Source organism: Adhaeribacter radiodurans (assembly GCF_014075995.1).
GTDB lineage: Bacteria > Bacteroidota > Bacteroidia > Cytophagales > Hymenobacteraceae > Adhaeribacter > Adhaeribacter radiodurans.
The window spans coordinates 5651804-5767146 of the sequence record NZ_CP055153.1 but is presented as its reverse complement, the minus strand read 5'-3'; the positions used below and the strand labels follow the sequence as shown (position 1 = coordinate 5767146).

84 protein-coding genes (2 of these 84 running past the window's edge) are annotated in these 115343 nt (G+C 41.1%); 47 read left to right on the top strand and 37 right to left on the bottom strand.

Features of this window, described 5'->3' with window-relative positions; genetic code table 11:
- From aspA to HUW48_RS22910, 9 genes are all read right to left on the bottom strand, one after another.
- On the bottom strand, positions 1–889 hold the 5' portion of the coding sequence (gene aspA / locus HUW48_RS22950) for an aspartate ammonia-lyase (protein ID WP_182413151.1). Its footprint begins 521 nt before the window's first position; only the first 889 of its 1410 coding nucleotides appear in the window; its start codon is at positions 887–889; its stop codon lies beyond the left edge, outside the window.
- 129 nt (positions 890–1018) lie between these two features.
- Positions 1019–1495: a DUF6644 family protein gene (locus HUW48_RS22945; protein WP_182413150.1), complete on the bottom strand. Its 477-nt coding sequence runs from the start codon at positions 1493–1495 to the stop codon at positions 1019–1021.
- A 1-nt stretch (position 1496) separates the two neighbouring features.
- The gene (locus tag HUW48_RS22940) at positions 1497–1853 is read right to left on the bottom strand and encodes a DUF6152 family protein (RefSeq protein ID WP_182413149.1); all 357 of its coding nucleotides are present in this window, start codon (positions 1851–1853) and stop codon (positions 1497–1499) included.
- A 316-nt stretch (positions 1854–2169) separates the two neighbouring features.
- Positions 2170–2397, bottom strand: a complete 228-nt coding sequence (locus HUW48_RS22935; protein ID WP_182413148.1) for a hypothetical protein — start codon at positions 2395–2397, stop codon at positions 2170–2172.
- Between the two features lie 316 nt (positions 2398–2713).
- Positions 2714–4420, bottom strand: coding sequence for a M28 family metallopeptidase (locus tag HUW48_RS22930; RefSeq protein WP_182413147.1), 1707 nt, complete (start codon positions 4418–4420; stop codon positions 2714–2716).
- A gap of 319 nt (positions 4421–4739) precedes the next feature.
- Positions 4740–5264: a DUF421 domain-containing protein gene (locus HUW48_RS22925; RefSeq protein ID WP_182413146.1), complete on the bottom strand. Its 525-nt coding sequence runs from the start codon at positions 5262–5264 to the stop codon at positions 4740–4742.
- A 116-nt stretch (positions 5265–5380) separates the two neighbouring features.
- The gene (locus tag HUW48_RS22920) at positions 5381–5830 is read right to left on the bottom strand and encodes a response regulator (protein WP_182413145.1); all 450 of its coding nucleotides are present in this window, start codon (positions 5828–5830) and stop codon (positions 5381–5383) included.
- Positions 5827–8550, bottom strand: a complete 2724-nt coding sequence (locus HUW48_RS22915) for a PAS domain-containing sensor histidine kinase (RefSeq protein WP_182413144.1) — start codon at positions 8548–8550, stop codon at positions 5827–5829. Before HUW48_RS22915 ends, HUW48_RS22920 begins: the two co-directional genes overlap by 4 nt.
- A 345-nt stretch (positions 8551–8895) precedes the next feature.
- Positions 8896–10584, bottom strand: a complete 1689-nt coding sequence (locus HUW48_RS22910; protein ID WP_182413143.1) for a dipeptidyl-peptidase 3 family protein — start codon at positions 10582–10584, stop codon at positions 8896–8898.
- 421 nt (positions 10585–11005) lie between these two features.
- On the opposite strand from HUW48_RS22910, the gene HUW48_RS22905 reads away from it, so the two are divergent.
- The 11 genes from HUW48_RS22905 (at position 11006) to HUW48_RS22855 (ending at position 25050) form a co-directional block, all read left to right on the top strand.
- Positions 11006–13777, top strand: coding sequence for a 2-oxoglutarate dehydrogenase E1 component (locus tag HUW48_RS22905; protein ID WP_182413142.1), 2772 nt, complete (start codon positions 11006–11008; stop codon positions 13775–13777).
- A gap of 156 nt (positions 13778–13933) precedes the next feature.
- A complete protein-coding gene (gene odhB / locus HUW48_RS22900; RefSeq protein ID WP_182413141.1) occupies positions 13934–15652 on the top strand; it encodes a 2-oxoglutarate dehydrogenase complex dihydrolipoyllysine-residue succinyltransferase in 1719 nt (572 codons plus the stop codon).
- A gap of 35 nt (positions 15653–15687) precedes the next feature.
- A complete protein-coding gene (locus tag HUW48_RS22895) occupies positions 15688–16053 on the top strand; it encodes a four helix bundle protein (RefSeq protein WP_182413140.1) in 366 nt (121 codons plus the stop codon).
- Between the two features lie 37 nt (positions 16054–16090).
- Positions 16091–17494 (top strand): dihydrolipoyl dehydrogenase, encoded by a 1404-nt coding sequence (lpdA, locus tag HUW48_RS22890; RefSeq protein WP_182413139.1) that lies wholly within the window; start codon positions 16091–16093, stop codon positions 17492–17494.
- A 340-nt stretch (positions 17495–17834) separates the two neighbouring features.
- Positions 17835–18545, top strand: coding sequence for an ABC transporter ATP-binding protein (locus HUW48_RS22885; protein ID WP_182416492.1), 711 nt, complete (start codon positions 17835–17837; stop codon positions 18543–18545).
- 133 nt (positions 18546–18678) lie between these two features.
- Positions 18679–19923: an ABC transporter permease gene (locus tag HUW48_RS22880; RefSeq protein ID WP_182413138.1), complete on the top strand. Its 1245-nt coding sequence runs from the start codon at positions 18679–18681 to the stop codon at positions 19921–19923.
- Between the two features lie 66 nt (positions 19924–19989).
- Positions 19990–20355: a four helix bundle protein gene (locus HUW48_RS22875; protein ID WP_182413137.1), complete on the top strand. Its 366-nt coding sequence runs from the start codon at positions 19990–19992 to the stop codon at positions 20353–20355.
- Positions 20356–20390: 35 nt separating this feature from the next.
- The gene (locus HUW48_RS22870; protein ID WP_182413136.1) at positions 20391–21644 is read left to right on the top strand and encodes an ABC transporter permease; all 1254 of its coding nucleotides are present in this window, start codon (positions 20391–20393) and stop codon (positions 21642–21644) included.
- Positions 21645–21881: 237 nt separating this feature from the next.
- Complete coding sequence (locus tag HUW48_RS22865) at positions 21882–22991, top strand: efflux RND transporter periplasmic adaptor subunit (protein ID WP_182413135.1); 1110 nt, start codon at positions 21882–21884, stop codon at positions 22989–22991.
- 497 nt (positions 22992–23488) lie between these two features.
- Positions 23489–24580: a DUF3616 domain-containing protein gene (locus HUW48_RS22860; RefSeq protein ID WP_182413134.1), complete on the top strand. Its 1092-nt coding sequence runs from the start codon at positions 23489–23491 to the stop codon at positions 24578–24580.
- 14 nt (positions 24581–24594) lie between these two features.
- Positions 24595–25050, top strand: coding sequence for a GNAT family N-acetyltransferase (locus HUW48_RS22855; RefSeq protein ID WP_182413133.1), 456 nt, complete (start codon positions 24595–24597; stop codon positions 25048–25050).
- A 190-nt stretch (positions 25051–25240) separates the two neighbouring features.
- Here HUW48_RS22855 and HUW48_RS22850 read toward each other — a convergent pair whose 3' ends face one another.
- Positions 25241–25999, bottom strand: a complete 759-nt coding sequence (locus HUW48_RS22850) for a class I SAM-dependent methyltransferase (protein WP_182413132.1) — start codon at positions 25997–25999, stop codon at positions 25241–25243.
- A gap of 223 nt (positions 26000–26222) precedes the next feature.
- On the opposite strand from HUW48_RS22850, the gene HUW48_RS22845 reads away from it, so the two are divergent.
- The 3 genes from HUW48_RS22845 to HUW48_RS22835 all read left to right on the top strand — a co-directional run bounded on the left by HUW48_RS22845 (position 26223) and on the right by HUW48_RS22835 (position 27900).
- The gene (locus tag HUW48_RS22845; protein WP_182413131.1) at positions 26223–26498 is read left to right on the top strand and encodes a hypothetical protein; all 276 of its coding nucleotides are present in this window, start codon (positions 26223–26225) and stop codon (positions 26496–26498) included.
- Between the two features lie 233 nt (positions 26499–26731).
- Positions 26732–27232 (top strand): DUF421 domain-containing protein, encoded by a 501-nt coding sequence (locus HUW48_RS22840; protein WP_182413130.1) that lies wholly within the window; start codon positions 26732–26734, stop codon positions 27230–27232.
- 146 nt (positions 27233–27378) lie between these two features.
- Positions 27379–27900 (top strand): hypothetical protein, encoded by a 522-nt coding sequence (locus tag HUW48_RS22835; protein WP_182413129.1) that lies wholly within the window; start codon positions 27379–27381, stop codon positions 27898–27900.
- Between the two features lie 78 nt (positions 27901–27978).
- Here the strand turns inward: HUW48_RS22835 and HUW48_RS22830 are convergent, their stop codons facing one another.
- The 3 genes from HUW48_RS22830 to HUW48_RS22820 form a co-directional block, all read right to left on the bottom strand.
- Entirely contained in the window at positions 27979–28167 is a 189-nt protein-coding gene (locus HUW48_RS22830) for a hypothetical protein (protein WP_182413128.1), read from the bottom strand.
- A gap of 278 nt (positions 28168–28445) precedes the next feature.
- Positions 28446–29942 (bottom strand): hypothetical protein, encoded by a 1497-nt coding sequence (locus HUW48_RS22825; RefSeq protein ID WP_182413127.1) that lies wholly within the window; start codon positions 29940–29942, stop codon positions 28446–28448.
- A gap of 105 nt (positions 29943–30047) precedes the next feature.
- Positions 30048–30509, bottom strand: a complete 462-nt coding sequence (locus HUW48_RS22820) for a hypothetical protein (RefSeq protein ID WP_182413126.1) — start codon at positions 30507–30509, stop codon at positions 30048–30050.
- Between the two features lie 271 nt (positions 30510–30780).
- Here HUW48_RS22820 and HUW48_RS22815 point away from each other — a divergent pair, with 271 nt between their 5' ends.
- Entirely contained in the window at positions 30781–31185 is a 405-nt protein-coding gene (locus tag HUW48_RS22815) for a thiol-disulfide oxidoreductase DCC family protein (RefSeq protein WP_182413125.1), read from the top strand.
- 83 nt (positions 31186–31268) lie between these two features.
- Here the strand turns inward: HUW48_RS22815 and HUW48_RS22810 are convergent, their stop codons facing one another.
- Positions 31269–31571 carry a hypothetical protein gene (locus HUW48_RS22810; RefSeq protein WP_182413124.1) on the bottom strand — a complete coding sequence of 101 codons (303 nt, stop codon included), beginning with the start codon at positions 31569–31571 and terminating at the stop codon, positions 31269–31271.
- A 133-nt stretch (positions 31572–31704) separates the two neighbouring features.
- Complete coding sequence (gene mnmD, locus HUW48_RS22805) at positions 31705–32373, bottom strand: tRNA (5-methylaminomethyl-2-thiouridine)(34)-methyltransferase MnmD (RefSeq protein ID WP_182413123.1); 669 nt, start codon at positions 32371–32373, stop codon at positions 31705–31707.
- 205 nt (positions 32374–32578) lie between these two features.
- Between mnmD and HUW48_RS22800 the strand changes: the two genes are divergently transcribed.
- Positions 32579–33007 (top strand): acyl-CoA thioesterase, encoded by a 429-nt coding sequence (locus HUW48_RS22800; RefSeq protein WP_182413122.1) that lies wholly within the window; start codon positions 32579–32581, stop codon positions 33005–33007.
- 179 nt (positions 33008–33186) lie between these two features.
- The gene (gene rlmN, locus HUW48_RS22795) at positions 33187–34254 is read left to right on the top strand and encodes a 23S rRNA (adenine(2503)-C(2))-methyltransferase RlmN (protein WP_182413121.1); all 1068 of its coding nucleotides are present in this window, start codon (positions 33187–33189) and stop codon (positions 34252–34254) included.
- 332 nt (positions 34255–34586) lie between these two features.
- On the opposite strand, the gene HUW48_RS22790 is transcribed toward rlmN, so the two are convergent.
- The 3 genes from HUW48_RS22790 to HUW48_RS22780 all read right to left on the bottom strand — a co-directional run bounded on the left by HUW48_RS22790 (position 34587) and on the right by HUW48_RS22780 (position 40868).
- Positions 34587–35882 carry an LVIVD repeat-containing protein gene (locus HUW48_RS22790; protein ID WP_246343588.1) on the bottom strand — a complete coding sequence of 432 codons (1296 nt, stop codon included), beginning with the start codon at positions 35880–35882 and terminating at the stop codon, positions 34587–34589.
- A gap of 569 nt (positions 35883–36451) precedes the next feature.
- Positions 36452–39400 carry a T9SS type A sorting domain-containing protein gene (locus tag HUW48_RS22785; protein WP_182413120.1) on the bottom strand — a complete coding sequence of 983 codons (2949 nt, stop codon included), beginning with the start codon at positions 39398–39400 and terminating at the stop codon, positions 36452–36454.
- A 502-nt stretch (positions 39401–39902) separates the two neighbouring features.
- Positions 39903–40868 carry a YihY/virulence factor BrkB family protein gene (locus HUW48_RS22780; RefSeq protein WP_182413119.1) on the bottom strand — a complete coding sequence of 322 codons (966 nt, stop codon included), beginning with the start codon at positions 40866–40868 and terminating at the stop codon, positions 39903–39905.
- Positions 40869–41230: 362 nt separating this feature from the next.
- Here HUW48_RS22780 and HUW48_RS22775 point away from each other — a divergent pair, with 362 nt between their 5' ends.
- On the top strand, positions 41231–41986 hold the full coding sequence (locus HUW48_RS22775; RefSeq protein ID WP_182413118.1) for a hypothetical protein: 756 nt from the start codon (positions 41231–41233) through the stop codon (positions 41984–41986).
- 168 nt (positions 41987–42154) lie between these two features.
- Positions 42155–42976: a cyanophycinase gene (locus HUW48_RS22770; protein WP_182413117.1), complete on the top strand. Its 822-nt coding sequence runs from the start codon at positions 42155–42157 to the stop codon at positions 42974–42976.
- 185 nt (positions 42977–43161) lie between these two features.
- On the opposite strand, the gene def is transcribed toward HUW48_RS22770, so the two are convergent.
- Together def and HUW48_RS22760 are read right to left on the bottom strand one after the other, a co-directional pair.
- A complete protein-coding gene (gene def / locus HUW48_RS22765; protein ID WP_220463960.1) occupies positions 43162–43731 on the bottom strand; it encodes a peptide deformylase in 570 nt (189 codons plus the stop codon).
- 382 nt (positions 43732–44113) lie between these two features.
- Positions 44114–45358: a PQQ-dependent sugar dehydrogenase gene (locus HUW48_RS22760; RefSeq protein ID WP_246343587.1), complete on the bottom strand. Its 1245-nt coding sequence runs from the start codon at positions 45356–45358 to the stop codon at positions 44114–44116.
- Between the two features lie 410 nt (positions 45359–45768).
- Here HUW48_RS22760 and HUW48_RS22755 point away from each other — a divergent pair, with 410 nt between their 5' ends.
- Together HUW48_RS22755 and HUW48_RS22750 are read left to right on the top strand one after the other, a co-directional pair.
- Positions 45769–46740 carry an aldo/keto reductase gene (locus HUW48_RS22755; RefSeq protein WP_182413115.1) on the top strand — a complete coding sequence of 324 codons (972 nt, stop codon included), beginning with the start codon at positions 45769–45771 and terminating at the stop codon, positions 46738–46740.
- Positions 46741–47571 (top strand): helix-turn-helix domain-containing protein, encoded by an 831-nt coding sequence (locus HUW48_RS22750; protein ID WP_182413114.1) that lies wholly within the window; start codon positions 46741–46743, stop codon positions 47569–47571.
- A gap of 143 nt (positions 47572–47714) precedes the next feature.
- Here the strand turns inward: HUW48_RS22750 and HUW48_RS22745 are convergent, their stop codons facing one another.
- A complete protein-coding gene (locus tag HUW48_RS22745; protein WP_182413113.1) occupies positions 47715–48350 on the bottom strand; it encodes a response regulator transcription factor in 636 nt (211 codons plus the stop codon).
- A complete protein-coding gene (locus HUW48_RS22740; protein WP_182413112.1) occupies positions 48347–51187 on the bottom strand; it encodes a ligand-binding sensor domain-containing protein in 2841 nt (946 codons plus the stop codon). The genes HUW48_RS22745 and HUW48_RS22740 overlap by 4 nt, the downstream gene beginning before the upstream one ends.
- 187 nt (positions 51188–51374) lie before the next feature.
- Here HUW48_RS22740 and HUW48_RS22735 point away from each other — a divergent pair, with 187 nt between their 5' ends.
- Positions 51375–52490, top strand: a complete 1116-nt coding sequence (locus HUW48_RS22735) for a serine hydrolase domain-containing protein (RefSeq protein WP_182413111.1) — start codon at positions 51375–51377, stop codon at positions 52488–52490.
- Positions 52491–52572: 82 nt separating this feature from the next.
- Here HUW48_RS22735 and leuD read toward each other — a convergent pair whose 3' ends face one another.
- From leuD to thrA, 6 genes are all read right to left on the bottom strand, one after another.
- Positions 52573–53199 carry a 3-isopropylmalate dehydratase small subunit gene (leuD, locus tag HUW48_RS22730; protein WP_182413110.1) on the bottom strand — a complete coding sequence of 209 codons (627 nt, stop codon included), beginning with the start codon at positions 53197–53199 and terminating at the stop codon, positions 52573–52575.
- A 10-nt stretch (positions 53200–53209) separates the two neighbouring features.
- Positions 53210–54622 carry a 3-isopropylmalate dehydratase large subunit gene (gene leuC, locus HUW48_RS22725; RefSeq protein WP_182413109.1) on the bottom strand — a complete coding sequence of 471 codons (1413 nt, stop codon included), beginning with the start codon at positions 54620–54622 and terminating at the stop codon, positions 53210–53212.
- Positions 54623–54630: 8 nt separating this feature from the next.
- On the bottom strand, positions 54631–55815 hold the full coding sequence (locus HUW48_RS22720) for a 2-isopropylmalate synthase (RefSeq protein WP_182413108.1): 1185 nt from the start codon (positions 55813–55815) through the stop codon (positions 54631–54633).
- Between the two features lie 538 nt (positions 55816–56353).
- Positions 56354–57655 carry a threonine synthase gene (gene thrC, locus HUW48_RS22715; protein ID WP_182413107.1) on the bottom strand — a complete coding sequence of 434 codons (1302 nt, stop codon included), beginning with the start codon at positions 57653–57655 and terminating at the stop codon, positions 56354–56356.
- Between the two features lie 150 nt (positions 57656–57805).
- Complete coding sequence (locus tag HUW48_RS22710; RefSeq protein ID WP_182413106.1) at positions 57806–58738, bottom strand: homoserine kinase; 933 nt, start codon at positions 58736–58738, stop codon at positions 57806–57808.
- Positions 58739–58833: 95 nt separating this feature from the next.
- Positions 58834–61278, bottom strand: coding sequence for a bifunctional aspartate kinase/homoserine dehydrogenase I (gene thrA / locus HUW48_RS22705; RefSeq protein WP_182413105.1), 2445 nt, complete (start codon positions 61276–61278; stop codon positions 58834–58836).
- A gap of 1037 nt (positions 61279–62315) precedes the next feature.
- Here thrA and ilvD point away from each other — a divergent pair.
- The 5 genes from ilvD to ilvA all read left to right on the top strand — a co-directional run bounded on the left by ilvD (position 62316) and on the right by ilvA (position 69281).
- Positions 62316–64019 carry a dihydroxy-acid dehydratase gene (gene ilvD / locus HUW48_RS22700; RefSeq protein ID WP_182413104.1) on the top strand — a complete coding sequence of 568 codons (1704 nt, stop codon included), beginning with the start codon at positions 62316–62318 and terminating at the stop codon, positions 64017–64019.
- Positions 64020–64144: 125 nt separating this feature from the next.
- On the top strand, positions 64145–65890 hold the full coding sequence (gene ilvB, locus HUW48_RS22695; protein WP_182413103.1) for a biosynthetic-type acetolactate synthase large subunit: 1746 nt from the start codon (positions 64145–64147) through the stop codon (positions 65888–65890).
- 145 nt (positions 65891–66035) lie between these two features.
- On the top strand, positions 66036–66599 hold the full coding sequence (ilvN, locus tag HUW48_RS22690) for an acetolactate synthase small subunit (RefSeq protein WP_182413102.1): 564 nt from the start codon (positions 66036–66038) through the stop codon (positions 66597–66599).
- Between the two features lie 210 nt (positions 66600–66809).
- On the top strand, positions 66810–67856 hold the full coding sequence (gene ilvC, locus HUW48_RS22685; protein WP_182413101.1) for a ketol-acid reductoisomerase: 1047 nt from the start codon (positions 66810–66812) through the stop codon (positions 67854–67856).
- 147 nt (positions 67857–68003) lie between these two features.
- Complete coding sequence (gene ilvA, locus HUW48_RS22680; RefSeq protein WP_182416489.1) at positions 68004–69281, top strand: threonine ammonia-lyase IlvA; 1278 nt, start codon at positions 68004–68006, stop codon at positions 69279–69281.
- An 86-nt stretch (positions 69282–69367) separates the two neighbouring features.
- Here ilvA and HUW48_RS22675 read toward each other — a convergent pair whose 3' ends face one another.
- Positions 69368–70156: an alpha/beta hydrolase gene (locus HUW48_RS22675; protein ID WP_182413100.1), complete on the bottom strand. Its 789-nt coding sequence runs from the start codon at positions 70154–70156 to the stop codon at positions 69368–69370.
- Positions 70157–70455: 299 nt separating this feature from the next.
- Positions 70456–71298 carry a sugar phosphate isomerase/epimerase family protein gene (locus HUW48_RS22670; protein ID WP_182413099.1) on the bottom strand — a complete coding sequence of 281 codons (843 nt, stop codon included), beginning with the start codon at positions 71296–71298 and terminating at the stop codon, positions 70456–70458.
- A gap of 339 nt (positions 71299–71637) precedes the next feature.
- Between HUW48_RS22670 and HUW48_RS22665 the strand changes: the two genes are divergently transcribed.
- Complete coding sequence (locus HUW48_RS22665) at positions 71638–72027, top strand: response regulator (protein WP_182413098.1); 390 nt, start codon at positions 71638–71640, stop codon at positions 72025–72027.
- Between the two features lie 6 nt (positions 72028–72033).
- Here HUW48_RS22665 and HUW48_RS22660 read toward each other — a convergent pair whose 3' ends face one another.
- On the bottom strand, positions 72034–74592 hold the full coding sequence (locus tag HUW48_RS22660) for an ABC transporter permease (protein WP_246343586.1): 2559 nt from the start codon (positions 74590–74592) through the stop codon (positions 72034–72036).
- A gap of 164 nt (positions 74593–74756) precedes the next feature.
- Complete coding sequence (locus HUW48_RS22655; RefSeq protein ID WP_182413097.1) at positions 74757–75437, bottom strand: ABC transporter ATP-binding protein; 681 nt, start codon at positions 75435–75437, stop codon at positions 74757–74759.
- 230 nt (positions 75438–75667) lie between these two features.
- On the opposite strand from HUW48_RS22655, the gene HUW48_RS22650 reads away from it, so the two are divergent.
- The 6 genes from HUW48_RS22650 (at position 75668) to HUW48_RS22625 (ending at position 87477) form a co-directional block, all read left to right on the top strand.
- Positions 75668–76351, top strand: a complete 684-nt coding sequence (locus HUW48_RS22650) for an arylesterase (protein ID WP_246343585.1) — start codon at positions 75668–75670, stop codon at positions 76349–76351.
- A gap of 69 nt (positions 76352–76420) precedes the next feature.
- Positions 76421–77569, top strand: coding sequence for a ribonuclease D (locus HUW48_RS22645; protein ID WP_182413096.1), 1149 nt, complete (start codon positions 76421–76423; stop codon positions 77567–77569).
- Positions 77570–78187: 618 nt separating this feature from the next.
- Positions 78188–83314 carry an ice-binding family protein gene (locus HUW48_RS22640; RefSeq protein WP_182413095.1) on the top strand — a complete coding sequence of 1709 codons (5127 nt, stop codon included), beginning with the start codon at positions 78188–78190 and terminating at the stop codon, positions 83312–83314.
- Between the two features lie 129 nt (positions 83315–83443).
- Positions 83444–84385 (top strand): PorP/SprF family type IX secretion system membrane protein, encoded by a 942-nt coding sequence (locus tag HUW48_RS22635; RefSeq protein ID WP_182413094.1) that lies wholly within the window; start codon positions 83444–83446, stop codon positions 84383–84385.
- Positions 84386–84419: 34 nt separating this feature from the next.
- Positions 84420–86399: an OmpA family protein gene (locus HUW48_RS22630; RefSeq protein WP_182413093.1), complete on the top strand. Its 1980-nt coding sequence runs from the start codon at positions 84420–84422 to the stop codon at positions 86397–86399.
- Between the two features lie 67 nt (positions 86400–86466).
- On the top strand, positions 86467–87477 hold the full coding sequence (locus HUW48_RS22625; protein ID WP_182413092.1) for a toll/interleukin-1 receptor domain-containing protein: 1011 nt from the start codon (positions 86467–86469) through the stop codon (positions 87475–87477).
- Positions 87478–87705: 228 nt separating this feature from the next.
- Here the strand turns inward: HUW48_RS22625 and HUW48_RS22620 are convergent, their stop codons facing one another.
- On the bottom strand, positions 87706–90882 hold the full coding sequence (locus HUW48_RS22620; protein ID WP_246343584.1) for a protein O-mannosyl-transferase family: 3177 nt from the start codon (positions 90880–90882) through the stop codon (positions 87706–87708).
- Between the two features lie 278 nt (positions 90883–91160).
- Here HUW48_RS22620 and HUW48_RS22615 point away from each other — a divergent pair, with 278 nt between their 5' ends.
- The 3 genes from HUW48_RS22615 to HUW48_RS22605 all read left to right on the top strand — a co-directional run bounded on the left by HUW48_RS22615 (position 91161) and on the right by HUW48_RS22605 (position 95286).
- On the top strand, positions 91161–92423 hold the full coding sequence (locus HUW48_RS22615) for a sensor histidine kinase (protein ID WP_182413091.1): 1263 nt from the start codon (positions 91161–91163) through the stop codon (positions 92421–92423).
- Positions 92424–92535: 112 nt separating this feature from the next.
- Positions 92536–93237 carry a response regulator transcription factor gene (locus HUW48_RS22610; RefSeq protein WP_182413090.1) on the top strand — a complete coding sequence of 234 codons (702 nt, stop codon included), beginning with the start codon at positions 92536–92538 and terminating at the stop codon, positions 93235–93237.
- Positions 93238–93543: 306 nt separating this feature from the next.
- The gene (locus HUW48_RS22605) at positions 93544–95286 is read left to right on the top strand and encodes a S41 family peptidase (RefSeq protein ID WP_182413089.1); all 1743 of its coding nucleotides are present in this window, start codon (positions 93544–93546) and stop codon (positions 95284–95286) included.
- 198 nt (positions 95287–95484) lie between these two features.
- Here HUW48_RS22605 and HUW48_RS22600 read toward each other — a convergent pair whose 3' ends face one another.
- Positions 95485–96966, bottom strand: a complete 1482-nt coding sequence (locus HUW48_RS22600) for a hypothetical protein (protein WP_182413088.1) — start codon at positions 96964–96966, stop codon at positions 95485–95487.
- Between the two features lie 693 nt (positions 96967–97659).
- Here HUW48_RS22600 and HUW48_RS22595 point away from each other — a divergent pair.
- From HUW48_RS22595 to HUW48_RS22550, 10 genes are all read left to right on the top strand, one after another.
- Positions 97660–99384 carry an ABC transporter substrate-binding protein gene (locus HUW48_RS22595; RefSeq protein WP_182413087.1) on the top strand — a complete coding sequence of 575 codons (1725 nt, stop codon included), beginning with the start codon at positions 97660–97662 and terminating at the stop codon, positions 99382–99384.
- 3 nt (positions 99385–99387) lie between these two features.
- Complete coding sequence (locus HUW48_RS22590) at positions 99388–100779, top strand: ABC transporter permease (protein WP_182413086.1); 1392 nt, start codon at positions 99388–99390, stop codon at positions 100777–100779.
- Positions 100776–101882: an ABC transporter permease gene (locus HUW48_RS22585; protein ID WP_182413085.1), complete on the top strand. Its 1107-nt coding sequence runs from the start codon at positions 100776–100778 to the stop codon at positions 101880–101882. The genes HUW48_RS22590 and HUW48_RS22585 overlap by 4 nt, the downstream gene beginning before the upstream one ends.
- 308 nt (positions 101883–102190) lie before the next feature.
- Positions 102191–102424, top strand: coding sequence for a hypothetical protein (locus HUW48_RS22580; RefSeq protein WP_182413084.1), 234 nt, complete (start codon positions 102191–102193; stop codon positions 102422–102424).
- A 654-nt stretch (positions 102425–103078) separates the two neighbouring features.
- The gene (locus tag HUW48_RS22575; RefSeq protein WP_182413083.1) at positions 103079–106201 is read left to right on the top strand and encodes a SusC/RagA family TonB-linked outer membrane protein; all 3123 of its coding nucleotides are present in this window, start codon (positions 103079–103081) and stop codon (positions 106199–106201) included.
- Between the two features lie 21 nt (positions 106202–106222).
- Complete coding sequence (locus HUW48_RS22570; RefSeq protein ID WP_182413082.1) at positions 106223–107842, top strand: RagB/SusD family nutrient uptake outer membrane protein; 1620 nt, start codon at positions 106223–106225, stop codon at positions 107840–107842.
- Positions 107843–108092: 250 nt separating this feature from the next.
- Positions 108093–109019, top strand: a complete 927-nt coding sequence (locus tag HUW48_RS22565; protein ID WP_182413081.1) for a sugar phosphate isomerase/epimerase family protein — start codon at positions 108093–108095, stop codon at positions 109017–109019.
- A 35-nt stretch (positions 109020–109054) separates the two neighbouring features.
- A complete protein-coding gene (locus HUW48_RS22560) occupies positions 109055–109825 on the top strand; it encodes a 3-keto-disaccharide hydrolase (protein ID WP_182413080.1) in 771 nt (256 codons plus the stop codon).
- 43 nt (positions 109826–109868) lie between these two features.
- Positions 109869–111209 (top strand): Gfo/Idh/MocA family protein, encoded by a 1341-nt coding sequence (locus HUW48_RS22555; RefSeq protein ID WP_182413079.1) that lies wholly within the window; start codon positions 109869–109871, stop codon positions 111207–111209.
- A 131-nt stretch (positions 111210–111340) separates the two neighbouring features.
- Positions 111341–112432, top strand: coding sequence for a DUF6807 domain-containing protein (locus tag HUW48_RS22550; RefSeq protein ID WP_182413078.1), 1092 nt, complete (start codon positions 111341–111343; stop codon positions 112430–112432).
- 173 nt (positions 112433–112605) lie between these two features.
- Here HUW48_RS22550 and HUW48_RS22545 read toward each other — a convergent pair whose 3' ends face one another.
- From HUW48_RS22545 to HUW48_RS22535, 3 genes are all read right to left on the bottom strand, one after another.
- The gene (locus tag HUW48_RS22545) at positions 112606–112905 is read right to left on the bottom strand and encodes an SH3 domain-containing protein (RefSeq protein ID WP_182413077.1); all 300 of its coding nucleotides are present in this window, start codon (positions 112903–112905) and stop codon (positions 112606–112608) included.
- 294 nt (positions 112906–113199) lie between these two features.
- On the bottom strand, positions 113200–113871 hold the full coding sequence (locus tag HUW48_RS22540) for a hypothetical protein (RefSeq protein WP_182413076.1): 672 nt from the start codon (positions 113869–113871) through the stop codon (positions 113200–113202).
- Between the two features lie 357 nt (positions 113872–114228).
- Positions 114229–115343: the end of a penicillin-binding protein 1A gene (locus HUW48_RS22535; RefSeq protein ID WP_182413075.1), read on the bottom strand. The gene runs 1219 nt beyond the window's last position; only the last 1115 of its 2334 coding nucleotides appear in the window; its start codon lies off the right edge, out of view — the gene reads right to left on this strand; its stop codon occupies positions 114229–114231.

The following is a 115343-nucleotide window of genomic DNA, read 5'->3' as shown; positions in this document are numbered from 1 at the left end:
GCAAATCGTTGCAAATTTTAGAAATTTTTACAGCTGTGCGTTTTAATACCCCCGAAAGCTGCACGTACGCGCCGGTATCAGAAGTAGCTTCAATTAAATCAGGTGCCAGGTACAAAGGCAAACTGGTTATTTCGGCTAAGTATTTTGTAACCAACTCGGGGTAGCCGGCGGGGGCATTAACGGCGGTACCAATAGCGGTGGCACCCATGTTTATTTCGGCAATTAATTGTTTGGCATCTTCCAAGCGGCCTACTTCTTCGGCTAAAGTATTGGCAAATCCTTTAAACTCATCACCCATCGACATAGGTACCGCATCCTGAAGTTGGGTACGACCCATTTTTAACACATTCTTGAATTCCACGCCTTTCGCTTCAAAGGCGGCAGATAAAGCGGTAAGCGACTGCGTGTAAGCAGTTAGTTTATTAAGTAAAGCAATCCGGAAAGCAGTGGGGTAGGCATCGTTGGTAGATTGCGAAAAATTAACGTGGTTATTGGGGTGGCAATACTGGTAATCGCCTTTGGCGTGCCCCATCATTTCCAGAGCAATATTCGCGATTACTTCGTTGGCGTTCATGTTTACCGAAGTGCCCGCTCCCCCTTGAATCATGTCCGACGGAAACTGATCTATAAATTCTCCGGCAATAACACGGTCGCAGGCTTTTATAATAAAATCCGCAATTTGCGGATCTAATACTCCTAATTCGCGGTTCGCCAACGCGGCCCCTTTTTTTACATAAGCTAAGGCTTGCACAAAAAATGGTTCCTGCGAAATACGTTGGCCGGTAATATTAAAATTTTCGAGAGCCCGAAAAGTTTGAACGCCATAATAAACTTCGGCCGGAATTTCTTTTTCGCCGATAAAGTCGTGCTCAATGCGCGTGTTATTCATAATAAAGCTTAGGTCAGTCTATAGAAATAATAGCTTAAAAGATTAGAGATTGTTTTAATACTTCTTAACAATTATTTAGTTGCATTATCCGCCACGTAGCCCGTACGAACCAACTGTTGCTTATCTAAGTTAATATGCCAGCAGGCGGCCACAGGCAATTACCACTGTCCAGAGAATAAGAGAACAAAGCGCTGAAAGCTTAGCCCGGACCGGAAGAAAATAATTTTTATCCGAAGGGTTTAAAGCAGGAAAAGTTTGGGTATGAAACACCAGGGCATTTAAGCCAGCTAATACTATGGCCGCAATTTTAAGCCAAAAAGTAAAATCCTGGCCTAAGGCAACAGCATTGGTACTAAAAAGTAAAATTCCCGAAGGTACTATTAAAATAAGGCCACGGCGAGACCAGGTAAGCAAGTGATTAGCTAAGCCAACTACGGGCAAGTGCCGGGAAAATCCTAGGAGCCGCAAGTCAAAAAGAAATGCCGCCCCAACCAGCAAAGCAATACCAATAATATGAACTATTTCGAGGGCTGGATACAGCCACGACGACCGGCGAATAACAATAGCCAAAGCACTATGCTCCAGCCAGTCTAGCCAATTTACCATACTATCGGCGAAGTTCGTATTTTTCTTTACCTACAAAAATGCGCTCGGCCCGCATTTCGTCTTTCTTTTCTTTGTGCGGATAGCCTACCACGTGCAGTTGATTTCCTTTAGCTAATTTAGCCGTTGGAACGCCCCGTTCCTGTATACGGCTGGTTGGTGCCAGTACAACGGTCCAGACTTTTTTATCTTGTTGCACTTTCACAATAGCATGGGGGTTCTCGAACGTAAATTCCTGAATAGTACCTGTAAAATCAATTGTTTTATCCTGGTCGTAATCGGCCCAACCATGATGAAAAAGAGTAAAGGAAGTAATTACTAAAAAAATAAGAGCGGCAACACTTTTTCGGAGTAAAACCATGGCTGATTAACTTTTAGTGAAAAATACTTTTAAGTAAAACGACCATTTCTCGCCGTAAAGTATTATGTAAGGTAAGTAAAAGTTGTACAAGCACCAAGGGAAGTTTACCAGCAAAAAAATAGAAATGTAATCTTAATAAGGAAGGTACGCGCCAGGTAGTTAATTAAGTTATGAAATAAAAGTGACTTAGTAGAAATGCATAAAGTCGGAATTGTTTGGCCGATTACTTATACAGTTTGCAGGGTAATAAGTACTAATAAAAAAGCCTTGCTCCCGATAAGGAGCAAGGCTGAAGCTTCAAAAGAAGTAAACTTTTTTATTTAGTACCAGTCGAATCAACAACGCCGTCTTGAACGGGTTGATCTTGAACTACAGCGGTATCACCTTCGGTAGGAGTAGTGGCCGAATCAAGTTCAGCACCTGCTGCGTCAATGGCACTTTCTGTGGTAGTTTCGGCGTTCTCGGCTTTTTTAGAGTCGCAAGAAGCAAAGGTAAAAGAAAGAGCGGCAAACGCTAAAACCGAAATTTTGGTCAGATTTTTCATACTAATTTATTAAAAGAGATTATTGTCAATTTTGGGTTTAATACCTTATTCGCTTAAAGGTAACCCAAACTGATGTTTTTATTTTAAAATGAAGAGTAATACAATTTGCTAATCAGCAACTTTGCCCCCGTTTCCAAACTAACCATTAAAACTGGTATTCAAACCATGAACGCCGACTTAATAGATCCGCTGTCTTTAAAAAAGTAATTTTTGCTAAATATAGTTACTCCATAATGGATAATTAGGAAGCCAGAATAAAAAAGCCTGAATAAATTATCTTTATTCAGGCTTGAGGTTGAAGATGGAAAACTAAATGTTACTGCTGTTTAAGCATGGCTTCTCGTTTGGCTTTAAACTCGGTGCCGGGTTTCCATTCAGGGTACCTATCACCTTGGGCGACATCGTAACCCACCAGAAAGTACAATTGTAGATCCTGAACGGCACCGGAAAAATCCCAATCGGTTTTAATATCGTCAGATACTTTGTGGTAATCGTTAGCCGTATACGCTTCGGCTTTTTTGCGGAAATAATCTTGCGGCTTGTCTACGGCTTCTTCGCCGGATTCGGCGTAAAGCGCAGGCACGCCTTGTTTCGCAAACTCGAAATGATCGGAACGATAAAACGATCCTTTTTCCGGAGTAGCTTCCGGTACAATTTTCCGGTTTTGGGTTTGCGCCGCCTTAGCTAAAATATCATCTAAAGTAGAGTTGCCATAACCAATAATAATTACATCTTTGGTGCGGCCATAGGCATTGAGAACATCCATGTTAATATCGGCCAGAGTTTTATTAAGCGGATACAAAGGATTAGCCGCGTAATACTTGGAGCCTAATAAGCCTTTTTCTTCGGAAGTTACCGCTAGAAATAAGATGGAGCGTTTAGGTGGTTCGGGCAATTTTTTGTATGCTTCAGCCAATTCGAGCAGGCCAGCCGTACCGGTAGCATTATCTAAAGCGCCGTTGTAAATCTGGTCGCCGGTAAGTTTAAGGTCTTTGCCCAGGTGGTCCCAGTGGGCGGTATAAACTACGTATTCGTCTTTTAATTTGGGGTCAGAACCTTCTAGTTTAGCAATAACGTTATGGCTTTTGAGTTCACGTAAAGTTAATTTTAAATCAAAGTTGGCTTTGGCGGATAAGGCAACCGGTTTAAAATCTTTTTGAATCGCCATTTTTTTAAGTTTAGCAAAATCCTGGCCCGAAGCGGCAAATAATTCTTTGGCTTTATCGGTGGTAATCCAGCTTTTTACGGCTACTTGCCCGGCATTTTTATCTGGCGTTTGAATATCTACGTTTTCGCGGCTGTTGCTGCCCGATACTACTTCGTAAGGATAACCGGCTGGTTCGGTTTCGTGAATAATAATAGCGGCTGCCGCTCCTTTTTCCGAAGCAATTTCATATTTGTACGTCCAGCGACCGTAATACGTCATGGCCCGACCACCAAACATTTTACTATCCAATTTAGAAGTGTCGCTACCATCCGGAATGGGTGGGTCGTTTACCAGCATTACAATGGTTTTGCCTTTTACATCCACGCCTTTGTAATCATCCCAACCATATTCGGGAGCTACAATACCATAACCCACAAATACCATGTCGGAGTTAGTAACAGTAACGCGGGGTTTGTATTGGTGCGAAAAAGCCACGTAATCGTTCGGAAAAGAAAGATTAATTTTCTTGCCGTTCGCGGTAAAAGAAGCGGTAGGCTGAGCTGCAAAACCGTAAAGCGGCACATCTTGTATGTACGTGCCATTGGGGTTGCCGGGAGCTAGCCCTAATTGCTTAAACTGGCGGGTAAGGTAAGCTACCGAAGAATCTTCGCCTTTAGTACCGGGTGCCCGGCCTTCGTAGGCATCCGAAGCCAGTACTTTAGTATGTTTTAGAATATCGTCGGCGGTAAAGCTAGTAAGTGCTGGTTGAATGGCTTCGGTATTTACAGCAGCAGATTCTGCCGGTTTACGATTGTTCTCGCTGCAACCAAATAACCAGGGAAAGCCAGCAAGCGCCACAAGAAAAAGTTTTTTCATAGTTATAAATTATAGTACGAAAAGTAAGTAGAAGAACTTTGATTTTAATTTAAAGTCTGCAAAAATCCTAGCTTTAAAATTTAATTAACTTCTGATTTTACTAAATTAATTACAACTACATATATTAGAGACTATGTAGTATTACAAATAAAAAACAGAAAATATCGCATATGGTGGTATCCTCACCACCCATTATGCTCCTTCCCCGAAATACTTGCCGGTAATTAGTAAACTTTAAAATAATAAACAGATTATTTAATTAAAGAACAGAAAATTATACCAGCCGGAAGAAAGATTCTGGGAATAGAATAAAACTATACTAATCTATATTATTGGTCTGGGGAGGCCTGGTTTTACGGCGGCTAATATGTTGTTGCTTAAAATCGTGGGTCAGGATACTAATATTGCCATCAATTTCTAAAACGGCTAAATCTACTTCGCGTAAATGCTCCACGCCATGTTCCCGGGCGGCTCCCTCTAATTCTGCTATAGACAAATGAACTTTGCGCAAATTTTCGGGTTTTACCTGCCCTCTGTAAATAAGCATAACTGGTTCGCCTTGTAAGAGCTTACTCCAAACGCGCGAACGGTAAATAGTTAATTTTAAAAGGTAGTTGGCTACAAACAAGGCACCTGCTGCTACCAACCCGCCGGCAAGAGTAGTATTAGTACCCACCATTGCATTTTGCACTGCATTGCTGATGAGCAGTATAAATACTAAATCAATAACCGATAGTTGAGAAAGTTCTTTTTTACCAAATAACCGGATGGCTAGGATAATAAATACGTACACTGCTACTGCCCGAAAAGCAACTTGCAGGTAGGTATTTTGTTCTAAATCCATTTAGTAAATCAATTATCCTATTAAAAAGCAGATACGATTAAAAAGTATTTAACAAAAAAGTAAGAATGCTGCGGATATTGCTTTACCATTATAGCAGAAAATATTCCGGAGCCGGGCTAGTTTTCTACAGCGGTAATGTGTTCCGGAAAATACTCCGTCAGTATTTCTTTTACGTCGGCTTCGGAAAGAGATTTGGAATAATGTTTTTTAACCGCTTCGTATTTTTTTAAACGTTCCAGGTCGTAAAAGCTGGCCGAAGAAGTTAACATTAAAATAATTACTTTATTTTTTAAGGCTAAGTCTGCTTGCTGGTACATTTCCAGAAATTCAAAACCATCCATTACCGGCATTTTAATGTCCATAAATACTAAATCCGGACAAGGATGGGTAGCGTGATTTGCTTTATCGCAAGCGTGCGTTAAGTATTCAAGCGCTTTTTCGCCGTCTTTCACCACTTTAATTTGATGAGCGGCTTTTAACTGAGTTAACAAACGATGATTCAGGTAATTAGTAGTGTCGTCGTCATCTACCAGCATTATTAAATCTAGGGGTATAATTTTTCTCATGTACTGCGCGTCCGCTCCTGCTGCTTTAAGTATACTTTAAAAGTGGTGCCGGCATCTACTTCGCTGGTTAATTCTATATGTCCGCCATTGTTCTGTACAATCCGGTTTATAATGTATAAGCCAATTCCGGAACCACCTACATGGTTATGAAAGCGCTTAAACATTTGAAATAGTTTGCCTTTATGCCGCTCTAAGTTAATACCTAATCCATTATCCTGTACGGTTAGTACTATAAATTCATTTTCTTTATCTGTTTTTATGTTTATAACTGGTTTTCGGTGCGGAGAACGGTACTTTATAGCGTTACTAAGTAAGTTGTAGATAATACTTTTAAGATTAACGCGCGAAAAGTAAATAGTAGGGGCTGCCTCAAAATGAGCAATAATTTGAGCATCCGATTCTTTAATTATGTCTTGTATGCTTAACTGAACTTCCTGAATAACATCAGTGAACAAAGTAATTTCCTGATGTTGGTCTAAGTTTTTTTGTACCTGCACAATGTCGGTTAAATCCCGGATGGTAGTATGAAGCTGATCCAGCGATTTATGAAACATGGTTATTAGTATTTCGGCATCGGGTGCTGTAAACTGCGCCGAACGGGTAAGCTCGCTAAAGATGCGCGACATACTTATAATGGGTAATTTTAAATCGTGCGAGGCCGTGTAGACAAAGCTATCTAAATCTTCGTTGGTTTTGCGGAGTTCCTGGTTAATAGTTAATAATTCTTCTTCGGAGCGTTTTTTTTCTTCAATATCGGTGCAGGTTCCAAACCATTTGGTAATGTTGCCGTTGACATCGTGCATGGGGGTAGCCTGCCCTAAAAACCAGCGATAGTTTCCTTCTTTGCTTTTAAACCGATATTCTACTTCGTAAAATTCACCGGTTCGTAGCGAATGTTCCCAGCGGGTTTGAGATCGTTCCCTGTCGTCCGGGTGCAGTAGATTTCGCCACATTTCGGTACCCCGGCTCGCTTCTACATCGTAGCCGGTATAATTAATCCAGCGTTGGTTAAAGTAATCGTGGTAGCCTTGCTGGTCCGTAGTCCAGATAAATTGCGGTATAGTTTCGGCCAGAAATTCAAATCGTTCTTTTTCGGCACGTAGTTGTTTGGTTAGTATTTCGGCCTGCCGTTTAGCTATTACTTGGTCGGTGACTTCAACGGCTAAAATGAGTACGCCTTCTATCCTGTTTTGGCTGTCCCGGAAAGGCTGGTAAGTAAAGCTAAAATAACCTTCTTGTAATTGCCCTTTATTAAGGCGGTCTACCATTACTTTGGTTTCCTGAAAAACGAGGGGCTCTCCGCTGGAGTATACTTGCTTCATTAAGCGGGTTAGGCCTTGTTCCTCAATTTCGGGCCAGGCTGTACCAATGGGTAATCCAATGCATTCGCGGTTACCAAAAAGTTGCTGAATGCCCGGAGTGGCAAAATCAATAATCTGATCTGGCCCTTTTACTAAACAAAAATGCGCCGGAGCCTGCTGGAGCATACGTTGTAGCTTTTCGTCGCGTATTTGCAGTTCTTCCTGAAATCGCTTATGTACGTCAATATCTGTATGCGAACCAATCCATAATATAATTTCATCGTTTTCGTCGCGAATGGGAACTGCCCGGACTAAAAACCAGCGGTATTCGGCACTGCTAACGGAGCGCCACTTGTTCTCCACTTCCAGCGGAGTACCCGTAGTTACTGCATGTTGCCACTTAGTTTGCGTAAGGGTTTTGTCTTCCGGATGAATGTAGTGCTCCCACCCAATTTCTAATAATTCTTTTTGCGATATTCCTAAGTACTCCGACCAACGCTGGTTATAATAATTTACTTTTCCGGTGGGCAAGGCAGTCCAGGTCATGAGGGGCAAGGATTCCATTAAACTGTTAAAGCGGAAAGCGCTTTGCCGGGCATCTTCTTCTGCTTGTTTGGTTTGGCTTATATCAATCATTGCCCCAATCATGCGGTACGGCTTCTGCTGACTATCGCGCAGTACAAATCCCCGGTCTAGTATTTCGGCGAAAGAGCCATCTTTTCGTTTAAAGCGGTACACATCGCTCCAAACTTCCAGGCCATGTTGTATCACCGTTTGTATGCTATGCTCGATACGTTCTACATCCTCTGGATGAATGCGAGAATACTTAGAGTAAACGGTAGGTTCGACATCTTCTTTTTGGTAGCCAAACCGGGTGTTAAAACCATCACTCCAGATAATTTTATTATCCGGCAGGTTCCAATCCCAGATAACATCGTTAATCATTTGCATTGCTACGTGCAGTAACTCTTCGTTAAGCTGGTAAACTTGCTTTTCCTGATAATAGAAGGTAATATCCTTTACCTGGTGAATTATATACTGTATTTCATTAGCCGCATTTTTAACTGGTTTGTTCCGTACTTTCCAATAGCGCTTCTCAAAACCGCCTCCTTGTTCCGCTGGCCGGGGAATATCGTACCGTTGGATAGCCATTTTCTGCGTTCTTTTCTGCTGAAGTACTTGCTGGAGCGATGCCCGTAAATTACTTGCTGCGTTGGCTTCAGAAGCAGCTGGATTATCCGGAAAAACATCAAAAATGTAGTAGTTAATGAGATTCTCCCGCTTCGTTAAGGTTGCTTTTAAATACGAGTTGCTAACTTCAATAATAGTTAAAGCTGGATCTAAAATTAAGTAAAGCCCCGGAAGTTGATGAAAGAGCAATTCTAAATCAAGGGGTGCTCCAGTTTTGGTTGAAGTCATAAAAGATAAACGTACGCTTTCACCAGCACGGCTGTTGGATGGCGGAAAAGCTGCCCAAAGTATAAAATATAATGCTATTATGTACTGACAGGCTTCCGCAAAAGTTTCGCACGTGGGTATTCAAAGGTTCTGAGTGGAATTGTGCTCAAAGTATTATTGTGCTCAAAGTATTGCGGTTGGGTATCAGCTATAAACTATACTAGCGGAATAGCACAACCAGCTAGCCTGCTGTCAATGTAAAAAAAGTAAAACCTACCAGCATACAGGGCAAGAAAAATAACAAGTATAGCCTTGCAGAAGCGTAATGCTTACACTTAAAACGAAAATTTTTCTGGTAATTTAATTTTAAAGCCCTAATACTTCTTTGCCTTGTTCAAAAACCACGTCTACCGGAATTTCCGCTTGAGCTAATAGGTTTAAATCATTTTGCAGTTCCGTACTTATTTTACCTTGTTCGGTTAAAAGTTGCTTTACGCCGGTGTAATCTCCATCTCCCTGTAGGGTGAGTATTTTCTCGGAGAGCTTGTTCATGGCTTGTTCCATTTTTTCAAAATCTACCCGGTAGGTACCAGTAGCGGCATCGCGTACAAAAGCCCCGTTTTGCGCAAAAAAGTTAAACCGCACCATGTTGGCCTGGCCATGGGCACTAGCCGCCCCAAACCGCACCGACCGGAAGATACCCGCCAGGAAAGTAGTATAATAACTTTTTAAATCGCCTTCTATCTGGCCTTTCTTATGAAGTTGCGTAATCATGTACAAACCCAGAATATCCGCTTTGCCTTCTTCCAGCGCCGATCCTTGTTCTTTTAACGCATCGCGCACGGTGCCTTTTTTGTTTATTGTATTTTTAATTCCTAAACCGTGCGCTACCTCATGGAACATGGTGGTGGCAAAAAAAGCATCGAAATTAACAAGTTGTTGCTGATCCTGGGCAATTAAAGTTTGGGTAATTGGCACCATAATTTTATCAAACTTCGCCTGCATGGCGTTTTTTAATTGCAAGCGGCGGGTACCTTTTTTCAGTTGCACTTCTTCGTCGTTGGGCAAATTAATGGCAATGGTTTTACTACCCGAATTGCAATCGCCGGCATAATAGATTACATCGTACGCATTTAAATCGGAATCAGTGCCCGGGGTTTCGGTTTTGTATTTAGCCGGTACGGGTAAGCCTTTTTGCAGTTCCGGCAGAAACGCCGCGTATTTAGCCAGGCGTTTACTCCAGGCCTGGTCTTTCACCAGCACGTAAGCTTCGTGCGCGGCTTTGTAGTTATACAATTTATCTTCGTACACTTCAATTGGGCCAACCACAAAATCAATGGTATTCGTTTTCATATCCATCCAGGCTAAATCGCTGGGTTGGTACTTATCGGTTAATAAAGCTTCGGCGCGTAAAGCCAGGTATTTCTTTAAACCGGCATCTTCTGCTAAACCAGCGGCTTCACGTAGCAGAGACGCCGCTTTTTCTACTTGGGTTTTAAATTGCACATGATAAGGCACCGTTATTAATTTTCCCTGCGCATCGCGGCGCAGAAAAGTGTAGTGGCTTTTTTTATCTTTCAGATTAGCTTTTTCAAATTCGGCTTTGGTTATATCCTTCGGGTAGAAGTTGGCTGTTTCAGGTTTAGGGCCTACACCCGGTATAAAGGGGGCATTGTTTTCCAGCCGGTCCCAAGGTCCATAATTTATTTCTACAAATTTATGGGTAGCCCCATCTTTCACGACGGTTAACAAAGAGTCACGGTTGCCATAAGCTTCGTACCAAAAAAGGTCATCCATTATCTGGGCAATTTCTATCAGCAAGGGCAGCATTTGTTTTTCCTTGGCAGATAATCCGTTTAAATCTGAAGTAAGTTTTACCTGCACATACTTCCCTAAACGTTTGTGAATTGGAGTTACTGAGTTAGTATTGCTGGCTTGGTCTTGATTTGCCGTAGTTGCTTGCTGATTATTGGTTTGTTCTTTTTGATTTTTATTGCAACTCAATAAGCAAAAAGCACTTATTAAAAACAGAATTTGAAAATATTCTCTTTTCATACGATTTAAAATTAATTTTTTCGTAAGATAAATTTTGTTTGGGAATTAACAGATGGTCAACGGCATACATTTTAATAGTAAATCAAGGTCGGCGAATTAAAATTTAATAAATATTTTATTAAAAATTATTCAATGAACAACCTTATGAAATTACCTGAAACCTGTTGTTTGTTAGAAAAAAATCATCAAATTTTACCGCTAAAATATTCATCTTGACTGCTATATTTCGTATAAGCCCGTAGATGTTGCAAATACAATTTTTAAGTATCAAAGTAATTAGTGTCTGCTACATTTAAGAGCAAAACTGCACTAATGCATTTACTTGATTGTTTTACAGATATATTCGTTTATGCGAATACGAATTTTTTGAATTTAAGTAAAGTATTTACATTTGAAAACCGTTTAATAATAACCAGTATTCATGAGTAGTTTCTCGTATATTGCTAATGCAGACGCATCGTACATTGATGAGTTGTATAAAGCCTATCAACAAGACCCAGAATCAGTAGATTTTGGCTGGCGTAAGTTTTTTGAGGGGTACGATTTCTCCGTTAAATATACGTCAGAAAATGGACATAACGCTCCATCTGCTAATGGTTCCAGCAAAACCGCTCCTGCACCGGCAGCTTCCACTTCCGACATTGACCGGGAGTTAAAAGTACGTAACCTGATTCAGGCTTACCGGAGCCGGGCGCACCTGCTTTCTAAAACAAACCCGGTTCGTCCGCGCAAAGACCGGAAAGCTTTATTGGATTTAAAAGATTTTGGTTTATCCGAAGCCGATCTGGATATTGTTTTTCAGGCCGGAGAAGCTATTGGTATTGGCGCTTCTTCGCTGCGCGACATTATTACAGCACTGAATAAGATTTATACCGAAACTATCGGATTTGAATACATGTACATCCGCGACCCGGAAGTACTGGATTGGTTCCGGGATAAGATTGAGAAAGAATTTTTAAATTTTGATCCACCTCTGGAGCACAAAAAGCGGATTCTGAAAAAGTTAAACGAAGCTGTTGTTTTCGAAAACTTTTTGCACACTAAATTTTTAGGTCAGAAACGTTTTTCTCTGGAAGGCGGCGAAACTACCATTCCGGCTTTGGATGCCATTATTGATAAAGCCTCTGAACTGGGCGTAGAAGAAGTAATGATTGGGATGGCCCACCGCGGCCGTTTAAACGTGCTGGCTAACACCCTGGGAAAAACTTACGAGCAAATATTTAGTGAGTTTGAAGGTACTGCCGTACCGGATTTAACCATGGGCGATGGCGATGTAAAATACCACATGGGTTATTCCAGCGAGGTAACTACGGTGTCGGGCAAAAAAGTAAATTTAAAACTGGCGCCTAACCCCTCGCACTTAGAGGCAGTTAACCCAGTGGTAGAAGGTTTTGTACGGGCTAAAATTGACAGCATGTACAAAAACGATTACGATAAAATCCTGCCTATTTTAATTCACGGGGATGCAGCTCTGGCTGGTCAAGGCATTGTGTACGAAGTAACTCAAATGTCGCAACTGGAAGGTTATAAAACCGGAGGTACTATTCACTTTGTAATTAATAATCAGGTTGGTTTTACTACCGATTTTGAAGATGCCCGTTCCTCTATTTACTCAACAGACGTAGCTAAAATTATTGATGCCCCGGTATTACACGTAAACGGCGACGATCCGGAAGCTGTAGTTTACGCCGTACAGGTTGCTACCGAATACCGCCAGCGTTTCCACGCGGATATTTTTGTGGATATGGTTTGTTACCGCCGTCATGGGCACAACGAAAGCGACGAGCCTAAGTTCACGCAGCCGCAATTATATAACCTGATTTCCAAGCACCCGAATCCGCGGGAAATTTATAATAAAGTATTAATTAACCGGGGCGAAGTAAACGCGCAACTAGCCGAAAACATGGACAAAGAGTTCCGTGATTTACTGCAAGACCGTTTGAATTTAGTAAAACAAAAACCATTACCTTACAATTACCAGGTACTGGAAAAAGAATGGCAGGTATTACGCCGCTCAACTCCCGAAGATTTTGACAAATCGCCGGATACCAGTATTAGCCAGGAAGTAGTAGAAAAAGTAGGTAAAGCACTTTCTACTATTCCGGAAGGTTTTAAACCTTTAAAGCAGATTGAAAAATTGCTAAAAGAACGGCAGGACATGTTCTTTAACACCAAAACCCTGAACTGGGCTGCGGCTGAATTACTGGCTTACGGATCGCTATTGCTGGAAAATAAGATTGTACGATTAGGCGGACAAGATGTACAGCGCGGTACTTTCTCGCACCGGCACGCTGTATTGCACGATGCTGAAACCAATTCAGGTTATAACAGCTTAAATTACATCGACGAAAACCAGGAGAAAATGCGAATTTACAACTCCTTGCTTTCGGAATACGGGGCATTAGGCTTTGAATTTGGTTATGCCATGGCCAACCCTAACGCTTTAGCAATCTGGGAAGCACAATTCGGTGATTTTGCCAACGGCGCCCAGGTAATGATCGACCAATTTATTACGCCTTCCGAGTCTAAATGGCAACGGATGAACGGTGTGGTAATGTTATTGCCGCACGGTTACGAAGGCCAAGGTCCGGAACACTCCAATGCCCGCCCGGAAAGATTTTTACAGCTAGCTGCCGAATACAATATTTTTGTAACCAACATTACTTTACCGGCTAACTTCTTCCACGTGCTGCGTCGCCAATTAGCGTTGCCATTCCGGAAGCCGTTAATTAACATGGCCCCAAAATCCATGCTGCGTCATCCGTTAGCCGTGTCGCCGGTATCTGAATTTACATCTGGTTCTTTTAAAGAAGTAATTGGCGATACGTATGCCGAAGCGAGCGAGGTAACCAAAGTAATTATGTGTTCCGGTAAATTCTATTACGATTTATTTGATGAGCAGCAAAAAAACAATCGAAAAGATGTAGCTGTTATTCGCCTGGAGCAATTGCATCCGTTCCCGCACTTGCAACTGGAAGCCGAATTAAGTAAATACAATAATCCGAAGGTATACTGGGCACAGGAAGAACCATCTAACATGGGTTACTGGGCGTATATTTTACGGGCTTTACGCTTCAAAAATATTTTGCAGGATGTTATTGCCCGTAAAGCTAGTTCATCGCCAGCTACTGGTTATCTTAAAATCCATAACAAAGAACAACGCGAGCTTATCGAAAAAGCATTCGCGATTTAGTAGTATTTAGTTAAGAGTTATAAGTTAAAAGTTAAGAGTTGGAAAGAGGTAAAAAGTAAGTAGGTTTAAATTTTTAAATTTATCTTATAAACCTTATTTCTAATTGTATACTTTTAACTCATAACTCTTAACTTTTAACTCATAACTCAAAGATATATGTCATTGGAAGTAAAAGTGCCCGTGGTGGGCGAGTCGATAACCGAAGTAACTATTGCCAAATGGCTAAAAAAAGACGGCGACCAAGTAGCAATGGACGAAGTTATTTGTGAACTGGAGTCGGATAAAGCCACCTTTGAGCTACCAGCTGAAGGAGCCGGTATATTGCGCATTATAGTAGCCGAAGGCGAAACCATTCCGATTGGTACGGTACTATGTAGCATCGAGGAGGGCGGTAGCAGCAACGGTACGGGTACTACCACCGGTGGGGCCAGCGCCGAAAGTAAAGGCAGTGGCTCTGGTTACGGCGGTGCAGTAGCAGAACCACAACCCGCCGAAGCCAAAACCATTACGGATCCGCAGAGTACACCTGCCGCCGAAAAAGCTCCGGTAGCCGACAGCTCATACAATCCAGTGTCAACTAATAATAACCCGCAGGTAGGCAATGCCGCAGCTACAGCCGCTGGCGGTTCCAAAGAAATTAAAATTCCTACCGTAGGCGAATCTATTACTGAAGTAACTATTTCTAAATGGCTTAAAAAAGATGGTGAAGTAGTTGCTCTCGACGAAGTTATTTGCGAATTGGAATCCGACAAAGCTACTTTTGAATTACCCGCCGAAGTTGCCGGTACTTTACACATTGTAGCCCCGGAAGGTGAAACTGTACCGGTTGGTTCCGTTATTTGTACCATCGAAAGTACTACAGGTGCTGTTTCCGGTGCTCCAGCTGCTCCGGCCAGCGCACCTGCATCCCAGTCCGCGCAAGCCGCTGCGGCCTCTAACGGGGGAGCTCAAACCTATGCTAGTGGCACTCCTTCGCCGGCTGCTGGTAAAATATTAGCTGAAAAAGGTATTAATGCAACGGATGTGGTTGGCTCTGGCCGGGATGGCCGCATTACGAAAGAAGATGCCGTAGGTGCGCAGGCTAAACCTGCTGCGGCGCCACAAGCACAGCCTGTTGCTCCTGCTTCAAAGCCAGCAACTTCGCAACCAGCTTCTGCGCCGGCCACTTCGGGTAACCGTAATCAGCGTCGTGAACGGATGTCGAGCTTACGGAAAACGGTAGCCCGTCGGTTAGTAGCGGTTAAAAACGAAACGGCCATGCTGACTACTTTTAACGAAGTAGATATGAAGCCGATTATGGACATCCGGGCAAAGTACAAAGACAAGTTCAAAGAAAAATTTGAAGTGAACCTGGGCTTTATGTCGTTCTTCGTGAAAGCTTGTACGGTAGCCTTACAAGAATGGCCAGCTGTAAACGCCCAACTCGAAGAAAATGAAATTGTTTTCAACGATTTCTGTGATATATCTATAGCCGTTTCTGCTCCTAAAGGTTTGGTAGTGCCGGTTATCCGTAATGCCGAAAGCTTATCGTTGGATGGCGTAGAAAAAGAAGTTGTTCGTTTAGCTAAGAAAGCGCGCGAAAATAAAATTTCGATTGAGGAAATGACTGGTGGAACCTTTACCATTACCAACGGGGGCGTATTTGGCTCCATGATGTCTACGCCTATCATTAACGCACCGCAATCGGCCATCTTAGGTATGCACAACATTGTTAATCGCCCAATTGCGATCAATGACCAGGTAGTTATTCGCCCGATGATGTACGTAGCGTTATCGTACGATCACCGCATCATCGACGGCCGTGAATCAGTTAGCTTCTTAGTTCGCGTGAAAGAGCTGCTCGAAGACCCAATGCGTTTATTGTTGGGCGTGTAATAAAATTATGAATTAGAAATTAGAAATTAGAAATTGTGGCAGAAGGCAAGAAGGAGAATGTAATTTGTGATAAGAGTTATGCCTTCGCCCTTCGGATTATCAAGCTTTATAAATATTTAACCCAGGAGCAAAAAGAGTTTGTTTTGGCTAAGCAATTGCTTAGAAGCGGAACTTCTATTGGAGCCAATGTGGAAGAAGCAATCGCTGCAAGTTCTAAAGCTGATTTCGTTCATAAATTAAATATTGCGGCAAAAGAAGCCAGAGAAACATTTTACTGGTTACGGCTGCTCAATGACAGTCAATATCTTTCTGAAAAAGCGTTTGAATCCATTCATGAAGATGGGCTAGAAATCAGACGAATTATTAATAGCATTCTAATCTCGATGAAGGCGAATGCTTAATTTCTAATTTCTAATTCATAATTTCTAATTATATAAAATGAAATACGATGTTGTAGTGATTGGTTCTGGCCCGGGCGGCTATGTGGCGGCCATCCGGTGTGCCCAGGTTGGCCTGAAAACCGCCATCATTGAAAAATATAATGTACTGGGTGGTACTTGCTTAAACGTAGGTTGTATTCCCTCTAAAGCCTTGCTCGATTCTTCGGAGCATTACCACAACGCGGCGCATACCTTTAAAACGCACGGCATTGAATTGGATAACCTACAGGTTAATCTGGAGCAAATGATCAACCGCAAAGGAGAAGTAGTAAAATCAAACAACGATGGTATTACTTATCTGATGAAAAAAAACAAGATCGATACGTATTTTGGTCTGGGTTCATTTGTAGATAAAAACCGGATTAAGATTACCGCGCAAGATGGTACGGCTCAGGAAATTGAAACCACCAATACTATTATAGCCACGGGTTCTAAACCAACAGTGTTGCCTTTTATTCCAGTGGATAAGCAACGGATTATTACCTCCACGGAAGCATTGGAACTGAAAGAAGTACCCAAGCACATGGTTATTATCGGCGGCGGCGTAATTGGTCTGGAATTAGGTTCGGTTTATGCCCGGTTGGGCGCTAAAATCACAGTTGTCGAGTTTCTGGATAGCATTATTCCGACCATGGATAAAGCATTAGGCAAAGAACTACAGCGTATTTTAAAGAAAACCTTAGGCTTTGAATTTTACTTTCAGCACAAAGTAACGGGCGCTACCAACACCGGCGAAGGCGTAACAGTAACTGCCCAAAATCCGAAAGGTGAAACTGTAACTTTTGAAGGGGATTACTGTCTGGTATCTATTGGCCGCAAACCTTATACTGAAGGTCTAGGTTTAGAAAATGCTGGTGTGCAGATGGGCGAGCGCGGCATGATTGCTGTGGATGATCATTTACGCACCAATGTACCAGGTATTTACGCCATCGGCGACGTTATTCGGGGGGCGATGCTGGCCCATAAAGCCGAAGAAGAAGGTGTTTTAGTGGCTGAACAGCTTGTAGGGCAAAAGCCGCACATTAATTATAACCTGATTCCCGGCGTCGTGTATACCTGGCCGGAAGTAGCTGGAGTAGGTTTCACCGAAGAACAATTAAAAGAACAAGGCCGCGCTTATAAATCAGGTTCTTTTCCGTTTAAAGCGTCTGGTCGGGCCAAAGCATCTATGGACACCGATGGTTTCGTGAAAGTACTGGCGGATAAAGAAACCGACGAAATTTTGGGCGTCCACATGATTGGTCCCCGGATTGCGGATTTAATTGCCGAAGCCGTAGTAGCGATGGAATTCCGGGCCTCGGCTGAAGATATAGCTCGTATGAGCCACGCGCACCCAACGTACACCGAAGCCATGAAAGAAGCTTGCTTGGCAGCCACAGAAAACCGGCCAATCCACATTTAAGTGAAAAATGGATAAAGTTTTAACTTGAATTTAAATAAAGTATTTTCCGGTATTCTTTGATACATAAAGAAAATTAAAAAGCCATCTGTTTTAAAAAGCAGATGGCTTTTTTATGATACAAACCCCAACAAGCCTAATGCAGATTTAGAAAAAATAATTTTCGAACCAGACAACTTTTCGCTGGTGAAATGCATCTGCTATCATAAATACCATTGGTACCAGGTATAAGGTATAATTTTTTATCTTTTGTTACTCCATATACTATTTTACCAGTAAATTATCGTTTTCAATTTCAAAGACTTAGTTTAGAGTAAATCCTACGTCCCTTACTCCAATGTCCATCATTAAACTGCAGAATATCCATAAATACTATGCTGTTGGGCATAACAAATTGCATGTACTAAAGGGTATTGACACCACCTTAGAAGAAGGAGAACTGGTATCTATTATGGGATCATCGGGGTCCGGCAAATCTACTTTGCTTAATATTTTAGGTATTCTGGATGATTATGATGCTGGCGATTATTACCTGGCTGGTACCCATATTCGAAATCTATCCCAAACCAAAGCTGCTTATTACCGCAATAAATTTCTGGGTTTTGTTTTTCAATCGTTTAACCTGCTTTCTTTTAAGAACGCGATGGAAAACGTAGCCCTACCGCTTTATTACCAAAAAGTAAGTCGCCGGGAACGAAATAAACTTGCTTTAGAATATTTAGACCGGGTGGGATTACTCGACCGGGCTGACCATTCGCCGAATGAATTATCAGGCGGGCAGCGCCAACGGGTGGCTATTGCCCGGGCCTTAATTAGCAAACCTAAATTAATATTAGCCGACGAACCTACCGGTGCCCTGGATACGCAAACGTCTTACGAGGTAATGGAGCTTTTTAAAGAAGTAAACCGCGAAGGCATGACGGTTATTATTGTAACTCACGAAAACGATATTGCTGCCCAAACTGACCGCGTTATTCGCCTGAAAGATGGTTTAATTGTAAGTGACCCGGTTCATTTAACAGGTACCAATTACCCATTACCCATTACCAGTTAGCATTTACCAATTTTAGTAAAATTATACTACTCTACAGAACTAGATACTAAAGAACCATTCAAATGCTTAACTATTCAGCAAATAATTACCTAACCACTATGGATTATGGTCTGTAGACTATCGACTAATAACCATGTTCGACCTTGATAAATGGCAGGAAATTCGGGGTACGCTGCGCAAAAATAAACTGCGCTCGTTCTTAACGGCGTTTGGCGTGTTCTGGGGAATTTTTATGCTGGTTTTGTTGCTGGGTATGGGCAAAGGTTTACAGAATGGTATTTATAACCGGTTTGGCGAAGGAGCTAAAAATAGCATCTTTTTCTTTACTGGCCGTACCTCAGTAGCCCACCAGGGGCTGGCACCCGGCCGTGAAATAAAATTTACCAACGATGATCTTACTGCTATTATGCGGGAGATAGGTAATATCAAAATTATTGCACCACGCAACCGGCTTTTCGGGGAGTTTACTATTAACTATAAAAAGCAAAACGGTTCGTACCAGGTTTTCGGTGCTACGGATGATTTTCTGCTGCTCAACGGCGAACGACTGAATAAAGGCCGATTGTTAAACGCCTTGGATGCAAAAGAAAAACGCAAAGTAGTAATACTCGGCGAAGCGGCTAAAAAAGTGCTTTTCGGTGACCAGAATGCTATTGGCGAGTACGTAAATATCCAGGGTATTTATTTTAAAGTAGTAGGTGTTTTTAATATTAAAGGTAACAATGGTGCCCGCCGCGAAGAGCGGGCGTACATTCCGTTTTCTACCCTCCAGGTCACGTTTAACCAGCCTAACCAAGTGCAAATGATGGCGATGGTGGGGCAAGACGGAATACCGGCCAAGCAAATTGAAGATAAAGTAAAAAAAGCGCTGGCGCAACGGCACAAATTCTCCGCCGACGATTCTATGGCTTTGTACGTGAATAACAACGAGACCGAGCTGAACCAAATCAACAGTTTATTCCGCGGAATTGAAATTTTTGTCTGGATTGTAGGTATTGGTACCCTCATCGCCGGCATTGTGGGCGTGAGCAACATTATGCTGATAATCGTGAAAGAACGGACTCGGGAAATTGGGATACGTAAGGCTTTAGGAGCAACACCTTTTTCAGTAGTAAGCCTTATTCTGCAGGAATCTATTGTTATTACTGCTTTTTCGGGTTATTTAGGTTTACTCGCCGGCGCCGGGCTTCTGGACATTATCCGGTATTTACTCGAATCTAATGGAGTAGACTTACCATTCTTCGCACATCCCGAAGTAGATCTGGGGGTAGCCATATCGGCTACTATTCTGCTGGTGTTAGCCGGTGCTTTGGCTGGGTTAATTCCTGCCCTAAAAGCCGCCCACATCAAACCCATCGAAGCCCTTCGGGCCGATTAGTTACATTTACCATTTACCATTTATCAATTACCAAGTGTTAGAAGTTAACTTAAAAGATAATAAAACATGATAGGTGGGAAACAGAATGTACTTTTTGATAAAGCATATGCATTTGCCATTAGAATAGTAAACGCTTATCAATACTTGAATAAAGAAAAAAAGGAAAATATATTATCTAAACAGCTTTTAAGGAGTGGGACTTCTATTGGCGCAAATATAGCAGAGGCAAACGGAGCTATATCTGATGCTGATTTTTCAGCTAAGCTATCTATTGCTTATAAAGAATGTTTGGAAACCAAATACTGGTTAAACTTACTTAAGGACACTTCCTTTTTAGATGAGAAATTATTTATAAGTATCTACCAAGATGCGGAAGAATTAAGTAAAATGCTTTTTGCCACTCTCAAGAAAATGCGCATTGATAAAAACTAAATGTACAACAATAACTGGTAAATGGTACTTGGTAAATGGTAATTGATATAGACAAATGGGCGGAGATTTATGCTACCGTGCGCAAACATAAGCTGCGTACGGGTTTAACGGCTTTTGGCGTGTTCTGGGGAATATTTATGCTGATTGTGTTGCTGGGTGCGGGTAAAGGTTTGGAGAATGGGGTGATCAAAGATTTTAATATTGCCAAAAATACAGTTTTCGTCTGGACGCAACGGACTGCGGTGCCTTATAAAGGTTTAAAAGCTGGCCGGTTTATTCAACTTACAAACGACGATATTGCTGCCGTAATGGCCGAAGTACCGGAGGTAGCGGTAATTGCGCCGAGTAACGATCTGGATGGTACGTTCACGGTAAACCGCTTAAGCAAAAGCTCCTCTTTTACGGTACGTGGCGACAACCCTGATTTCCGGGAAGTAAAACCGATGCACATTTTAAAAGGCCGCTTTTTAAACAACATCGACATGCAGGAAAAGCGCAAAATTGCAGTGGTAGGAGAACGGGTGATAGAAGTACTTTTTCAGAAAGACGAAGACCCGATTGGCCAGTATATTCGCGTTAAAGGTATTTATTTTCAAATAGTAGGTATTTTCCGGGGAGTAGGTAAAGGCGAAGAGTTAACCCAGGATGCCCAAACGATTTTTCTGCCGCTAACTACCTTGCAGCAAACCTATAATAAAGTAAATAAAGTGGGCTATTTTGCCATGACACCCAAACCGGGCGTACCCGCTGCCTTGGTAGAAGATAAAGTAAAACAAATGCTCATGAAACGGCATTCCGTGGCTCCTGATGATTTAAAGGCTTTTGGGTCTGCCAATATCGAAAAAGAGTTTCAAGAAATACAAGGGTTATTTACCGGTATAGCCACCTTTAGCTGGATTGTGAGCATCGGCACTATTATCGCCGGTATTATTGGGGTGGGTAACATTATGCTGATTGTGGTAAAAGAACGCACCAAGGAAATTGGCATTCGTAAATCATTGGGAGCTACGCCCTGGTCCATCATCAGTTTAATTATTCAGGAATCTATTGTTATAACCGGAGTAGCGGGTTGGTTAGGACTGATTGCCGGTACGGGTATTATTGCCTTAATTGATTACCTGATGACGCGCCTGAACGTGGATGCCGGTTATTTTTCTAACCCCGAGGTAAACGTGCCCATTGCCCTTACGGCAGTGTTGCTCTTGGTTTTTTCCGGAGCGTTGGCCGGCTTAATACCCGCTGCCAAAGCCGCCCGGGTAAATCCGGTAGAAGCCCTACGCGATGAATAGTTTTAGTCCATGGTCTATGGTCCATAGTCCACAGATTTTTTGATTGAAAGGTTGGAAAGTTGACAGGTTAAAAAGCAGGTTGGTAAATGGAACTTGGTAAATGTAAAAAAGCTCCCCACCTTAAATAAGGAGGGTTGGGGTGGTTGATGTAAAATAGATATTTACTAAACCATAAATCAAAAAAATAATTCTAATATCTAACGTCCAATATCTAGCATCTAACATCTAGTTTTAAATATGAAAAAAGTAATTTTGGTTTTGGTGGGGATACTATTTCTGGGGCTTTCGGGTTGGCTGGGTTATTATTTTTACAAAAAAGCTAACACCGGTCCGGTAGTTTATAAAACCGAAAAGCCATTTTACACCAACATCATTAAAAAAACCGTAGCTACCGGTTCTATCGTGCCACGCAAAGAAGTGCAGGTAAAATCGCAGGTTTCAGGCATTGTGGAACAGTTGTACGTAGAGGCGGGGCAAATAGTAAAAAGTGGACAATTATTGGCTAAAATTAAAATTGTGCCCAACGTAGCCAACGTAAATAATGCGCAGTCGGGTTTACAGAGTGCCCGCATTAACTACGCCGAAGCCCAGCGTGAACTGGCCCGCCAGCAACAATTATTTAATCAGAAAGTAATTGCCGAGCAAGAGTTTAACCGCTTTCGCCTGGATGCCAGCCTGAAAAAAGAAGCCCTTACCTCCGCCGAAAACAATTTACAAATTGCCTTAAAAGGTGCCTCCCAACGCACCGGAGGTGGTTCTACTTTGGTGTATTCTACCATTGATGGCATGCTGCTCGATGTGCCGGTAAAAGTAGGAACGTCGGTAATTGAGCGGAATAACTTTAACGAGGGCACCACTATTGCTACGGTGGCCGATATGAAAGACCTTATTTTTGAGGGTAAAATTGATGAGTCGGAAGTAGGTAAAGTACGCGAAGGCATGAACCTGAACTTAACCATTGGCGCGATTGAAGATCGTACCTTTAAAGCTAAACTGGAGTACATTGCACCTAAAGGTGTTACCGAAGAAGGAGCGATAAAATTTCAGGTGCGGGCCAAAGTATTACTTGATCCGAAAGATTTTATTCGGGCAGGTTACAGCGCCAATGCCGATATTGTACTCGACCAAAAAGAAAATGTACTGGCCTTAAAAGAAAGTTTACTGCAGTTCGGTAAAGGCAAAGACAGTACGTACGTGGAGGTAGAAACCGGGCCTCAGCAGTTTAAAAAACAACTAATTAAAACCGGAATCTCCGATGGTATAAACATTGAAGTAGTTTCGGGTATCTCGAAGGATAATAAAATTAAAGTAAAAGAGCCGGAAGTTCCCGAAAAAAAGAGTAGCTAAGTTAATTTCAATTTTAAAAACTGACTAGTATAGCAATGATAGGAACGTATTTTAGTAACTAAACCAAAGTTAGTTTGCCTGATAGAGAAAGCTCCTGTCTTTGGGAGCTTTATTTGTTATTAGTCCCCAGCTTGCTTTATGGTAAATTAAAATAAGTAACTGGATAAAATTAGTTTAATATACTGGATGTTGAGGTTAACAAAATATTGCATTTATATTCTGTTATTTATACCCACAAAAGTCTAATATCTAATATCTTGATACTTGTGTCTCTTTACTTAGAAAGGCTGAGTATTGCTTTAAATTTAGTAAATACACAATTAGTAACTGCCTGTAATATAACGGTAGAAGAATTATAGCTGTAATATTTTAACTTTAGCCGCAATCTGCGGGTAAAAACAGAAATGTTAGGTTTGGCAAATAAAATGAGGTAAAAACCGTTTGATTAAAATTACTATTTGCAGTGTAGCTGGGCTAACAATCCGGTATTAAAGACTATGAAAAAGAGTACCGTAACTTTAGAATTTAATCCAGACTTAAGTTTAAACGCCGATGGCAAACACGTACGCGAAGGTTTATCTACCATTTTACGGACCGGCGATTATCTGTGGGTGAGTTGCGATGAGCGTTGTTCCCTGGAACGCTTGAAAAAGATAAACGAAGATACCTTTGGCGAACACCATTCCTTCGATTTAAGTCAGTTCCTGAAACTACCGGCTGGTACCGATAACGAGATAGATATTGAAGGTATCGCCTTAGAAGAGCATTACTTATGGCTGGTAGGTTCGCATAGTTTAGCCCGGCGGAAACCCAAAAAGAGCCAGGAACCTACCGACCAGATGAAGCGCTTAGCTAAACTAAAAGTTGATCCTAACCGCTATCTGCTCGCCCGCATTCCTTTAATCCGTAACAAAGAAACTGGTGAGATTAGTTTAGTTAATCACTCTACGCATCCGTACGAACATAAATTTATGCTATCGGCAGCCCAGTTAATTGGTAACCAAGCCGGTACTAACCAATTAATGGAAGCACTCGCCGATGATATTCACGTGCAGGATTTTTTAAAAATTCCGGGTAAAGATAATGGTTTTGATATTGAAGGTTTGGCCGTACATGGCGAACGCATTTTTATTGGTTTGCGCGGACCAGTATTGCGGGGTTGGGCAATGATTCTGGAAGTTGCGGTGCAGGATACCCATGAAGGTTATTTTGAGTTAAAACCTATTGGCTCGAAAGGTGAATTGTATATAAAACATTTTTTACACCTGGAAGGCATGGGTATTCGGGAGTTAGATATTTCCGGGGAAGATATTTTAATTTTAGCGGGTCCTTCCATGGACCTGGACGGTACCATTGCTCTTTACAGATGGCCTCAGGCTTTACTAAAATCTGGACAGAGCATTACCCATCGTAAAGAACTGGAACGTTTATTTGAGGTGCCCCACGGCAGCGGCGATACAACCGGCCAGAACAAAGCCGAAGGGATTACCGTTTACGATCCGCATCATGCTATTGTTGTTTTTGATAGCCCTGCCGAAGAACGGAAAGTAAATGAAAATGCAGTTCTCGCTGATTTGTATGCATTTTAAATTGACTGGAATTTATGCTTCAAATTGATTCTTATACTCCTGCCGATGCGGGCAGTTTCCGGGAGTTAAACCACGAATGGATTACTAAATATTTTACCCTGGAAGATATTGATAATCAAATTTTAGATAATCCGGACAGTTATATTCTTGCTAAGGGTGGCGAAATCTTAATGGCTCGTTACGAGGGCCAAACAGTAGGAACTTGCGCCTTATTAAAAATAAATGACACCGAATACGAACTTGGTAAAATGGCGGTTACCGCAACAATGCAAGGTAAAAAAATAGGTCAGCAACTGGTAGCTGCGGCCATAATTAAAGCCCGGGAAATGGGAGCTAAAAAATTGATTTTATTAAGTCACCGCTCGTTAGTTCCTGCCTTGCACATTTACCAGAAAATGGGTTTCCGGCTGGTACCTGCTACTGCTAGCGAATACAAACGCGCCGATATTCAGATGGAACTTAGTTTATAAGGGTTTAAGTACGTAGTAAGTTTTAAGTAGTACGTTATAGGTTTCAAATTATTAATCCACAAGCTCTTCCATTAAATAAACCGCAGTCTAATTTTATTCTGATAATTAGAGCCTTTAACGAAACCGGATTAAATTACAATTTATAGCTATTTACCGTTTATCAGAAACTTATTAATCTAACAATCAACAACTACCTACTTACTCTTTGAAACAAGATAATACCATTGTGGTAGGTAATATGGCCGTTGCGGTAGGTTTTTATATCCAGTAAGACCTGGTATTTATTGGGGCTGCTTTGCATAAAATCGTAGGTAGCCTGCCGGGGTTCCGGCCAATTGGTATCATCTACTAAAATAATGCAGTTTTCTGAAAAATAAGGTTCGGCTACTTGTAATCCTTTTAGTTGATCGTCGTATTTGTGGTCGCCGTCGTAAATGTAAAAGCCAATTTTTGAGGTATGGAGCCGATTAAAATACTCCAGGTAATCCATATCAAAAAAATTGTGATTGGTAGTTTTAAGGGTATTAAACCTTTTGAGAAAGGCTTCGCGCGGTCCACCGAACTGCGAAAAATTATCTACCCCAATACAGGTTTTAGTAGGATTATGCGCTACCCCCGACAAAAAAGTAAAACCATTCCACACTCCCACATTCACAAATGCTTCGCCGGATTTCATTTCGGCTACTCCCCGGTTAATCATAGCGCCAACGGCAAAAGTAGACATGCGGGGTATTTTACAAACCGTTTTCAGCCTTTCTTTCATTTCGGCGTGCTTTTCAGGTAGTACCGTGTTAAGTACATCCAGCGAAAGGCCAAGCTTAGGTAAAGTACGCTTTAAGGTACCCGTACCAATGGGTTGTTTGGTGTTGGGTTTAATAAAACGGAACGAAATATTTTTTACAAAATCGGCGTACGTCATGGTAAAATAACATGTAAAATAAGCCGGCAATTTAGTAATTGTTTTTTAATGCGGCACCAACTTAATTAATTCCCACTCAAAGGGTAGTATGGCTGGTAGTAACAGTAAATAGCTTACCTGCAGAAATAAAATTAACTTTTAGTGTAACAAAAAAGGCAGTTTTCCGATAAAATTATTCCGGCTACTTCTCGTAGTACTAATAAACAGAAAGGAGAAGCCGTTGTATTTTACACGTAACTTAAATCTTACAGCTATGGAAAATAATGCAAATAATTTGAATCAGCCAGCAGATAATGCAGATGTCAATAACATTTTAGGGAATGCTACTTCTTACTTAAAAAATATTGATTTTAACAAAGTGCCAGATCAGTTAAAACAATTTGGTACTATGGCAGCCAGTAAAGTAAAAGGTATGAGCACTACCCAGAAAGTAGTTGGCGGCGCACTGTTAGTATTAGGGGCGGCTTATCTTTCTAAACGTTCTGGTATGAACTTCCGGAACGTAGCGCATATGTCCCGTACTTACTAAAATAGTAATTATAGCAAAAGCCTGGTATTACAAGTACCAGGCTTTTTTATTTTTGGGGCTAGCCTAAACTTATTTTAGTAAAAATCGCTCTTCTTTACGGGCCGGGGGGTACTTGTTGGTTCCTGATTTCGCCGTTGTATTGTACTTGTTTATCTCTGCGCATGCACTTGCATTTCTATAACTTTACTAAGGGCGTTTCGTTCATAACATCTGGACAAAATTGTAGGAGATAAATGGAAGAAACCTTTCGGCATATAATTGGCCCGGATTCTAATGCCATAAACTGGTGGCAAATGAGTATCCGGGGAATTATAATATTTTGCTTAGCTATTGCCTTGGTGCGGGTCGGCGACCGTCGTGTTTTTAGCAAAAATGCCGCTTTTGATATTGTTCTGGGAATTATTCTGGGCTCCATACTTAGCCGTACGATTACCGGAAATTCCCCTTTTATACCTACTCTTATTACCACCATTGTGCTGGTAGCCTTGCATTGGCTCTTTGCCTGGATTGCAAAACATAACCATACGTTTGGTAAGCTTATAAAAGGGGAAAAACTGGCCATGATTAAGGAGGGGCGGTTACAGGAAGATAATATGAAGAAAGCTAATATTACCATTCATGATTTACACGAAATACTGCGCCTGGATGGCAAATTAACCAAGATTGAGGAAGTGCAGGAAGCTTATTTAGAGCGGAGTGGAAATATTAGTATTATTCCGCGTAAGAAAAGTTGAATTTTCTTGTACACCGAAGGCTTAGCAGACAAAACCGATATAAATTTAATTTTTACTATTCCGTTTAGCTGTTCTACAATACTATTTTTAATAATTGTATGATGTATATTTTACTCCGTATCGCTTACTTATAACCAGAAAAAACTATGAAAACTAAGTTAAAAAAACAAAAGAAAAAGTATAAAGACCGTGGACAGAATAGCATTTGGCAGGCTTTAGGGAGTGGCCTGGCCGGAGCCGTTGCGGTAACCTTAATTCATGAAACTGCCCGACGCTTTATACCGGATGCACCCCGGATGGATGTACTGGGTATGCGCGCCATTGCTAAAGGCATGTACAAACTGGATGAACAGCCACCCGAAGCAAACGAATTATTTAATTGGTCTATTATAGGTGATTTGGTTTCGAACACTTTATACTATTCAATAGGAGCGAACGGTCAGCAACCTTGGGTAAAAGGTACTTTGCTAGGTTCTTTGGCAGGTATTGGGGGAGTAGTATTACCCGGGCCAATGGGTTTAGGAGAAGAACCGAGCGGCCGCACCCCGCAAACAAAAGCAATGACCATTGCCTGGTACCTGCTAGGCGGACTTGTTACTGCTGCTACGGCTCAGGCAATTAGCCAAACAAACAGAAATCACCGGATGCCGGAAGATTGGGCAATGTAAAATATAGTAAAAAAGGAAGCACCTGAATTCAAATTCAGGTGCTTCCTTGTAGTTCAATTTTATCTGTTTTTATTTAAGTTACTTGTTTTGGCTGGCTCCTCTGCCAGAACCACTTTTCTTACCTCCATGGTCTTGCTTGTTTACAGTAGTCCAAGCGCGTTTTTCTGCTTCCTCTTCGCTAAGGCCTTGTTTTTCGTAGCTTTCTTCAATGTGTTCGGCCTGCCGCTTCTGTTTATCGGTGTAGGCTGATTTATCTCCTCTTGGCATAGTTTTATTTTTATAAGGTTTATTGTACTTATAATTATACTACTATATACGCAGGTAGTTAAAAACAGACTAAATCTGAATTTGGGATAACAGGCCAAATCAAATCAAACTTATTCATTTGCAAGAATGAGTTTGATTAGCGGTAATTTATTAACCTGTAAGAAAATAGATAGAATTGGTGAGCTTACTTGCTTTTTTGAAGTAAGCGGAGCAGGCCGATACTTTTTAAATTAAGAACTTTAACTAGTTTATTTTATAATAAAACTCAAATTTACTAATTACAAACTGCAGGTACATAGCACCTCTCGTTTGGGTTTTACCGGTTGGTAGTTGGGTAAGGTGCGTTCTTTCATGTAAATAACCTGTAACTCGCTAACTTTGTCTTCCGGGCGATGGGCTTCGTTCCAGATACGAAGACGGTAATGACAAAAATAAGGGCGCATAAAAGCATTATTTACGAATAAATAATTCTCGCCGTATTTGCGCCAGCGGTCGTTTTTGAATAAAGCTACTACCGATTCTGGTTTTCTTTCGGTTACAGGTTGGCCATTCCGGTTTAGGTCAATATGTTTATGAGTAGCAGTTACTCCTTCTAAAATATACCAGCCATCATCTTTAAAAACTTCCGGGGCAAACATTCCCCAATGCTGATCAACCCGCAATAGCATTCCGGGCCAGCGAACACTTACCGGCATAGGGTGATTGATTTGCGGTACATTCGAGAAATTCCACCAGATTACATAAAGCAAAACCGATATTACAAATCCTTCTTTTACAATTATTAATATGGCTTTTCGGGCGGCGGGTAGCTGCCAGTTAAAACGTAACTGAATTGGGTTTTTAATGTTAAAGGAAAAACGCCGTAAACGGTAACCCAAATTTTGAATATGAGGTAACAATTTGGCATCGAACCAATTAAGAGCGGGTGCAGGTAATAAACCTATAAAAGAAACTAAATTTATCAGGTAAAACAATCCTACGAAAAGGGTTACACTAATACCTAAATGAAAACCGGTTAGTACGCCTACCACTAAAAGCCGGAAAAAAGAAGTATAAAAAGGTATTAATAAAACAAATGGTAAATACAACTCAATGTAATACGTGCTGAGCGTTAAAAAATGGAGTAAGCCGGAGTAAGGATAAATTAATTTGCCTCCGGGCATTAATACTTGATCTAAACTAAGGGCGTAGTACAAGGCTGTACCGGTTGTGTGCCATTCGGGGGAATTTTTAAGTAAGGCCGTACAAACGTAAACCAGCATAATCTGCACTATAAATGCTGCCGACGCAGCACTAAAATGTAAATTTTCCGGATGAAGGTTGTTTGCTCTTTTAGCATCCTGGCTATAAAACCGGCCCCAAGGCAAAAATATAGCCCAGAACAAAATCATGCGCAACAAATCGTCGCCGGCTTGCCCAATAAGTAAATTTCGGTTTTGCAGGGATAAAAGAAGAAACCACGATACAATAGTTGCCAACCGGGTGCGATACCCAATTAATAATAAAAAACCAAATAAGGCGGCTATTAAAAAAAGCACCGCTTGTACTTGCCATAAACCACTAATAGCATGAAGCGAGATAAAATAAGGATCCCAGTTATACTGGAAAAGTACATGCAGCGGCAAAACGCCCATATTGGCATAATGCGCTTCCAGATCAGTGGCCCGTATTCCTAAATCGAGTAATATAACAAACCCAATACCAATGCGCATTAAGGCAAGGGCCCGAACATCTACCGTAAAAACTTTTTTTAAATAAAGTAAAAGATAGTGCATGCTAAAGTAACCTGATTTACTTTTATCTCCGAGGCAGAAATGAAAAAAGGCAAAAACCATAATGGTTCATGCCTTTTAATGCTTTCGCAAATGTATTTCTAAATATTAATTGCCGGTTGTTGAACCACCAGCAGTGGTGCCGCCAGCAGTAGTACCGCCGGTTGTTGTACCAGCTGTTGTTCCACCAGCAGTAGTTCCGCTGGTTGTACCGGAAGTAGTACCAGCTGTTGTTCCACCGTCAGTTGTTCCTGAAGTGGTTCCGCTAGTTGTACCGGTTGTAGTGCCACTAGTGGTACCAGAAGTAGTAGTGCCATCAGTAGTACCGCTGGTAGTTGTTCCTGAAGTGGTTCCGCTGGTTGTACCGCCAGCAGTTGTTCCAGTAGTACTGCCATCGGTAGTACCGCTAGTTGTGCCACTAGTTGTACCAGAGGTAGTTCCGGTGGCATCATCGGTAGTAGAAGTACCAGTACCGCTAGTACCAGTATCTGTATTGGTGCTTGAGCAAGAAGTAAAAGTGGTTGTTGCTACAAAAGCTGCTGCTAGAATACTTAAATAAGTCTTTTTCATAGTTTTACTTTAACTAATGTTATAATTTTTAGTATTAAATATAATTTTATTAGTTGCCTGCTATACGTTTGGTATTCTTTTAAGGTTAACAATTCATAAAAAAAAATTGTACTTAGGCTAACTAAACCATTAATACGGCTTTTATATAAAAGGTAACCCGTGTTGAAGCTAAGATACGAGCGGAAAGAAAATTTTGTTAAACTTAATCAGTACTAACCTGTTAACCAGTTACAATCTATCTGTGTAAACTTAAATTACTTAAAAAAAGAATATGCCCGAAGCTGCTCCTGCCATAATTTTGTTCGATGGTGTTTGTAATTTGTGCAATGGATTTGTGCAGTTTGTGATTCGGCACGATCCTAAAAGTTATTTCCGGTTCGCCGCGTTACAATCAGAAGTTGGTCGTGAAATTTTGCAACAGGTTCATTTTCCTGATTATGCAATGGATACCGTTGTACTAGTCGAAAATAATAAATTTTATACCCGATCTACGGCTGCCTTACGGATTCTGCGCCACTTAAGTGGGGGCTGGTCGTTTGCGTATATTGCTATTATTTTACCTGCTTTTATCCGCGACCTTGTATACGTAGGGTTAGCTAAAAACCGGTACCGGTGGTTTGGTAAACAAGAAAGTTGCTGGCTGCCTACCCCCGAATTAAAACTCAGGTTTTTATAAGTAAGAATCCTTTCTTGTTTAGCGCACTCCAAAATTTAGATACATTTCAAAAGATACCCTTAATATTATAAAGCAGCACTAGATTACTTTTCAGAGCTTTTAGCCTCTAGTTTATCTTCTTCTGTTTTATCTTCGTGGGGGGCAGGTTCTTCTGAATTAGCTTTTTCTTTTATGGCACTTTCTTTTCCGTTAGTAATTTTTAATACAGCCGGAGCCAGAATACTAAATAAGTTTTCGCCTTTTTTCTCCAACGATTTAATAATTTTTTTTGTGCTTTTGCGGGCTAAATCAGCAACTGCATCGGCTATTATATTGGTAAAGTTATTTTTACTTTTTTTCTTCTTATTTCTTTTTCCCGATTTCTTTTTGTTTTTATTCTTAGCCATTAGCGTACGTTTTTAGTAAAATATTAGCCGGCCAGGCAAATGGTGTTTTTTCCTTTTAGCGTATCAAACGGATAGCACTCTTACAAGTTCTCAGAATATGTAGAGCAAGAAACTGGGTTCGCGAACCATCCTTTTATTTAAAAGCCCGGGTCATTTCCCGTTTTCCGGCGGGCCCAGGTAACGCTTCTATGATAAATCCGGCGGCTTTTAAGCTGCGTTTAAAACTACCCTTGGCGCAATAACTTACTAAACAACCATTTGGTTGTAAGGCAGTATACAGCTTTTCGAAAATAGCATCTGTCCAAAGTTCGGGTTGCTTTTCGGGAGCAAAAGCATCGAAATAAATAACACTATAATAATCAGGCGGCAAAAGGTAAGTGCGCAGATCGGTTTCTGATTTTAAAAGGGTAAACGCGGGAGTAATAGTTACCGGTTCGTTCCAGGGAGTAGTGTGTAAAGTTGGCAAAAAATGTAGTAACTGCTTATTAAAGATAAATTGCTCAAAATGCATTTGGTCTATTAGAGTTGGTAATAAAGGATATTTTTCCAGGGTATGGTAAAAAACCTTTTGCGCATTTAGTAACGTTTGTTCTAAAGTAAGTAGCGCATTTAAGCCCGTACCAAAACCTATTTCCAGAACCGTAGCTTCTAATTGGTTGTGCCACACATATTCTAATCCAGCCCGGATAAACACGTGCATCGACTCCTGTAAAGCACCATTTATAGAATGATAATGCTCATCTAGTTCCGGTACGTATAAAGTAACAGACCCATCTTTGGTTGGCCTAATTTCGGTTTTCATGAAGTTAGTTGGAGGTTATAGGTTGCAAGTTACAGGTTGAAATATAATATTGAAAAATCCGATAGTTGATTGGTCTTTCACAATTAAAAAATATTCAGGTACAATAAATAAAGTAAGTGTCATAAGCTTTATTGTTATAGCTGTACAACTTGGAGCTTGTAATAGATAACCTGTAACTTGCAAGTTGCAACTTGCAACTGACTTCATGGCTAGAATTAAAATTGATTTACCCACTACATATTCTTTTCGTACCGAAATAAAAGTTCGAATCTCGGACATTAACTACGGCGGACATTTAGGGAACGATACTTTATTAAGTATTCTGCACGACGCCCGCTTGCAATACCTGCAATCATTGGGTTATTCAGAGTTAGAGTTGGGCGGTGGTGCTTTAATTATGGCCGATGTAGCCATAGAATACAAAGGCGAAGGATTTTTAGGAGATATACTTACCGTACAAATAGCGCCCACCGACTTTAGTAAATATGGCTTTGATTTAGTATACCACGTAACCAACCAAAATAATAAACCAGTTGCTTATGCCAAAACCGGTATGCTATGCTTTAATTATACCACCCGAAAAGTAATGTCGGTTCCGGCGGATGTACGCGCTAAAATGGAAGTAATGCAATAAACACTAAGGTTGTTATAGAATAAGCTTTAGATAAACCGAAAACAAATTTTTACCTGCAACTATTGAGTTCCGGGTTTTGTTTGGCCTATATGTCTGGTAAAAGCATTTGAGTAGCAGCTGTTAAAGGGTAGCTATAAGTTATTAATTAAAAGCCAGATATATTTTATTATTTTTGTAGCATGATAACAACGAGTAAAAAGAACGATATCCGGAAACTTTCGCTGGACGAACTTAAGACTTGGTTTACCGAAAACGGGGAAAAGCCATTCCGGGCCAAACAAGTGTACGAATGGCTTTGGAAGCATGCGGCCCGCTCGTTTACTGAGATGAATAATATCTCGTTGCCTTTACGCGAAAAATTAGCTGCTCATTTTGCCATTAATACCGTGCAGGTAGCCAAGCACCAGCGCAGTACCGATGGTACCATAAAATCGGCTTTCCAATTATTTGATGGCAATATTGTAGAAGGGGTTTTAATACCACACGATGAGCGTAAAACCGCTTGTGTGTCGAGCCAGGTAGGTTGTTCGTTAACCTGTAAATTTTGTGCTACCGGTTACATGGAGCGCAAACGGAATCTGGATGCGGCTGAAATTTACGATCAGGTAATATTAATCAATCAGCAAAGCCTGAATGCGTACGGTATACCTCTTACGAATATTGTGTTTATGGGAATGGGTGAGCCTTTGCTCAACTACGCCAACGTAATGAACGCTATTGAACGCATTACTTCTTCGGCGGATGGTTTAAATATGGCTGCCCGCCGGATAACAGTAAGTACCGCAGGTATTGCTAAAATGATCAAAAAAATGGCTGATGATGGTATTAAAGCTAATTTAGCCTTGTCCTTACACGCAGCTAACGATACAAAGCGCAACGAGATAATGCCCATAAACGAAACTAATTCGCTGGCGGCATTAACGGAAGCCTTACAATATTACCACCAAATTACCGGTCGTAAAGTTACCTACGAGTATATTGTATTTGAGAACTTTAACGACACCTTGCAGGACGCTGAAGAACTGTATCGTTTTACTAAAGTAATTCCGTGTAAAGTGAATATTATCGAATATAATCCGATTGCAGCCGCCTTATTTAAAAATACCGACGACGATCACTTGTCTAAGTTTGTGTATTATCTGGCCGATAGAGGCGTACAAGTAAATGTGCGACGGAGCCGGGGTAAAGATATTGATGCGGCTTGCGGACAGTTAGCCACTAAAGAAGAACAAGCAGTTCAAGCTTAATTTAAAAGGAAACGCCTGGTAAACTTACCAGGCGCTTTCATTTGAACAGTGAACAAGTAAAGCAAAATCTTTATAAATTCAGGATTTAGTTTTTAAACTATTCTTATCTAATTTACTTACAGTTGTAAATTATTCTTCCTTTCGGTATTAAGACAAAGGTATAAAATTTATTCAATTAAAAATTAAATTTAGTAAATAATTTGTAATTAGCAGATTAATTTATTGTTAAATATATATTTTTTATTAGTAAAATTTTAAAGTGCTATTTGTCTATTTATGTCTTCTATTTGCCTGAAAAGCCAGATAATAAAAACTTTATCAGCCCGAAATAATTATTTTTTTGCCACTGGAATTTTACTTAAAAACTTTAAATTTTTTGGGTTAGAATAGTCGTACTGCCGAAAACCGTCTTCGCCGATTACTAGTAAATTTTTACCTAAAGGAATTACATCAAAGGCATGCAGGTTTTGCAAGTGAGTTAATTGATTATTCTGAATGTAACCAGGATTGGTGGCATCAAAAACTTTCAGGCCGTAGTTCCCTTCACAAATAAAAAGTAAGTTCTTATCAATACCCAGTCCGTGCGGGTTTTGCATTGGGTACGTTTTATAAATTTGAGGCGTGGTAATGTTGCTAATGTCTACTACATCTAACTGGTTCGTATTACTGCTGCCACACCAGGAATTTGAATTCGTGCGTAAAGTAACATAAGCATAGTTTCCTTCCACTACTACCGGATCGCAGGCCCGTAAATGGGAATAGCTGCTTAAGTAGGTAGGAGCGGCAGGGTTTGCCAAGCTATAAATAAGCATGCCGGCGTTTGAACCAATAAATAATTTGTTCTGGTACGGGAAAATAGTTTCAATGCCGCCACCTAAAACAACCGATGTTTCCTGCTGCGGATTGTTGGAATCAGTTAAATTAAAAACGTCCATTTTACTGGAGCCAACGGTATAGAGGTAATTGCCATTAATAGTAAACCGAGCCATGGAACCTCCTTTTCCCGTGGAACCGCCATAATTCGATTTTCCATTACTGTTGTATGTTGGTGTAGCAAATAACATATCGCCTTCAACCCAACCATTTCTATTCGGTAATACATCGTCGCACTTCCGCTTTTCTGTCACTAGTTTTTCTTTATAACTAATTACTAAACCTTTATTGGGATCGGTTGGCATTACTGCTCCGGACGTGGAAAGAGTTGCTGTAGATTCGAAAACGTTTTCTAAATGTTTTTTGAATTTTACTGTAGTTGGATTACTAAAATCAAGCACTAGTAAATCAGAAGCGGCATCAGCATATAATATTTGGTTTCTAACAGCCATATCTACATTGCCCGGTATAGAAATAAAGCTAATGTTTTGTGGTTTTGTGGGGTTACTGTTATCAATTACGTGGATGCCTTCGTTTGCCTCGTTCACTAAAATATAAGAACCGATCGTGTAAATTTTACCTGTATTTCGGAGAGGCTTAGCCGGCTGGGAGCCTATAGAAGCTAAAAGCTCAGCTCGCGATAAATAAACCGGCTCATAAACTTTGTAGGTATACGTGCCTTCACACTCATTGGTACAACTGGTTAACAGCCCAATGGCCAGAATAAACAAGCTAAAAACGCTTGAGTAGTTCAATAGCAGTGGGAATGAGGTACGTTTAAGCATAATCTATGGATATAAACCAGTTAATTTCAGTAAAGGCACCTTAACACTAGCTATAGCGGCTTGGTAATAATTAACCGTTTAGCAAAAAACAGAGTAATGATGTAAAAGAGCTATTTTCAAAGAAAAGAAAGTAAAAAACAAACTCTTGTAAGGAGCAAATAAAGTAATTTTAATAATTCAGATTGAAGACTTTATAAGAATCAGGGTTCCAGCTAAATGACCCAACTTAAGTGGATTTGGTTGCAAGCAGCGAAGAATAAATTTTTAAGCTATAGACTTCTAATTAAAGTGCTTGAGCTAGCTTATTAAAATCGTTTACACAAGTTTCAAAGCGAAAAAGCTGATTCAGGATAAGCGATGATTGAGAAGTAACTGTTACTTTTAAATATTTGATTTTAATTTACTTTGATAATCAGACGTCTTAAAAGCCAATTTTTGTAATACTTACAAAGTAAAGCATGACCTGAAATTTAGTAAATAACAAAGCTGCCAACCAGATTTCTGGTTGGCAGCTTTGTTTTATTGGTTAGTTTACTAATTTATTTTAATATAAAAGGTGTCCGGATAACGCCATTAGGAGTAACCACTTGTAAAATCATGTATCCGCGCGGTAAACGAGCTACTGATACGGTTATATCTAAATCTTTAACTGAACTAACTACCTGTTCTTGTCCCACTTTGCGGCCTGCAGCATCGTAAAAAGTTATAGTTATTTGTCCAGTACCAATGTTACTGCCTTTTATTTTTAAATCAGTAGTAGCTGGGTTAGGATAGGCCGTAAGCGCCGTAATAGGTTTTAATTCTTCTAGTGTTTCTTCACTAATACCTTGGCTATCCGAAGTTGCGGAAGCACAGCTACCAACAGCTACTACTACGGTATATTCACCCGCTTTTGTAACAGTATAGGTTTTACCAGTAGCCTTGGCAATAGCTTCGCCGTTATAATACCATTGGTTGTTGGTATCGCTGCTGGAAGTAAGCACATTGCCATTTACGGTAATTTGCGGCTTCGTTGGACTTACGCAAAAAGTGCGTTCCACTGCAGGAGCCGCTTCGTAATCTTCGTTGCCCGGTTGAGTAGCTTTTACTTTAACTTCTCCGGGTCCGGTAATTACTAAAGTAGTACCTTCCAAGGTGGCCGGGCCAGAAATTACTTCTAACTTTACCTCTAAACCGGATGAAGCAGTAGCCGTGATAGGGAAAGGGCCACTTTGTTCCGTTTTGCTTTCAATTACGGGCATGTTGATTGTTTGAGAAGCTTTAGCCGAAAGCATGGCAATACGGGTACGGCCTTTACCGGCAATCATGGTAAAGTATCCGCCTAATAACAAACGATTATCCGGTAATAGAGCCAAGGTATTTACTTCGCGGTTGGTTCCAACGTTACCTTTTACCCGCGGATCAAAGGTAGGATCCAGGCTGCCATTCGCTTTTAAACGGGCTACCCGATTTCGAACCATTCCAGCTATTTCGGTAAACGTACCCCCTACCATTATGCGGCCATCTGACCGAAGAAATACCGTATAGATAGCATTGTTCGGGCCAGAGCCAGTGTTAAAACTAGCATCCAGGGAGCCATCGGTATTTAAACGAGCAATGCTTTTTTTACTCTCTCCGTTAAAGTTAGAGAATAATCCGGCAAAAAGAATTTTACCATCCGGTTGTTGTACCAGTACTTTAACTGCACCATCTGGACCAACACCTGAATAAAAATCTATATCCAGGCGGCCATCCGAAAAAAGACGCGCCAAGTATTTGCGGCCAATATTATTTACTCTGGTAAAAGTACCGCCAATAACAATTCTGCCTTCCGAGTCAACAAGAAGAGCTGTAATAGCATTATTTACTCCGGTAGCATATTTAAAAGTTTCGTCCAGAGATCCATCGGCATTTAAGCGGGCAATCCGCGAACGGGCCTGATCATTTACTTTCGAGAAATTACCCCCGATTAAAATTTTTCCATCTGGTTGTACTGCCACTGCTTCAATTACGGCATCTACTTTGGGTGAAAATGTTTTATCAAAGCTACCGTCGGCATTATAGCGGGCAATATAGGAATAACTGCTATCGTCGTTAACGGCGATAAAGTTGCCCGCTACTAAAACTTTGCCATCCGTTTGTAGGGCTAAAGCATTAACGAAATCGTTGGGCCCAATACCTGTATTAAAAGAACGGTCTAAAGTACCGCCCGCATTTAAACGGGCCACAAAGTTGCGGGAGAAGCCCGTTACCGTAGCAAAGTTACCGCCAATCAGCACTTTTCCATCCGGCTGAACTAATAGGGCTTTTACTTTACTGCGATTACCTTTGCCAATATTGTACTGGGTATTAAGCTTTCCGGTGGAGGTTACCTGCACTATATTCTGACATTCTACATCCGAATAAGATGTAAAGCTACCCGCAGCGGCAATGTTGCCATCCGGGAACAGAGCTAAAGTAACGATTTTGCCATCAGCGCCTGTACCTGGGGTAAAGCTCGCATCTATAGTACCATCTGAATTTAAGCGGGCAATATGCTGACTAGATATATTGTTAACAGTAGTAAATTCGCCGGCCAGCACTATTTTACCATCGGGTTGCTGCAGTAAGTAGTTCACTACACCATCGGCACCGCTTCCTTGATTAAATTCTGCATCTAAGCTACCATCGGCATTCAGGCGGGCGAAATAACGTTGTGGATGTCCTTTTACCGAAACAAAATCTCCGGCAATAAGCACTTTGCCGTCTGGCTGTAAAACTACTTTATCTAGTTTAGTAGTAGCATCTGAGCTTACTTCCATGCCTACATCAAAACTAGCATCCAGGCTTCCATCGGTGTTAAGGCGAGCAATCCGAACCCGGCTAATTTTGTTTACCGCCGTAAATGAACCACCAATTATTATTCTACCGTCTGGCTGTACCGCAACCGTATTTACCGTATTGTTTACCCCGTAACCCGGATTAAAAGAAGTATCGATGGTACCATCTGGGTTAAGGCGGGCGATTTTACTTAAGTAAAAACCGGTGGTTGTGGTAAAATACCCACCTACTATTATTTTGCCGTCGGCTTGCAGTTCAATGGCATTAATGTAATTATCGGGACCGGTGCCAATGGAAAAATTATTAGAAGCTGCTTGACCCGTGTTAAAAGTAGTATCTAAGCTGCCATTTTTATTCAATCGGGCTATTTTGTTTTGAAGTTTACCATTGTATTCGGTAAACATTCCTCCAATTAAAACTTTACCGTCGGGTTGTAAGGCAATTGCGTAAATATTATCATTAACGCTGGTACCCGGATTAAAACTTAAATCTAAACTGCCATCCGCATTTAAACGAGCCAAAGATTTGCGGCTGGAACCATCTACTACAGTAAAATCGCCGGAAATAATAAGTTTACGATCAGCAGGTTGCAACGCACTGGCTAATATTTGCCCATCCATTTCATACTTGCTGTATACCGATGGTTTATAATTAGGGTCTACATTTTGGGCTTGAAGGTTAGGTACCAAGATTTGAAGGAAACAAAAGAAACTAACCAGCCTTACTAGTGTAGAGTAACTCGGGTTGTTAAAAAAATGTAGAGGTTTAGATAACATAGGCTAAAACGAATAAGTATTTGTATTGGGTAGAAGAGCTGTTATTTATTAGGGTAAAACTTATATCAAGTGTTATAATCTTTATTTAACAGGTAATTTATTCTTAGGAAACCTGTTTAAAACAAGAATAATCATGCCAATTATTATTAAATTATTATATTTTAAGATTTTTATATAATAGATTTTATATAAAGGTATAAATGACCTATAAGGAGCATATTAGCCCCTCACAACATTGCTCTGAATTTTAATTTTAAATGAGAACATTAAGGCGGGTTTTGAGATAGTAATGATGGTTTATTGGTAAAACCAGAGCTTTACTATCTTTTCATAAGCTAGATAGGCCTAAAAAATAAAAAGGCAAACCTGGGTATACAGGTTTGCCTTTTTGGTGAGAATAATTTTTATTCTTCGCTTAATCTTTACGAAAACGACCTTGAGCGGGTGGTCGGCCAGCTTGGCTTTCGGGGCTATCTTCGTGGGTTACTTCCCGCCACTCAACTTCTACTGCGTGCGATTTCGGGCGTACTCTTTCTCCGAACCGATTGGCGTATTCCTGGGTAAATTCGGCCCCAAAAAAGATGATCAGCGAAGAATAGTAAATCCAGACTAAGATAATAATTACAGAACCCGCCGCGCCATAAGCCGAACCAACATTACTGTTTCCTAAATAGAAGCCAATAAGATACTTACCTAATACAAAAAGTACTGCCGTTAAAAATGAGCCTATCCAAACATCTTTCCAGCGAATGACGGCATCCGGTAAATACTTAAAAGTAAATGCAAACAAGCAGGTAATAAAACCAGTAGAAAAAGCAATATCTACCAACTGCATTATAATAACGGCTACATCCGGAAGGAACCTGGTTAAGATATCCATCATAATAGTCAGGACTGCGCTTATTACAAAAGAAATTAGCATAAGGATAGATATACTTATAATTAATCCAAAAGATAAGAACCGGTCCTTTACTACTTTCATAAAATTGTTTTTAGGCTTGGCTTTTACGTTCCAAATAGTATTAAGCGAATCCTGTAGGGTTATAAAAAAAGTAGTAGCCGTAAAAATAAGGGCGGCAATTCCAACCCAGCCCATAATTCCTTTTGCATCGTTGTGATTGATATTATCTACCATTTTCTGCACTTCAGCCGCGCCGTCTTTGCCAATCATACCTTGAATTTGGAGGGCCAATTTACTCGACCAATCCACGTCGCCTAAAAAAGTGCTGGCAGCCGTAATAATAATGAGCAATAAAGGCGGAAGCGCGAAAATAGTATTATAAGAAAGGGCTGCGGCCAAACGGAAAGAATTGTTCTCCATGAACTCCGAGACTGAATGTTTGCAAATATCCAGTACATCTTTAAAAGTATATTTTGCCATTTTTTTACGTAAATTCTTAAAATTAAAGAGTTAGGCAAGGGTTTCAACCGTCCTGATTTTAATTTAATCAAAATCCATTTAGTTGATTCTTTTATCCTTAAAACGGATTGTTTGCTCTGTTAAAGCCTTGCCTTATCTTTGCCCCCTTACGCAAGCCGAACGGCTCAGGTTAATTTTTGTTTGGTAATTGTTAAAAGGGAGAGTTTTATTTTAAGCATTTAAGCATTATAAATGCCCGAATTCATTACAAGTGGAGGTAATAAATAGATGATTATAAAAGAGGGAGGAAACGGATGTCTTATTTATTATTCTTTTTCTATCTTTAATCAGTTAAATTTTCTGAAATCATATTCTGGAACTATATGCTTCGCAAATCTATCAACTGGATTTACATTCTTGGGTTACTCTTTTTACTACCTGGCTTTATACGGGCACAAAATTCTAATAATGGTTCCGATGAACAGGCGCTAGCCCTTGCAGATAAAGTAATCAAGAATATGGGTGGTATGAAAAACTGGAACAATACCCGGTATATTGCCTGGAGCTGGCGCGATCAGTACCACATCTGGGATAAATACGAAAATAAATTCCGCTATGAAAAAGATACCTTAGTGGTTATTTCAGATTTAAATACTAAACAAGGAACCGTTTACAGCAAAGGTAAAGTACTGGCTGATGAAGCAAAGCGTCAGGAAATACTAAATAAGCAATATGCCGTTTGGGCAAACAACTCTTACTGGTTTCTTATGCCGTTTAAGCTCCGCGATAATGGGGTAACCCTTAAATATAAAGGCGAAGGAAAAACCCAGACCGGGGCTGATGCCGATTTAATAGAGCTTACTTTTCAAAACGTGGGCGTTACTCCAAATAACCGTTACATTATAGCAATAGACAAAAAAGCGGGCTTAGTTACCGAGTGGTCTTATTTTAAGAATGCTTCCGACGAAAAGCCAGGATTTACCCGACCGTGGACAGATTACCAGAAATACGGTAAAATTCTAATTTCTTCCGGCCGCGGCGACGAAAAAATGAATATGAAAGATATTGTAGTGAGCCAGAATATAAACAGCGATCTTTTTAATAGTCCTACTCCGGTGAATAAAGCATTAGTAAAATAATTTGGAATTTGCCAGGAGTACACTAGTTCCTAATTTCTAACCGCTATTATATTGCTGCAAAATAACTAGTATTTAGAATTACTATTTATCGGGCTATAATTTACTATTAAGGATAACCTGTTATATCTGGAACGAGTATGCAAAGAGAGTTTCTTTGAAAAATAGCCTATGACAAAACCAAAAGGTACTTTAATTGCGCTCGGTGGTGGCGACGACGATGGCTTGCTGCAACTCATCCGGGCCGACTATTGCCACGCCAGTTCAGTAGTAGAAGTAATTACTACCGCCGCTCCTTCGCCTCAGGAATCGGGAGAAGCTTATCAGGAAGCATTTGTAGAGTTGGGTTTAAAAAGTGCCCACGTAATGCACATTGATGAAGATAACAGCGCCGATAAACCAGAGTATTTAGAGCGAATCCGGCGGGCCGATGTTTTCTTTTTTACCGGAGGGGACCAGCGCCGCATAAACCGTTTTTTACTCGATACCGAGGTGCAACGATTGATGCAGCAGCGTTACCGCGAAGAAGAAATAGTAATTGCCGGTACCAGCGCTGGTGCCAGTGCTATTTCAAATCGTATGATTTACGAAGGTTATGGTTCTAACTCCTTAGTAAAAGGAGAAACCAAAACTTGCTCCGGCTTGTCGTTCGTGCAAAAAGTGTACATAGATTCTCATTTTACCGAGCGGGGCCGCTTCGGTAGGTTGGCTGTAGCTATTGCCAAATGGCCCAATTATATAGGTATTGGTTTAGGCGAGGAGACCGGAGTTATTATAAAAGAAGGCGATTTAGTAGAAGTATTCGGACCCGGCGTGGTAACGATTATTGATGGCAGTAAGATAGAATACTGTAATATTGATGAAGTGGCGTATGGTTCGCCTATTGCGGTAGAGCATTTGGTAATGCACTTGCTCGTAGAAGGGCACCGCTATTGTTTATCCGATAGAAGATTAAAAACAATACTTCAGCAGGTTACTGACCCCAATAATTAAAAAAGTAAATTTAAAGTAGGTGTAGGGTTAGGATGAATTTTTTATTTGGTAATTCCGGAAGAACTTAATCAAAACAATGTGCCAAAAGAAAGATGCTTCTTGCTATTATTTTTTAGGTTCTGGTAAGTTCTTCCGGAGAATAGAATTTACGCTAGCTAATAAGATGTTTTAGCTAGCGTAAGTATCTAAAGCTTTTTACTGTTGTAAAAGCGCATTACGTAATCAGCATCTACGTCACCCTTGCTTATTTTGGTAAGTTTGCTTTTCAACAGGCGTTTGCGGAAACCTGATAAATGATCCGTAAATAAAACTCCTTCAATGTGGTCGTATTCGTGCTGAATAATGCGGGCCACCATGCCGTCAAACGTTTTTTCGTGCTGGTTCCAATCTTCGTCGAAATACCGGATAATTACATTTGCGGGCCGGATAACATCTTCCCGTATGCCCGGAATACTTAAGCAACCTTCTTCAAAAGCCCATTCGTCGCCGTTTTCTTCTAAAATTTGAGGATTAATAAAAGCTTGTTTTACAGCTAACTTCTTCTTCTCTTCATCTTCTTCGAACGGTGCCGAATCAATCACAAACAAACGAAGACCTTTACTAATTTGGGGGGCTGCTAGTCCTACACCGTGCGCATGATACATGGTATCATACATATCAGTTACTAATTTTTTTAGATCCGGGTAATTATCTGTAAGCTCTTTGGTTTTAGACCGTAAAATCGGGTCACCGTAGGCAGTAATAGGGTATATCATATTAAAAAATGCTTTCTGAAATCTAATTCGCTGAGTAAAGGAAAGCATTCCTGACCAAAATAAAGTTCTGTTAAAAATCTTTTAAAACTATCGGGAATGCTGCCGGCAAAATTAAGAAGAAAATTAAACAAGTCTTACTTTGCTTCTAGCTGGGTATTCAAAAAACGTTAAATTGACTTAAATATTACTATAATAAAGCTAGTGATACGCTCTTTAATGTTTACGGCAGTAGAAAAAGAGCAATCAACGATTAAACAAACAAACTTCTTTATATGACAAAGACGAGTTTAATAAAATTGACCTGACCATTATTTTAATGGGTTTGGGTGCACTTCAAGGGGGCTAGGTTAGATTGTAGTTTTGTAATAAATAGTAAATTGATTTATTGCTTGGAAGTAAACTTATAGATTTTACCGCTCGAATAACCCAAAATATAAAGTCCTTGTTGGCTGTCTTCCCCGAAAGATGAAATATTATCGGCTGCTTTGGTTATTAATTCATTTGTAACGGTCTGGTTTCCGTTAAAAGTTAAAGCCCAGATATTACCTGATACGTAATCACCGTAAATATATTTGCCTTCTAAACCAGTTAGATTTTTATCGTGGCTCACGTAACCTCCGGTTATAGACCGACCGTTTTCGGTGTTTTGCGGATAACTCCAAATAGGTTCTTCCAGGCCAGTTAAATCGCAATTCGCCGTTCCAAAGCAAGTATTTCCTTCCCGGATTTTCCAGCCATAATTGCTGCCCTTTTTGATAATAGAAATTTCTTCTATGTTGCCCTGACCTACGTCGCCAGCCCATAAAGTGCCCGTTGGCCGGTCGAAGCTAAAGCGCCAGGGATTCCGTAAGCCATAAGCGTAAATTTCTTCCCGGAAACCCTCGGTGTTGCCTTTATAAGGATTATCGGTGGGGATGGCGTAAGACAAATTGCCAGATGGAGCATTTACATCAATTCTTAAAATTTTACCTAAAAGCTTTTGTAGGTTTTGGGCGTTGTTTTGTGGATCGCCGCCACTACCGCCGTCTCCGGAAGCAATATACAAGTATCCATCGTTGCCAAATGCGAGCTTACCACCGTTGTGGTTGCTATATGGTTGGGCGTAGGTTAGCAATATCTGTTCGCTGTTAGGATCAGCTACATTAGGCTCAGCAGCACTTACTTTAAATCGGGAAATAACCGTTGTTAGCGGATTACCCCGGGTGTAGTTCACGTAGAAGTAGCCGTTAGTTTTGTAATCCGGATGAAAAGCTAACCCTAATAAGCCCAGCTCACCGCCAGTAGCCACTTTCGGGCTTAAGTTCAGAAATACCGGAGCTTCCGAAGCCGTAGTTAGGTTAGGGAATACGTGAATTTTACCGTTCTGCGCTACCACAAAAATCCGGTTAGTGCCATCATCAGGGCTGGTTAACTCCACGGGTTTATCAAACTTTAAAGCAGGAAAAGCTTCGGTAAGCGTATAATCAGTAATAGCCGGAGGATTTACGTTCGGGTCAGGAGTGGGAGTGGTGTTATCATCCGATTTTTCTTTGTCGCAACTAGTTATAAATAAAAATAAAATCAAGCTGAAAAGTAAGCGCAACTGCTTCATGGCTTTCTGGTAAAAATTTAAACAAGTTTTATTCAAGCACGGTAATTTTTAAACGCGGATAAAACTCGGATATTTTGCCTGGGTTTAACCGCCTTTGCCACTACTACACATTTTAAAACAAAGGCTTATTTTTTGAATCGTGTAGCAGCAGTAATATAATAACACAGAATAAACGAATTAGCGAAAGGTATGGTTTGCGGGCGCTGACCGAAGAAGTAACGGATGTGAACTTTACCGTTAGATTGCCACTTTGTTTATTGCTATTTTACCGATTAGAAGAAGCATCAATTTGCCTAAAGGGAATTCTATCAGAAAACAGTCTTTTTTGATAGTAAAATCAAATCTATAAGTTATAAATTAAAATAATAATTGTGGTGAGCCGTACAGGCAAAGCATTTGAGCCATAGAAGAAACATCTAACTGGTTTGAATGTTGATCTTTGCATTATGAAAAACATCACAAAAATTCAGTTGGGCCTAAATGGTCCTTTCGTATCTAAGCTTGGTTTAGGCTGTATGCGTATGTCTTCTATCTGGGGCGGTTCTACACCCGACGAAACAGAAAGTATTGCTACAATTCATGAAGCATTGGATAGTGGTATTAATTTTTTGAACACCGGAGACTTTTATGGTGCTGGTCATAATGAGATGCTGATAGGCAAAGCCATTAAAGGCAGGAGAGACGATGCCTTTATTAGCGTAAAATTTGGCGCTATCTTTCACAACGGTCAGTGGCTGGGAATGGATCTGCGCCCCATCGCCATCAAGAATTTTATAAATTATTCTCTCATCCGTTTGGGTGTTGATACCATTGACCTCTACCAGCCTAGCCGGATGGATAACAGCGTGCCGGTAGAAGACATTATTGGAACAGTTGCCGACCTGATTAAAGAAGGAAAAGTTCGTTACATTGGCGTATCGGAAATTACCGCTAACCAACTTCGTAAAGCCAATGCTATTCATCCTATAAGTGCGTTGGAAATTGGTTACTCACTGGCCGACCGCCAGATAGAAAGCGAACTGCTGCCAACAGCAAAGGAGCTAGGCATCGGCATAGTGGCCTTCGCTAATACTGCTGAAGGCTTATTGACCAGCGACATGAAAGTACCGCTTGCCGAAAACGATTATCGTAACCATTTCTCTCGTTTTCAAGGTGAAAACTTAATGCATAACTTGGAAAAAGTTAAAATTTTAAAGCAGATTGCCAGCAACAAAGGTTATACGCCCACACAAATTGCAATTGCCTGGGTAAAGGAGCAAGGCAATCAAATTATGCCTTTAGTTAGTATGAGTCGCCGGTCTCGCTTGCCGGAAAACATGGCAGCGATGGATATTGTATTTACGCCGGAGGAAATGAACACCTTAAACACTACTTTTGCCACAGGCGCTATACTTGGCAGCACTTACTTACAACGCTAAATGACCAGTCCCGCAGAAATTCTCCCCGGCGTAATTTTCTATTCGTACCTCTCAGCCGAGCGTAGGGAGAAAGTATGTTTTTGGAACAATCCTACCTTGATACTGCAGGTTTCAGGACAGTTTACCCTAGAAACCTCCGAGCAAAAAATTTCGATGGCTGGGATGGCTGGGAGAGAAATGCTGCTGATTGGCAAAAATCAGTTGGGTACGCTTACTAAAACACCGCTGCCCGGAGGGAATTATGAAACCATTGTGATATCCCTGCAGGAAGACTTGTTACGCAAGATAGCGTTAGAAGAAAAGTTGCAGGCAGACGGCAAATATATTGGTCCGCCTAACGTCTTAATTCCAACTAACGAATTTCTGCAGGGATATTTTCAATCTATTGTACCATACGCCCGAAGCTCAGGAGCAGCTATGACAGACGAAATGGGAATTCTGAAAGTAAAAGAAGGGGTTAAACTGCTATTGCTTGCTTTGCCCGGGCTTCGCAACTTCCTGTTCGACTTTTCAGAACCTTACAAGATTGACCTGAAAAAGTTTATGCTCAGTAACTTTCATTTTAATGTTCCTGTTGAGAAATTTGCACAGCTAACTGGTCGCAGCCTGGCGGGTTTTAAACGTGATTTTCAAAAAACGTTCGGTTCACCACCCCGTCGTTGGTTGCAGGATAAGCGGTTGACTACAGCAAAATATCTTATTGAGATTAAGCACCAGAAACCCTCTGCCATTTATTTAGATCTGGGCTTTGAAAGCCAGGCTCACTTCTCGCATTCTTTTAAGAAAAAATTCGGCAAGGTGCCTAGCGAGCTGACGTTTATTTCTCCTTAACCATCATTTGGGTTAAGGAAAAGCGCATTTATATTAAGCCTTCATTTAGTAAAATAGAAAGCGGCTTAAGATTGGAATTCTGGATATAACCAGTAATTGCCTTAATGCGCTTCTTAGGATGCACATAATGGGGAGCAAATAGATTACAGAATATTATCTTTAAAAGCTTTGGCTACCGCTTCGGTTTTAGAGTTTACCTGCAATTTTTCGTAAATTTTTTTTACGTGGGTGCGTACTGTTTCCAGGGAAATAAACAGTTGCGCGGCCACCATTTTGTAGCTGTAGCCATTTACGAGCCAGTGTAAAACTTCTTTTTCGCGGTCGCTTAACTGGTAGTAGTTTGTTTCTTTGGCGGGTGGCTGATAGGCAAATAATTGCAAAACTTGCCGGGCCACAGAAGAGGTCATGGGAGCGCCGCCTTCGTAAACATCGCGCACCGATTCCAGGAGCTTAGCGGGAGGTGTTTTTTTTAATAAATAGCCATCGGCGCCTGCTTGCATGGCGTGCAATACATTTTCGTTATCATCAAAAACAGTTAGCATTACCACTTTTACCCGTTCATGATGGCTCCGGATGAGTTTTAAACCGGCAATTCCCCCCATGCCGGGCATGTCAATGTCCATGAGAATAACATCGGGCTGATATTGTTCTATCTGATTGATTATATGGTTACAGTTCGGAAAAGCGGCCAGAACCGTAAAACCCTCGGTGCCATTAAAAAGCATGGAAAGCCCTTCGCGGAGGGGAGCATTGTCTTCGTAGAGCAAAATCTTAATCATACTCTTGTAGGTTTAAAATTAATACCGGAAAGCGGAACCGCCAGAGCAATAGTGGTGCCTTGACTCATTCCTGATTTAATATTGATGTGACCGTTTCTGTTTTGGGCCCGTTTCTGCATATTCAATAATCCGTTACCGGAATTCGCAGTTGACACATCAAATCCCTGCCCATTATCTTTTATTTTTAAAAAAAATATATTTGCTGTAACGCTTAGATTAATCCAAACCTGAGAACATTGCGCGTATTTGGCTATGTTGTTCAACGCTTCTTTAAAAATCATAAAACAATCGTAGCGCAGTTCCAGGGGTAAACGCGTAGTGTTTAAAGCTGCGTCGGTTTCGATGGAAAACGCGATGTTTTTTGCTTCTAAAAGTTCCGTAGCCACTTCGCGCATGCGGGCTGTCAGGTTTTGCAGCGAATCGTTATGGGGGTTAATCGACCAGACAATATCATCCATGGTAGTCATCATCTGGTGCGAGTAATCGCTTATTTTGTTCAGATAATTCTGCGTAACAGCAGGATTGGTCAGGACTTGCTGCTTCGCCATATCCGAGAAAATAGTAATAGTACTCAGGGTAGAGCCCATATCGTCGTGCAAATCGCGGGCAATACGGGTGCGTACCTGTTGCAAAGCTAGTAGCCGGTTAATGCGTAGTTTATATATCCCGAACCCTAGGGCAGCCAGCAATAAAAGAATCAGACAGATAAACCACCAGGTTTTCCAGAAAGGCTGGGCAATTACCAGCGGAAATGAGGTGACCTGCCGGGAAAGAGTGCCATCCGACAAGCGGGCTCTTACTTTAAATTGATATGTTCCGCCATTAAGATTTGTGTAACTGGCAAAGCGGTTGGAGCCGGCATTCCGCCAAGCAGGGTCAACGCCTTGCAGCTGGTATTCGTAGCTAATTTTGCCATCGTCGTAGTAATTTAAAGCAGCAAATTCAATGGTAAAAAAGTTTTGATTGTAGGTTAAATGCAATCCATCTTTTCGCAAAGTTGATTCTTTTACCGGTAGGTTCCGGTCAAAAATCCGGAAGCCGGTTATGCTTACATCCGGGGGGAGTTCTATATTATTTAAACTATCTGGATGGAAATAATAAAATCCCTGCAAGGTGCCTAATAACAGGCGGCCATCGCGTAATTGGTAGCCCGTATTAAATGCGTACGATTCATTTACTAAGCCATCACGTATTCCGTAACCAGTGGCCGTTTTGGTTTGCAGGTTCCAACGGTTTAAACTGAATTGGGTAGTCAGAAATAAATATTTATCAGAAGCTTTAATTAAGTTAAGAACAGCGTTAGCGGGTAAACCATTGGCGGTGGTGAGGTAAGTAACGTTATTGTTTTTAAAATTTAAATAATGGAGTCCTTGGTTGGTAGAGATAACGAGCGTAGAATCGTTTAACCAAATCATTTCGCCGGTTTCGTTGCTAAGTAAGCCGTGGGGCCTGGTAGCAGTGGTATAATGGTCCATTACTTTGCCGGTAAGGGCATTTAACCGAAATACTCCGTTTAACGAAGTGGCTATCCACAGCGAACCATCCTGCCCCAACAGAATACGTTTAATCTGACCTATGTCCGCTCCTCCTGTTTGATTTTTTAGATTTAAAGGAGTCATTTGGTTGGTAGTGGGGTTATGGCGAATTAATAAACCGGTATTGGTTCCCCACCAGATAATGCCGGAAGAATCTAAAGCAGCTTTTACCATTACCTGATTTTTTAATAAAGGAAATCTGAAGGGCTTGGCAGAAATACCTGCATTTTTAATTTGTAACAACATGCCATTGCCACCCGCCCAAACCTGGTGTCGGCGGTCTTCTATTACGCACGAAGCCTGCTGGATAAAGCCTTTCGGAGATGGTTGATACGTGCGGAGTAGTTTAAATTGTTGATTATAGACCCGCAAACCCTTATTAACCGAGCTTACCCAGATTTCGCCGGTAATAGTTTCCAGAAATCCGGAAACCGCATCTGATTCCGGAGTATTTTTCTCGGAATCAAATGCGGTAGTAACCGTAAAAAACCGCTGTTTTTCGGGATTAAAATAATAAATACCTTTATCGGTACCTAGCCAGATAGTGCCTTCCTTATTTTGCGTAATACTGTAAATGTGGTTATAAATTAAGGAATAACGAGCCAAATTGCCCGGGGGCACACGTTGGAAAGTAGCCGTTCCGGCGTATTGCACCCAAAATTGCTCCGCCCCAGCCCACGTATTGCCTTGTTTGTCTTTATAAAAGTTATACTGTTCGTTACCGGGCAAAGAAACGGCATTGTTTACGGGTGCCGGGGTGCAAAATAAATTGTGCTCTGTGGCAGTAACCGGCAGAAAAGCTTGTTTGGCGGAGTTAAATATAGCCCTAGCTGACCCATCCTGGGAACTAAGGAGCAGGTTACTGTTGCATTCCTGAAGTTGCCATTGCCGGGGCAAGCCGTTGGTTTTAAACTGGGCTAAAACCGGAATCCGGGTAAACGTATTCTGGCCAGGAGAAAAACGAGTAATGCTGGTGGGAGAAACAATCCAGATATTTCCTTTAGTGTCCTGCAGTAAGGCTTCTATAATATCCGAACCTAAACTATTGGGATTATGTGACTGGTGCCGGTAATGCGTAAACTTACGGCCATCGTAGCGTTGCAAACCATTATCGGTGCCGAACCACATGTACCCTTCCCGGTCTTGCAATATAGCCAGTACAATACTGCTGGCTAGTCCATCTTCCCGGTCGAGGTGCTGGTATACATACGAACGGGATTGCGCACTTACTCCCCTGAAATTTGCAAAGAGAATTCCCGCTACCGCAATCGTCCAAATAAAAGTTGTTTTAAATTTTTGCATACCAATAGGTTACTACCAAAGATAACACATCCGCTATACCTTTAAAATGCCCGAACTGTAATATCACCCTTTTATGGGATACGCCTACTTTTAAGCTATTTAAATTCACCCTTATATGCGATTGATGTTGCAGGTGCAAATGCGCCATCTTTGTGGTGTACCTCGTATCATACATCTATCCGAAAAAATGAAAAATTTAAAAAAACTGAGTTGCCTGCTAGTATTAGCTTTATTTGTAACAACTGGCGCCATGGCCCAGAAAAACTTTAAAAAAGAAGCCGACGCGTTTGTGCGTGATATTATGCAACGCGAGCATATTCCGGGTTTGGCTTATGCCGTGGTAAAAGACGGGAAAATTATTCAACAAGGACAGTATGGTTTTGCCAACCTCTCCTGGAAGGCACCAGTTGATCCCGAAACCGTTTTTCAGACGGCCTCCTGCAGTAAATTATTTGCAGCCTTGTTACTGGGTAAACTATTTGATGAGAAGATTTTGCTGCCTGACCAGACTTTGGGGCAACTACTTGATTCTATTCCGTATTACTGGCAGCCCATCACTATTAAACAACTAGCCGCTCACCAGTCAGGCATTTGGATTGGGGATTTTTCTAAAGCCAAAACCACCAAAGAAGCTTTTGAACTAGCCAAAAAACAAGAAATGACCTATGAGCCGGGCACTAAATCATTCTATGTAAGTTCGGATTATTGGATTTTGCAATACATCATTGAAAAAAGACTAAAGAAACCGTACTATGAAGTGCTGAAAACCTATGTGCTCGACCCTTTAGGCATGCAGCATACCTTTGTTAACAACAACGACGATAGCTTTATCCGGATGCACGCCGTTTTGCCGAAAGAAGCTGCTGTGTACTCCTGGCAAAAGACAGATTATAAAGTAAGCGACATGCAGTTTGGCAGTACCGGCTATACCGCGGGTGGCGTATATACCTCTATTCTGGATTTAGCCAAGATAGCCCAGACTCTGGACGAAGGAAAATTTTTAACTCCGGCTACTCAGAATTTAGTACTAAACAATGTGCCGCTTAAAGCCGGCGGCAAAGGTGATTTCGGGATTGGTTTTGCTTCGGAGATGTACCAGGGTCATAAATTATCCGGCCACAGTGGTGGACCCGCTTTAGCCGATTACGTGCGGTTCGATGACCAGAAGCTCACTTTTATAGTGCTCACCAACCAACGCGGCTTTCATCCTTATCTGGCAAAAACACTGGCTACTTTTTATGTTCCCGGCCTGAAAAATCCGGAACTGCCACCTAATTACCCGATATCTTTGAGTAAGAAGTAAAAACAGAGAAGCCCGGTTTATTTAAACCGGGCTTCTCTGTTTTATTAATGTAAGTCTAAATACTAATAATTTATAGCTAAATCTATGCCTCCGCTTCCTGCTTTAAATCTACCAGACTTAGGTATTTGCTGGTTTTCTCGTAAGTTTCAATTTGGTCTTTCAAGCTTAGCAAGTAATCAATATCGTCGTAGCCGTTTATTAAGCAGGTTTTTTTGTATTGATTAATATCAAATTTTTCTACTAAGTCAGTGCCGGCAATACGCACGGTTTGTTCTTCCAGGTTAACTTCTAATGCGGTGTTTCTATCGGCAAAAATATGCGCAAAAATAGTTGCTAAAAACTCTTCGGATACCTGCACCGGCAGCAAGCCATTGTTTAAGGCATTCCCTTTAAAAATATCGGCAAAAAAGCTCGAAATAACTACTTTAAAACCATAATCGTTAATAGCCCAGGCCGCGTGTTCCCGACTGGAGCCACAACCAAAGTTTTTACCGGCTACTAAAACTTTACCGCTGTACTGCGGATTGTTCAGTACAAACTCTGGTTTGGGGTTATTTTGGTTGTCGTAGCGCCAATCGCGAAATAAGTTGTCGCCAAAACCTTCGCGGGTAGTTGCTTTTAGGAACCGGGCCGGAATAATCTGGTCGGTATCAATATCTTCAATCGGTAAAGGAACCGCGCTCGATGTTATTTTTTTAAATTTTTCCATTTTGGTACACTTAAATTAACTCCCGAACATCCGTTATTTTGCCCGCAATAGCCGTAGCTGCCGCAGTTAACGGACTAGCCAACAAAGTACGGGCACCCGGTCCCTGGCGGCCTTCAAAATTCCGGTTAGACGTAGAAATACAGTATTCACCTTTGGGAACTTTATCTTCGTTCATGCCGAGGCAAGCGGAGCAACCAGGTTCTCGCAATTCAAAACCGGCTTCCCGGAAAATCTGGTCAATGCCTTCTTCGCGGGCTTGTTGTTCTACTTGTTTAGATCCCGGTACAATCAAAGCGTTGATATTGGGTGCTTTGTGCTTGCCTTTTACAAACTGAGCTACCAGGCGTAAGTCCTCGATGCGGGAGTTGGTGCAGGAACCAATAAACACGTAATTGATTTCCTTGCCCAATAATTGTTCGCCCGGATGAAGACCCATATAAGCTAAAGATTTATCGAAAGAAGCTTTATTACTTTCTTCTTTAATATCGGCCAGGGTTGGTACCGTTTCGTCGATTTTAATGCCCATACCTGGATTGGTACCGTAGGTAATCATGGGGGCAATATCGGCGGCATCGTAGGTGAATTCTACATCAAAAGCAGCACCTTCGTCAGTGAAGAGTGTACGCCAATAAGCAACAGCTTCTTCAAATTTGGCACCCTTCGGCGCAAATTCCCGACCCCGGATATATTCAAAAGTAGTATCGTCAGGAGCTATTAAACCACCACGGGCACCCATTTCGATGCTCATGTTGCAGATGGTCATGCGGGCTTCCATGCTTAAGCTGCGAATAGCCGAACCAGCATATTCTACAAAATAGCCGGTAGCACCACCCATGGTTAACTTCGAAATAATGTACAGAATAATATCTTTCGATAATACCCCGTTAGCCAGTTCCCCCTCGATGTTAATGCGCATGGTTTTAGGCCGGTTTTGCATTAAGCATTGAGTAGCTAAAACCTGCTCTACTTCGCTGGTACCTATACCAAAGGCAATAGTACCAAAAGCACCGTGCGTAGAAGTGTGGCTATCGCCGCATACCATGGTCATGCCGGGCAGCGTGATGCCTAACTCGGGCCCGATTACGTGCACAATCCCTTGAAAAGGATGGCCTAAACCGTACAGATTTACGCCAAACTTTGCGCAATTCTCAGTAAGTTTATCTACCTGAAATTTACTCAGCGGCTCCGAAATAGGTAAATGCTGATTAATGGTAGGTACGTTATGGTCGGCAGTAGCCACAGTATTCTGTGTCCGGAATACCCCAATACCTCTTTTTTCCAGACCGGCAAAAGCTTGCGGGCTAGTTACTTCATGTACTAAATGCCGGTCGATGTATAATACATCCGGACCGTCCGGAATGCTGGTTACCACGTGGGCATCCCAGATTTTTTGAAATAAGGTTTTTTTATCGGAACTACTCATTTGTAAAATTAGCTGTTGGTTTTAACAGCGGCTTGCTCCCGTTTAGTTTCTAATTTTTGAAAAAGCACCGTTAAATGCTCGTCCTGAATAACTTTTAATTCATCGGCCATTACCAGGTATTCCGGGTAAATTTCGTCGATGTCTTCTTTAGTAACAAAATAGCCTAAGCTTTCCAGGCGATGTTTTAAAGCGGCCCGGCCACTGCGCGCCGTTAACACAATCGAAGAATCAGCTACCCCTACATCGTGCGGATCAATTACTTCGTACGTTTCGCGGTGCTTCAGGAAGCCATCCTGGTGAATACCAGAAGAGTGCGCAAAAGCATTATCGCCCACAATGGCTTTGTTTGGTTGTACGCGCATGCGCATTAACCGCGATACCAAACGACTGGTAGGGTAAATCCGCGGCGTGTTGATCCGGTTGTTTAATTCCAGTTCTTTGTGGCTTTTCATAATCATAACCACTTCCTCTAAGGAGGTATTACCGGCCCGTTCGCCAATGCCGTTAATGGTACATTCAATCTGGCGGGCACCATTAATAACCCCAGCAATGGAGTTTGCGGTAGCCAAGCCTAAATCGTTGTGGCAATGCACCGAGATAATGGCTTGATCAATATTTTTTACGTTTTCTTTTAAATATTTAATTTTAGCGCCGTATTCCCAGGGCAAGCAATAGCCGGTAGTATCTGGTATATTTACAACGGTAGCTCCAGCCGCAATTACTTCTTCAATCATTTTAGCCAGGAACGGCAAATCGGCCCGGCCGGCATCTTCGGCGTAAAACTCAATGTCTTCTACAAATTGCTTCGCGTATTTTACGGCGTAAACACCCCGTGCCAGTACATCCTCGCGGGTAGAATTAAATTTGTACTGAATGTGCATATCCGAAGCACCAATGCCGGTATGGATGCGTTTGCGTTTCGCATATTTTAGCGATTCTACGGCGCAATCAATGTCTTCTTTTTTGGCCCGGGTTAGCGCGCAAATTATTGGCTCCGAAACTGCCTTTGATATTTCAATAATAGAAGTAAAATCGCCGGGACTGGAGATCGGAAAACCAGCTTCGATAATATCTACGCCTAGTTCTTCCAGTGCTTTTGCTACTTCAATTTTTTCTTTGGTGTTTAATTGGCAGCCGGGCACCTGCTCGCCGTCGCGTAACGTCGTGTCAAAAATATGGACCTTGTCGCTCATGGTAGAAAATGATTAAATATATTCAAAACAACAGAAGCTGGCACGTTGCCAGACTTTACCTGCCGATCCGGAAATCTCCGGTTACGTCAGTAATTTATACTGCAGAAAACAAAATAATATCTGATTTAAGTTTTCTGCTAGATTCAATTATACTACTTTATTCTTCTAAAATCGCAGAAAATTAAAAAAATAAAGCCGTTCAATAAAGATGCAGAAATTATTTAAAAATATCCAAGCCTAAGTATTAAAAATAATTTTGTTCGTGTTAATCGTTGAAAAATTTAAATTTAATGGCTTAATCATTGCAATTTCTTTAAAAGAAAAAAAACAGATTTTTACGCAATAGTTTAAACGTACTTGGCAGAAGTCTTAGCTGTAGGTTCCATAACAAGTGCTTATCAGGTAAAGTGCAAAGGGCTAAAAATCTATAAGACTCAATTTTATAAGTGATTTTAGACAAAAATGCCAGTGTCCATAAAGACACTGGCAATGCTGCTCTTATGGCAGATTAGCTTAACCTTGCAAGGATTTTTAAATTTTAAGCCCGGGTCAATAGCCAAGATTTTAGATCGTCGTAACTATGGTTCATGCGGGTAGACTGCTTTGTTTTTTGCATAACTACCTGCAGGTTCTCCGGAATATTTACTTTTTGTCCGATAACGTCTTCTACCACATCCATGAATTTAGCCGGGTGCGCAGTTTCCAGGAATATACCAATTGCTTCCGGATCGGTAGCCAGGTAATCGCGGATAGCGCCGTACCCAATAGCGCCGTGCGGATCTAAAATGTAACCGTGGTTTTCGTATACTTCGCGCATTAGCATTTTAGTTTGTTCATCGGTAAAACGATAACCTACTACGTCTTCGCCCAAAGCATCGCCGGATTGGTTATATAAATCCATGAGACGTACGAAATTACTAGGGTTGCCCACATCCATGGCGTTGGAAATAGTTTGGGTAGAAGGCCGCGGATTAAAATTGCCACTGGTTAAAAACTCCGGTACAATATCGTTTATGTTAGTAGCTGCAATAAATTTAGCTACGGGTAAGCCCATGCGTTTAGCCAATAATCCACCGGTTAAGTTACCAAAATTTCCGCTGGGCGTAGCAAACACTACCCGCTCACTTAAATGTTTTACCTGGGCATAAGCGTGGAAATAGTAAAATGACTGCGGAATAAGCCGGGCAATATTGATGGAGTTAGCCGAAGTTAACTGCATGCGTTGGTTCAACTCCTGGTCGAGAAAAGCTTGTTTGACTAAGCGTTGACAATCGTCGAACGTACCGTCAATTTCTAAAGCCTTGATGTTTTGACCTAAGGTAGTTAATTGCTTTTCCTGAATGTCGCTAACTTTACCATGCGGGTATAGTATTACCACATTAATGCCTGGTACGCCTAAAAAGCCGTTGGCCACCGCACTCCCCGTATCGCCGGAGGTAGCTACCAATATAGTTAATTCCTGATCGCTGCCTTTTACAAAGTGCGCCAGCAACCGGGCCATAAACCGAGCACCTACATCTTTAAACGCCGAAGTTGGTCCGTGAAATAATTCCAAGGTATGGATGCGGCCGTGAACCGGTACCACCGGAATTGGAAAATTCAGGCTTTCTTCTACAATTTCCTGCAGTATGCCTCTTTCAATCTGGCCTCGCAACAGGGTAGCGGCCACATCCAGCGCAATTTCAGGTAATGACTTTTCCTGAATAATCTCAAAATAACTATGCGGTAGTTCCGGAATTTCTAAAGGCATAAAAAGACCGTTATCATCGGCTAAACCTTTAGTTACGGCCTCGCGCAAACTTACGTGCGGGGTTTGCTGGTTGGTACTGTAAAAAGACATGGTTTTAATTTTTAGTCCACGGGCCACAATTGATAGTCCAGGGGGTAATGTTTTATTTGTTTTATTATTTATATTCAGGAAAGCCGTATTTGATTCAGTCTGATTACTTAAAAAGTAAAAGTAAACTATAATTTAATGCCTGTGCATAAATTAAATCACCTTCGGCCCTTGATTATTTACCTTTGATACGTAATCAATGTTATCAATTTCGTAGTGTGTAAAGGCCTTTTTCATGGCGGCGGCAATCTGGTTAGCTTCTTCCGCAGAGCGGCTTAAGGCAAACATGCTGGGCCCCGAACCAGAAATACAACAACCCAAAGCGCCAGCTTCCAAGGCGGCTTCTTTCACGGCATCGTAACCCGGAATCAGAATAGAGCGGATAGGTTCAATTATGGCATCTTCCAGCGACCGTCCGATAAGTGCGTAATCGCCTTTCATTAAACCAGCAATTAAACCGCCTACGTTACCCCATTGCTTAACAGCGTCTTTCAGCGAAATACCCTGACGCAAAATTTTGCGGGCATCTTCGGTTTTTACCTCAATCTGCGGATGAATAATGGTGCAGTATAACTCTTCGGGGTAGGGGATAGAAATAATATCCAAGGGGTCGTAGGAGCGAACTAATACAAAACCGCCTAAGAGGGCAGGGGCTACGTTATCGGCGTGAGCTACGCCGCAAGCGGCTTTTTCGCCCTGCATGGCAAACTGCACCAGATTTTCTTTGCTGATGGGATTACCCAATAATTCATTGGCGGCAAAAACACTAGCGGCTGCACTCGCCGAACTGGAACCAATACCGCTCCCGGGCTTAATTTTCTTGGTAAAAGTAATTTCAAATCCTTGGTCGGAGCCTAAGTGCGATAAATACGCCTGTAACGAAACTACCGCCGTATTTTTGTTTACGTCCGCCGGAAATACGGTGTCCTTCGTTTGATTCAGAACCGAAATGCCCGGACTATCCTTTATACTTACCTGAATTTCATCACCCGGGTTATCGAGCGCAAATCCTAATATATCGAATCCGCAGGCCACGTTTGCAACGGTAGCCGGCGAGAATATTTTTATACTGTTACTATCTTTCATTTTTTTAGTCGATAGACCATAGACGACAGTCCATGGTAATATCTTTTGGTTAAATCCATGATGATGTCCATCAACGATGGACCATGGACTATTTTCTAATTGGCAATCCGAATAATATCAGCGAATACGCCGGCAGCAGTTACTTCTGCTCCGGCACCAGAACCTTTCACAATTAATGGCTGCGTTTTATAACGCTCGGTGGTGAACAGAATAATATTATCAGAACCTGAAACCGAATAAAACGGATGGCTTTTTTCTACTTCGCGTAATTCAATGCGGGCTTTACCATCTTGCCAAGACGCTACTAAGCGGTAACCTTTCCCTTGTTTTTCTACTTCGGCCCGTTGCGCTTCAAAAGTATCTTCGTACGTACGCAGGTTTTGCCAAAACTCATCCATGGCAGAATCCTGTAAGCAGTTAGCTGGTAAGAATGGTTTAATATGCACATCTTCTAATTCCAGATTGTCGCCAGTTTCGCGGGCAAGAATCATAATTTTACGGGCCACATCTTTACCGCTCAGGTCAATGCGCGGATCGGGTTCGGCGTAACCTAAATCCATGGCTTCCTGCACCACCGTACTTAGTTTTTTATCGGCACTTACGGTGTTAAACAAATAATTCATCGTGCCCGAGAAGATTCCTTCAATTTTTAATACGGTATCTCCGCTCCGGATTAAATCGGTGAGGGTGCTAATAATGGGTAAGCCGGCTCCTACGTTGGTTTCATATAAATATTTTACCCCCCGTTTAGCTGCCAGGCTTTTTAATTCTTTGTACGTATGATAATTACTAGAAGCCGCAATTTTATTAGGTGTTACAATAGAAATGCTTCTTTCCAGTAAAAACTTATAAGTGGCAGCTACTTCTGGGTTAGCAGTACAATCTACAAAAATGGCGTTCGGTAAATTTAGCTCGGCTATCCGGTCTGCAAATACTTCAATGTTCGATTCTTGTCCATCATTTTCTAAAGTCTCTTCCCAGTTAGACCACGGAATGCTGGTTTCATTAAATACCGCTTTTTTACTGTTGGTAAGGCCAATCAGCTTTATGTCAATCGCTAAAGTTTTATATAAATTAGGAGCCTGATTTTTAATTTGCTTTAATAAGGTGGCACCCACCGTACCGGTACCCACTACAAATAAATGCAGGGTTTTTATATCCGAAAGGAAGAAGGCTTCGTGTATGGTATTCAACGCTTTTTCTTCGTCTTTCTTCTGGATAACGCAGGAAATATTGAGCTCCGAAGTTCCCTGGGCAATGGCTATAATGTTAATGCCATTCCGGCCTAAAGAACTGAATAATTTACCGGCAATACCTGGTGTATTTCTCATATTTGATCCTACCAGGGCCATAATGGCCAAATCGCTCTGGATATTTACTTTATCTACTATTCCGGCTTGAATTTCTAACTGAAACTCTTGTTCAATAGCTCGTTGCGCCCGGGTAGCATCGCGTTGGTTAATACCAACGCTGATAGCGTGCTCCGACGAAGCTTGGGTAATTAAAATAACGTTTACTTTTTGGGTGGCTAAAGCGCCAAAAAAGCGCATGGCAATACCACTGGCACCCACCATGCCACTACCCGAAATAGTAAGCAAAGTTATATTTTCGATAGATGCAATTCCTTTAACCGGGGCTTCGCTTTGCCGTGGGTTGTGGGTAATTAAGGTTCCGGGTGCATCCGGTTCGAAGGTGTTTTTTAACCGGATCGGAATTTTCTTGCTTAGTGCCGGCTGAATGGTAGGCGGATAAATAATTTTTGCTCCAAAATAGGAGAGTTCCAACGCCTCTTCGTACGATAATTCTTCAATCGGAATAGCATTTTTTACCCGACGTGGGTCAGCGGTCATCATACCGTTTACATCGGTCCAGATTTCCAGGCTAGCCGAATCAAGAGCCGCTGCTACAATAGCAGCCGTATAATCTGAGCCACCCCGACCTAACGTGGTAGTTTCGCCGTGTTCGGTAGTAGCCACAAAACCCGGAATTACTGATATTTCGTCGGTTCCAGTTAAGTATTGTTTAAGGCGGGCATTGGTTACTTCAAACTGTACTTTGGCGTTGCCGTAAGTCCGGTCGCTAACAATAAGCTGGCGGTAATCGGCGGCAAATGCGGGTAACCCATTTTCTTTGAACGCTTCTGCTACCAGGTACGACGATAAACGCTCCCCAAAACTTTGAATAAAATCCAGCGTTTTCAGGCTTAGTTCTTTTACCAGAAATACCCCTTGTAAAATATCTTCGAGTTCGTTGAGTAAAAATTTTACATTAGCAATAATAGCACTTTGGCGCGTAGCGTGAATAAGCTCTTTAACGGTGCTCAGGTGACGATCTTCAATTTTTTTAAGCTCTTGCTTATAAGTCAGGTCGCCTTTTTCGGCTAACCGGCTAATACTAATTAAGCTATCTGTAACGCCACCAAATGCCGAAACTACTACTGCTAATTCATGCACCGAGGAATGTGATTTTACCACTCCTAGTACTTTTAAGATGTTCTCCGGGGTACTTACCGAAGAACCGCCAAATTTTAAAACTATCATGCGAACGTTTATAAAAACTAAAAAAAACTTTAACGCTGCTTTCTACATGGTTAAAGTATAATGGAATAAGGTTGATTTTGCCAGATTTAAAAACCTGAATTTTTTGCGAGGCGAAAGAAACTCGATAATTTTCAAAATCTCAAAACAAAGTAAACAAAACTTTCAGTCAGTTACTTAATTTATTACGTTCTGTCTAACAACAAAAAGCAAATTGTTATAAAACTCCCCTTACTAAAAGCAAAAAACCGGAATTTGTCAGGGTAATTTACTCCCGCAATTTAGTTTTTCTGTTAATGAAAAAATTAGATAAATGGAGAAGCTCAAATCTGGGTAACACCAATTTCTAAAATTTTGGCGAAGAAAAGTTTCCTACTAAAATAAAGTTGTAAACCGGGTAGGTTATATAAAGAAAGGCATTTTAAGCAATATGAAAGGTAAATACGATTCGTTGTAATCAGAAAGATTTAGTTTTTCGGAGATAGGGGTAAATAGTAAAAGATTAATGTTTGTGCCTGATTATCAGGGAGTAGTTGTTTGGTTTAAAAGAGTATTTCTATAATTTTCATCATTTTACAAAAGGAAAGCTAAAAATTTAAAAATTTCTTAACATACTCCTTTAAATGATTTTTTTTGTTGTAAAATTTTAAATAAAACTAAGTTGAAACTTTGTGATTTTCGAACTGAAATCAAAAAAATGAATAGAAATTAAAATCTTAATTTTTGGTTTTTAAAAATTGTTTTTACATTAGCGACGCTTTAACAAACAAATTACCCGAAAGAAGATCTCATGTTATTTACTTCATCTGTCCTGAACCGAATTATTCTTAGCGTCATTATCGACGCTAAACGATGGATGGTGTAATCTATTTTGATAAAATATACTCGGCGCCATTCCTTCAACAGAGTGGCGCTTTTTTTTACCATAATGGTTAAAATTATAGGCATAAAGCGCTGATAAGTTTTAATCATAGCAGATTCTAAGATTTAGAAATAAGGCAGTTATATAACCTTAAAAGCTTTAAAATAAAGGAACCAAAATGAGTACTACATTAAACCGTTACAGTTACCTCGTTACCCAGGAAGAAACCAATCCGGCCGCCCAGGCTATGTTGCACGCTATTGGCTTAAGCAACGACGACCTGAAAAAGGCCCAGATTGGGGTGGTGAGTACCGGGTTCGATGGCAACCCGTGTAATATGCACCTGAATGATTTAGCTAAACTGGTTAAAAATGGGGTAAATACCACCGAGGATGTAATTGGTTTAGTGTTCCATACCATTGGGGTAAGTGATGGCATTTCTATGGGGACCCCTGGCATGCGTTATTCTTTACCGTCGCGCGATCTTATTGCTGATTCTATTGAGACAGTAGTAAATGCGCAAAGCTACGATGGCGTAGTGGCCGTGGTAGGTTGCGACAAGAATATGCCGGGTGCGCTGATCAGCTTTGCCCGCTTAAACCGTCCGGCTATTATGGTTTATGGTGGTACCATTGCCCCCGGTAACTACTGCGATGCGGCCGGTAAATTTGCGGGTAAGAAATTAGATATTGTTTCGGCGTTTGAAGCGCTGGGTGAAAAATACGCCGGTACTATTTCGCCGGAAGATTTTAAAGGTGTAATAGAACATGCTTGTCCGGGTGCAGGTGCCTGCGGTGGTATGTATACCGCTAATACCATGGCCTCCGCCGCCGAAGCAATGGGGATGACCTTGCCTTATAATTCTTCTAACCCAGCTATTAGCCCGGAAAAAGCCGAAGAGTCGGTGCAGGCTGGTATTGCCATCCGGGAACTTCTGGCTAAAGATATTAAGCCCTTGGACATCATGACCAAAAAGGCTTTCGAAAATGCCATGGTGGTGCTTACTGTTTTGGGTGGTTCTACTAATGCGGTATTGCATTTATTAGCGATTGCCAAAACAGCGGGTATAGATCTAACCATTGATGATTTCCAACGCATCAGCGATAAAACCCCGCTACTAGCCGATATGAAACCCAGTGGCAAGTACCACATGGAAGCCGTACATAAAATTGGCGGTATTCCGGCCGTGATGAAAATGTTATTGAAAGCTGGTTTACTACACGGCGATTGCTTAACCGTTACGGGTAAAACTATTGCCGAGAATTTAGAAAATGTGCCTGACATGGCCGAAGGACAAGATGTAATTATGCCGCTGGATCAGCCGATAAAAGAAACGGGTCACATCCGCATTCTTTATGGCAATTTAGCTGAGCAAGGTGGGGTTGCTAAAATCACGGGTAAAGAAGGCGAAGTTTTTACCGGTACCGCAGTAGTATTCGACGGCGAGTTTGAAGCCAACGATGGTATTTTATCGGGTCAGGTTAAAGAAGGCGATGTGTTAGTAATTCGGTACGAAGGGCCGCAAGGAGGACCGGGTATGCCCGAAATGCTGAAACCTACTTCTTTAATTATGGGAGCGGGCTTAGGTAAATCGGTAGCTTTAATTACCGATGGACGTTTCTCGGGCGGTACGCACGGTTTTGTGGTAGGCCACATTACCCCGGAAGCGCACGTGGGCGGTATGATTGGCTTACTTCAGAATGGTGATAAAATAACCATTGATGCCGTAAACAATCGCTTAGAAGTAGATTTAAGCGAAGAAGAAATTGCGAAACGCCGGGCAGCCTGGCAACCCCGGCCATTACGCAAAAATTCGGGTATTTTATATAAATACGCTAAAACGGTTTCATCGGCCTCCGAAGGTTGCGTAACCGATAGATAACTTAAAAATTGACCTATTCCGTTTTGCTTAACGGAAATTAGGTGAAAGTGAAATTATTTGCATTAAAAATGGCTTATATACTAATATAAACCATAAATATACCCAAGTTCTAAAGTCCAAAAGTCATGAATGCACTAGTAGCTGAGGCAACAGAAAAGGAAAAGGTAACAGCAACCGAGAAGAAAATAGTAACAGGAGCCCAGGGGCTGTTGCTTTCTTTACTCGAAGAAGGGGTCGATACGATATTCGGGTATCCGGGCGGAGCCATTATGCCTATCTATGATGCCCTATACGACTTTAAAGATCAACTAAAACATCACTTAGTGCGCCACGAACAAGGTGGCGCTCACGCCGCCCAAGGTTACGCGCGTATTACTGGCAAACCAGGAGTTTGTTTTGCTACATCTGGTCCGGGTGCTACCAACTTAATTACAGGTATCGCCGATGCTCAAATTGATTCTACTCCTCTGATATGTATAACTGGTCAGGTATTTTCGCACTTACTGGGTACGGATGCTTTCCAGGAAACAGATGTTTTAGGCGTTACCATGCCGGTTACCAAATGGAATTACCAGGTTACCCGTGCCGAAGAGATTCCTGAAGCTATTGCCAAAGCTTTCTACATTGCTACTTCTGGTCGGCCGGGTCCGGTGTTAATTGATATTACCAAAGACGCACAAAATGCCAAGTTCGAGTTTGAATACAAGAAATGTAAACGCATTTCGAGTTATTACCCGGTACCTAAACTGAACGAAAAATCCATTGCTGCCGCCGCCGAATTAATTAATAATGCTAAAAAGCCTTATGTGCTTTGGGGACAAGGGGTATTACTGGCTAATGCGCAGCAAGACTTACAGGCATTCATTGAAAAAGTTGGTATTCCGGCTGCCTGGACTATCTTGGGCTTAGGGGCCTTGCCTACCGACCACCCGCTTAATGTGGGTATGCTGGGTATGCACGGTAATTACGGGCCTAACTTATTAACAAATGAGTGCGACGTTTTAATTGCTATAGGAATGCGTTTCGACGACCGGGTAACCGGCGACTTAAAGCGTTATGCCCAGCAGGCTAAAATTATTCATATTGAGATTGATCCAGCCGAAATAAATAAAAATATTCGGGTAGATGTAGCTGTAAATGCAGATGCCAAAGCGGCCTTGCAAGCACTTTTGCCTTTAGTAAACGAAAACAAGCACGAAGCCTGGTTACAGAAATTTAACGAATGTGCTAAAATTGAGTACGAAAAAGTAATGGCCCCTGAAATACTTCCAACAGAAGGAAAGTTAAAAATGGCCGAAGTAATTCATCAGGTTTCAGAGTTATCAGAAGGCCAGGCGGTGCTTGTTACCGATGTGGGTCAGCACCAAATGACAGCCATGCGCTATTACAATTTTAAAGATATCCGTCGCAGCAACATAACATCTGGTGGTTTAGGAACCATGGGTTTCTGTTTGCCCGCCGCTATGGGTGCTAAAGTAGGAGCTCCCGATCGCCAGGTAATTGCGGTTATTGGCGATGGTGGTTTCCAGATGACCTTGCAAGAGTTAGGTTGTATTTTTCAGTACCAGATTGGGGTAAAAGTGCTGATTTTAAATAATAACTTTTTAGGCATGGTACGCCAGTGGCAGCAATTATTCCACCAGAAACGCTACTCCTTTACCGAAATGGTAAACCCGGATTTTGTGGGTATTGCCAAAGCTTATGGTATTGCTGCCAGTAAAGTAACCGAACGGGAAAATCTGCAAGACTCTATTCAAGCCATGCTCGACCACGAAGGGCCGTATGTATTGGAAGTAGTAGTAGAGAAGGAAGATAACGTGTTTCCCATGGTGCCAGCCGGCGACTCCGTAGCTAATATTCGCTTATCCTAATGCCTTATTTCTCACCCTTCTTCAGATGGAGAAGGGTGAGAAAAATTTAGTTAGCCTCTTAGTAGTAAAAAGCATAGTGTAAGTTTATAAACAGGCTTTCAGAAAAAAAATATACCAGTACTGCAATTCGTATTCACCCACAGCAATGGCGATAGAAGATTACCAGATAGATTTAGGCGAAGAAAAAACGTATACCATTTTTGCCTTTACCGAAAATAAAGTTGGTCTGCTTAACCGCATCACCATCATTTTTACCCGACGTCATATCAACATCGAGAGTATTACCGTCTCAGAGTCGGAAGTGAAAAACGTGTATCGCTACACTATTATTATTAAAACTACTTTTGCCCAAGTAGAAAAGCTTGTAAAACAAATTGCAAAACAAGTAGATGTGCTACGGGCTTCGTTTTACCCGGAAGAAGAAACCGTTTTCCAGGAAATTGCGATGTATAAAATACCAATGAGCTCCATGATTAATGGCAGTCAGGTAGAAGGAATTGTGCGCGACAGCAACGCCCGAATTCTAACGGTGGATACTAACTACATTATTATTGAAAAAACGGGCCACAGCAACGAAACCCGGGCATTATTCGAAAAGTTAGCACCCTTTGGTATTCTGCAATTTACCCGTAGTGGCCGCATTGCCATTACCAAACACATGAAAGATTTAAGCACTTACCTGCGCGAACAGGAAGAAGCTTATTTGTAAGTTCGTGATAGACAAAAGACGCTAGATACAAGACACTAGAGGTTGGACTAGTAAGCTAGAAATTTTAAAAGTCTAGTTCCAATTTGGATACAATGCCATTGGAGAGACGAAGTTAAAGTACATCAACTGAGAAGTCCAGAATCTAATAGCTAGTATTTAGAGTCTAAAAAAAGAAACCTATTATAATAATCTATAAACTATTTAAAAACAATGGCAAAAATCAACTTTGGCGGAACTGAAGAAAGTGTTGTAACCCGGGAAGAATTTCCTTTGGAGCAAGCAAGAGAAGTTTTAAAAAATGAAACAATTGCGGTACTCGGTTACGGCGTGCAAGGTCCTGGCCAAGCATTAAACCTACGCGACAACGGATTTAATGTAATTGTTGGGCAGCGGAAAGATTCAAAAACCTGGGAAAAAGCCGTAAATGATGGCTGGGTTCCTGGCGAAACTTTATTTGAACTGGAAGAAGCCTGCGAACGCGGTACTATTTTGCAATTCTTACTTTCAGACGCCGGCCAGATTGCTGCTTGGCCAATGGTAAAAAATGCCCTTAAACCAGGCAAAACCTTGTATTTCTCTCATGGCTTTGGCGTTACTTTCAAAGAACGTACGGGTATTGTGCCGCCGACCGATGTAGATGTAATTTTAGTGGCACCAAAAGGTTCTGGTACCAGCTTACGTCGTATGTTCCTGGAAGGGAAAGGTTTAAATTCCAGCTTTGCTGTTTTCCAGGATGCTACTGGAAAAGCCCGCGAAAAAGTAATTGCTCTGGGTATTGGCGTAGGTTCTGGTTACTTATTCGAAACCGACTTTAAAAAAGAAGTTTATTCTGATTTAACTGGTGAGCGTGGTACGTTAATGGGTGCTTTAGCCGGCATTTTGGAAGCCCAGTACAACCTGTTACGCAAAAAAGGCCATTCTCCATCAGAGTCTTTCAACGAAACAGTAGAAGAATTAACCGAAAGCTTAATTCTGCTGGTAGCTGAAAATGGTATGGATTGGATGTATGCCAACTGTTCTACAACAGCTCAACGGGGCGCATTAGACTGGAAAAACAAGTTCCGCGACGCCGTAGCTCCGGTATTTGAAGAATTATACGAAAGCGTAGCTACTGGCCAAGAGGCGCAACGTTCTATCGATACCAACAGCCAGCCCGATTACCGCGAAAAGTTGGATGCTGAATTAAAAGAACTACGCGATTCAGAAATGTGGCAAGCTGGCGCTCAGGTTCGTAAACTGCGCCCACAAAATAATTAATATTAGTTGTTAGTACTCGTTGTTCGTTGTTCGATTTAGATAAAAGTTGCTTTCCGGCTGAATTTACTTTTAAGGAGTAGTAATGTTATTATGAAATTAAATTCTAACGAACAACGAGTAACCAACAACGAACAACTAAATAAAGTCATGTCGGAAGAAGAAGTTGAGGTAGAAAAGGCGACTCTGATAAGCGCCGAGGATGTTAAAGTAGCTGCCGCCCGTTTGCAGGACGTTGTGAATCATACGCCGCTGCTTAGGAGTGTAAATTTATCGGAAAAATACCAGGCTAATATTTACCTGAAACGCGAAGATTTGCAGGTGGTGCGCTCTTACAAACTGCGTGGAGCTTATAACAAAATGAGCAGTCTGGCCTCAGAGCAATTAGCGAATGGCGTTGTTTGTGCCAGTGCCGGTAATCATGCGCAAGGTGTAGCCTACTCGTGTCATAAAATGGGCATTAAAGGCCATATTTTTATGCCGGTAACTACCCCTCAGCAGAAATTAAAACAAGTACAATTATTTGGGAAAGAGCACGTAGAAGTGGTGCTTACGGGCGATACTTTCGATGACTCTTATCACCAGGCTCTGGAGTTTTCGAATAAAAATAATAAAGTCTTTATTCACCCCTTCAACGATCCGCAGGTTATGGCCGGCCAGGGTACGGTTGGTTTGGAAATTTTGGAAGCCATGCGCCAGCCAATTGATTTGCTTTTGCTACCAGTAGGTGGGGGCGGTTTAGCATCTGGAGTATCTAGTTATTTCCGGGAAGAAAGTCCTGAAACTACTCTTATTGGTATTGAGCCGGAAGGCGCTCCGGCCATGAAAAAATCAATCGAAGCCGGTAGAAAGATTACCCTGGACCACATTGATAAGTTTGTAGATGGTGCGGCTGTAAAAGCAGTAGGCGATTTAACCTTGCAAATTTGCCGGGAAAACCTGGATAAAGTAATTACAGTGCCCGAAGGAAAAGTATGTTCTACTATTTTGCAGCTTTACAACGAAGAGGCGATGGTGGTGGAACCGGCAGGTGCTTTAAGTATTGCCGCTCTGGATTTCTTTAAAGACGAAATTAAAGGAAAAACTGTGGTGTGCGTAGTAAGCGGAGGAAATAACGACATTACCCGCACCGAAGAAATTAAAGAACGCTCGCTGTTGTACGAAGGTCTGAAACACTATTTTATTGTGAACTTTCCGCAACGGGCTGGGGCGTTAAAAGAATTTGTGAATGATATTTTAGGCCCCACCGACGATATTACCCACTTTGAATACACCAAAAAGAACAGCCGGGAAAAAGGTCCAGCCTTGGTTGGAATTGAGTTAAAAAATCCGTCTGATTTTGACGCGCTGGTGCAACGTATGGCCGAGCGCAACTTCAATTGCGAGTACATTAATAACCGGCCGGAGTTTTATCATTTTATTATATAACGTTTTCTGAGGATTGTAAAACGTTTTCAATTCTCATACAGGGTTTAAGTTGGTAGCTTAGGTGTTTGTAGCGCTTAAGCTATTTTTTATTCTAAAATGGCTTGTAGAACCTGCTGATACTGCCGGAAATTACTTAAATCGTTGTGGTTGCCGTTCTGAATGGTAATAAACTTTGTTTTAGCCGGATCTGCTAACTGGGCTAATTTTTCCCCGGAAGGGTAAGGAACTACATTATCCGAAGTGCCGTGAAAGATATAAATCGGACAATTTACTTTTTGAATCCACTCATCTGATCGGAAAGCATATTTTAATAATAAAGTAACCGGCAGAAATGAATAATGTGTTTTTGCTACATCGGCAAAATTAAAGAACGGTGTTTCTAGTATTAAGCATTTCGGTTGATTCTGAGCCGCTACAAGAACAGCAATGCCGGTACCGAGTGAACGGCCAAATACTATAATTTTACTTTCTTCATATTCCTGTACTAAATGCTGGTAAGCTAACTGCGCATCCTTATGCAAAGCTGCTTCGGTACGTATACCAGTGCTTTTACCAAATCCACGGTAATCAACCATAAAAACATCGTAGTGGTAGGGGGTGTACTCTTCCGCCAGGTAGCCCCATGTACGTAAGCTTCCGGCATTTCCATGAAAATAAAGGATTACTCCTTTTGGTTCTTTTACCCGGAAGTGCAAGGCATGAATCTCCGCTCCATCAGAAGCTTTGAAAAATAGTTCTTGAAAGGGATTAGCAAAGGAGAATCTATAATCGTGGGGTAATTTCTCAGGAAAGAAAATAAGTCTATCCTGAAAGTTGTAAATAACTCCTAATAAAATAAATATGAAACTTAATACAACTGCTCCTGTAATTACCATTACTCTCAACGTAAATGAATAGCCTGGATACAAATAAAGTAGGCTCAACTATAAACCTACTTTACCTAAACTAGCCAGAAAAGTTAATAGCAAGAAATAGCTGTATCGAAAGTTAATTTAAGTGTTGTTCTCCGAAAGAATTCTGTTAAGTCGAAAATCAACCAGTAACTATCCTAAAAGTGTATTGCTTAGTTAAACAATGCACTTTTAGGATAGTCAGAGCTAAATGCATGTACCTTCAGTCAAATTTCTATCTAAAGGATTATTCTGATTTAAAGTGAATTAAAGACTGCTTATAGTTAAATTAAGCGTAACACGCCTCTGGTATAACCAACCGATTCAGCTAAACCAGGTACCGGATCGTTAGCATTTTTTTCGTACTCCATAGATACACTACCGGCATATTTTATTTTTAGAAGTGCCCGCAGAAAGCCCGGAATATCAATTACACCACGGCCAATTTCGGTGGGAGTATCTTTTTCGGTGCTGCCCGTTACATCTTTTATATGCACGTCATACAGCCGGTCGGCAAAACGTAAAGTGTCTTTTATGGGGTCTAAGCCAATTCGTTGCGTATGCCCAATATCGATGCACAAGCCAATACGTTTATCCAGACCTTTAATTTTTTCATAAACACTTTCCGGGCTAGGATATACTTTATCACCCGGGCCATGATTATGAATGGCTACTCGTATGTCGTATTCTTTTACTTTTTTTTCGGTGTAAGGTAATAATTCGTGGTTAGGTACGCCCACAATCATTTTAACGCCCGCATTTTTAGCATAAGCAAAGGCCCGGTCTATTTCCTGCTCCGATTTCATGTAAATCACCCCAACGCCATACAGATTTATACCCGCCTGCCGAACTTTTGAGGTCATTTCCTGGAGCTGAGCGGCCGTGGCATCAAAAGGTAAATGCATATCTTTCAGCGATACTTCTTTTAATTCTAAGCGTTGCAAAATTTTAATGGTATCGTCGAGATTAAACTTATGCAAGGTGTAAGATGCTAAGCCTAATTTCAGGCGTTCTGGTTTAGAATTAACCGGATTTTGCGCCACCAGTTTATTAAAAGAAATAGGCATTACACTAGCCGCTAAGCCTAAGCCAGCTGTTTTTAGAAAATCGTTACGAGTGTATTTCATAGGAAGTAGTTACTGCGCTTTAATAACAATAAATTATTACTAATTGCCTAAGGTAAGGGGTTGCGTAATGAGTTGCAAGGTAATACTAGCAAATGTTACGGTTTTGTTTAACTTTAAAGAGATAAGCTCAATGAGGTGTATATTTGTATTATTCCGATATTTATACTTGATAGAAATGCTCGTATAATTTGTAGTAAAGTAGAGCTTTTTGTATATAAACGGGAAATTTATAGGATATTCATATTAAGATTTCTGATAATCGAGCGATACAAAACCATCGATTATTTATCTGGTTATCTTTGTATACAATTAAAATAAGATAATTAAATAGAATTAAGAATGAGTGAGTTACAGATTCTTCTGGCTGAGGATAACAAGCTTAATCAGTTGATGATAAAAAAAGTAATAGAGGATTTTGGTTTTGCTTTAGATATAGTAGAAACTGGTAAAGAAGCCGTGGAGAAACTCGCTGAGCAACATTATGATCTTATTTTGATGGATGTGAATATGCCGGAAATGGATGGCTACACCGCTACCAGGCATATTCGGGAAAAGATGGGGCATAAAAGCAATATTCCTATTATTGTTGTTACCAGCCCCAGTGACCATCAGGAGCATATTAAGTCGTTATTATTAGGAGCCAATACGTTTATTTCTAAGCCAATTGATGCGGATATATTACTAACCGAAATTATGACGTTAGTAATAACTAAACCAATTTTGACTTAACGTAAATTAAACTACTTCGCTGCGTAATACTTCTAACGGTGGCCGGTTTAAAATACTGCGGCTATTAAATAAACCGATAAAAACGGTAAGTAAGGTTACAGCAGTAAATAAAATTATAATAGGCAGCCAGGCGGGAGTAAAAGGTATTTCAAAAGAGTAACGGGCGAGAGCCCAACTCCCCCCAATAGCCAGGGTTAAACCCGTTGCAGCGGCCAGAGCTCCTAAAAAGAAGTATTCCAGCGCAGTTATAATTAATATTTGACGGCGACTGGCACCTAAAGTACGTAACAGAACGCTTTCCTGAATGCGCTGAAATTTACTGATCAGCACCGAACCGATTAATACCAGGATGCCGGTAGCAATACTAAAGCCTGCCATAAACCGGATGACAAAGGCAATTTTACTTAAAATATCGTCCAGGGTAGTAAGAATAAGAGCTAAATCAATTACGGATACATTCGGAAATCGAGTAACCAAAGCCCGTTGAAAATCGGCAGAATTTTTATTGGAACGTACCTGCGTGGCAATTACATGGAACTGCGGTGCTTCTTCCAGAATTCCTTTCGGAAATAAAACTAAAAAATTACTTTGTATGCGGTTCCAGTCTACTTTGCGAAAACTGCCAACAATAGTTTGTACCGGTGCACCCTGCACGTTAAATAATAAAGTGTCTCCCAGTTTTACTTTTATCCTTTCCGCAAAATTCTCATCCAGCGAAACGTAAATAGTATCGTTTAAACCGGTTATGGTGCCATGCCATTTACCTTTCGCAATTTTTTCAGAACTAATCAACGTGTCGCGGTAAGTAACGCGGTACTCTCGGGTAAACGCCCATTTCGGTACTCTTAAGGTACTGTCTTTTCTTACATCACCATCCGTGCGGCCATTAACTCCTTCGAGGCGCATGGTTACTATTGGTACCTGTTGCATTAAAGGTAATTTGTATTGCTTAGCTAAAGCAGCCACCTGGTCTTTTTGGTTCGTCTGAATATCAAATAATACCATATTAGGTTGATTGCCGCTGCCCGAAAGGGTTACCTGGCCAATAAGCAGGTTTTGAATAAAAAATAAAGTAGCAATTAAACCCGTGCCTAAGCCGATGGCAACAATTAAGATTAACGTTTGGTTATTGGGCCGATATAAATTTGCAATACTTTGCCGCCACAAATAACTCCACGATACAGGAAAAAATCGGCGCACTAACCAGATAAATAAACTGGCAATTCCGGCTAGCACCAGAAAAGCTACTAACAAGCCTCCGGTAAAGTAAGCAGCCTGTTTTAGCGTGTCCATCTGCAAGGCCGCAAACCCTAAAATAAAAAATATTATTAAGCCATAAACCGCCCAGCGCCAAACATCAGGTTGCAGTTTTTCTGTTTCAAAAGAAACCCGTAGGGTATTAAGAGGCGAGATGTTGCGGATAGAAACCAGAGGCAGCAAAGCAAATAAAAAGGAAATAAACAGACCGGTACCAATTCCTAATAAAATGGCTTTCCAGGAAATGCTTACCGTAATATCTACCGGCAGGAAATCGGCTAAAACCACAGGTAAAACCCGCTGCACCAAAGTACCTAAAATTACCCCAATAATAGAACCTAACATCCCCATGGCTAGAATCTGAATCAGGTAAATGTAAAATGCTTGTTTACTTTGGGTTCCCAGACAACGTAAAATGGCAATTGTCTGAATTTTCTCTTTAACGTAAATGTGCACAGCACTAGCTACGCCTACACAGCCTAGTAAAAGAGCAATAAAGCCCACTAATGTTAAAAAGCGCGTTAAATCGCTAAAGGCTTTTCCGGTGTTTTCTTTTTTAGAAGCGATGGTTTCGTAGCTTAATCCGTCTTTTTCAAGTTGGGGCTCAATTCGTTTTACCAGCTTGTCTACATCAGTTTTTGCCGGAAATTGATAATAAAACCGGTAATTAATACGACTGCCTTTTTGCATTAAACCCGTTTGATCTAAATATTGCATGGGAATATAAACCGCCGGCGCCATGGACGCCGCTATTCCTGTTTGCCCCGGTATTTTGTTTAACTCTCCCACAATCTTAAAAGTAAGATTCCCGATTTTAACCGAATCGCCCGGGCGAGCATTAAATTGCAGTAATACTGTTTTGTCTACTAAAGCATTACGGCCGCTCCGAAACGTTTGGCTGGCTGTAGCGGGTGTGGTTTCAATAGCCCCATAAAACGGATAATTGCCTTGCAAAGCTCTAATCTGAACTAAGCGACTGCCATTGTTTTTGGGAAATAAAATCATGGAGGCAAAGTAATATTCGCGCGCTTGGCGGCCACCTAAGTTATGTAAAATCTTCTGCATGGGTTTAGTTACCGATTGGTTGGTGTAAATACCCAAATCAGCACCCAGTAAAGTTTTGGCCTGGTTGTCAATATCGTCGCGGAGATTTTCGCTGAACGATTGAATGGCAACTAAGGCGGCAATTCCCAGAATGATAGAAGATACAAACAACAGCAGCCGCGAACGGTTCCGGCGGCTATCCCGCCAAGCCATTTTTAAAAGCCAATCCAGTTGTAACTTAGGTTTTATTAATATTCTATCCATGTTTTTTGAGACATAAGTACCAGGACACAAGTATCAGGACTTGCCTTAATACTAAAATAAAGTAAATTAAGCAGAAGCCTTCTACTGGTAGGTTGTACCGTTTAATTTAAGAAGGAGTGATTAAACACTGTCCTGATTCCTGATACTTACTACTTGCTACCATTTTAAGCTAATACTGAATCAGAAATAACGTGACCGCCTTTAATGCGAATAAGCCGCTGCGTTTTTCCTGCTAATTCCAGATCGTGCGTTACTAAAACCAAGGTTGTACCCCTTTCCCGGTTTAAATCGAAGAGCAGATTTACTACCTTTTCGCTGGTTTCAGCATCCAGATTACCCGTTGGTTCATCGGCAAACAAAATTTTAGGTTGATTAGAGAAAGCCCGAGCCAAAGCTACCCGTTGCTGCTCGCCACCAGATAGTTGCGAAGGGTAATGATGATGCCGATGTTGCAACCCCACTCGCTCTAGTAACTCCAATGCTTGTTTTCCCGCCTGTTTTTCACCCCGTAGTTCTAACGGTACCATTACATTTTCTAATGCAGTAAGCGTAGGAATTAGTTGAAAATTCTGAAAGATAAAGCCAACGTACTGATTACGGACCTGAGCCCGTTCATCTTCGGAAAGGTTTTCTAGCCGGATGCCGTTTAACTCCACAGAACCAGTAGTAGCAGCATCTAAGCCAGCGCATAAACCCAGCAAGGTGGTTTTGCCACTGCCTGATGGTCCGACAATAGCAAAGGTGTCGCCGGCGTTAAGGGTAAAGGAAATATCATGTAAAACGTTAAGTTCTTTGCCGCCGCTCCGGTACGATTTGCCGAGCTGCTCTACGCGTAATATAGCCACAGTACTAAATTTCTGATTAAATAATTATTTCTGAAACGATTAAAAAGATCGTTCCTATATAGATTATGAAAATTTATGAACTACTACTTACGCTTGATTAAAGAATATAGCTGACCGCCAATCAATTTTTAACGTATTTAGCAGAGTTTATAAACTAAACATACACCACCCAAAACCAGTAAGCGGTTATACATGTTTACATATTTATATAATTTTTAAAATAATTACCTGTGCGCACTTATTTAAACTTTCTTTTTGCTTCTTTTTTCGTACTACTGGCAGCCGGTTGTAATTCTGGCAGCACCGAAGAAAAACAAGCCGACGTACCAAAATTGGCTAGTCCGGAAAAGAAGAAACCTGTTGTTATGAAGACAATATTATTTTTTGGTAATAGTTTAACGGCTGGTTATGGCCTGCAGCCTTCCGAAGCTTTCCCGGCCCTTATACAAAAGAAAATAGATTCTTTAGATTTACCTTATAAAGTAATAAATGCTGGTTTAAGCGGAGAAACTACCGCTGGCGGTAAAAACCGGATTGATTGGATATTAAAACAACCCGTAGATGTATTTGTGCTTGAGTTGGGCGCAAACGATGGGTTGCGAGGTATTCCGCCCCAATCTACCAAAGATAACCTGCAAGCTATTGTTGATAAAGTAAAAGCAAAATACCCAAACGTAAAAATTGTTTTGGCCGGTATGGAAATTCCCCCTAGCATGGGCGGGGCTTACGCTGCTCAATTTCGAGTAGTTTTCCGGCAATTGGCCGAAAAAAATAATCTGTCTTTTATTCCATTTCTGCTCGAAGGAGTAGCCGGTGAACGTAGTTTAAATCAGGGCGATGGGGTGCACCCAACGGCTCAAGGGCAAAAAATCCTGGCGGAAAATACCTGGCAAATCTTAAAAGATGTATTGTAAATACTAGTCAAAAATTTGCCTTGCGTATTATAATTGTAAATTGCTGCTTGTTGCGATAAATCCGTAAGTATGGCATATGCATTGCGGTCGACTGGCCGTTTTTTCTCGTACATTTCTACCCAAACCGATTTTTTAGCGGCTGTAACGCAATTAGCACAGTCGCCGGAACTAGCATTAGATTTAGAATTTGATGATAACCGGTACACGTATGGTTTAAATTTATGTTTAATACAAATTGCCGACCGGCAACAATGCTATTTAATCGACCCTTTTACAATTGCAGACCTGGAACCTTTGTGGGAGCTGGTAGATGATCCGCATATTACTAAAATTATACACTCTTCTACGAACGATATATTGCTGCTGAAAAAACTAGGTTGCCGGCCAAGGGGAATTTTTGATACAGAAGTTGCGACCCGTTTACTAAATCACCAGCGTACGTCGTACGCCAACATTTTACAGCTACTTTTCGGGATTGAAGTAGATAAAACCAACCAGGTAAGTAATTGGAATATCCGGCCCCTCACCGAAGACCAACTTACCTACGCCGCTACCGATGTATTACACTTGCACGAATTAAAAGATGTGCTTTGGCAGGAGTTGGTAGCATTAGAGCGTGGGCTTTGGCTGGCCGAAGAATGCCAATTATTAGAAGATTTAGAAATAAAAGAACAATCGGAACGGTACTTAAAATTAAAAGGTTCGGAACGGTTGACTTACTTTCAGCAATATTTACTAAAACAATTATTTAATTTTCGTAACCAATTAGCCCAACAGTACAATCGGCCGCCGGCCATGGTTATTGCCAACGAAACCTTAGTGGCTCTTGCTTTACAGCCCGTAACCGATTTTAGAAGCTGGCAAAGCACAAAAGGCTTAATGGGGCAGTTAAAAGATAATCAAACTTTTAAAGAGTATCGGTATGTGCTGGACAAAGCCTGGCAAGAAGCAGAAGAATTACAACTTACCCACCAACGTCCTTTCCGGCCGCGCCGCGCCGAGCCATTAGTCGGAGCGGACGAAGCAATGTTACGCCGGCAGCGAATTCAGGCGGTGCAAACACACATTGCGCAAGAAGTAGGAGAAAATGTGGTAAATATGATTTTATCTCCGGGTATGATAAACGAGTACGCCGACGGTAAACCTTTAGAAATTAAGAAAGAATACGCACGTCAATTAATCGAAAAAACAGCCCACGATTTACATCTTTCTTTGTAAGCACTTTATATTTAAACATATAACGTATAAACATAAAGCGCTTATGCGTTTATGCTTGGTTCTTAAACCATATTATTTGCCTGATAGAATACAGAAAATTTAGTTAGATATATTAACTTCTTTTGCCCTGTTGTACGTACTTCTTAACTCCTCTCGAAGCAAAGTTCTTCTTTGGGAGTATGTATAAAGGAAATAGTAAGGCTGGCTATATCCATTCTCCTTGATTATATTATTACAATGCAGATCAAAATAGAGTTATTTAATAATTACTCACCTTCCTACCTGCTTGGTACAGCTGCTTACGGACGATTATTGATTATTTTAATATAAATAATGTTAAAGTGCAAAAATTAAATCAACTAACATTGAATTTGCTTTAATTCTTACTGCTTGTATTATACAAGTAAGATTAGAGTATTATAGGGTTTACTCTTTATTGTTGTTAATACTATTATTTTTATTTAAGATGCCTTTATTTAATTAATAATCAATTTTTTATTTACTATTTATTAGTAGAAAATAAACTATTTAAATAAATTTGTATAGATTAAAATTGTATTTATTTTTAAGTTGGTTAATGCAGAATCAGCGTTTTATTTTGGTTGTTGAGTTGGTTAAATGAAAAAAGTTATACTTTTATCTTTGTTTCTTCTCGGCTTTGTTTTTAAAGGTAGCACTCAAACAAGACCTAACCTGGGTACCGCTACTGATTTTACTATTCTGGCTGGAACGGGTATTTACAATAGAGATGCAACTAAGGTTAGTGGTAATATTGGCGTGTGGCCGGGAAATACTATTCAAGGTTTTACAGCCGCTATGCTTAACGGTACTGCGCACCCAGGCGATGCTACGGCTCAACAAGCACAAACCGATCTGCAAAGTGCTTACAATAGCATAAACGCACTGGTTACTACTCCGGATAAAAATTTAACGGGCACCAGCTTAAACGGTCAAGTTTTAAGTCCGGGGGTGTATACATTTGATAATACTACTACGCTTAGTGGCACAATTAACCTGGACGCTGCCAATGATCCGAATGCTATATTTATTTTTCAGGTAAGAGGGGGGTTGATAACAGCCGCAAGTACCACTATAAGGTTGTTAAATAATGCCCGGCGGATGAATATTTTCTGGCAGGTAACAGATACGGTTAATATTGGAACCAGAAGCAATTTGGCCGGCAACATATTGGCCCAGAATTCTATTCGACTGGGTAAAGATGCGGCTATTAACGGTGGCCGGTTACTCTCCTTAAGCAGTAAGGTTGTATTAAACAAAAATAATCCGGTTACTACTTCTACTGATTTAGGAATTACTAAAACCAAAAGTCTCGGACAAAATGGGGTCAATCCTTACTCTGTGGGGGAGGTAGTTACCTTTACTATTGTAGGTCGCAATTATGGGCCTATTAACGATTATAACATAAGAATTGTCGATCAATTAGATGTAGATCTGGAGTATATTGAGGCCACAGCGCGAAGTTCTATCGCGGGTAAACAGGTAAATACTTTTTCTTTTAATAAAGACTCCCGCGTTTTTCAATGGACAACCAGTGAATTTAAAAACGGCGAAGTAATTACACTTACCATCAAAGTAAGAATTAAAAATCCGGGAGGAATTGGTAACACTGCCACAATATTGGGTACGGTTACCGACGATAATTTTGAGAATAATTCAGCTAGTATCGTTCCGGCTATTTGCGCAAAAATTTCTAATCCGGGCGAAATTACCGGTCCTAGCCAGGTATGTATTGGGAGTAAAACGAGTGTTTTTAGCGTAGCAGCCATTCCGGGAGTTCAGTCTTATACCTGGATTGTTCCATCAGGCTGGAAAATTTTACCAACGGAAAATGGCGAATCCCCTACCAATTCTATTACCGTAGAATTGCCAGTAAGTACTCCCGATGATCCTACTGCCTCGGAAGGGTTTGTTGCTGTTACGGTAAACAATGGGTGCGGCGACAGTGAACCAAGTACTTTAGAAGTTACGGCTACTACTTTAATTGCCTTACCACCGGGGCCAATTACAACCAACGATCCAAACGGCCTTAATCCTTGCATTCGGAATACAGAAACATACTTTACTTACCAGATTGAACCGGTGGCTAATGCCCAATCGTATGAATGGGTGATTGGCACTCCCGGCGATTCAACTAAAAATGGCGGTTGGGAGATTGTTGCTGGGCAAAATACCGCACAGATCAGAGTAAAAGCTGGCCAGGAAGAAGTAATTATTTTTGTTAGAGCAAAGAACTTTTGTGGCACTAGCCCGGCCAGTACCTTACGTATTAAGCCAACCTTAGGCGATCCGATTAAACCAACTACTGTTACTGGACCTTCTTCTGTTTGTGTGGGTACACAAAGTGGTTTGTTTACTGTTACAGGCGTGGCGGGTAACCAGTATAACTGGATAGTTCCGGTTGGTTGGACTCTATCCGGACAAGGAACTAATCAAATTCAGGTTATAGCTCCATCTACGGCTGTTAATACCCAAGGTACTATTACCGTAGCTGCCGTAAATTATTGCGGTACTTCCGAGGCAATTGCTATTACAGTAAATGCTATTGGCGCCATTTCTTCGGGGCCAATTACGGGCTTACTTACGCCGTGCAGTGGTACAACGGTAACCTATCGGGTAAAAGCTACGGGAGCAACTGCTTTCGCCTGGAAAGTAGTAGGTAATCTGGAATTAGTAGGTAATACTACCCGCGATTCAGTTTCGGTATTGATAAAGCCAGGTGGGGGAAGTTTGAGTGTAAGTTTAAGTAATGAGTGCGGTTTCGGTCAGGAACAATTTTTAACTATTACGCCTGAAATTAAATTGCCAGTTCCGGCAAACATTCAGGCAGCTACTTTAGCTCCTTGTGCGGGTACTACCGGATTAACTTTTTCTGTACCAGGAGTAACAGGTGCCAATGGCTATAACTGGCAGATTTTGGGTACGAATGGCCAACCAACGGCTGGTTGGGAAATTACATCCGTTAGTCCGGATCAGAAAACCATTACAGTGACGGCTGGTAGTAATCCGGTAAATATTTCTGTAGCAGCAATTAACAATTGCGGCAACAGCGAAGCTCGAACCGTAATTGTAACACCAGTTAAAACCCCGCCATCGGTACCAGCTACTATTACCGGTAATACTAATGTTTGCGCGAGCAGCACTAATCTTCGCTATTCCGTTAAAGCAGTATCCGGAGCAACTTCTTATGTCTGGACAGTGCCAAGCGGCTGGACAATTACGGCAGGTCAGGGAACAACGCAAATAACGGTAAAAGCAGGAGCTAAGGAAGGTTATATAACTGTTAAGGCTAAAAACATTTGCGGTGAAAGTTCTCTTGCGAGCCAGAAAAAAGTAGTGCCATCTACTAGCCGACCGCCTTCACTGGGTAGTGTAACTGCCAGTAAAACTACGGTATGTGTTAATGAAACAAATCTTACTTATTCGGTAGCCGCTATACCCGGGGTAACTATTTATAACTGGTCTGTGCCGGAAGGCTGGTTAATTACTTCGGGCCAAACTACCAATACTATAACTGTTACTGCCGGCACAAAAAACGGTGCTATTTACGTGGTAGCGTATAATAACTGTGGGCCTGGACCAGCCAGTGTTCCATTAGCTGTTTCGGTTACGGCCAAACCGGCTGCTCCAGCAGCTATAACCGGTGAATCTATTCCGTGTAATGGTAGCACTGGTATTAAATATACCGCTACGGCCGTACCGGGCGCTACGGGTTACGTTTGGGAATTACCCGAAGGCTGGACGATTACCGCTGGAGCCGGAACAGCTGCAATTACCGTGTCAACCACTGGAACAGGTGGTACTTTGGCGGTAAAAGCAAAAAACAATTGTTTTGAAAGTAACTCAGTTACTTTAACTGTTACACCTAGTACTACGGAACCAACTGCATTAGGCGAAATTACGGGTAGCCCGAGTGTATGCCGTGATCAAACAGATATAATTTACAGCGTAGTACCGGTTGCCAATGTTTCTAATTACGTCTGGACAGTGCCAACCGGTTGGGAAATAACGGCGGGCCAGGGAACTACTCAAATTAAAGTTAATGCTAAAACAAATTCGGGTACCATCTCCGTTCTGCCTAGAAATGGCTGCGGAGCAGCGGTAAGTGCCAGTGATTTAGTTGTAACAGTTACAACCGAGGCGGCAATTGCGCCGGGTATTATCAGCGGCGATCAGCAGGCTTGTGCCGGAGAAACAAATTTAAACTATTCTATAGATGCGGTAAGTGGGGTGTCGGGTTATTTCTGGGAGGTGCCAGAGGCAGATGGTTGGCGCATAATTTCGGGACAGGGAACAACAGATGTAGTAGTACAAGCTGGCTCTAAAAGTGGCAATTTAACGGTAAAAGCAGTTAACGGCTGCGGGTCGGGGCCGGCAAGTTCTTTTGCCGTGAACATATTTACTTTACCTACAGAGCCGCCGCAAATAATTGGTGCCAAAGAACAATGTGCGGGTAGTAACAGCCAAATTTACCAGATAGCCAGCGTAAACGGAGCCTCGGGTTATAACTGGAAAGTTCCGCAAGATTGGAAGATTGAATCTGGTCAAGGATCCAACTCTATTTTGGTAACGGCCGGCCAGGAAACTGGTAACGTTGAAGTAACCGTTGCTACTGCTTGCGGAAGCGGGATAACAGGTGTTTTAGCCGTTACTTCTGCCAGTGAATCAGCCTTTGTACCGGGACCTATTGGGGGTGATAGTAAAGCTTTAATTTGTAGTGGCCAACAGAATATAACGTACACCATTGATCCGGTACAAGGGGCAATAGCTTACCAGTGGAATTTGGAAGCAGCAGGTGATTGGGTAATTACGGCCGGCCTGGGAACTACCAGCATTCAAGTAACAGCAGGGGCACAAGCAGCTACTATTTCCGTACAAGTTATAAACGGATGTGGTATTAGCGACGTTTCCGCTATAACCATTAACCCAGGTGGTTCGGCAGAGGTACCCATTGATTCTATCTCGGGTCCTACAATTGTTTGTTCTAATCAAACGGAATTAACTTATTCTGTAGCTGCTGTAAGCGGAGCAACCGGTTATACCTGGAGCTTACCAGCAGGATGGAAAATTGTAACTGGAGACAACACAAATACCATTAAAGTAAATGCTGGTTCTACGGAAGGTACTATTTCCGTAACGGCATTTAATGCTTGTACGAGCAGCATTCCCAGTACTTTGGCGGTTTCTATAAATTCGGCGCCCCTTGCTCCCGCATTTATTAAAGACGAAAGTTCGGCCTGTACCGGATTAACCTATTCTGTTGATGCTGTAACAGGTGCTACCGGTTACAACTGGACCGTGCCTGAAGGCTGGAGTATAACGGAGGGGCAGGGAACTATCCGAATTAAAGTAAACGCTCCGGCAGGCAGTAAAGAAGGAGCAATAGGAGTAACTACCCAAACCAGTGCCTGCACCAGCGGGGTTACTACTTTAACGGTTAATCCTAACTTGGGCCTAAGTAATTTACAGGTAGCAAACGTGTTCTCTCCGAACGGAGACGGAGTAAATGATACCTGGACCATTACCAATATTCAAAACTATCCCGAAAATGAGGTCGTACTAATAAACCGTTGGGGCAGTGAAGTATATAAAGCAAAATCGTATCAGAATAACTGGAACGGGGGCAATTTAACCGATGGAACTTACTATTACGTGTTAAAAGTAAAAATTTGCGATGGCTCCTATACTACTCAAAAAGGATACGTGATGGTAATGCGCCAAAACTAAGGTTATAATCCAGGAAGGAGTATAGTTAACAAACAGCTGTACTTTTTTCAATAAAGGCCTTTTTATGAAGAACAGAGTGGCAATAACATAGCATAATAGCTGAAATTCAGTTTAGAAATATTTAGATGTATGCGGAAAATTTTACTAATACTAATTGGTTGGTTGGCAAGTTACGGTGTTTGGGCGCAGCAGAATGCCCAATATACCCAGTACATATTTAATGGTTTAGGAATAAATCCGGCTTATGCGGGGAGCAAAGGTTTGATTAATGTAAATGGCATTTATCGCACGCAATGGGTAGGCCTGGAAGGCGCGCCGACTACCCAAACTATTAGTGTAGATGCAGCTATTGCCAAACAGAAAGTAGGAGTAGGACTTTTATTAATTAACGACCAGATAGGGGCTCAGGGGCAAAAAACTGCCTTAACCAATACAGCTTTTCGGGTAAGTATCAGCGAAAATGCCCGTATTGCTTTAGGCATTGCGGCAGGTATTTCGGAGTATTATACCGATGGCACCAAACTGCACCCCAACGACCTGAACTTTGATCCTAGTATTCCTACTACTAAGGTTAGTACAATTTTACCTGATACTAAAGCCGGTTTATTTTTTAATACCGATCGTTTTTACGCAGGTTTATCGGCTTCTAATCTGATCCGGTTTAAAAATAAATTTATTGTAACACCGGCCCGGCACTTTTATCTTACTTCTGGTTATATTATCCCGTTAAATGATTGGCTTACTTTTAAACCCAGCTTTTTATTGAAAGAAGATTTTAAGAGCCCCACAAACATTGATGTAAATGCCTTTATGCTAATTGGGGACCGTATTTGGCTGGGGGGCTCTTACCGGACTGGTACTAAGCTCTTTAAAAACAATTATCAGGAATTGGACGTAGCCAATGCCTGGGCGCTGGCTACTGAAATTTATCTTACCGAAAAAATTAAAGTGGGCTACGCTCACGATTTTACTTTAACCAGCTTACGGGATTATGCCGGGCACGAACTATCTTTAGGTTTTTACTTTTTCCGGAAAGAAGAAGGCAGAACGCAAAGTATTCGTTATTTTTAAATTTTTAGTCCGGTGCTTGAACAGGACAAAATACATGAACTTATATTTCAGACTTACTTTAACTTTTTTCATCCTGCTGGTCTGGGTTCATAACCCGGTACAAGCACAAAAGGTAACTTTGAAAGAAGCAGATGCTTTATTTAGCCAATTTCAATATGCTTTAGCATTACCGGCTTACCAAAAGTTATTAAAAGATCAAAAACCAACCTTATATCTTACCCAACGCATTGCCGAGTGCTACCGTCAATTAAATAATTCCAGGGAAGCCGAACAATGGTACAACCGGGTAATTCAGTTTCCTGATTTTAAACCCGATGCCCTTAGATACGCAGCCGACGCGGCGCGTAAGAACGGTAAATACGACCGGGCTAAATTGCTGTATGAGCAATTTGGCCAGCGAGTTCCGGCTCAGGCTAGCCTGGCAACTCAACTGGCTGCCGGTTGCGATAGCGCCCAGTTATGGTTACTAAAGCCAGAACCGTACGAACTGCAAAAACCAGAAAACATTAATTCTCAGAATTCTGATTTCAGTCCGGTTATATACCAAAATGATTTGGTCTTTACTTCTGACCGCCCGCAAGATAAAAGTAAAAAAGTTTCTGGCTGGACGGGGAATCCCTATCCTAAAATTTATTTAGCTCCTAAACAAAATGATGGCCGCTTTGGCTCACCGGTAGCTTTGGGTGCACCGATTAATAATCAATACCATAATGGTTCTGCAACCTTGTCCGCAGATGGGCAAACGCTGTATTTTACCCGCATTAATCAGGTTAAAACCGAAGTAAAAGAGGGCAATACCGATCCGTTTAGTTGGGTAAAGTTCGATAAACCAAAGTCTATTGTAAACCGCCTGGAAATTTATATTGCCCGGAAACAAGGTGATAACTGGGGCGACCCAAAGCCATTTGCGTACAACAAAACCGGTTCATACTCGGTAGGGCACCCAGCCATTTCCCCGGACGGTAATATACTTTATTTTGTATCGGATATGCCGGGCGGCTTGGGCGATACAGATATTTACTATTGCACGAAACAGGCAGATGGCTCCTGGAGTAAGCCGGTTAATGCGGGTAAAGAAATTAATACGGCCGGTAAAGAAGTATTTCCAGTAGTTGTCGCTACCAATAAGCTATATTTTTCTTCGGAAGGACATCCGGGTATGGGTGGTTTAGATATTTTCTCGGCCGAAGGAAAAGGTGCTACCTGGAAAAATGTAAAAAATTTAAAATATCCGCTTAATTCTTCTGCCGACGATTTTGGAATTGTATTCGACCAAACCAAAGAAGCCGGTTTTCTTTCTTCTAATCGAAACAGCGATAATGGCACCGACGATATTTACGCGTTTAAACTGGTACGGTCGCCTTGTTTAGTAGCCGGTAGAGTAATTGAACGCGTTCAACAGAAAAAAGGAGAGTTCACAGAAAAACCAGTAGCCGGAGCACTACTTCGCTTTAATTTAGCGGGTGACACCACCGCACGTAATATTTATTCCGATGCGCAGGGTAATTTTACTTTTCCGGTTAAAACCGGTCTGGCATACACATTACAAGCTAATAAAGAAGGGTATTTAGTTAAAACTACCGACCTCACCCCGGATTGCCCACCGGAAGCAGATCAGGTAAAACTAAGTATTGTTTTAGATCGCAATACAATTAACAGTACCATTATTCTGGAAAATATTTATTATGATTTTGATAAGTATGATATTCGACCGGAAGCCAAGCCAGAATTAGATAAACTGGTACGCATTTTACAAGATAATCCTACTATCCGGATTGAACTGGGTTCCCATACGGATAGTCGCCAAACCGGAGAATATAACAGAAAGTTATCGCAATTACGCGCCGATGCCGCCGTGAACTACATAATCTCCCAAGGCATTGATCCTAGCCGTTTAACTGCGAAAGGTTACGGCGAAACGCAACTGCTCAACGGCTGCAAAGACGGCGTATCCTGCTCCGAACTCGAACACCAAATCAACCGCCGCACTGAGGTTAAAATTCTGAGTAGGTAAGTGATGTGTTTAGAAACCTTAAGTTTGTGATATACTACTGCTGCCAGCAATTTTAAACTACCGCTATATGAGTTACATCTATGACATCTTCTTAAGCCACAATGGCGCTGACAAACCTTGGACAGAAAAGTTAGCTTACGATATTGAAAGCAATACTGAAGGACGACCGTTGAAAGTCTTTTTTGACAAATGGGATATTAAACCAGGAGCTAATTTACCTGAAGAACTTGAGAAAGGTTTAACAGGTAGCAGGTTTCTTGGGTTAGTTATGTCCCCTCAAGCTTTTAAATCAGATTGGGTTGCTTTAGAACGTTCTACTGCAATTATGCGTGACCCAGCAGCAAAACTTAGGACAATAATTCCGTTACTGCGAAAACCTTGTAACATACCTTCTATCCTGACACCGTTAATCTATATTGATTTTACAAACGACAATAATTATAATGAAACACTTCAGGAACTAGTAAATGTTTTGAGAGACAAAGATGCCGTCAGAGGAGGACAAAAATCATTTGAGACAGTATATCTGCAAGAAGATAAAAGACTTTTAGAAAATCATTTGACAGCATTTGAAAGACCAGCATTTAGAACATCTTGTATTTGGGAATTATTCCTTCGTCAATTAAATGAAGCAATAGATGATACCCAAGCTGCATTAAATACTGGAAAGTTGTTTCGACGAGATAAAACGTTAGTAGATGAATATTCGAAAGCGTCAGAATTTAAAACGAAGGAGTTTAAAGACAGCTTTAAAAAAATAGCAGTGCTTTTGTCCGAATTGAAGACGATTGTTACGCTTTTTGGTGATAACTTTTATGTGGACAATCCCGACTATAAGCATCATGATAACTTTTATGCTATGCTTATGGATTTGGGAAGAAAAGGGAACAAATCAAAAATCCGTAAAGCAGTAGCTGATATGGATCTGATTGACACTAAAAGAAACGAGATTATAATCATTATCAATAATCTACTTGCGGGAACGGGCAGGACATTAGATCTGATTGAACTTTCGAGCGACATAATCAAAAGGGGATACATAGGTGGTGCTGACTTGATTGCAAAGCATATCCAATAAAAAGACTGCTGGCAACAGTGTGTTTATAAAATTGTGGCTGGACGTTAGTCATTCGCCTATAAATCACTATTTTGCTTTTGTGGCTAATTGAAGTTGACGTTTTTCAAATGCCACAACTTCATAAACATTTAGACGTTATTACAAATTTCAAAAAGATCAGGCCTCCTTATTACCTTCAGATTCTATTATTCTAATTTTCTTTAAAAACTATTTCCTTTTACTTAACTCTTATAACCGGTTATAATAAGTCATAAATAAATTCTCTAATTCTGCCGCTTTTTGCTTTTGGTTTAGGTTATGAGCTGTTACCGTTAATTGTTGCAGAGTGAGCAGGTTTATTTGAATTTCGCGGGTAAACACAGAATTAGTATCGGTTAAATAATATTGTAGTGCCTGAGTAGCCCGCTTGGTTATTGTATCCCGAATAGCTTCACTTTTTTCTTTTTCGCCGGTTTTGGCCAGTAGTTCGGCTAGTTGTACGGTTTGGTAATCGTAAGGCAACGATTGGTCGGGCAAAACTGTTAAGCAACGATTAATTATATTTCTAGCTTGAGCGGCATCACCAGCCATAAAATAAGCTTCGGCTAAAACATAAAATTGTTGGCGGTAATTGGTAACCAAGGTAGCCTGATAAGTTTCGTCGTAAAAAATACGCGGGTTCTGCAAATTGCGCCATTGGAATTTCTGCATCAGGTTTTGGTACATTATTTCTTTCGCTACATAAGGTTCCGGTTCCGGATTAGGGTTTAAGGCGGGGAGTAAACGGTAAGTCATGCCTTCGTTTTGCAGGTAAGGTTTAAAGTACATGAAATCATCCTGGTTCAACGTAGATGAAAAATAAACCGGTCGGTGCCAGTTATTAGTAGCAAGAATATCAAAAATTAGTAATTGCTTTTTCTCCATTCCATTTTGCGAAATTTCCCAATTCATCTGCTCAACTACTTGTGCCTGGCGGTCTGCCGGAATAATACCTTGTTGCAATACCGCTGCTTTGTTAATTGGTAAAAAGAATTTTTTAGTCGGAAAAGATAAAAACATTCGTCCATCCTGAGCCTGAACCTGTAATGCCGGGTGATTGTGTTTTACCAGGGAAATAAACTGGGTTACATCCATGCCATTCGCCACCTGCGGCTGAGCTACGTAAGGTAAATAGCTATTTGTGCTAAACTGGTATTGTTCTTTTTCCAGTGAAATAGGTAAGGGAGCCGAGATATAGGCGGGCCGCTTCATCTGACTAATGTACCAATCAGTGTTTAAGTAGCTCAGCACAATCACCCGCACATCCGTCCGGAAACCTTCAACTTCCTGGGCGTACCACAACGGGAAAGTATCGTTATCTCCATTCGTAAATAAAATTGCATTGGGAGCGCAAGAGGCAAGAATATTACGGGCCATATCCGTCGCAAAATACCGTTCAGAGCGGTCGTGGTCGTCCCAGTTTTGTTGAAGGAGAAGAATAGGTATGAGTAAGCCTAAAGCAGCAGCTACGGCTATCGGAATTACTAAAGATTTACTAATTCGCCGGAAACCATGTGCTAAAGCTGGTACGCCCAAGCCTATCCAAATAGCAAAGGCATAAAACGAACCCACAAAGGCATAATCCCGCTCCCGGGGTTCTATAGGCGGCTGATTCAGGTAAAAAGCAATGGCGGCACCGGTAAATAAGAACAATAGGCCTACCACCGTAGCATCCTTTTTCTGACGCCGGTAGTGGTACCAAAAGCCGAGAAGCCCTAACAGCAGGGGTAAGGCATAGTACGCATTTCGGGCTTTGTTGGTGGCAATATGGTACGGCAGTTGTTGGTTACTTTTCCAGGGCCAGTTAACTCCTGCGTGCTGAATATCACTGTCGCGCCCCACAAAGTTCCACAGGAAATACCGCCCGTACATGTGGCTTAACTGGTAACGCAACAGGTATAATAGGTTTTGCCGGAAGGTAGGCGGTATATTCTTATCAATGGTTACCCATTTTTGGTATTCATTTAAATGGCTTGGTTCTTTACTATAGAGCCGGGGTAAAAGCTGCAAACCTTTGGGGTCGTAAATGGGTACAATTTTGTAATCGGCTACTTCATATCGCTCTTTTCCTTTTACATATTCCGGTTTACCTTGTTCCTGGTCAATTAATTCGGTGGCGTATTGCGGACCGTACAATAGTGGGCGTTGTTCGTATTGTTCCCGTTTGAGGTAGGCAATAAAGCTGAGAATATCTTCCGGATTATTTTCGTCGAGTAAAGGGTTATAGTTGGAGCGAATAGGAATTATCAGGTAAGAAGAATAGCCAACCAGGATAAAAATAAAGCTTAGCAGAAGCAGTTGCGCTACTGGTTTTTGTTTTTGATGGGCCCGGCGCAATCCGTACAAAAGCAAGCCTATAAACAGCAAACTGAAAATTACTAATCCGCTCCGGAAAGGTAACCCAACTGAATTGACAAAGAATAACTCGAAAGCCCCGGCTAAAGTAGGTAGACCCGTAATAATACCAGTCATAAATAGGCCAATCAGCAACAGGCTAATAGCAAAAGTAAGTGCTGCACCGCGCCAGGTAAAAGAATAATGCCGGTAATAGTAAATAAAAGCCATAGCTGGAATAGCCAGCAGGTTAAGCAAATGCACTCCAATAGAAAGCCCCATTAAATAGGCAATAAGCAAGAGCCAGCGGTAACCCACTTTAGGCGAAAAACTGCTTTCCCATTTCAGCATGGCCCAAACCACAAAAGCCGTAAAGAAAGAAGATAAGGCGTATACCTCAGCTTCAACGGCCGAAAACCAGAACGAATCGGAAAAAGCAAAACTTAAAGCACCTATAACGCCGCTGCTAATAATTAAAAATATTTGCCAGTTGGTAGGAGTAGTTTCCGATTTTAAAACAGCTTTTCGGGTTAAAATAGTAATGGTCCAGAACAAAAACAGCACGGTAAAAGCGCTGGCTAAAGCCGAGATACTATTTATCCAAAAGGCAACTTTGGTTACTTCTCCTAAAGCCAGCAATGAAAACATGCGGCCTAAAAGCAAGAACAAAGGTGCACCGGGTGCGTGCGGTACCTGCAATTTATAAGCTGCGGCAATAAACTCGCCACAGTCCCAAAAGCTGGCAGTAGGTTCTAAGGTAATTAAGTAAACGCCCAAACTGAAGATACACACGAGCCAACCAATCCAATTATTAATCTTATCAAACTTGGGTATGGGGGTAGTCTTACCGTCATTACTATTTTTAAGCAAAATAGAGCCGAACGGAATTAATAAACCAATTACAACTAAAGCCGGACCAACAGTTAGCCCTAACACTCCAAAGCCATAAGGTTTATCATCTAGACACATAAGTATAAAGCCTATAACCAGAATACTCAGTCCAAATAGTAAAATCAGGTAATTACGTTTGCTAAATAAAACTGCCGGTTGCATGTACTTCAAAGTTTGTGTTGTATCAGCAAACATACCCGGCAAAAGCAAGCACCCTGGTTAATGATTTGTAAAAAGATGTTAATGAAATGTTAAAAAAAACCGGAATCTGATTTAATAGCTTATTTTTGATAGTAAATGGAGTTAACGCACTGCTTTTTAGAAAAGTAACTAGCTTGATAAAGCAGTTTATTGCCTGTTAACGCAATGGTTTATTTATATTGTAAATTGAAACGTTTTGAATTAAATACTTAAGCTCCGGAAAAGAAAAGATTAAAACTATGAGCCGCAGAAAAATCAGAATAATTATTGTACTGGCTACAGTAGCTTTAGGAGGCTTGCTAACTGTGCAGTTACTGTGGTTGAATAAAGCTTTTAAATCCGAAGAAAAGGAGTTTAATCTGGCAGTGCAGGTGGCCATGAGCCAAACAGTGCAGCAATTAAATCCGGTAATAACAGTTAAACCAATTAAGCAACTAACTTCCAGTTTTTTTCTGGCCGAAGTAAATGCGCCGGTAAAAGCCCAGGAACTAGATACTTTACTGCGCCAGGAATTTGCCCGCCGGCATTTAAGTATTCCTTATGAATATGGCATTTTAAATGCCGAAGATGACACACTGGTTTTTGGAAATTATGTACCGGCAACTTTAAAACTGAAGCAAGTTGCAAATTATCAAGAAGTTACTATTCAAACCGCACCAAGTGGTCATTATAATTTTGTGGTGGCTTTCCCCACTAAAACCACGCATATTCTCAGCGAAATGCAGCTCTGGCTTTACTCTACTTTGGCTTTACTAATAGTAATTGTGTTTTTTGCGTATACTCTCCATTCTATTTTGCAGGAAAAACGGTTATCTGAGCTAAAAGCAGATTTTATTAATAACATGACCCATGAACTGCAAACACCCATTACTAATATTGCTATTGCCAGCGAGATTTTAAAAAACGTCGACTCTAATTTATCAGCTGCTAAAGCGCAACGTTATCACCAGATTATTTTTCAGGAGAACGAGCGGTTAAAATCACAGGTAGAGCAGGTGTTGCAAATGGCCGAGTTAGAAAGAAAAGCTATGAGCCTTAATAAAACCAGCATTAATGTACACCAACTGCTCCAAGATAGTTTGCAACGGCTTAGCCTGCGGTTACAGAAACGCTCGGGCCAGGTTACCTGCTGTTTAAACGCCGAAAAAGCAACCATTGAAGCCGATAGCCTGCATCTGACTAATGCTTTGTATAACTTACTCGACAACGCCGAAAAATATTCGCCGCAAACACCTAATATCCAAATCTCGACGCGCAACTACCAACAGGGCATTTTAATTTCTATTGCCGATAAGGGCCAGGGAATCCGGAAAGAAGTACAACAATTTATTTTCGACACGTTTTACCGGGTGCCTAGCGGTAATATTCACAATGTGCGGGGTTTTGGGCTTGGGTTAAGCTACGTTAAAAATATTATTCAGGCACACCAAGGTTCTGTTCGAGTAAAAAGTCAGGAGAACCAAGGCAGCTGCTTTGAAGTGTATTTACCGTTTCGCGCTTAAGGTAAATAGTAAATTTGTCAATTTGTTGGTGTCTAGGAATATAGTAAAGGTAATTTAGGTTTCTACTACAATAGAAATCAAAGAGTCAATATTTAAGCAAAGCTTAATAAAAGTGATACGCATTTTACTCGTAGAAGACGACGAAAACCTAGGCTTTCTGGTACAGGATAACCTGGAAAACGAAGGCTATACAGTGCAGTTATGTGCCGATGGCCTTACCGGATTGCAGGTATTTGCGCAACAAACTTTTGACTTGTGTATTCTGGATGTAATGTTGCCCGTACTGGATGGTTTTACCCTGGCCGAGGAAATTCGTAAAAAGAATGCTTTTATTCCTTTCATTTTTCTGACGGCTAAAGCCCAGCCCGACGACCGGATTCACGGTTTGCGCTTAGGTGCCGATGATTACCTTACCAAACCTTTTCGCCTGGAAGAGTTAAACCTGCGCCTGAAAGCAATTTTAAAACGCACTACCCAAAGTACTGCTAAACCTAGCCCAAAAACAACTATAGCTTTCGGCAAAAGTCAGCTCGATTACCCTAACCTTTTGTTGTGGGTGCAAGATAAAAAACAACAGCTCACGCAAAAAGAAGCTGATGTGCTCCGGATGTTATGTTTAGAGTTAAACACCATTGTAAAACGCGAGCTTATTTTAAAAACCATTTGGGAAGACAACGGCTATTTTGTGGCCCGGAGCATGGATGTTTTTATTTCTAAACTACGCAAATACCTGCGTCCCGACTCATCGCTGCGGATTTCTACCATTCACGGGGTTGGGTATAAGCTGGAAGAACTAACCACGGTTGCAGGTTAAGTTACGGCTTTGTCAAGTTTGTTTTCAATGTTCGTTTAACCGCTTTATATCCTTATTCGGGTATCTTGCTGTTCCAGTCCATCTGCTATTTATTTGTAATCTGTAAAAAAATGTTCGGCGAGTAGGGTATAAAAAACGCAATTGTGTGTCTATAAAGAAAGATAGTTGTAAGTAAATAAAGGTAAGAATGACACTTTAAAACAAATTCGTGTAATTTTAAGCGGGGCTGTTTTACCTAATTTTTTCTGTACAATATTACTTTTTACACCAGGTTGTTTCTTTTATGTTGCGGCATTTGTTCGGGTTATGAAAAAATATTTATTCTCTTCGTACCACAAGGTAATTTATAGCTATCTGCTCTTATTCTTACTTGCTTTTTCTTTTGGGTTTACCGACCGTTACTTCGAAATAGCCAAAAACCTGGATACGTTTGCTTCTATCTACCGGCAGTTAAACAGCCATTACGTAGACGAAGTTAGCCCCGCTGACTTGGTACGCGAAGGCATTGATGCCATGCTCGGCTCCCTTGACCCTTACACCGAATACATTCCCGAATCTGATATCGAAGATTTTAAAATGAATTACGTGAGTAAGCAATACGCGGGTATTGGAATTTCAGTGTTTACCCGGAAAGATAAAATTATAGTATCGGAACCATACGAAGGCTTTTCAGCGCAACGGGCAGATATCCGGGCTGGTGATGAGATTTTGTCAGTTAACGGTATATCTGTAAAAGGGCGGGGAAGTAGTTCGGTGAGCGAAATGTTAAAAGGGCAAAAAGATGCTCCGGTTAAACTTGCCATAAAGCGCTACGGCGAGAAACAACCTTTAGAAAAAACAGTTTTACGCGAAGTAATTACTTTTAATAATGTATCCTATACGGGCTTGCTGCAAGACAGCATTGGTTACATTAAACTCGATAAGTTCCTGGAGAACTCTGCCCAGGAGGTAAAACAATCTTTATTAAATCTGAAGCGGCAACACCGGATAAATGCATTGGTTTTGGATTTACGCGGTAATGGCGGTGGTATCGTGCAGGAATCGGTAGATATTGTGAACTTGTTTGTAGAAAAAGGCAATAAAATAGTTACGCAAAAAGCAAAAATAAAAGACAAAGACATGGTGTACAAGGCCACCTTAGCGCCGGTAGATCCGCTTATTCCATTAGTAGTATTGGTTGATCGGGGTTCTGCCTCTGCTTCGGAGATTGTAGCGGGTGCTATTCAGGATCTGGATCGGGGTACTATTATCGGAAACCGTACTTTTGGGAAAGGACTGGTGCAGCAAACTATTAATCTGCCTTATAATTCGTTGTTAAAAGTAACGGTTGCTAAATACTATACACCCAGCGGCCGATGCATTCAGGCCTTGGATTACGCACACCGTAACCCGGACGGCAGCGTTCGAAGAGTATCCGATTCGTTAATGGCGGAGTATAAAACCACCAACGGCCGATCTGTTTACGATGGCAATGGCATTTACCCCGATTTAGTTACTAAAGAGAAAAGCTACCACAACATTGCTTATAGTATCATCAGCAAATCTTTACACTTTGATTTTGCCACCCGTTACCGCATGACCCATGCGTCCATCCCTTCGGCTCGTTCCTTTAATCTGAGCGATACGGATTTCCAGGAATTTACTAAATACTTGTCTGATAAAGATTACAACTACACTACCAAGAGTGAGAAGAACCTGGAAGAGTTAAAAAGTATTGCCGAAAAGGAAAAGTATTTTGAGGATATTAAACTAGAATACAATGCCCTGAAAAATAAGCTGGTACAAAACAAAAAAGATGATTTAAGCCGCTGTCAGGATGAAATAAAAGAGATTTTAGAAAGTGAAATTGTATCGCGTTATTATTTTCAGAAAGGTCGTTTGGAGACTTCGTTTAAAACCGACGTAGATGTAAAAGAAGCTATAAAAGTACTTACGGATAAAAACAAATACGTGGCTATTCTAAAAGGTCAAGGACCCTATAAAGTAATTGGGAAACCTAAAATGGAAGCCTTAGTAAATGCCGGTAAGAGCTCGTTAAACAGTAACTAGAATAATTTGCGTGCCGAGATAAAGATAATTATAAATTAAAGCAGGAAACCCCTCCTGATTGACTCAAATAGACAGTAATAACAGGATAAATAGAACTTTACCTTTCTGGCTAGTGCAATTAATTATCCTTTGCGTAGATAGGTGCTTACCTCGGACACACGTTAAAATGGTACAATGGCTTAGCCGGTAACTTTAGGATTATTCCTTTAACATTTCTAGAATTAAGGTCCAAAGATGTTCGTAAGGAATAATCTCAATTTCAGCGTAAGCATCGCCGGGAACAGGTGTGGTTTTGAGGCGTTGCAATAAGGTCTCTCCTTTCTTTTTGGACTGCGTGTAATCCAAATCTTCTTTAACCAGCAGCATCAGCATTTTAAAAAGTAATAAGTTTCGTTTACTAAGCTGGTGCGTTAAGTGGCGTCCGGCGTACTTTTTCAGCGATTCAATCCGGTAGCCTAATGCATCGATATCCTGAGCCCGCACGAAATACATATACTGCAAAATTAAAATAGCCACATTAAAACCTTGTTTATCCTTACTGTATTCTGGTACCTGCGAAATTAACTTACGGTAATTAGATTGTTTTAAAACTTCGTCCGAGGGATTTACAAAATAAAGATAAGTGCCATACAACGACCAGCGCTCCTGCGCCGAACGGGAGATTTTTTTGTAAAAAGTATTTCGCATTACTTCGGCGTACAGCTTAGAGGCTTGCTCGTACACACCGGCATGCATGGCCAGCAAAAAGTAGTTTTCCATAAAGGCAAACCAATTATTGGTAGAGCGGTTAAAAACCTGAACAAATGAGGCAGCCGCTTGAAGCCCTTTTTCGTACTCCTTTACCCGTAAATAGGCATACACGTTAATAAACTTATTGTAGCGGTCGTCGAAACGTTTTTTGTTAATCTTGCCTTTTTGCAATAGCTCTTCGGAAAGGGCAGTAGTTTTAAGAATTTCGGCAAAGTTGCCGGTTAGTTCGTGTAAAGAAATATTGAGTTTGTAATAATAATCAAAAATAGTAGCCGAGTGCGTTTTTTTCCAGAGCTCTTCTAATTTCTGTACAACAACTTTTAATTTCTCTAAGTACTTATTTTTAGCCGAAACCGATTTATTTAATTCTAAACGGGAGGTATAATACAAGTCAGCGGCTTCTTGCTCTAATGCAGCTATAGCTCGGTACTTAGCTAGAATATTTTTGGTTTTATAAAAATCTTTATTAGAGGCACTTAACGAGTAATTTTCTAGTAATAACTGGTAGCAGTCAATTACAATTTGAGTAAATTCAGCTTCTTGCGCAAAATCCAGGGCCGTGCGTAAAAGACCAGCAGAAGTAGCGTTTTCGCCTTCGTTCATTAAAGTCCGGGCCTGGTACAATAAAGTAAGGCTTTGCTGTTCGTAGCGATGTGAGATTTTAAGGCTTTGATCTGTAAAATCTAAGAAAAATAAATGATTTAATAATTTTTTACGCAGTCTGGATTTTAGCATCTTTATGCGAGGGTCATTGGGTTTCGATTTATACATTAAGGCAGCAGCTTGCTGATCGGTTTCGCACTGACCCGATTTAATTTTATTAAATAAGTCTACCTCTTTGTTCGTAGATTTATTTTTTAATTCTAATAGAGGGAAATTTTTTTGCCCTCTATTTGTTACTATTCTAACTAATTTGCGCAAATCATCCATCCTAAAAACTGCTCAAGAGTACATTTAAATCAATATCTATAATAGTAAATGATTTATAAGCTTCAAAAAAGTGGCGTTACTTTTTGCTGTAAATATTCCTTTCTAATCTAAATATATAGAAAGATATTTGTATAGTATAATTATCAGTATTTTGTTACTTCTATCAAAATTATTAGCAAAATCTCAATAAAGCAACCTTAGGCCATTTATTCCAAACAAAGATATATAAATAATTATATGTGTTTATTTATATACTTCCCCGGAATTTTAATTGTTACCTTTAATGGCACTTTTTCCTTTTCTAGTCCTATTTTATGTGCCAAATTTGTTTCAACAAAATAACCAACTTGTATAACAATTTAAAGCCATAAAATCATGTTAGAATTACTTATCGCCGCCTTCTTTCAAATTTCTGTAATAACTAGTGGCACTGCTCCAACTGTAACAACAACAACAACAACATCACCTAGTAGCACTACTGTTAAAGCTTCTACTCCCCCTACTGTTTCTACAAGTATTGGTACTTCCGGCTGGGACGACAGAAACTAAAAGTACCTTGTCAAAGGTACGGCATCTGGTACTCATAAACAGGGCTTACTTGCTAAATAAGCTTATATTTTACGCTAAGTAGTAGATTTGTTGTTAACTTGTTTTAGTTTTGTTTAACTTCAAATAAGTTAATAGTATTATCCAATGAGCCTAAAGAAGCTTTTCTTCTTTCTACTACTTTTGTTGTTTGTTAACGCTTGCCAACCTTCGGGTAATAAGGGAGAGGTAGTGGTTAGAGCGGCGGCGGATCCGGAAACTTTAAACCCGATTGCCTTTCATTCGATGAATGCAGGGCAGATTATTGCACTACTGTACCAGTCGCTTTTAACGATAGATTTACAAGACCAGCAATTAAAACCATTATTGGTAGAACAGCTACCAGCGGTACTGCAAGAAAAAGATAAATCGTACTTTACTTACCAGTTGCGTAAAGAAGCTGTTTGGGACGATCAGAAACCAATTACTGCCCAAGATGTAGCTTTTACGTTAAAAGTTATTAAAGCTCCGCTGGTAAAAAATAGTAAATTACGGATAGGCCTGGATTATATTCAGGATATAAAGCTAGACCCGCGTGATCCGCGAAGGTTTACCATTGAATGTAAAGGGTTTGTGCCCGAAATGGGTTGGGAAACCGGTGATTTTGCCATTCTGCCTGCTCACCTGGTTGATCCGGAACGCCTTTTAGCGGGATTTTCCGTGCATAATTTAGTAAATGGTTATGATTCGCTTAGCCAAAATACTAAAATAAAGGCCTTTGCAGATTGGTTTAACAGTGCCCGGTTTACCCGCAATAAAGATTTTTTAAAAGGCAGTGGTGGCTACGAACTAGTTGATTGGAAAACCGGACAATACGTACAACTAAAACAAAAAAAAGATTGGTGGGCAACTCGCCTGAAACCTCAACCATCTTACATTACGGCGCAGCCGGCTTCTATCAATTTTCAGATTATTCCGGAAAGCTACACCGCACTTTTGGCTTTAAATAATGAGCAATTAGATGTTTATTCCGGCATACCCCCTAACAATTTTGTGCAATTACAACGAGATAAATCTTTTTTAGAAAGATATGCTCTTTTTACCCCCGCCACTTACGATTTTACCTATATTGGAATAAACGGCAAAAGCAAGAAGTTTGCGGATAAGCACACGCGACAAGCACTCGCCCATTTATTGGATATTCCTAAGATAATTAAAGTAACCCAACATAACTTTGCCAGACCCACCGTAGGCATCGTAAATCCCATAGACAAGCATTTTTATAACGATAGCATTCAGCCGTATCTCTTTAATTTACGGGAAGCAGAACGTTTGCTGCAAATGGCCGGTTGGCAACAGAATAATAACGGCTGGCAAAAACAGGTAAATGGACAGGTAATTCCCTTAACTATTAAATTTAATTATAAAGTTGGTAATCCTGAGTTTGAGAATATTGCTGCTATTTTTCAGGAAGCTGCCTCTAAAATTCGCATCCCGGTAACTATTGAACCTATAGAAAGCGTTTTATTAAGTAATAAGTTAAGGGAACAAGATTTTGAAGTAACGATTCGCAACGCTACCGGAAACCCAGGAATAATTAATTATAAACCCATTCTGCATTCTGAGAGCGCTGCTGCGGGAGGAGCAAATTTTACTGGTTTTGGTACAAAGCAAAGTGATGCGTTAATTGAGGATATTGTACAAACCACCGATATTTCGCAACGGGCAAGGTTACTTCGCAAATTTCAGGAAGTAATGCACGAAGAAAGTAATCTTATTTTTCTTTACTTTAATATTGATCGGCTTGCCATTCATAAAAATTATACAAATTTAAAAATCTCTTCAATTAAACCCGGCTATGATATTAGTGCCTTTAATTTAAAGAATAATTAAGTGATGCTGCGGTATGTACTTAAACGCTTGCTACTGGTACTGCCTACTCTCTGGATAATTTGTTCTTTAGTTTTTATATTAAGTAAAGTGGTTCCGGGTACTTGTCAGGATTGGCAACAAGGAGAAATTGGCCAAACACTTGATCAGGTAGAATCTCCCGGTCGCACTAATAATCCGGAACCCATTGTTCCTCTTTTTTATTTTTCTATCCGTTCTCAGGCCGAACCCGATACTTTATACCGGGTACAACCAGAAACCCACCGTTTGTTTCTAAAATCTTTAATTTTAACCTACGGTAATTGGCCGGCAATAGCTACTTTTTACCACACGCTTGCAGCTTTAGAAAAGCAGTTGTCACAGATACCGCAATTAGCAATACCTGGTAAGCAGCATCTTACGCAACAGCTCGAATCTGTTTTTAAATTAACAGGTGCAAATCAAATAAGGCAAACTTTAGTAAATGTGGAGCAAGAGGCAAGGCGCCAGTTGTTACCCATTTATTTTATTTCCCAAGTTAAATTAGGGCAGCAACAAGTAAAAATTATTCAGCAGCAAGCGCAGCCAGCCAGTCATTTATTGCCGGCTTTTACTTGGCACGGCACCAAAAATCAATATCATGCTTGGCTCAAAAATTTTATTCTCGGCGATTTAGGAGTTTCCTGCCGCGACCAGGTTCCCGTGAATGAAAAAATTGCCGAAGCATTTACTAATACTTTTTTTATTACTGTTTTAAGTTTAGGCTTAATATTTTTTCTGGCTTTTGAATTAAGTATTTGGTTAAGTAAAGCTAGTCAGTTTAAATGGCGTTCGGTTTTCTTAACTATTTTATACGCTTTAGATAGCGTGCCGCTTTTTATAATTGCTTTGGTTTTACTTACTTTTTTTGCCAGTTCCGCTTATCTTCCTCTTTTTCCAACTTATGGTTCTGGAAGAAATCTCGCGGCTGGAATACCAAAGATTGTTGCCTGGATCTATCAACTACCTTATTTTATTCTACCGGTAATGAGCTTAACCCTAGCTAGTTTGCCTTACGTAACAGGTCAAATATACCAGGCTGTGCAGCATTTACAGCAACGGGATTTTATTCTAACGGCAAGGGCAAAAGGGCTATCAGAACGAGTAGTGTTAAGGCGGCACGTGTTGCGCAATGCTTTGTTACCTGTTATTACGCTTTTTACCGGCTTTCTGCCAGCAGTAATTACGGGAGCCGCCGTAATAGAAAATATTTATTCTATACCGGGTATGGGGCTTTTACTGGTTGGAACGGTGCAGGCCCGCGATTTTCCGGTATTAACGGGTATAGTACTTTATCTGGGCTTAATAAAGATAGGAGCACACATTCTGGCAGATGTATTCTATTTTCTGGCCGACCCACGCATAAGGGTACAGGCATGATTGAAGAAAATGCAACGCGTAGGAGAGGAGCAAACTGGCGCTGGCAAGAGAAACTCGCCGCTGGATACTTATTTATTTTTTTACTGATTGGCTTAGTCGGTCCTCAATCTGGCTGGCTACCAGATCCTAATAAAATAAACTTAGCACAAGCCAATACTCCTCCTTTCAGCTTTTCTACAATTTTAAATAACGAAGCAATTAATTGGCTGGGCACCGATTTATTAGGACGCGATGTTCTGGCTAATCTGGTAACTGGGGCTCAAACCGCTTTACTCGTGAGTGTACCCGCTATGTTGCTCGCCACAATTATTGGAATAGCATTGGGTAGTTTGGCCGGTTTCTGGGGAAATACCGGTTTTCAAGTTTCTTTGGTTTCGTTGGCAGTTAGTGTACTTGTACTCTTAGCAGGTATTTATTATGGCTTTTACATTCAGCAACTTAGTTGGATGCACGCCTTCCAAACAGGTTCAGGAGCAATTTTAAAGCAATTCGGATACTTACTGCTAATTTTTAGTACAATCAGTATTTTAGGTTGGTTAATGGTAAAAGTATTAAAAAGGTTTGGTCTGCAGAAAAAAGTAAATTTACCCGTAGATCAGCTTATCCTTAAGCTGATTGAAATTATAGGATCAGTTCCGCGATTGTTGTTAGTGATGTGTTTGGCGGCTTTTGCCCAACCTGCCCTGATGAATATTGTTTTACTGGCTACTCTTACATATTGGACCAGTATTGCCCGTTTAGTGCGAAGCGAGCTTTTGCAAATAAGAGAATTGCCTTATGTTCAGGCTGCCCGAGCAGTAGGGTTATCTGAAAAACGTATTCTTTTCCGGGAAGCCTTACCAAATGCCTTGCCCCCGGTTATTGTAGCAGTAGCTTTTGGTTTAGGTAGTTTGATGAGCCTGGAAGCCACTTTGTCTTTTTTAAACATAGGTGTACCGGCCGATATTGCTAGTTGGGGAAGAATGATGAAGGGAATTCAGGCTAATTACCAAGCCTGGTGGTTATTGTTTTTTCCGGCACTTACCTTATGTAGTACTATTCTTTCTTTGCAGGTACTGGCGCAACGCATGTTGGTAAAGATAGATCCTGCCCGAAATAACTAAATTATGTTATAAATACGGCTTTTTTGCTGTAAATACTGATTACTTACTTATTATTATCAAGAGTAAGTAACACAACTTTTTAATTTATATTTATATATAAATCAATAGTAATCAATTAGTTGTATTTTGTAATTGTATAATAGGTTATATTGTTTAGTAGTAATAAAGAATAATGCTAAACAAAATTCGTGTTGTATATTCATGTTACTCAGCGTAGCGAATTTTCTTTTTTAAAACATAGAATAACAGTTACTATTGTATGGTAAAATTGAGAAACTACTTAATTATCGAGCGAACAGGAATACTATATGATTAAATTTTCGTGTTTAAAAGTTTACGATGTATGTAAAACTTTTATTTTCCGCGATTTTCGGCCTATAAAACAGAATAACCATTCTGGTCCTTCTGCAATTGCCCCTACCCTGACGGACGTAGTTGGTAATTGTTTTACTGGTAAACCTCAAACAGGTATTGTAATTGGAGGTTATTTTATTCCGGAAGTAGGCACAGAATCACCGGAAGAATTAGTAATTCGTTATTAAAACAAGTTCTTGCATCTATTCTCCGTTCTGCCGATAGGAGTATCCCAATTCTTTTACTTATTCATAAAGCTTTTCGCCAAAAGGTGGCATTGGTACAGAATAGATATTGTAATTCCCCATTTTCTTCCTGCCTGTTACCTCTTTCTTGATTTTTTAATTGTAGTTATTTCATGCTGCTTCACCTTTCCGGGTTAAACCAGTTTTTACGATCCAAAAGCTGAAATATTAATTTAATGCTCTAAGCTTTGCCATAATTTTCCAGAAGAATCTCCAATTTTTTTGAGCTTAACAAAATACTTTTTGTTGAGAACGTTATCGGAAACGTTTGCGTGTATAAATGTTATTTTTTCAGTATTTACTTGCTTGTTATTTGTTTTTAAATTTTGTATGATTGTTGAATCCTTGCTCTAAAAACACTATTTACGTTAGAGCCGCCTGCGTTAAGGTGCAAACACTATAAATTTTAAGATTAAACAATTTTAGAATTTATTAAAGCTTCCATATTATATATTTCCTAATAAAACATAGGGTTTATTCTTATTTGTTTTATTAATCTGTTAATTAGGTTAATCGCTTGCTTTTTAATGCTGGGTTTAATTTAATTTCTTGCAATCCGCTATTTTTAGAAACTTTATAATTTTAATAGTTGCTTATATGAAAAGTTTTACTCTTTGGAACAACTTAAAAATTTGTATTTTATTAATAAGCGCTACCGCTTTTTTTAAGGCTCATGCGGCACCAAGGTCAGAGCCGCATTCGTACTCTTTTAAGCTTGCATCTTCTAAGGTTGGTATAAAGGGAGTAGTATTTGATTGGCAGATAACTGGTAAGGTTACCACTGCTAACAACGAACCTCTACCGGGGGTAACTGTTTTAGTAAAAGGTACCACTCTGGGGGCAACCACTGCTCCCGATGGAACTTATTCATTGGCTATACCCGAAAAACCAGTTACCCTGGTGTTTTCTTTTATTGGGTACACCACTCAGGAAAAACAAATAAATGGGCCTGGTGCCGTAAACATTTCGATGACCGATGATACCAAAGCTTTGCAGGAAGTAGTAGTAGTAGGTTACGGTACGCAAAAGAAAAGCCAGGTAACTGGGGCAATTTCTTCTGTGTCCTCCAAAGAAATATCGGAACTGCCTATTACCAATCCGCAGCAAGCTTTGCAGGGGAGAGCAGCCGGGGTAGAAGTTTTAAGCCAGGGAAGCAGTCCGGGAGGAGGCGTAAACGTGCGTATCCGGGGACGGCGTTCTTTTAATGCCGGTAACGATCCGCTTTTTGTGGTAGATGGTATTCCGCTTTCAGGCGACATCAACGACATAAATCCGCAGGATATTGAATCAATGGAAGTTTTAAAAGATGCTTCTTCTACGGCCATTTACGGGTCCAGGGGGGCCAACGGGGTAGTAATTGTTACAACCAAGAGAGGAGCGCCCGGGAAAATAAGCATTTCCTACGATGGGTATTTTGGGGTAAATAAAATTATTAACCAGTACGATGTAATGAACGGGCCAGAGTTTGCCGAATACAAACGCGAATCGCGCCGGACAGTTGGAAGGTACCCGGCCGGACCTACAGATCCTGCCGCGGATAAACTTATATTTGATGCCGTGGAATTAGAAGGTATTGCTTCGGGCCGTTCTACTAATTACCAGGATTACATTACACGTACGGGTACGCAGCAAAGCCATCAATTAGGCATATCGGGCGGTACCGAAAAAACCCGCTATTCGGTTTCTTTTAATCATTTCTTTGAAAAAGGAGTAACGATTGGCCAGGATTTTACCCGCGATAACATCCGGATTTCCCTGGACCAACAGATTACCGATAAATTAAAATTTGGGGTAACCATGATGGGAAGTTTGGGTAAGCTGAATATTGGGCCTAATCCTTTTGGCGTTACGTTACGGGAAAATCCATTAGGTTCGCCTTACGATGCCAACGGCAACCTGCTTTTTCGGAATACCACGGATGGCGCTCAGACCAACCCTTTGTTAGAAGTAGTACCCAATGCCGTAGTTAATGAAAACCGGCGGGGCCGTATTTTTACCAGCTTATTTGCCGAATACCAAATTGCAAAGGGCTTATCTTACCGCTTAAACTTCGGGCCAGATTATTCTTCGCGGCGTAGCGGCCAGTTTATAGCCAGCCTTACTAATGCTCGTTCGGGCGGAACTCCTTTTGCCCAGAACGATAATAATTATTTATTCTCTTATACTCTGGAAAATATCCTGAACTATAGTAAGAAGTTTAATGAGGTGCATGATTTAAATATTACCGGCTTATTTTCTATTCAAAAAGAGCGTCGTGAATTTTATCAAATCAAGGCAAGTGGTTTAACTTCTGCCAGGCAATTATTTTATAAATTATCACATGCACCAAATATTGAAGGGATAGACAGTGACTTAAACGAAAGTGGTTTATTGTCTTACATGGGTCGGGTTAATTACGGTTTTAGGGATAAATACCTTTTAACGTTAACCACCCGGATTGATGGTTCGTCTAAATTTGCCGGTGAAACTGGATTATTCGGCGATACCAAGAAATATGGTTTTTTCCCTTCAGCAGCCATTGGCTGGCGTATTAGCGAAGAGCCTTTTATAAAGAGTATTGCCTTTATCGATAATTTAAAATTAAGAGCTAGCTATGGTCTTACCGGTAACCAGGGCATAGGCGCTTACGCTACCCAAGGTTCTTTAAACCGGACTACGTATGCTTTTGGAACTACCGGAGCATTTGGATATTCTCCCCGGACTTTAGTAAATCCGGATTTACGCTGGGAAACTACGGCTACCACTAACGTGGGCTTAGATTTTGGATTTATCAATAACCGGATTTCCGGTTCAGTGGAAGTGTACCAGCAGAATACCTTCGATTTATTAATGCCCAGAAACCTGCCCTTTACCAGTGGCTATGGCAGTGTTTTGCAAAATGTAGGAAAAAGCAAAAATTCTGGCTTGGAGATAGCTGTTTCCACGGTAAATGTGGATATGGGAGGAAATGGTTTTAAATGGACTACTGATATTAATTTTAACTCGAACAAAGAGCAAATTGTAGAAATTTATAACGGGAAGAAAGACGATGTAGGAAGTTTGTACTTTATTGGCCAACCCTTAACCGTTTATTATGATTATGAGAAATTAGGAATCTGGCAAACGGCTGAGAAAGACCAGGCTTTACTATACAAGCAGGCGCCCGGTGAAATAAAAGTAAAAGACCTGAATAACGATGGTGCCATTAATGCTTTAGACCGGGTAATATTAGGCTCTGATATTCCGGACTGGTCCGGCGGTATTACCAACCGTTTCAGCTATAAAGGCATTGACTTCTCCTTCTTTATTTTCACCCGCCAGGGAAGTATGATTCAGAGCGATTTGTACAATAACCTGAATTTTTTAGCGGGCCGTTATAATAATATGGACGTAGACTACTGGACCCCCAATAACCCAACCAATGCTTATCCACGGCCAAACCAGAACCAGGAGCGTCCATTGTATAACACTACTATGTCTTATTTCGACGGCTCTTTCACTAAAATTAGAAATATTAGTTTAGGATATAACATTCCAACGGCTATTAGTAATAAATTAAAAATGGCCTCTTTACGGGTTTATGCCAGTGCGCAAAATCCTTTTATTTTCTCCAATTACGGCAATAACCTGGATCCGGAACAAGCCCGGGGGCGCAACAACGACCGGGAACAATCAAACTTAATTAGCATCGGAACGCCGTCTGCCCGACTGATTATGTTTGGATTAAACGCTAAGTTTTAATTAAAAGAAAGCATTTATTTTATGAAGAAGATATTATTACTAATAGGCAGTCTGGCTTTTTTTAGTCAAGCTTGTAAGGATGTTCTGGACGAAAAAGTAGTATCCAGTGTTACTCCGGAGTATTATGCAACCGCTACGGGTTTCGAAGACGCAGTAAAAGCATCGTACGAACCCTTACGGACCTGGTACGGAACCCAGCGCGGTTTTACGCTCACGGTTTTTGGTACCGATACCTATACCAAAGGTGCCGACGGCGATTATAAATTCGTAAACGATTATACTCCTAATTTAAATGCGCAGGTAGATTATATCCGGGATCTCTGGAATGATTTTTACCGGGCTATTAACACTACTAATACAGTAATTGATCGGGCTCCTACCATTCAATTAGATGAAACCCTAAAAGGCATTCGGGTAGCAGAGGCTAGATTTTTGCGAGCGCAGTATTATTTTGTGCTGGTACAAACCTACGGACCATTGCATTTGGCTCTTAAAGAAACTACCGACGTACAGATCACCGCCAGCCGGTCGCCGGTAAAAGATGTGTACGATGTTATTGTCTCTGACCTGGAAAGTGCCATTGCCGTATTACCAGCAAAACAAAACGATTACGGGCGGGCTACTAAACCCGCTGCGGAACACTTATTAGCTAAAGTGCTTTTAACCCGGGCAAGTATTCCGGAGGCCGCTAAACCAGACGATAACCAACGGGCAGCAGATCTGGCCAAAGGAGTAATTTCTAACTATGATTTTGCTTTATTGCCCAGGTTTGCTTCGGTGTTTGATCAGGGCAACCAGCAGCACTCCGAAGTGGTATGGTCGGTGCAATATACCCAGGATTTAATAACAAATAGTACGGGTAATAGTGGGCACCTTTACTTTTTAATGGAATACGATGCCGGCCATAAAGGAACAATGCGCGATATCGCCAATGGTCGTCCGTTTAAGCGATTTAAGCCTACTTTGTATACGCTCGACTTATTCGATCGCACCAAAGATTCGCGCTACGACGGCTCCTTTAAGCAAGTGTTTTACGCCAATAATCCGGCTACTCTAGCTCCTGGTATGAAACTGGGCGATACAGCTATTTGGGTAGCACCTTATGATGTTCCCGCAGAAGTAAAAGCAACTAAAAATTATGAAATTATTGATCGGACGGCCGTATTAGCTCCGGGTAATTACCGTTATTTTCCTTCATTAAGTAAATTTTTAGATCCCCTTCGGCCTTCCATACAGCATGAACCCGGTTCCCGCGATTTTATGGTGGCCCGTTTAGCAGAAACGTATCTTATTGCCGCCGAAGCTTTGTATAAAGTTGGAAATATTGAAGAAGCGGTACAATATATAAACGCAGTGCGGCGCCGGGCAGCTTTGCCCGGTAAAGAAACAGCCATGGAAATAACAGCTGACCAACTCAACATAGATTTTATTTTAGATGAGCGGGCCCGCGAGTTATTAGGAGAAATGGATCGTTGGTTTGATTTAGTAAGAACCGGTACCTTAATAGATCGGGTTAAAAAATATAATCCGGATGGTGCTCCCAATATTCAACCGTTCCATGTACTGCGCCCAATTCCAAACGACCAAATTGACCGGACTGAAGGAGGAGCGGCTTCTTTCCCGCAAAATCCTGGTTATTAATCTAATACTCTTCTTTACTAAAACAGAGCTGTTGCTTAAAAAAAGGCTCTGTTTTAGTATTCCGATAACATTAACGGAAACGTTACCGGAAAAAATCTTACTTTTTTACTATGATAGGAAGGTAAAATAATATAAGTTTAAAAAGCGTAAGTGCCCAATTTTTATTTTTTAAGCTTATTGGGCTGTGTTTTTATGAGTTTATCTAAAATCTTTTCTTAGATAAATTATTAAAAGTGTTCAACTAAATACCATGTCAGTAAAAGTAACCCGTCGTCAATTTATAAGCCATCTTGGTTTTGCAACTGTTGCCGTTCCCATTATTGTTAACTCACCTCAAACTTTCGCAGCGGCTTTAGCGGCTTCCGGAATTAAGTTTGGTTACTCGGCTATTACCTGGGGCGGCAACGATGTACAAGCCATTAAAGAAATCTCCCAATTAGGTTTTACCGGTATTCAGTTACGGGCCAATACCTATCCGGAATACGGCCAGAAACCCGCTGAACTTAAAAAGCTATTAGACGAGGCGAAACTAGAGCTAGCCATGTTTTCGAGCGGTAACGCTAATATAAATACCGGCAACGACGAAGCCGAAATCAGCAAGCACGTAACCCACGCTAAATTCGTGAAAGCCCTGGGCGGTAAATACATTCAGGTAACTAATTCATCGCGGCCAAAAAACGGGGCTCCTACCGAAGAAGATTTAGTAAAATATGGTAAGATGCTAACCGAAGTAGGCAAACGTACGCAACCGCTAGGCATCGAAACTACTTACCACAACCACATGCATCAACTCGGCGAAACGCCGGAAGAAGTAGACGTAATTCTGAAAAATACTGACCCTAAATACGTGAGTTTGCTGCTAGATGTAGCGCATTACCAGCAAGGAGGCGGCGATCCGGCCAAAGCCATTCGGCAATACAAAAATCGGCTGAAAGCTTTGCACATTAAAGACGTACGCGATAAAAATGCTATTGACCCCAGCAAACCTTATCAGTTCGTGGAATTAGGCCAGGGACGGGTAAACTTTCCGGGCATTTTTGCCGCTTTAAAAGAAGTAAATTTTAAAGGTTACGCCATTATTGAATTGGATGCTGTGCCCGAGAAAAACCGCACTCCCCTGGAAAGTGGCCAGATAACGCGCAATTACTTGAAAAATCAGCTAAAGTTTAACATCTGATTTTCATTTGCTTAAGTATAATAGAATAATTAATAATGAAAAAAATAGAAAAATGTATTCTTACTGGTTTTGTTGTTCTCAGCTTTTGGGGTACTGGCTTGGCCCAAGAAAGCGCAAGTAAAAGTGTGGCGAAAAATCAGCCGGTTAATACCTTAACGGCCACTGAAAAAAAACAAGGCTGGCAATTGCTCTTTGATGGTAAAACGACGAACGGTTGGCGTGGAGCGCATAAAGAGGCATTCCCGACGCAAGGGTGGCAGATTGAAAACGGCGAATTAACCGTTTTACAGTCCGATGGCGCTGAATCGCGGAATGGCGGTGATATTGTAACAAATCAGCAATACGGCAATTTTGAACTAACCCTTGAAGCTAAACTAACCGAAGGTGCTAACAGCGGGGTTAAATATTTTGTCACTGAAAAAGAACCTGCGCATCCGGGCTCAGCTATTGGCCTGGAGTATCAGATTTTAGATGATGTCCGCCACCCCGACGCTAAAATGGGTAAAAACGGAAATCGTACTATTGGTTCATTGTACGATTTAATTCCGGCCAAAAACAAAAAGGCCAAACCCATTGGCGAATGGAACCAGGTACGCATTGTGTCGAAGAACAACCTCGTAGAACACTGGCTCAACGGCACCAAAGTAGTAGAATACACCCGGGCCAGTCCGGAGTACCGGGCCTTGGTAGCGCAAAGTAAATACAAAGACTATCCTAATTTTGGGGAAGCTGCCCAAGGGCGTATTTTATTGCAGGACCACGGTAACACGGTGTATTACCGCAATATTAAAATCAGAACGCTTTAATTAGCAGATATAATTAAATAGTGCTATCAAACTTTAATTAATAATGGAAAATCATAACGAAAACTCCCGGCGAGAATTTATTAAAAAAGCTGCTTTAGGCACCCTAAGTGTAGCAGCTATGGGCATCAGTGCCAAAAGTTACGGCCGCATTATGGGCGCTAACGACCGCGTAAATGTGGGCATTGTGGGTTTCTCGAACCGGTTTAAAAGCTCCCTGGTTCCTTCTTTCCTGGACCACCATAAAGAATTAAATTTTGATTTTGTAGCTGTTTCTGATATCTGGAACCGCCGCCGCGATGAAGCCGAAGCGTATATTAAAGAAAAAGCCGGTATGAAAATTAAAAAATACCGCAACAACGATGAGCTATACGCTAATAAAAATATTGATGCTGTTATTATTTCTACCGCCGATTTTCAGCATGCTTTAATGGGAGTGGAGGCCGTTAAAGCCGGTCGCGATGCCTACATTGAAAAGCCGATGGCCGAGAGTATGGAAGATGCCCGGGCTATTTTAAAAGCCGTAGAAGAATCGGACAGAATTGTGCAGATTGGTTCGCAACGCCGTAGCGCACCTAATTACATTGCCGCTAATGAATTTATCCGGTCCGGTAAATTTGGTGATATTACCATGGTAGAAATGTGCTGGAACGTAAACCAGCCCGGCCGCTGGCGGGTACCGCTTACCAAAGAAATCCGCAAAGAAGATACTGATTGGGATCGTTTCCTGATGAACCGTCCGAAAGAAGCCTGGGATCCACGAAAGTATTTGGAATTCCGTTTATTTTACCCGTATTCAACTGGTATTCCGGGCCAATGGATGTCGCACCAGATTGATACCGTACATTGGTTTACCGGTTTAGAACACCCACGCAGCGTATCGGCTAACGGCGGTATTTACATGTGGAAAGATGGCCGCAAAAATGCCGATACCATGACTGCTGTGTTTGATTATGGTCCGAAAGACGATATGAGCAAAGGCTTCCAGGTAGTATTCTCGTCGCGGTTCCATAATGGGGCAGGCGGTACGAAAGAATTGTACTACTCTAATGGCGGTATGATGAACCTGGATACGAACAAGATTACTTCAGAGGGCGGTTTAACGCAGAAAATGGCCGACGAAATGGGTATGAAAGCCAACCTTTTACAGGAATTTACTTTACCGAATGCCGCTAAAATGGAAACTGCCGCTAATACCGGTGGCGACCCAATGACCTCCTTGCACATGCGCAATTGGATGGAATGCGTACGCAGCCGTAAAACTCCGAATGCTTCGGTGCGGGCCGGTTACAATCACTCTGTAGCCAACCAAATGACCTATGCGGCTTTAACTACCGGTAAAAAAATTACTTTCGACGATGCCAAACAAGATTTAACCGTTAGCTAAAAGATTTATTAGCTATAAAACTCTTGTTGATGCTTATTATGGGAAGGGGTGGTAATACGAAAGTTTATCATCCCTTTTTCTTAAAAAAATACTTTGTTTTGAAATACCTTGTATCTGCTAGTATGCTAATTATGAAGCAAAAAAAATATTTCCCCTTGCTGCCAATCGGGCTCTTTACCATTTTACTTGTTAGCGTTAGTTTTATTTTAAAACCTCAGAATCCGCCGAAATCTAAAGCTCAAAAATTTACTTTAGTAGCCGATGAAAAAAGTAAGCGGGTAGATGTTTTAGTAAATGGACAACCATTTACGTCTTATTTTTACCCGGATGACTTAATGAAGCCGGTTTTGTACCCCATACGCACCGCTAAAGGAACACTCATTACCCGGGGCTGGCCTTATGACCCGCGTCCAGGTGAGCGCGTCGACCATCCGCACCACGTAGGCTTGTGGTTTAACTACGGCGATGTAAATGGTCTTGATTTTTGGAATAATTCTACTGCCATTGAAGCCGATAAGAAAAATAGTTACGGTACCATTAAGCACCGGAAAGTAACCAAAATGACAAACGGGGAAAACCAGGCCGAACTTGCCGTAACCATGGACTGGCAGAAACCCGATGGTACTAACTTATTGCGTGAGGATACTCGTTTTGTATTCAGTGGCAAAGGAAACGACCGCTACATCGACCGGATTACCACCCTTACGGCTTTACAGGAAGACGTTTCTTTTAAAGATAACAAAGAAGGAGTAATTGGCCTCCGGTTGGCTCGTGAATTAGAACATCCGTCAGATAAACCAGAAGTTTTTACTGATGCAAGTGGCAAAGCTACTCCAGTAGCAAAGTTAAATAACGAAGGCGTAACGGGTAAATACCGCAGTTCTGAAGGTAAAGAAGGCGATGCCGTATGGGGTACGCGGGGTAAATGGGTAAACTTAACAGGAAAAATCAATCAGGAACCCGTATCCGTAGTAATGCTCGATAATCCGCAGAATGTGGGCTTCCCTACTTATTGGCACGCTCGTGGTTACGGTTTATTCGCCGCAAATCCTCTGGGTCAAAAAGCATTGAGCGACGGTAAAGAAGAACTAAATTACAAACTGCCGGCTGGTAAATCAATTACATTCCGCCACCGCTTGATTGTTCACTCCGGTAGTACCCTTACCGACGACCAGATTAACGCCGAATACCAGAAGTTTGCCGGCAAAAACAGCAAGATGTAAAGAATTAAATTAAGGGAAAGTATACCTTAAAGATCTACTAATAAATAAAGCTATTGCTTTGTAATATTTAATAGCTTCAACTTTATTCTAAATAAATTAGGTATACCCATAAAAAACAAAAGGTGAACTTACGGGTTCACCTTTTGTTTTTGCCTTCCGGCTAAATTAGAACCTTAGCGAGTAGCAAGAGCTTTTGATTGGGGTTGTGCTTTCAGGTTAGTTAATTCCGAAAATAATACATAACCTACTTTGTCATTCACTTTTACCAAAGCCCAATGCGTGTTCCATTTACGAATGAGTTCTACCCGGTCGGCAGTAGTAACAGTTTCAATAACGGGGGTGGAAGTGCCGGCTTGCTGAAACATTTTTACATTGTTGTTCCGAACTTGCACCACCATTAAGGGAGTTTTATTGTCGGCCATTGCAAAACCTAATTGAGCAATCAGCACGAAAGAAAGAAGAAGCTTTTTCATAGTTTTATTTCTTTAGTTTGCGTTTTTTATTTTGAAAATCAGGTATTTTAATAATTGATCTCGTTTAGAGGTTTTGCAACGGTTGTGCCAAAACTATAAAAGACTAAATAAGGGCTTTCAATAGCTGTTTTTGAAGAATTTTAGTTAAAAAGTTGTACGTTTCCGGACGTAACTGTCCGGTTTAGTGTTCGGTTATAGCACAGCTCCGGCAAATTCAGGGGATAAGGGAAATATGTAAAACAAAACAGCCGCTCTTTCGAAGCGGCTGTTTTGTTTTACGGGTGAATTAAATTACTACTGACTTATTTGATTAAAGTGGCTAACGATTACCACCAAGTCGCGGGCATTATCATAATCTAATTTATTAGCCGAAATAAAGGCTTTCATTTCTTTATTTTTCTTTCCGAAAATATCTTCCAGGTCGCGTTTTGGTCGGCGTAAAGCAATTATATTGTTATCAGGGGTATGTAAGTAAAATAAATCTTGCACTTGTTCTACGTAGCGGGAGTAATTGCCATAGCCATAAGGGTCGTAATAACGTCCATAACCGGCGTACATGGGCCCCGTATTCATGTTGCGACGCACAATGGTTTCACGTTTCACCAGGCTGTATTTGCCTTCGTTTAATTGTTCAAAAAATGCCGGCGCTTTGTAATCGCTGTAATCATTACCCCGGTTCCACATGTAGGGTTTAAACGTTTGCGAAAAACGACCATCTGAAACAGTAAAGCTAACTACATTTACCGGCGCATAGGCCTGAATAGAACCATCTTTTAAGGTAACCCGCACAATATCTTCGGTACGATGGTAGGTTAATGGGCCACTTAACGTATCGCCGGAAGTTAAAACTACCCGCCCTTTCGGCCATTCCTGAATATCTACGCGCTGGGCCCTAACGGAACCATTAATAAAGTAAAAACTGAGTAATATTAAAAAGTAAAAAAATAGTTTATTTATCTTAAACATAGCATAATTCTGTTACAACCAATTATATCATTCTACCCTTGTATAACGTTTTTTCTGCCAAAATATGGCACTTAAATACTATTATTTTTTTATTAAATTAATAATTTTCGAAGCTATTTTCAACCAATTCTTGCAATTATTTCAAATTAAGATTTATATAATAAAAAATTATAAATGTTTTGTCTTAGATGAATTGGGCTGATAACTATTTAACTCTTAATAAGGAATATGGATCAGGTTTACGGTAGTTACCTTACAAAAAAGAGAAAAGCCATAAAGATAAGTGGTACTAAACGCCCAAAATATCATATTGATTCAGGCCTTTAATACCACTTATCCTTATTTACCTATTCTTAGCTAAATATCATCCGGTAAACTATCGTTGAGTTTTTCTAATAATTGATCCGTAGAAACAGAATCGGTTTTGGGAGCGGAGTAACGCGGAGTAGGGCAATAATAATTTTTTCGGATTTTTACCGTTGGTTTCGGGAATCGACCCATTTTATAGCCTAGTTCTTTTTCTTTGTAGAGCTTTTCCATAAACAACCCAAAGATGGGCAGCGCTGTTTTAGAGCCTTCGCCGGTAGCTGAAGTCCGGAAATGGATGCTGCGATCTTCGCCACCTACCCATACTCCCGAAACTAAATCTTTGGTAATGCCCATGTACCAGCCATCGGAATAATTAGAAGTAGTACCTGTTTTGCCACCAATTTCGTTGCCGTTTTTCCAGAGGTCGTATTCCCATAAAGCCTGCGATGTACCACCGGGTTCTTCCATGCCCCCTTTAAGCATGTGCACCATTAAAAAGGCAGTTTCTTCGCTGATTACCTTTTTTTGTTTCGGGCTGAACTGGTGAATTACGTTGCCGTTCCGGTCTTCGATGCGGGTAACAAACATAGGGTCGCTCCGGAAACCGTTGTTCACGAAGGTAGCATACGCACTTACCATGTCGTACACCGATACATCGCCACCCGAGCCTAAACCAATAGAAGGAACAGATTGTAAGGGCGTAGTAATACCTAAGCGATGTGCGTATTGCGCTACTCTATCCCAACCTACCTGCTCTGTTAACTGGGCCGTTACTGAATTTACGGAGCGGGCCATAGCTTGACGTAAAGTCATGTTAATACCGGTATAAGATCGGGTTACATTGTTGGGCTGCCACTCCATAGGCTTGCCGTTTTCAACGTATTTTATGGTAATTCGCTCGTCGCGGATGCGGTCGCAGGGAGTGTAACCGTTGTCCAGGGCTGTTAAGTAAACGAAAGGTTTAAAAGTAGAACCCGCCTGTCGCTTGGCCTGACGCACGTGATCGTATTTGAAATATTTAAAATTAATTCCTCCTACCCAGGTTTTTATTTGTCCGGTAAATGGGTCCATGGTCATCATGCCAGCGTGCAGGTAACGCTTATAATAACGTAAAGAATCAAGAGGGCTTAAGGTAGTATCTTTTTCGCCTTGCCAGGTAAAAA

Coding starts and splice junctions, on each gene's coding strand:
- HUW48_RS22945 (WP_182413150.1), bottom strand. CDS start 1,495: ATGGTAAATTGGCTAGACTGGCTGGAGCATAGTGCTTTGGCTATTGTT.
- HUW48_RS22940 (WP_182413149.1), bottom strand. CDS start 1,853: ATGGTTTTACTCCGAAAAAGTGTTGCCGCTCTTATTTTTTTAGTAATT.
- HUW48_RS22935 (WP_182413148.1), bottom strand. CDS start 2,397: ATGAAAAATCTGACCAAAATTTCGGTTTTAGCGTTTGCCGCTCTTTCT.
- HUW48_RS22930 (WP_182413147.1), bottom strand. CDS start 4,420: ATGAAAAAACTTTTTCTTGTGGCGCTTGCTGGCTTTCCCTGGTTATTT.
- HUW48_RS22925 (WP_182413146.1), bottom strand. CDS start 5,264: ATGGATTTAGAACAAAATACCTACCTGCAAGTTGCTTTTCGGGCAGTA.
- HUW48_RS22920 (WP_182413145.1), bottom strand. CDS start 5,830: ATGAGAAAAATTATACCCCTAGATTTAATAATGCTGGTAGATGACGAC.
- HUW48_RS22915 (WP_182413144.1), bottom strand. CDS start 8,550: ATGACTTCAACCAAAACTGGAGCACCCCTTGATTTAGAATTGCTCTTT.
- HUW48_RS22910 (WP_182413143.1), bottom strand. CDS start 10,584: ATGAAAAGAGAATATTTTCAAATTCTGTTTTTAATAAGTGCTTTTTGC.
- HUW48_RS22905 (WP_182413142.1), top strand. CDS start 11,006: ATGAGTAGTTTCTCGTATATTGCTAATGCAGACGCATCGTACATTGAT.
- odhB (WP_182413141.1), top strand. CDS start 13,934: ATGTCATTGGAAGTAAAAGTGCCCGTGGTGGGCGAGTCGATAACCGAA.
- lpdA (WP_182413139.1), top strand. CDS start 16,091: ATGAAATACGATGTTGTAGTGATTGGTTCTGGCCCGGGCGGCTATGTG.
- HUW48_RS22880 (WP_182413138.1), top strand. CDS start 18,679: ATGTTCGACCTTGATAAATGGCAGGAAATTCGGGGTACGCTGCGCAAA.
- HUW48_RS22875 (WP_182413137.1), top strand. CDS start 19,990: ATGATAGGTGGGAAACAGAATGTACTTTTTGATAAAGCATATGCATTT.
- HUW48_RS22870 (WP_182413136.1), top strand. CDS start 20,391: ATGGTAATTGATATAGACAAATGGGCGGAGATTTATGCTACCGTGCGC.
- HUW48_RS22865 (WP_182413135.1), top strand. CDS start 21,882: ATGAAAAAAGTAATTTTGGTTTTGGTGGGGATACTATTTCTGGGGCTT.
- HUW48_RS22860 (WP_182413134.1), top strand. CDS start 23,489: ATGAAAAAGAGTACCGTAACTTTAGAATTTAATCCAGACTTAAGTTTA.
- HUW48_RS22855 (WP_182413133.1), top strand. CDS start 24,595: ATGCTTCAAATTGATTCTTATACTCCTGCCGATGCGGGCAGTTTCCGG.
- HUW48_RS22845 (WP_182413131.1), top strand. CDS start 26,223: ATGGAAAATAATGCAAATAATTTGAATCAGCCAGCAGATAATGCAGAT.
- HUW48_RS22840 (WP_182413130.1), top strand. CDS start 26,732: ATGGAAGAAACCTTTCGGCATATAATTGGCCCGGATTCTAATGCCATA.
- HUW48_RS22835 (WP_182413129.1), top strand. CDS start 27,379: ATGAAAACTAAGTTAAAAAAACAAAAGAAAAAGTATAAAGACCGTGGA.
- HUW48_RS22830 (WP_182413128.1), bottom strand. CDS start 28,167: ATGCCAAGAGGAGATAAATCAGCCTACACCGATAAACAGAAGCGGCAG.
- HUW48_RS22825 (WP_182413127.1), bottom strand. CDS start 29,942: ATGCACTATCTTTTACTTTATTTAAAAAAAGTTTTTACGGTAGATGTT.
- HUW48_RS22820 (WP_182413126.1), bottom strand. CDS start 30,509: ATGAAAAAGACTTATTTAAGTATTCTAGCAGCAGCTTTTGTAGCAACA.
- HUW48_RS22815 (WP_182413125.1), top strand. CDS start 30,781: ATGCCCGAAGCTGCTCCTGCCATAATTTTGTTCGATGGTGTTTGTAAT.
- HUW48_RS22810 (WP_182413124.1), bottom strand. CDS start 31,571: ATGGCTAAGAATAAAAACAAAAAGAAATCGGGAAAAAGAAATAAGAAG.
- mnmD (WP_182413123.1), bottom strand. CDS start 32,373: ATGAAAACCGAAATTAGGCCAACCAAAGATGGGTCTGTTACTTTATAC.
- HUW48_RS22800 (WP_182413122.1), top strand. CDS start 32,579: ATGGCTAGAATTAAAATTGATTTACCCACTACATATTCTTTTCGTACC.
- rlmN (WP_182413121.1), top strand. CDS start 33,187: ATGATAACAACGAGTAAAAAGAACGATATCCGGAAACTTTCGCTGGAC.
- HUW48_RS22780 (WP_182413119.1), bottom strand. CDS start 40,868: ATGGCAAAATATACTTTTAAAGATGTACTGGATATTTGCAAACATTCA.
- HUW48_RS22775 (WP_182413118.1), top strand. CDS start 41,231: ATGCTTCGCAAATCTATCAACTGGATTTACATTCTTGGGTTACTCTTT.
- HUW48_RS22770 (WP_182413117.1), top strand. CDS start 42,155: ATGACAAAACCAAAAGGTACTTTAATTGCGCTCGGTGGTGGCGACGAC.
- def (WP_220463960.1), bottom strand. CDS start 43,731: ATGATATACCCTATTACTGCCTACGGTGACCCGATTTTACGGTCTAAA.
- HUW48_RS22755 (WP_182413115.1), top strand. CDS start 45,769: ATGAAAAACATCACAAAAATTCAGTTGGGCCTAAATGGTCCTTTCGTA.
- HUW48_RS22750 (WP_182413114.1), top strand. CDS start 46,741: ATGACCAGTCCCGCAGAAATTCTCCCCGGCGTAATTTTCTATTCGTAC.
- HUW48_RS22745 (WP_182413113.1), bottom strand. CDS start 48,350: ATGATTAAGATTTTGCTCTACGAAGACAATGCTCCCCTCCGCGAAGGG.
- HUW48_RS22740 (WP_182413112.1), bottom strand. CDS start 51,187: ATGCAAAAATTTAAAACAACTTTTATTTGGACGATTGCGGTAGCGGGA.
- HUW48_RS22735 (WP_182413111.1), top strand. CDS start 51,375: ATGAAAAATTTAAAAAAACTGAGTTGCCTGCTAGTATTAGCTTTATTT.
- leuD (WP_182413110.1), bottom strand. CDS start 53,199: ATGGAAAAATTTAAAAAAATAACATCGAGCGCGGTTCCTTTACCGATT.
- leuC (WP_182413109.1), bottom strand. CDS start 54,622: ATGAGTAGTTCCGATAAAAAAACCTTATTTCAAAAAATCTGGGATGCC.
- HUW48_RS22720 (WP_182413108.1), bottom strand. CDS start 55,815: ATGAGCGACAAGGTCCATATTTTTGACACGACGTTACGCGACGGCGAG.
- thrC (WP_182413107.1), bottom strand. CDS start 57,655: ATGTCTTTTTACAGTACCAACCAGCAAACCCCGCACGTAAGTTTGCGC.
- HUW48_RS22710 (WP_182413106.1), bottom strand. CDS start 58,738: ATGAAAGATAGTAACAGTATAAAAATATTCTCGCCGGCTACCGTTGCA.
- thrA (WP_182413105.1), bottom strand. CDS start 61,278: ATGATAGTTTTAAAATTTGGCGGTTCTTCGGTAAGTACCCCGGAGAAC.
- ilvD (WP_182413104.1), top strand. CDS start 62,316: ATGAGTACTACATTAAACCGTTACAGTTACCTCGTTACCCAGGAAGAA.
- ilvB (WP_182413103.1), top strand. CDS start 64,145: ATGAATGCACTAGTAGCTGAGGCAACAGAAAAGGAAAAGGTAACAGCA.
- ilvN (WP_182413102.1), top strand. CDS start 66,036: ATGGCGATAGAAGATTACCAGATAGATTTAGGCGAAGAAAAAACGTAT.
- ilvC (WP_182413101.1), top strand. CDS start 66,810: ATGGCAAAAATCAACTTTGGCGGAACTGAAGAAAGTGTTGTAACCCGG.
- ilvA (WP_182416489.1), top strand. CDS start 68,004: ATGTCGGAAGAAGAAGTTGAGGTAGAAAAGGCGACTCTGATAAGCGCC.
- HUW48_RS22675 (WP_182413100.1), bottom strand. CDS start 70,156: ATGGTAATTACAGGAGCAGTTGTATTAAGTTTCATATTTATTTTATTA.
- HUW48_RS22670 (WP_182413099.1), bottom strand. CDS start 71,298: ATGAAATACACTCGTAACGATTTTCTAAAAACAGCTGGCTTAGGCTTA.
- HUW48_RS22665 (WP_182413098.1), top strand. CDS start 71,638: ATGAGTGAGTTACAGATTCTTCTGGCTGAGGATAACAAGCTTAATCAG.
- HUW48_RS22660 (WP_246343586.1), bottom strand. CDS start 74,592: ATGGATAGAATATTAATAAAACCTAAGTTACAACTGGATTGGCTTTTA.
- HUW48_RS22645 (WP_182413096.1), top strand. CDS start 76,421: ATGGCATATGCATTGCGGTCGACTGGCCGTTTTTTCTCGTACATTTCT.
- HUW48_RS22640 (WP_182413095.1), top strand. CDS start 78,188: ATGAAAAAAGTTATACTTTTATCTTTGTTTCTTCTCGGCTTTGTTTTT.
- HUW48_RS22635 (WP_182413094.1), top strand. CDS start 83,444: ATGCGGAAAATTTTACTAATACTAATTGGTTGGTTGGCAAGTTACGGT.
- HUW48_RS22630 (WP_182413093.1), top strand. CDS start 84,420: ATGAACTTATATTTCAGACTTACTTTAACTTTTTTCATCCTGCTGGTC.
- HUW48_RS22625 (WP_182413092.1), top strand. CDS start 86,467: ATGAGTTACATCTATGACATCTTCTTAAGCCACAATGGCGCTGACAAA.
- HUW48_RS22620 (WP_246343584.1), bottom strand. CDS start 90,882: ATGCAACCGGCAGTTTTATTTAGCAAACGTAATTACCTGATTTTACTA.
- HUW48_RS22615 (WP_182413091.1), top strand. CDS start 91,161: ATGAGCCGCAGAAAAATCAGAATAATTATTGTACTGGCTACAGTAGCT.
- HUW48_RS22605 (WP_182413089.1), top strand. CDS start 93,544: ATGAAAAAATATTTATTCTCTTCGTACCACAAGGTAATTTATAGCTAT.
- HUW48_RS22600 (WP_182413088.1), bottom strand. CDS start 96,966: ATGGATGATTTGCGCAAATTAGTTAGAATAGTAACAAATAGAGGGCAA.
- HUW48_RS22595 (WP_182413087.1), top strand. CDS start 97,660: ATGAGCCTAAAGAAGCTTTTCTTCTTTCTACTACTTTTGTTGTTTGTT.
- HUW48_RS22590 (WP_182413086.1), top strand. CDS start 99,388: ATGCTGCGGTATGTACTTAAACGCTTGCTACTGGTACTGCCTACTCTC.
- HUW48_RS22585 (WP_182413085.1), top strand. CDS start 100,776: ATGATTGAAGAAAATGCAACGCGTAGGAGAGGAGCAAACTGGCGCTGG.
- HUW48_RS22580 (WP_182413084.1), top strand. CDS start 102,191: ATGATTAAATTTTCGTGTTTAAAAGTTTACGATGTATGTAAAACTTTT.
- HUW48_RS22575 (WP_182413083.1), top strand. CDS start 103,079: ATGAAAAGTTTTACTCTTTGGAACAACTTAAAAATTTGTATTTTATTA.
- HUW48_RS22570 (WP_182413082.1), top strand. CDS start 106,223: ATGAAGAAGATATTATTACTAATAGGCAGTCTGGCTTTTTTTAGTCAA.
- HUW48_RS22565 (WP_182413081.1), top strand. CDS start 108,093: ATGTCAGTAAAAGTAACCCGTCGTCAATTTATAAGCCATCTTGGTTTT.
- HUW48_RS22560 (WP_182413080.1), top strand. CDS start 109,055: ATGAAAAAAATAGAAAAATGTATTCTTACTGGTTTTGTTGTTCTCAGC.
- HUW48_RS22555 (WP_182413079.1), top strand. CDS start 109,869: ATGGAAAATCATAACGAAAACTCCCGGCGAGAATTTATTAAAAAAGCT.
- HUW48_RS22550 (WP_182413078.1), top strand. CDS start 111,341: ATGAAGCAAAAAAAATATTTCCCCTTGCTGCCAATCGGGCTCTTTACC.
- HUW48_RS22545 (WP_182413077.1), bottom strand. CDS start 112,905: ATGAAAAAGCTTCTTCTTTCTTTCGTGCTGATTGCTCAATTAGGTTTT.
- HUW48_RS22540 (WP_182413076.1), bottom strand. CDS start 113,871: ATGTTTAAGATAAATAAACTATTTTTTTACTTTTTAATATTACTCAGT.